Origin of the sequence: Fictibacillus enclensis, assembly GCF_001457035.1 — a bacterium.
Taxonomy (GTDB): Bacteria; Bacillota; Bacilli; order Bacillales; family Fictibacillaceae; genus Fictibacillus_C; species Fictibacillus_C enclensis.
On record NZ_KQ758618.1, the window covers coordinates 459,908 to 572,583 of the forward strand.

The window sequence follows — 112,676 nt, forward strand, 5'->3', positions numbered from 1 at the left end:
TATGCCGCGAATATGTACGGAAATCAAGACGATGCACTTGTACGAGGCAACCTTCGAGGCTACACGATTACGCAAACTAAAGGGCCGGCAGGCGTCGGAAATTTAGCAGATCTTTTAAATCCGGACACGGAGTACGGCGTGACGTGGGACACTTCGACGACTGACTATAACAATCCGATTGTTCTCGAGATAAATATGACGTCTGATCCGGTTTGGTATCTGCAGTATTTCGGCGCGAGTAGCCCGTATTTTCAACTCCCAGAAGGTTTATTGATGGAAGGCTACGACGGCAATACAGCGGAGTGGATATGGCTGCATGAATTCGGTGGCAATAAGTCAAGCGCGGTAAATATTTCGCCGCCTTACTCGGTAGTTGATAAGTGTACGAAATTACGGCTAACTTTTTACGGTTGGGTATTGTCGGCAAAGAACACGCAAAAGAAAGTTACTATTTCCCGTCTTTTCGCAACGTCCGGCAATAAGGGCGGCAATATGTACATGGAAAGATTCGCGAGTAAGCTGGAAATGGTTGACCCTGACGGCGTACCTAGAACGCTTGTAATGGGTGCTAACGGACAGCTAGGCGCAGGTGGGGCGGCATCTAACACGGTGTCCAGTTCATTACCGCCGACACAATCCGGTAAGCCGCAGATGATCGGAAACCAAGACGACGTTCTTGCGAATCTGCCTTCGTGGGCAACATATACCGTTAACTTAGCAAAAGCCGCAGGAGAACACATTAATATGTGGGATATTCGCGCAGAAAACTTCGCTTCTTACAATACGCCTACCGTTGCGTCTCCGTTAATTATCGAAATGGACTTCACAGCAAACCCTCTTTCGTTTGTAGAATCGCTAGGAGTCGCGATGCAATGGGGCGAGTCGGCGAAAAACGTAAAGTTCGAAGTCGTAAAAACGTCAGGCGGTGCGTATTCCGTCGCTAAAGACATCACCGGAAATACGGACGATGTAGTACAGATTGCGTATAGAGCGTCCGCGATTTACAAAATAAAAATTACACTAAGCGAAGTAAATAACACGACGACAAACCGAGTTAAGATCGGACGTATTTTTGCGACAAGTGGCAAGTCGGAAGCTACGGCATTTATACCGCGACATGGCGGTAATATGTACGGCCCATTAGGGATTGCAAAGGTTACAACGCTACCAACAGCGTCTGCAGCCTACCGCGGTCAAATGTTGCGAGTAGAGGGCGGTACTAGTGTAGCGGATAAGATTTACGTGTGTCTGAAATCCGCAACAGAAACGTATTCATGGGTTCAATTCTCAGCAGGAAGTTAAGGCGGGCTTTTGCCCGTCTTTTTATATTTTGAAAAGGAGGTGATACGAAAATGAACTATAAAGATAAAGTCGCGCGTTATAACAAATGCCTAGACATCATGATTGAAATTAACGAATTAAGACGCGAATACAGTCCGTCCATTCCGGAAGTAATTGAATTCCGGAAACTTGGCCAGGACTTCAAGCGGTCTGAGGATCCGAATTTAAAGCTTCTGGGCGCTCGTACTATCGATTATGTACGCGAGCTACACGAGATGGCAACGTTATTGCACTATTTCTCTCCAGACAGCCGGGCAGTTCGCAAACAAGAAGCGTTACTGAATAAAGCAAAAAGCGGGATGACCGTTGCCATTTTAAGAATACAAGGGGGTGAGTTAGGTGGCGTTTGATCTCAAAGCAGTCATAAGAATGACAGACAAAATTTCTAAACCTTTAAAGCAAATTCAAAGAAATACCGAAACACTATCTAAATCAACGACGGCTCTATCTAGCAACATCTCCAAGACGTCCAGCGTCGGTAAACGTGAGTATTCATCACTAATGAATTCTATGGGCGTACAAACCGACAAATTTGCGAACATGAGTGCCGAAAAAATGGCGTTCTATAAAGAGAAGTTTATCGCCAACGTTGAAGCCATGCAGAGGAAAGCTGGGCAGAGTTCGAAAATGCTCGATATGCTCGGGAACCACCCTATGTTCACTGTTTCGCGTGGTCTATTGCGTGTAACGCGTGGCCTAGACGAGATTGCTAAAAAGGGGGATCCTGCGTATGTAGCGTTAAAGCAATTAGGCAAGGGCGCTAATCTTAAACAGATACATGATCGCATTAAGCTGATTAACAGCGGTCTTACCCGTATGAATCAGATACTGCTGTTCGGAGGACTGGGCTTCATCGGTCTGAACTATGGACTCGTTAAAGCATCTAATGCGCTTGATGGACGTTTGATACCGGCCCTGGATGCGCTGAAAAAGGCGTGGGCACCGGTGATTAAACCGTTCGTGCAGGCGTGGACGACGGTTGTTGTCTACATCATGAAAGGCGTTACGGCGATGGGTAAATTTTTGGGGAAGCTTTCCGAAACGCATCAAACGATATCTAAGCTGGCGGGCGCCTTTATCTATCTAACGTTCTTATTTACGTTACTACTTTCGCCTCTGGCAATATGCGGTAAGTTGGTGCCGGGACTCGCAATAGCGTTCCGATCGTTATGGCTGGCCGTGAGTCCGTTTATTATCGGGCTTGGTACGGTAGTCGGTGTGGCTGCGCTTGTGGCACTTGCTGTTATCGGTATCGGTGTGGCGCTGGTTATTGCGTATAAGAAGGTCGCGTGGTTCCGAAATGGTGTAAACGCGGCTTGGAATTGGATTAAGACGCAGACTGTCGCAGCTTATACGGCGGTCGCTAACTTCATTAAAGCGAAATTGGACCAAATCAAACAGTTTTGGGCGTCAAATGGAGCGATGATTAAAGAAGCGATGGGTAACGTAGGTACCGTGGTAAAAGGCATAGCGATGGGTATTTTCGCTGTGATGTCGTTTGTATGGCCGGCTATCAAGTCGTTAATATCATCGGTCTGGAGCGGGATTAAATCGATTATCTCCGGTGCGGTTAACGTGATACTTGGCGTAGTTAAGCTATTCGCTTCTGTTTTAACCGGCAACTGGTCCGCGGCTTGGTCGGCAGTTAAACAGATTCTGAAGGGAGCTCTACAAATCGTTATTGGCGCAGTAAGAACAACGTTCGGCAGCGTAAAAGATGCAATTGCATCGGCGATGGCTTCTGCGAAAGACAAAGTTGCGGGGTTCTTTAGTCCGTTGCTTGGTTTTATTGACCAGGTGAAGTCGGCTTGGAGCGGTATGGTTTCTTCGATTCGCAGCTTTAAGATGCCGAGTATCGGAATGCCGAAGTTTCTGGGCGGTAACGGGCTAATTCAGTCTGGTAAATCACATGCGGGCGGTCTTTCAAACGTTCCGTATAACGGTTACCAGGCTACGTTGCACAAAGGAGAACGTATATTAACTCCAGAAGAAAATAAGGCGTTTAATAACGGTAAAACGGGCGGAAATACGTTCAAGTTTGGCGATATCCATATTAACGGCGGGCCGACTGACAAACATACGGTTAGACGCTTGATGGATGTAATGGTTAAAGAAATCGAAATGGCCGGCTTGGCAGGCTCGTAAAAACAAATAGCCGTCATTCTTTCGTAAGGGTGGCGGTTTTTTCATTGTTCTGTTATAAGAAGATGGACATAATATAGTTTTAAGTAGGGGTAAGAGGGAAGTATACTTGTAAACAATTATTGGCTATACTTGTAAAGTTTTTACTTTTTTAAAAGGTTTTTGGTGCCTTAATGGGGAATTTATGTTAATATTAAGCACAGGAAGGGGATGTCTTATGACAACACTATATAAGACCGCTACGCTCGATATTGACACTCATCAAAGGGCACGGTACGCTAAATCGTCCGAAGGAGTGAGTGTAGTTATGCAAGAAAGAAAAGATATTGAGGAAATTAAAGAAATTTTAGGTTTTAATAACACTGAACCGATTGCGCTATCTCCTGGAGATCGTGAAGATGCCGAGGAAAAAGGTGACGCGTTTGCAGAGTGGTACGAAGAGGAGTTGCGAGAATTCTATGAGCGCGGAGAATAGGCATAATCTTAAAAAGCTTAGTAAAGTCGCCTTAGATCGCCGTAACGCCGATCAGGGCGATTTTTTCTTTGGGAAAATTATGTTACAGGGAAATCTCTGTTCCCGTCCTGTTTTTGTGGTGGGAAAGCATGGAGATTCCAATGATACTAAAGATGTAATTATTTGCATAGGTACAACGCAACCTCAAAAATCCGATTACGATATTCCTGTACAACTACGTGAGAAGACATACATACGAACAAATAAAATATACACTATAGGCAGGCATCAATTAGAATTTAAAATTAAACATTCAGTTAATCCTGTAGATATTCATACCATATGTGAAAACGTAGAGAAAGCCATAAGATTTAGACAATAATACAGAGGACGCGATGAATATCGGTTCTCTTTTTTTTTTGAATATAAGACATTTATTCCTGGATTCCCACTAATTCCCTGTAGCGTATTGCTAACCGTCACCGCCCGCTATTTGCTACGTTATACAGCGGAGAGGTGTTTTTTATGACGTTCGTAAGTCCGATGTTACTCGGTAAAATTGACGCACCGTTTGATGACTCGCAGTACATAGCCGAACTGAAACTCGATGGTTTCCGCTTGGTCTATTCATCGTTGGGCGCCAAACCCCGCCTGTATACCCGCCATAACACCCATGTCACTTCGCGATATCCTGAATTAACCGCGCTAGACCTTCCGCCTGGTATCGTTTTAGACGGTGAGCTAGTCGTATGTGACGCCGACGGCAAACCCGATTTCGAAGCTTGTATGTCGCGGTTCAGCTCGCGTAAATCGAAGCAAGCGGTTACGTATTGCGTATTTGACGTGTTATATAGCGACAACCAGTCCGTTATGCATCTACCGTTAGTCGAGCGCAAGGCTTTATTAGACGCAATCATACCAGTAAACAGTCCAACGCTAACAAAGGTCGGCGTCATTGACGGCTTGCACGCCCGCCAGCTTTATGACGTATGCTGCGCGCAATCCTTAGAAGGCGTAGTACTTAAGCGAAAGGACTCCGCATATCTTACCGGCAAGCGATCCGATACATGGCTAAAGATCGTCAATTACACGTTTACTGACGTATGGGTGGCCGGCTTAACCGCAAACGGCGACTGGCTGCTCGAGTTTGATGACGGAACCCCCGCCGGTATTTGCGAATTTGCTCCGCCGTTAGCGCGTAAGACCGTTTACCGCAATTTCGAAGGCCGTGGCGAACCGATTAAAGTACGCGTCAAACACCGTAGTCTTACGAAGGGCGGGTACTTGCGCATACCCTCGTTTTTACATTTTTTATGATCAAATACAACTATAAGCTGTTGGATTCCGGTGTAATTAATGATAACCGAAATTCCACACTCTTTCGTAAGGGTGGCGGATTCTTACATTGAAAAAACCACCCCATAGATTGGAGTGGTTTTTTTATTATTACTGATTAAACCCTTTATCAAAGTACATATCCTCTTGTCCAATTAGGATTTCTTGCTTGCAATTTGGACATTTAGCCTCATTATTTTCAATCCTTGAACTTCTAAAGGAAACTTCGTCCAATTGAATAGGAGAAGTAAAAGACTTTTTGCATTTGGGACATTTAACCATCAACATTCGATCATACACCTCCTTTGGTAATTTACAATTTTCTACAACTAAAAAGGAAATTCCTTCTAATTGTCGAAAAGTTAGGTATGAAAGGAGAGATATTTCTTGAACAAGAAAAAGCTAAGATTTGCAATTTTAAAAGAGATTGATGCTGGAAACGCTCCTTTGAATGAACACGACTTTTCTGTGAGCGAAGAGGAATTCGATGAAGCAATTAATTTCCTTACCAGAGAAAAGTACCTGATTGGTATTACTTGGGGAGACAACAGACCTATCGTGAGCTTGATTGGCCCAATAGTTACTGAAAAGGGTGAAACATATCTCGAGGAAAACAGTTTGTTGGCAAAAGCATATAAAGGATTAAAAGAAGCTAGAGAATGGATTAAGTTATAATTTGGTAACATTTGTTAACCTTGGTCATCGAATTAGAAAAGTGAGTAACATATGGAGAATCGGCAGCACAAAGTCGGTTCTTTTTTATTTCCTGTTTACAAGAACATGTGTTCGGTAATAATATAGAATAAAGGAGTGATTTACTATGTTAAAGGATCGCGGTGGAATCAAATGGACTTCTTTAATGTTACCTGAACACGTAAAAGCCTTGCGCGAATTTGATTGGGACATAACGAAAATTGAGCGGCCGGTATTAGATGAACAACAACTCGAGGAAATAAATGAAACGATATGCGCAGCCATGGAGTTCAATAAAGCGGTTAAGATTGCGTATTATAAATCCGGTCGAATCGAAACTACAAACGGCCATATTCATTATCTTGACGTGCATAACAAGCAAGTACGCCTCGTCAACAAAGGCGGCACGATAAGCCGTATTAAATTCGAGGATATAACGGAATTAACCATTGATGAATAGGCGCAGTTTGGGTATTATAAGGTTATCGCAATACACCGTCTTGAACGGTTGTAGTTATCGACCCTTTGCGCAAATAACAATCGTCTGAAACGTACATAAACGTTGATATTATCGTAAATAATCTCACGCACAACATACCGGAGGATTCACCATCGACAACCCGAACGCCATCGCGTCCTGCGGATGCGGATCTTCCTTCCGTACAGCCGTCAATGCCGGAACTCCTGAAGAGTGCTAATAAGCTATACACGGTAAAACCCCTGACGAGTCAGGGGTTTTTTATGCGAACATTTTAATCCCGCTGTGAATACCTTTGTATCATTAAAGGAGGAAGCATAGCGGGAATGACAAAATATATTGTTGAAGTGAGAAGACAATTAAAAAACAGGCCGGGCCTTACCGTTGAAATCGAGTTCCCAACACAAGAAGAAGCCGAAGCCTATATTCAAACGGTGTATGATGATTATGTAAAAGGACAGGAAGATCAAGTGGATTATGAAACCCTCACATACAGTGAAGAACAGTTTCAAAAAGAAATCCTTGTCCGCAAAAGGAATGAAAAAGGAAAAACCATTTTCTGTCTATTGCTTACAACCTACATGAAAACTATGTGAATGATTAATTCCCCAAAAATAAAAGAAAAACAAGGCCCGCCAAGTCAGAAAGAATGGAGCCTCCCACATACAGCCACTTTTTCCGGCCAACATGGCGGCTACTTGCCATCATGAGTCCTGTCCCCAGTATAAAGAATACAATACCGATGATAATGAAGATGTTCATAAAGAAAAACTCCTTTTTCAATAAAAAAACCCGGTGCGCCAACACCGGGTTATCGTTATGGGTTTATGAGCAGCACTTGTCTGCTACAGCTAGTATAACACACACGCTTTGTGATACCAACTGTTAATTCAATCCAGTGCGCGCTCGACTTCCTGCAACAGCTGTTTCAGCTTGGGCAGTGCTTCTTTCACATCTTCCAGAAATGATTCATCAGAAATGTGAAGAGTCGCCGTCTTCCGCTGTAGCTCCTGAAGCAGCTCAGCCACCTCAATTTCATCTTCGGTCCATTGACGGTTCAAATTCGTCTCATTCCTCCTTTTCGCACATTAAAGAGCCGGCGTTAACCGGCTCGGAAATTAAAACAAGCTTGTGCTGTGCTGGGGCTGTGTTTTTGCTTTTGGATCAATATACGTTTTTGCATTGTTCACAGCAGTAGGGGCTTCCCCAAATCCGGCAGCAATCAGTTTAACTTTGCCATCATAGGTACAAATATCACCGGCGGCGTAAATGCCAGGAATACTTGTTTCCATTTTGGAATTGACAATAATGGAATTGCGTTCAATATTAAGGCCCCAGTTCTTGATTGGACCAAGAGAGGACACGAAGCCATAGTTGACAATAACCGCGTCCACTTCGACTTTTTCTTCCACATCTTCGTTTTCTAAAAGAACATGGGTGATCTTTTCATTATCGTGGATCAATTCTTTGATCTGATAGGGTGTTTTCACCTTCACAGATGAATTGAAGAGCTGTTCTACGCTGTGCTCGTGAGCACGGAATTTGGCACGCCTGTGGGTCAGTGTCACCTCTTCGGCAATCGGTTCAAGCATAAGAGACCAATCGAGTGCAGAATCACCGCCGCCGGCCACGAGAACTTTTTTGCCGGCAAAAGCTTGGAGGTCGTTAACAAAATAAAGGAGTGATTTTCCTTCAAACTGTTTCGCGTTCTCCAGTTCAATTCGTCTTGGCTGAAAAGCCCCAACGCCTGCTGTGATGATGACCGCTTTTGAATAATGCGTGTCTTTATCTGTGGTCAGTTCGAAGTGGTCTTCTTTTTTCTCCACGGTCTGAACCGATTCCTCAAGCACCACATCAGGGTTAAATTGTTCAGCCTGGACTTTAAGGTTATTCACAAGATCCTGAGCCAGCACTTTAGGAAAACCGGCCACATCATAGATGTATTTTTCAGGGTATAAAGCGGAAAGCTGTCCGCCAAGCTGAGGCATGCTTTCAATAATTTTAACCTTCATTTGCCGCATTCCACCATAGAACGCCGCAAACATACCGGTGGGACCGCCGCCGATTATCGTAATATCATACAGATTTTCTTCCGTCATTTTTCCACCCCCGGGGTAATTTACTCTCCCTTCATTATAGATAGAAAGTGTATGAAAAGAAAGGATAATACCATATTCGCCAATCCATCAAAACCCTTATGGGACTTGAAAGGGCTTTTATCTTGTTTTATTAAAAATTATGCGCTCCGTTTATTAAAATTTTCTTAAAAACGGTTGAAACTTGTCCGGAAAAGGAATAAGATTATAGAGGAAAAAATATGGTGAAATTGTGACAATTTTCGTCTTTATCTATCCTACTACGTGAAATACGTCACAAACTTTTTTGGCCTTTCATATTTCAATCCATGTTAGGTCAAACTAAAAAAAATCTGAAGTGGAAGTGATCATATGAGTAAGCCAAAAATTTTGATTATTGGTGGAGGATATGGCGGTATGATGTCCGCTGTACGACTGGAGAAAGAGCTTGGATTGAACAATGCTGAGATTACGCTTGTAAACAAGCACAACTATCACTACCAAACAACATGGTTGCACGAAAACGCAGCCGGTACGTTGCACCATGACCGTACACGTATCATGATCGATGACATCATTGATACAAATAAAATCAACTTTGTACAAGATACAGTAGTTGAAATCAAAAAAGACGAAAAGCGTGTCATTCTCCAAAATGGTGAATTAACATACGATTACCTTGTTATTGCTCTTGGATCTGACCCTGAAACATTCGGTATCCAAGGACTTAAGGAAAATGCAATGAGCATTCGAAGCATTAACTCTGTTCGTGAGATCCGCGAGCATATCGATTATAATTTTGCCCGTTACAACAATGAAGGACAAAAACAGGAACTCATCAATATTGTTGTCGGCGGTGCTGGCTTTACTGGTATCGAGTTTGTCGGTGAATTGGCAGACCGAGTTCCTGAACTCTGCAAGGAATATGATATTCCACGTGAAAAAGTACGCATCATCAACATTGAAGCAGCACCAAATGTACTGCCAGGATTTGATGAAGAACTTGTGGAATACGCAATTAATAATCTTGAACGCCGTGGTGTGGAATTCCTTGTGAACACTCCAATTAAAGAGTGTAACGAAGACGGAGTACTTCTTGCATCTGGTGAAGAAATCAAGGCTGCAACCGTTGTTTGGACGGGTGGAGTGCGCGGTAACCATCTTGTGGAAGAAGCTGGCTTTGAAACCATGCGCGGACGTGTAAAAGTGGACAAAGACCTTCGCATGCCTGGTTATGAATATATCTTCGTAGTTGGTGACTGTGCGTTAATTATTAATGAAGAGATCAACCGCCCTTATCCTCCAACTGCACAGATTGCAATCCAGCAGGCATATACCCTCGCGCGCAACCTGAAAACGTTGATCAATGGCGGAGGAAAGATGGAAGAATTCACTTTTGACAACAAAGGTACAGTAGCTTCTCTTGGTAAAGGTGAAGCGATTGGAGTAGTCGGAAACAAGAAGTTGTTCGGTTCCACTGCTTCAGCAATGAAAAAAGTCATTGATAACCGTTACCTCTTCTTGCTTGGGGGCGTACCAATGGTCGTTAAAAAAGGTAAGCTTAAATTATTTTAATTAGCATAACCAACATAGTAAAGCAGAGTTCCCTTCGGAGCTCTGTTTTTTTTATATAATAGAGCATAAAGGTATCGTGAAGGAGAGGTAGGGACATGAGTAATAAGAAAAACAGAGGCAGTGTTTGGCTCGCGGCAGCCGGACTCGTCATTCAGGATGGCAAATGGCTGATGGTCAAAAAGAATTACGGCGGGCTTAAAGGAAAGTGGTCCATTCCGGCAGGGTTTGTGAATGCCGGTGAGACAGTGGATGAAGCGGCAGTCCGAGAGGTAAAAGAAGAAACGGGAATGGCAAGCCGGCCAGTTGGAATCCTGGGAGTAAGAACAGGTGTGATCAATCATGAAATCAGTGACAACATGGTTATTTTTCTTCTTGAACCTGAAGGAGGATCCCTCATTCCGCAGGATAGAGAAATCCAGGAGGCGCAGTTTTTGAGTCCTGAGGAACTGCGGAATGATCCGGCAACTTCGGTTATGGTTCACCATTTTCTAAATGAAAAAGAATCAGCCCTGTTGGAGCACATTAACCCTGGTGATATTTTTGGGTACACTTCTTATAAAATATTTGATAACCGATGATATTGTAAGAAAATCGTACAAAGATTCAGATATTTATTGATGTTTGCGCTTACATAGGCGATATGAACGAAAATGCCACCTTTTCAAGTTTTCCGTTTCCTGTTATATTATCAGAAAATTCAAACAAGGGGAGTGCCGTCTAATGACAACATCCACTCGTACAAAAACACAAGAGAAGTGCCAATACTGTGAAGGAAAAGGCTATTTCCAACTATTATTAGGTGGCTCAGAGACTTGTGAAGAGTGCTGCGGCAGCGGTAAAAAGAGAAAGGCATAATAAAGAAGAAGGAGCATCAGCAATCAGATGATGCTCCTCTTTTATTATCCTTATATTGACTTTAACCGCCTGTTTCAGTAAACTAGCTTTGAATACGGGGGTGAAGAAATGTATTTACCGCAGTTGTTTATTTCCATGCTTTTATTTATTGTACTGTTCTTTGGAATCGGTTTCCTTTTAAACATGCTGTTGCGCTCGACATGGGTAATGGCTGTGATTTATCCCGTTGTCGTTGTCATGATTGTGGATCATGTTAAATTTTTTACATATTTCTCAAGTCCGGCAAAAAGCTTTTCTCAGCTTGGACAGGACTTTATTCATTTGCAAGCGGTCGATATCGCTATTCTGGCATGCGGGATGATTGGGGCCATGATGGCCGGAGTTGCCATCCGTATGCTGCGGGTAAGAGGATATCAAATGTTTTAGAATCTTCTGTTTACACAGGAAGGTTCTTTTTTTATGCCTACTTACCGCAGTATAAAATTTACTTCTCTTGGAAAATACTACGTGAAGAGAGGAGTGAGGGTTTGCGTTATCTCATAAAGAGTGCCAAAAGGCTAATGATGACTGTGCTATTGGTGTGGGCCATTCTTGCTACCTTGTCTTCCATATCAGGAGTAGAAGCAGCAGATGTCTCACACTGGGCAGCCGTAAGCCTGCAGGAACCGCAAAAGAATATTTTCGAGCGTGCAGGAACTAAAACGATTCTGGTTTTGTCCCAAGCCATGGAAAAGACTACCGGCATATGGGCGCATGAATTTAAGGTGAATGCGGAGTCATTGGCCCCGAAAGAGACAGCCTTGGATCAATTTGATGTTTCACCTTATCCATCGGTTAAAGTAACCGCCACCGGTTATACTGCCGGGGTGGAATCCACCGGTAAAAGCAAAGCACATCCTGCTTACGGAATTACCAAATCAGGACTCAGGGTCAAGCGGGACCTTTATTCTACAATCGCAGCGGATACGAACATCTTTCCGATTGGCACCATCCTGTTTATACCGGGCTACGGTTTTGGTGTGGTTGCTGATACCGGTTCAGCCATTAAGGGCAGAAAGATAGATTTGTATTTTGAAACGATTAAGGATGTTTATGAAAAGTGGGGCAAGAAAACCTTGAGCGTGTATGTCGTCCAAAAAGGGTCCGGCAAACTAACCGAAAAGGAACTGAAAACATGGAACGAACAGAAATCCATGCAGCATTATCGTAAACAATTATATTAAAAAAAGCTTCAAGCGCGATGGCTTGAAGCTTTTTGCTTTAATTAGCCGTTTGGGTGGGCTGTTTCCGCTTCCATAATACTTGATGCAGCTTTTGCAGTCCGTCGATCAGACGAGGGGATGGCCGGCAAAAAAGGTGCTCATCAAGAATATGCACCTTATTCGCCTTGACCGCCCGCAGCTCTGACCAGCCTGGACGTTTTTCCAGTACTTCCGGTTTCACTTTTTGTTTTCTTACACCTACCCAAGCGATGCAAATCTCGTCAGGATCACGTTTGATTACATCTTCCCAGGTGGTCTGGATGCTTGGCTGCTCCATATCCTCAAATACGTTAACCGCTCCAGCCAAGTGGGAGATCTGGGTCAGCCAATTTTGCTTTCCTGGTGTAAATACAGGTTTTGGCCACCATTCCCAGTAAAGCTTCTTCTTTTCTTTAACACACGCAGCGAACGTTTTGTATTCATTTATCAATTCTTTATATTGAGAAACAAGGTAATCCGCACGCTTTTCGACACCTGTTCTTCGGCCGAGGTCGTTTAGATCCTCTGCAATGTCTTCGAGCGTGTTTGGGTTGTACACGACATGTGGAATGTTGCGCCGTTCCAACTCAGCGATGTTTTTTTCCATTCCCGGAACACTTAGGGAAGCGATCACAAGATCCGGCTTTAATTCTTCCACCATATCCATATTGATCGACAGATCCGGGCCCACCTTCGGCAGCGTCCGGACCCGTTCCGGCCAGTCGGAAAAATCGTCAACAGCCACCAGCTGTTCCGTTAACCCCAAATAATCAACAAGCTCAGTATTGCTCGGACAGATAGACACTAATCTCATGAATCTTCACCCCTTAAATAACGAAGAAAAGCCAGTATACAATCAGTGTTTGGACAATCCCAAGCAAGGCGCCGTAAAATACTTCGTCTGGCTGATGTCCAAGAAGCTCCTTTAATTGCTTGTGCTTTTCTTTTACGTCGGTTTTTTTCATTGCTTGGCTGACTTCCACATGCTCGCGAAAATCAGTTACTAACTTATTCAATACGGCTGCTTGTTCTCCTGCATGCCACCGTATTCCTTTTGCATCATACATGACAATGATGGCAAACATGCAAGCTACGGCGAATATCGAGCTGCCCAAGCCTTCTCTAAGAGCAACTCCAGTTGCAAGCCCGGTAACTGCGGCAGAGTGTGAACTTGGCATCCCTCCTGTACTGATAAACAAATCCCATCTCACTTGTTTTGTCTCCAGGTACGTAATTGGTATTTTTAAAAATTGAGCCATTAATATTCCTAATAAGGAAGCAAGTAAAGGAAAATTAAAAAACAGGTCCATAGATCGTCTCCTCGCAGCCTTTTTTCTACAAAGTATAGAGATAAGTTTGTTCTAATGCTCTCATAATACCCTTTTTTTTCTGTCTGCAATCTTGTTGTTCAGTGGGGAAAAAATAAAGTGATGCAGAAGCAATTTGGTATGATAGGAATGAAAGCAGGTGGGGGAATGAACTATCCAATGGAGTACTATCAGTTTTTTATATCATTCAATGAAGGAGACTACTATACCTGCCATGATCTCCTTGAGGAAATGTGGATGACGGATAAAAGCAATTATTTTTTGAAGGGGCTGCTGCAAATGTCAGTGGCTGTGTATCATTACGAATATGGAAATGTAAAGGGAGCCCGAGTCATGATGGAGGCAGCCCGTCATTATTTAACAGACTATCGTCCGTTTCATTGGGGATTGGATTTGGAGCATGTTTATAATTTTATTGTAGAGTGCTTGAGGAGAATGCCAAAACAGATAAACATGGTTTCGTTTGAAGAGGTGGATTCCTTGCCGGTCCTGCCGGAGCTGATCCTGCTACTAAAAGAGAACGAAGAAGAATAAACTGAATTTAACACACCTCGCAAAGGAGGATTTGCATGTTTACGATAAAAGAAAACTGGAAGAAAGCAGATACAGAGGAAGCGCTGCTTGTCGGCCTTTGGGCCGATTATAAAAAATTGGAAGGCATTCCTGCAGAGCTGGATAAAGCGTTCAACGGCCACATTACACAGCTTTTGCGAGAAGGGGATATACTGACACATGCCAAGTCTGTAACCAAGGTCCATACATTCGGAATCGTCGGAGCCAAGCGGATCTACTTTATAGGGTTAGGGCGCCGGAATGAAGCAAAGTATGAAACGATGAGAGAGGCTTTTGGGAGAGCGGTGGGGCAGCTTACCCGGGAAAAACGGGAAAAGGCGGCCATTGTAATGGAAACCTTTGAAAATGAGAGGATTGCTCCTGAAAGGCTCGCACATGCTTTGGCTGAAGCCGTCACTGCGGCCAGCTACGCATTTGAAAATTACAAAGAACGAACCAACGAGCGGGACAAAAAGCTTACAGAGATCAGGGTCTACAGTTCCGACAGCCGGACGGGGAATGGGCTTTCGACCGGTTACGCCTTTGGAACAGGAGTCAATACGGCACGCAACCTCATCAATACACCAGGAAATCTGATGACCCCCACCGATTTGGCCCAGGCTGCCATGGGGATTGCAAGGAAATACAGGATGGACTATGAGATCCTCGAGCGGGAAGATATGGAGCGGCTTGGCATGGGGGCGCTTCTTGCTGTTTCACAAGGATCGGAGGAACCGCCTAAATTGATTACGGTCAAATACAAGGGAAGGGACTCATGGGATCATGTGCTGGCCCTGGTTGGAAAAGGCCTTACCTTTGATTCGGGCGGGTATTCGATCAAGCCAGCATCCAATATGCATGAAATGAAAAGTGATATGGGAGGCAGCGCCGCAGTCCTCGGCGCCATGGAGATTGTCGGACAGCTAAAACCGCAAACCAATATCCTTTTTGTCATCCCCTCAAGTGAAAACCTCATTAACGGGAAAGCGATGAAACCGGGAGACGTTTTTACCTCACTCAGCGGTAAAACGATTGAAGTAAGAAATACGGATGCTGAGGGAAGGCTCATCCTGGCTGATGCCATATCATATGCGAAAGAAATGGGGGCCAATTATCTGGTAGATGTGGCGACACTGACTGGAGGCGTAGTGGTCGCTTTAGGTGATACCACGACAGGAGCAGTGACAAATAACGAAGCTTTTTTTGAGCAGGTGAAGGCTTCAGCTGATCATGAGGGGGAATATCTTTGGCAGCTTCCCAGCCATCCTCATTTTAAAGAAATGCTGCGCTCAAGTGATGTGGCAGATTTGAATAATTCCACCGGACGCCTGGGCCACGCCATCACCGGAGGTCTTTTTGTGGGAGAATTCGCAGGTGAAACTCCGTGGGTTCACCTCGATATCGCTGGAACGGCTTATTCGTCCAAACCATCAGCGCTCGGGCCAAAAGGGGCAACGGGAGTAATGGTAAGAACATTGGCAGGTTTAGCGATGAGCTTTCAAGATAAGGAATAGGAGTTACCATTAAAAAGCATGGCACCTGTCATGCTTTTTTACATAAAATAAGGGCAAAGAAAAAGATTGCGGTAAGGAAAAGGCTATACTATAATATAATTATTATCATTTTATAATAATTTTAAAATAATAAAGAAAGGGGACTCATTTATGGCTGATTACGATTATCACCATCTCCCTCACGTAAAGGTGCAAAGCCGTTCAAAAAAGACACTGTGGGTCACTTTGCTGTTAACCCTGTTTTTCACCATTGTTGAAGTGATCGGCGGTTTGATCTCCAATTCTCTGGCGCTTTTATCCGATTCAGCCCACATGGTCTCCGACGTACTTGCATTAAGTTTAAGCATGCTCGCCATTTACCTTGCCACAAGGCAGCCAAACGCCAAATTCTCGTTTGGTTTTTTGCGTTTTGAAATTATTGCTTCATTCTTAAATGGTCTTGCGCTTGCCGTTATTGCTCTTGGGATTTTTATCGAAGGCATCAAGCGGTTTATCCATCCGGAAACCATTAACTTTCTGTTGATGCTCATCATTGCGTTCATTGGTTTGGTTGTCAATATTGTGCTTACTATTGTTTTGAGCCGCAGCATGAAGGAAGAAGAAAATCTAAACGTAAAAAGTGCGCTTTGGCATTTTATCGGGGATCTTCTCAGCTCCATAGGTGTTATCTTGGCTGCTTTTCTGATAAAACTGACCAATTTTTACTTTTTTGATCCGCTGATCAGCTTGATCGTCGGAGCCATCATTTTTACTGGCGGTTTTAAGATTTTAAAAGAGTCCTATTTAATCTTGATGGAATCTGTTCCGGAAGGGCTGGATTTGGACGAAATCCGAGCGGATATTGCTAAAGTGGAAGGGGTAGAGGATGTACATGAGCTGCACCTATGGACCGTCACAACCGATCACCATTCCCTGACTGCCCACGTCTTTATTAATGAGCATATTCAGCCGTTTTGTGTCATTCTGGCCGTTAACGAAATGCTGAAAGAAAAGTACAAACTGAAGCATACCACTGTCCAGATTGAACATGCCACGATCCACCATCATGGAGAATATGGAAAGCAGTTTTTAGAAGCACAAAAAACATAAAAAAGAGTCCTTCATTTTCGTGAAGGACCCTTTTTTTGTTATTTTTTATTTCCCGGGACCACGGTCTGTACAACAGTAGAGCTTTGGCTTTGGTCGGTTTCAGATGTGCTTGTAAAGGTGAGTCTGGTCAGTTTTGGGTTGTCTTTTCCGTCTGGAATTTTAACATAAACGGGAACCTGTACGCTTTTTCCCGGTGCTAATTCTATGACGTTGTTTTGCAACTGAACCTCCCAGCCTGCTTCTGTTTTGGCATGAAGGCGAATAAGGTCTTTTGCTCCTCCAGTGTTGGTTACAACATATTTGTATTCAGCAACCCGCCCGGGAGCAGCAAACTGATAAGGGCCTCTTTGGGCTTTCACACCCCGTTCGTACGATCCTGAGCCATCCATATTTCTGACAGCCACACGGTAGGTGAGGACACCCTGGCCGTCGGTTTTCTTTTTCAGGATGTAAAAATGCAGGCGGTTGTAGGAATCTTTATACTCACTGACGACCCCGTCACCTGTTCCTGCTTTAAAGAGGGAGTCGGCAAGCTGCTGGAAATCTCCTTTGGAAAGCATGGCTGACGATCCGTCGGGCCGTTTGAAGTCGGTTTGATTAATGTCCTCTTTATGGGAATCAACCACCCAGATATTTGGGGCTGCTTCTGTATTTTTTGTTTTGGCCAGCAATACACCCGAGTCTGGCACAAAGGAGTCATAGCCGACTCGGTCAACGACTTCGAGGGTGTAGTTGTTATACCATTTGGCTCCCCGCTGCATATCCGCACGCCAGTCATCGTCAAGCGAATTTGGTGGCGTTAAATCTTCCATTTTAATGTTGATGCCATACAAACCCTGCCTCCTGAATTCCTTTCCGCTTGGTACTTCGCGGGATAATATATTGGCGAAAACAGGACCTGTCTGTGCAAGTTCATCACGATCGATATTTAAGTACTGATCTTCGGATAAAAATCCCTGTTTGATTTTGTTCCTGAGCATATGGTGGGAGGGAGCCGAGGCACCAAGAGTTCCGGGAACCATCCAGCGGGTGTGAGGGCCTCCGGGGCCGTTGAAGCTTCCGCGGCTCATCAGCTCCCATGGACCGGAATATGAACGGGATACGGGCTTTCCATAAGGGTTGTTGTAATTGTCACCTAGGGCCATGATATGCCCGAATTCATGGGCGAACGTTCCCATCCCGTCATTTTCTCCCTGTATGGACGTTCCGCCACCAGCGCTGGACCAGATACCTTTTGCCGCATACCAGGACGTCCATGGCACATAGCGGGTGTTCGCAGAATTTGGCATATTAGGATTAGGAGGGCCGAATGCATCTGTCACACTTTCTGGATTTTGGAACATCATTTCGCCAAGCTCCTGCCACACTCCCGATTCGTCATAGCCGGCGTGAACCACAAATTTAAAATCGTACTTTTCACCAGAAGCCTCGATATCTGCCTGTGCTTTCTGGATGGCTTCAGAGCGAAGGTTTTTTCCTGAAAAACCTGGAGGCATATTTTGCATCTGGTTGAATTCATTCAGTCCATATTGAAATTCATTGAAATCCATGCGGTATGTACCAAAGGCGTCGAGGTCAACAGCCCATTTACCAAAGGAGTTTTCTCTCCAATATTCATTGATCGTTCTGTAGTTATTCAGCGCTTGAGGCTTGTTCAGAAAATCGAGCCAAAATTGTCCCATTTTATCACGCGGTATATTTCCTGTTTTGATGGGATTGCCAGCAATTTCAGAGCCTTCAGGATGGCTCAGCATAAATTCACGATCCGGAAAGTCAACGATGATCAACGCGCCTTTCAGTACCCTTTCCGGTTTGACATCTGAATTTCTCCAGTCTATTCCGGGTACAGGGCGATAATCATTCCAGGTCATGTCACGGGGAAGCTTCCAAGACTCCTTGTCCACGGGTTCAGGGAACGTTTTTAAACCAGGCTGATCCGCATAGGCAGGGGCAGAAATTGACATAAGCAGGAAAAAAGAGAGGGGCAAAACAAAGGACTTTTTTCTCACCATAGGCACAGCAACCTCTTTCTATAATTTATTTGATTATTCAAAAAATACCATATTTGGTTGCTGTATTCCTGAATTAATTATCAATTGTCGAAAGAATAGGGAATATTTACCTGTCTTATTGTATATGGGGACGTTGTTTATAGGCTTAATGGCATGGAAGAAGTAGAAAGAAAGAAGAACCTTATTAGACAAGAGGAATGATTCCCTTTACAATAAAAACGAGACGTTTTACTGTAAAGGGGCTAATTATGAACGAAAAAAAATCCATCGGAGCGCAAATTCTGTGGGGGATCATTCTCCTTATTCCGATTTTGATCATTGTGTTTTCCATTGTCGCAATTTTTAGGTATATCTTTTGATCTAGGGGAGCTACCTGGCCAGTAAACGTTTGATTTTGGCCAGTACATTTTCAATTCTCGCTATTAAATCTTCCAAACTGGACGTATATTCTTGAAACCGGCTTGTAACCAGTTTCTTCAGGGAAAATAGATGGCTTTGCTCAACGCTTTTCAAGGAGTGGGCGCGTGCTTTCAATAGAAAAAAGAAAAACCAGCCGTATTTGGCTGGTTTTTTTCGCAATGATTTTAAAAAACGAATGAGTAACAGCACTATACTTAATAGGATGATAAAAATCCATGAAATTAAGGGGAAGCCAGTGCTATAAAGTGCAACAGCTGCGGCCGCAAATACAATAAGCTAAAAGAGCTGTCCTCCAAAGAGGAGGCAGCAGTAAAGAGGCTTTAGGAGGAAAGAAAGGTTCTCCAAATGAATGCAACAAAAAGCGGGGCAGCGAGACATAAAATATATTTTTCAAATCCGCTTGTTAACCATTGGATTTATCGCAGCAATGGTGTTATAGCAAAGAAAAAGAGGTAAACCCTAATTACAAGGGATTTACCTCTTTTTTTGTTAAGCCGCGTTGTGATTGAAGCGGTTTTTGCGATTTTTCGAGACAGCTTTATAGATTCGTGGTGATATAAAGGCTGTAACTGCCGTCAGAAGGATATCCTTCGGAAGAAAAATCAGCATCCCCTTCCATGTTCCAAGGTACGTTACTCCTTCGATGGCTGCCCAATTGGTGAGTGCCACATAAAGGAGGGTTGTTCCAACCGCATAGTTTATAATCAAGCCGATAAATGAGGCAGCAAGGAAAACCGGAAAGCCGGGCTTCTTTGCTTTTTCAAGTACCATGCCTGCAGCATAAGCAGCGACAATATATGATAAAATAAAGCCGAATGATGGACTGAAAACGGTGGATATGCCGCCCGAAAACTTGGCAAACACAGGAGCACCCGCGAGTCCGACCAGCATGTAGACAATCATAGAAACGGCACCCAAACGGCTGCCGAGGAGAAGCCCTGCCAGGATACAAAAGAAGGTTTGCAGCGTAATCGGCACCGATCCGAAAGCCAGTGCTGGAATCCATGATGTAATGTTTGCACCCACGGCCATTAATGCCGCAAACATGGCTGCAAGTGTTAAATCGCTCGCTTTAAATTTCATAATGTTCACCCCAAAAGTAAATAATTAATCTATCCTGATGGTAATTGAAGGGTATATCTATTGTCAACTTAAATTTTATAAAAGGTTAACAAATGAAAATTGAGGGAGGAACGAGCATGTTTTTTGGAAAACCCAAAGTTAAAAAAGAGAATGACCGGGTACCGCCAAATCAAAATGTCACAACGAAATGGCCGGTGCTTCACGTTGGTAATGTTCCCTACTATCCGGACCTGACTGACTGGGATTTAAAAGTCTATGGAATGGTGGAGAAACCAACGACTTTTACATATGATGAACTTCTTACTTTGCCAAGAGCCACTGCACAGAACGATATCCATTGTGTGACCGGCTGGTCAAAGCTTGATAATGTTTGGGAAGGTGTAGCAGTAAAGGATATAGTTAAAGATGTAGGAATCCATCCATCTGCTAAATACGTTTTATTGCATGCGGAAGAGGGTTGGACGACGAATCTCCCACTCGAAGATTTCTTAAAGGAAAGCAGTCTCCTCGCCCATACACATAATGGCGAATCCCTTTCACCCGAACATGGCTATCCTTTGCGGGCAGTTGTTCCACATTTGTATTTTTGGAAAAGTGCCAAATGGCTCCGTGGAATTGAGTTTCTGCCACTGGAAACCCCGGGCTTCTGGGAGAAAAATGGATATCATATGTATGGAGATCCATGGAAAGAAGAACGCTTTAGCTGGGACTAGATGGTGAATATTTTGAAAAACATGGAAATCTACACAAGGAACCGATAAATAAAACAAAGGTGCCCGAGGGCTGAAACAAAGGAAAGAAGTCCCTTTAAATCAATATCTTCAAACCATTTGCGAACTGATGGACAAGCTCAAGGAACGATTCTATGCCTTTTGTGAAACAGCTGCCGATTATTCGGATCCAGTCATTGTTAAAATCAGCCAGGAGCTGGATGAGCTGATGATGTTGTAGCAGCATTATATGAAGCAAAGCTGGTCCTATTAAAGAAGAAGCAGCAAAGAATTATGGCTGCTTCTTTTTGCATTCCTCTGCTCTTGTTAAGGTCTTTATTGTTCCATCTGAATCATGATGGTGAATGAATAGCTTATTATCCTCCTTAATGATTTGTATGCTCTCAGGGGTGTTGCTTGAAATCATTAGAACCGATGAAGAAGAGGATGAAATTTGTTTTACCGGTAGAGTGTAAACAACTCCATATCGTTTAGGGAGAGTCATAAAGTACGTGCTGCCTTCTCTGTACAGTGTTATGAGGGCTTCACCATCTTCGGAATAATAGGTTCCCTGAAAATCAAAAGGCAACGAAGCGTATAATGGTTCATCCATTATCCAAGGAGTGGTGTCTTCTCTTTCGTTGCACAGGATCGCAGCCAGGTCCCGATTTATTCTCGTGACCGGTGTTATATTGAAATTACTTAACACGATGACGGTTACGTCTCCGTCCAGGCTTCTCAGCATCTCACTGCAAAAGCCATTGACATCCCCAAAGTGGCAGACTACTTCTCTTTCTGAAAGTTTGTCAAAACCCCAACCATATCCGTATTTCCCTTTATAGGGGGTACACATCTTTTTCAGGGAACGTTCGGTAAGCATCCTTCCGGAAAACAGAGCTTCAGTCCAAGTAAACAAGTCTTTTACGGTGGAGTACATACCATAAGCACCCAATGGAAAACTCATGTCGATATATTCACTATATATTATCACTTTATCGATGGAATACCCGGTGGCCAGATTTTTCACAATGGTCCTTCCATCTAAAACACCAGAGTCATGCAGACCGAGTGGCTTCAACCATTCTTTTTGGATAAATGAAGAATAAGATTGACCGCTCACCGTTTCTATTACAGCTGTGAGTATGATGTAGTTTGAATTGCTATAGCTATATTGACTGCCGGGTTCAAAGTGAAGCGGCTGATTGACAATCCGTTCAATCAACTGGGAAACGGTCGCAGGAAGCCTCATGTGTTTTTCCCAATAGTCCGGTTGAGCTGCAAAGTCGGGAATTCCGGAAGTATTGGAAAGAAGGTGGTGAAGGGTCACGTTTATTAGAGAGGAACAGCCGGGCAGATGCCATTGTACCGAATCTTCCATATTTAACAAACCCTGTTCTTCAAGTCTGAGAATAGCAGCAGCCGTAAAAGATTTCGTCAGCGAACCGATGGGAAAGCGCGTGCTGGGCGAGTTGGGAACCTCAAAGGTCCGGTTGGCGGTCCCGTACCCTTTAGAGAGCAGAACTTCTCCTTGATATGCCGCAAGAACACAGCCGCTAAAGTGGTCGAAGTTGTCGAGGTTTCTCATGTACTGGGTTAGGTACGATATTATTTCGGATTTATTCATATGTTCCTCCTATATAAAAAATCTTAATTCGATACTTCCTGGTTCGCCTCCTTTTTTCCGACCTAAAAATATCAAACAAAAACCTAAAATCTTCCCACTTGTTTTAAGAGCAATAAATCTTTTATAATACATTTTAAGAAAACGCTTTCAACATCTGGTGAAAAAATGAAAATTAGGTAAAAAGAAAGAAGGGTTTTTATCAGAAATATCAAACAATAGTAAAGAATAAACAGTCTTCTTTTTAGAATATACTAGGACAGAAGGAGGCGGGTTCAATGGATTTTGTGAATAATGAAGAAAACCGCACGAACGATCATCTTAATGCCCAGTCAGAGTACTGCATGGTATGCAACAATGAGCTTTCGAACTGGGAAGAAAAAGAAATATCCATTTGCGACCATTGTGTCAGTAAAGCCATTGGCGATTAGCATTCCAAACCGGAATGCTTTTTCTTTAGGAATCAGATAGACACTTTTTTCACACACTATAAACAAGATCAATGAGGAGGAAATGAAATCATGGCTAAACGAAAACAGTCCAAGGATGCTGCTGCAAAGAATAATCACACCCCGACTGAAAGTATGACCGACATCGAATTTTCTGATGACAAGTTTGTGGATGACCTGCCAACACGTGATACCCAAAGCCCGAAATCAAAAGGTGAGGCATAAAAAGGAGGCCCGGCACATGAGTCGGGACCTCCTTTTTTAATAAGTATTAAAGCGAAAATTGCAATTCGGGTACATATTGGTTCATATGTTTTTTGATTTCTTTGTATTTCTGTTGCTGTGAAGGAACTTGCTCTATCGGATGTACATGCCAGGAACGGTCAACCCAGGTCGGCAAATAGGATGGCTTCTCCAACGTAATCTTTTCCTTTTTCCCTGTTACTGTCTTTTTTACATGAATTTCCATCATGCCTCCTATGTTTTTATAGGGACCGGTTTGTCCCGAAAAGAAGTTGCCAAGAGAATAAGCGACAAAGGCGCGCCCTCCGTTCTTTTTCTTAATCCAGGCGACCGGCTGCAGGACATGAGGATGATGGCCGATGATAATATCCGCCCCGGCATTGGCGGCCATACGGGTTAGCTTCTTTTGTTCCTCATTGGGCATCCGTTCGTATTCATTACCAAAGTGCAGACTCAGCACGACAACATCAGATATCTTTTCCGCCTGTTGGATTCCTTCTTTTATTTTAGTCTCATCAATCAAATTGACAAGATAGGGTTTATCCTTGGGAACTGGAATTCCATTTGTGCCGAACGTGAAGCTCAAGAATGAAAACGTAATGTCATTACGCTTTAAGGTTCGAATGGTTTTTTGATCCTCTGTGGATTTAAACGCTCCGGTATAAGGCATGTTAATTTTGTTCCAGTGCTCAATCGCACTGAGGATGGCTTTTTCCCCGCGGTCGATAGTGTGGTTGTTTGCCAAGGTCACCAAATCCACGCCATTTTCCTTCAACGCATCTCCTACTTCCTGTGGCGAATTAAAGGAAGGATAGGAAGATAACCCTATTTTTTCCCCGCCAATCATTGTTTCCTGATTAGCCACGGTAATGTCAGGTTTTTCCAAATAAGGCTTAACCTCTTTTAGCATCGGATTAAAGTCATACGAGCCGTCCTTTGTTTTAGCTTTATTGTAGACCCGGTCGTGAATCAGGATATCACCGACTGCTCCGAGGGTGGCCTCATGAGTAATCGTTTTTGGTTTTTCTGGCCGTGAGGGCGCCTCCTGTTTGTTGGTGTTTGTTTTCTGGCCGCTAGTTTGTTCTTTTTCATTTACTGAAGGCGCTTCCGTTTTATTGGCATAGAACGGTAAAAAAATGGCCAACAAAATGATCACGACAATTCCTGCATAAACCGTTGTTTTTTTCATCATATAATGTCCCCCTACCTACAATAGTAGGGGATTTTGTTTGAATTTCAAGAAAAATTTAACGTATTGTTCTATAAAATGAACAAAATTCATTGTGGATATTACAAAAAATTGCGATAAATCGCGATAAATGGAGAAAAATAGAAATTATGTCTGTTAAAAAGAACGAAAATCCTTAAATTAACGTTTTCTTCTCCCTATAAAACATGCCATACTACAGTAAGAATGTTGTTCTTAGTAGAGAACAACGAAATAAACATTTTGTTTGTAAGGGGGAAGATGAACATCAAACGTTCTCCATACTGCAGTTGGTTTTTGCGGTTGACAATAAAACTGTCAATCATTTGTTATAGTATCGTTTTCGCTTTTATATATCTATATTCGCCTACGAACGCTTCCTTCAGTGATACGGAAGTAGTTACTGGAACAATCACAGCAAAAGTGATGGATTCTTCGGACTGTGTCACAGAGAAAGATCAGCAGAAATCTTCTTCACAAAGCGACAAAAAAGTCTCCTGTGACAAAGCCGGTGAACCAGCTGATAAGAAAGAGGACGGTAAAGACAAAAAACAGGAAGTGAAAAGCAAGGCAGAAAAACCAGCAGAAAATAAGGATCAGACTGACAAAAAGCAACCGGACAAACCGGCAGTCCAAACACAGAAGCAGCAGGAAACCACAACAGAAACAAAGCCACCTTCCGAAACCAATCCGGAAACAAACCCGGAAAAGACATCAGAAAAAACACCAGAAGATCAGCCGGATAAAAAAACAGACGAAACGACTGATGATGCCGTTTCCAGCCAATCTGTGCAGACTAAAGAGCAAAAGCAGGAAGAAGGGAAGCAAGACCAATCAACAGGGAATGAGGAGACGGAAGAACAGTAACAAACCCCTTTATTCCTTTACTAAGGAGTGGTGCAGCTTATGGCAGCCCTAAGAAAATGGATCAGTAATCTGATTACAGGTGTCCTTTTAATTACCTTGCTATTTATGTTGTTCGTTGTTATTTCATCGAGAGCTTCAGGTGGAGAACCCGCCTTCAACGGGTATCAGCTGAAAACTGTCTTATCCGGTTCCATGGAGCCTGGTATTCAAACCGGTTCAATCATTGCAGTAAAGCCTGGTGGAGACATGACCCGTTTTCAAAAAGGGGATGTGATCACCTTTAAGGCTTCTGAAAATAAATTGATTACCCACCGCATTTATAAGGTGGAGGGCAAGGGTGACAACGTCAGATATGTCACCAAGGGGGACAATAACAACGCGCCGGATCCAGAACCGGTTCTGTCAGCCAATGTTGTCGCCCAGTATAACGGCTTTACCTTCCCTTATATCGGGTATGGAATGGAATTTGCTCAGTCCAAAAAAGGAACCATGTTACTTATGATTATCCCAGGAATTCTACTGCTCATTTACTCTGCCATCACGATTTGGAAAGCCATTCGGGAAGTCGAAATTTCAAAAAAAGAAAGTACTCTCTAATGTGAAACACGGACCGATTGTTCACTGCACTGATTATCTTTGCAGGTTCAATATAAAAAAGTCATATTCCCATTTACATGGGAGAGGGAGGATTAGACATGAGTTTGAAAAAGAAATTAGGACTGGGTGTAGCATCAGCAGCATTGGGGCTGTCTTTAATCGGTGGAGGTACATATGCATATTTCAGTGATTCTGCAGAAGCTTCCAGCACATTTGCAGCAGGTACACTGGATATCAATATAGACCCATCAACCATTGTAGAGCTCTCGAATATGAAGCCGGGAGATTATATCCTTCGTTCATTCGACCTTAAGAATGATGGAACTCTTGATGTCAAAAAAATTCTTTTGAACACAAACTACACGGTAACGGATGCTAAAGGAGATAACGCGGGAGAAGATTTTGGACGACACATCCAAGTTGATTTCCTCTACAACTCTGACAAAGACAATGATGTGATCTACAGCACAACGTTGGCTGACCTTAAGAAGCAAAAGAATCCTGATGCGGTTGCCAAAGGATGGATGGGCGAGAAAAAAGGCCTAAAAGCAGGGGATAGCGATGAAATGCTTGTCATGTTCACATTTGTTGATAATGGCCAGGACCAAAACAAATTCCAGGGAGACTCTTTATCTCTGAAATGGACATTCAATGCACAACAAGGTGCTGGAGAAGCGAAGTAAGGATTGAGGCAAAGGTGGGAATTTATTCTCACCTTTCCTTTTTACAACCAGAGGAAAAAGCGGCTAGCAGCTTTTAGTTTCAGTAAAGGAAGTCAAAGCCTTGCAAAATTTCATCGGAAAACAAATCAAACGCATGCGGCAAAAAAAGGGATGGAGCATCACCAAATTAGCAGAACGCTCCGGCGTATCCAAAGGGTATGTCAGCAGTATTGAAAACCATAAAACAAATCCATCTGCGCAAATGATTATGAAGGTTGCCAGAGCCTTGGAGGTACCGGTGGAAAAATTAGTGAATAATAATGAATATACCCTTGATCACGGTTGGGTAGAGCTGATCGTGCAAGCGAAGGAAATTGGGATTGACCGTGAGGAAATCAGAGAGTTTTTGGCCTATGAAAGCTGGAAAATCAAAAATAAGGGAATGTCAGATGATTCGGTTTGAAAATGGAATCTACCGGAGTGTGCTACAGGGAAATACGGTAGAGATTGTTTACAAAGGGGCAAACGTTTGTGAAATCTACCTCAATAACGTTTATGAAGGAATAGCCCCCTTTGATTATGTCAGGCAGAAACTCTATCAACAAGAGAAAAAAAGACGGCTGGCAGCCGCTTATTATAAACACTATGAATATAAAGAATTTGTACCCATTATTGATGTATCTATTTAAACAAGCCGACATGTACAAATGTCGGCTTAACTTTGCTTATTTCTCCATTTATTGAACTCAAGGAACTCTTTAAACTGATCCTTGCTGACTCCTGAATCCATGGCTTCCTTTACAAGCTCCGCCCATTCATAATCAAGTTCATTCTCATTCACTTCTGATTTTTCATTCAAAAGCTTCTCTACTGGAATATCGAGTACTGCTGATAATTTTTCCAACAATTGCACAGATGGATTGGTTTGGATATTTCGTTCCAGAGAGCTGAGATAGGACTTGGCGATACCTGCTCGTTCCGCTAACGCTGATAAAGAAAGGCCTTTCTCTTTTCGATACTTTTTTACAAGTTCACCAATCACTATTATCCCTCTTTTTTACTACGAATTTGATTATATTATACAATTAAGGTCAGCATCATGTAAATAGAAGGAAAGCGGCATCACAAGGATCTCTCTTTTATGTAAGTTTTTGCAGGAGGAGTAATATAGGTCTTTCGTAGGTATAAACGAACTTCTTCAATACTTAATCCCATTTTTTTAGCTTGCAGAATTAAATGAATCCACTCTTGGTCCAAGTGTTCATTGCTTGTCATTATAAATTCCTCCTCTTTCTGCTTTCTCCATTAAAATCAGTACCAGCGTTCTCAATGGTAAACAAAACCCTCATTTTTCAGCAGTCAAACAAGTTGTGCTTATTATACATTTTTCTCCAAATAGTAGTTCGTTTTTCATAGTTTTTATTATAAATGGGAATCCTCCGAAATTATGTCGTAATTTGACTGTTACATAATTGTAATATTTGAAAAGAAAACGGTTTCATTGAGAGAAAGCGCTTAATTGTTTAAGATAGAAGGAGAAATGAAAAAAGGGGCACATAAACAATGAAACAAGCATATTGGACTGAAATGGACGGAAAAGATGGGCTCAAGCACTTTAAAGAAGAATTTTATGTCAAAAAAGGTGTCTTGTATATGGACGGCAACTCATTAGGCCTTTTGTCGAAAAATGCCGAGAAGACGCTTGCAGAGGTTTTAACTGACTGGAAAGAATATGGTATTGATGGCTGGATGGCAGGTACACATCCCTGGTTTACGCTTAGCGAAAAACTTGGAGGAAAAATGGCTCCGCTTATTGGTGCCCATAAAGACGAGGTAATCGTCACTGGTTCAACGACCGGAAACCTTCATCAGCTTGTATCTACCTTTTTTCAACCTGCTGGCACCAAAACCAAAATTTTGGCCGATGAACTGACGTTTCCATCGGACATTTATGCGCTAAAAAGCCAGCTCCATCTAAAATCTTTAACCCCCGCTGATCATCTGTTATCCGTAAAAAGCCAGGATGGCAGAATGATAGAGGAAGAGGATATCATTTCCTCGATGACAGAGGAGGTAGCCCTCATTGTGCTTCCTTCTGTTCTCTACCGTAGCGGACAACTGCTTGATATCCAGCGGCTGACAGCAGAAGCACACAAAAGGGGAATCCTGATCGGCTTTGATTTATGTCATTCCATTGGAGCCGTTCCTCATGAATTGTCCAATTGGGAGGTGGACTTCGCTTTTTGGTGCAATTACAAATATTTGAACGGAGGTCCCGGCAGTGTTGCCGGACTCTATGTAAACCGCAAACATTTTAAAACAGCACCCGGTCTTGCTGGCTGGTTTGGTTCAAACAAAGAAAAGCAGTTTGATATGTCTCTTGAATTTGTTCCGTCAGATACGGCGGGCGCTTTCCAAATGGGGACTCCTCATGTATTAAGTACTGCACCGCTCATCGGGTCGCTCGAACTTTTTGCAGAAGCAGGAATGGGTCGGTTAAGGGAGAAATCGCTTCAGCTTACCCGCTATATGATGGAATTGATTGAAACGGAGCTATCTTCCTTTGGTTTTCACATTGGCAATCCAAGAGAAGATGAACGCCGCGGAGGACATGTATGCCTTGAGCACTCTGAGGCAGCAAGAATCTGCAAAGCATTAAAAGAAAATCAAGTTGTACCTGATTTCCGGGCGCCGAACGTCATCCGGCTGGCTCCCGTTCCACTTTATACTTCATTCCAAGATGTGCATGATACAATAGTACGGTTGAAGAAAATCATGAGTGAAAAGCAGTATGAGAAATTCCCTAATGTTAGAGAGGTGATTGCATAATGGGAAAACTGATCGATGTTTCCATGCCGCTAAGTTCAACCGTTCCCATCTGGCCTGGTGATACGCTATTTGCCTATGAATTGACATGGACGAAAGAAGAATCAGGTTCTGTAAATGTTGGACAAATTACGATGAGCACCCATACAGGCACCCATATTGATGCTCCCTTTCACTTTGACAGCCAAGGAGAACGGGTGTTGGAATTAGATCTTGATTTGTACGCCGGAACAGCGCTGGTTGTTGATGTCAGGGAGAGAGACTGTGTAAGGCCGGAAGATTTGGAAAGCGAACAGCTTGACGGTATTCAGAGGGTCCTGCTTAAAACCGGTTCATGGAAGGATCGAAGCGTGTTTCCGGCAGGCATCACCTGTCTTCATGAATCCCTTGCACCTTATTTATTTGATAAGGGAGTCCGTCTGATTGGTGTAGATGTGCCTTCCGTGGATCCCCTTGACAGCAAAGAGCTTCCCGCTCACCATGCTCTTCATGGTAAAGGAATTCATATCCTTGAAGGACTTGTGCTTGACGATATCGAGCCGGGAGAATACCATCTCATGGCATTGCCTCTTCCCTTAAAAGAAGGCGATGGCAGCCCGGTTCGTGCGGTATTAAGCCGATAGATCATCCTGGACACTGGTGCACGATGCGCCGGTGTCTTTTTCTTCTTAAAAGGAGCTTGCGCCTGATGGGCTCAGCGCACGCTGCGAAGCCCTGTAAAAGCGAGGAACCTGGAACGGAAAACAACACTTTCAAGACCAGCAAGCAACCCGCCACCTTTGTTTCCTGAACATGGATTGTTTATAATAAGAGAGAAGCTTAATGTCATACGGGGGAACATTATGTACAAGTATGGATTTCAAAATTACTTCGAAGCGAATTTTACTGCATTATATCCTGAAGTCGTGAAAAGCGGACACTGGATCAATGTGTATTTGACTTTCGAATTTTCAAAAGACACGATGCTGCCGGCTGATCTGACCGACCCGAGCGCATTGGTTGTGTTTGATCTGGAAGGCGAGGTACAGGATTTTATTGTCCATGATGAAGGGGTAGACAGTGAGTATAAATTCACGGATACCGAAAAGAAGAAATTGCTGGATTTTATTACCCAGCAGAACTTGATTTGAAGGAGTGAAAGCATGAAGATTAAAGGCATTGAACCAACGCCAAGTCCAAACTCCATGAAAATAAATATGGATGAAAGCCTGCCGGGAAACAAAAGGTACAACTATACAAAGGATAACCTGGAGGGCGCACCTGATTACATTAAAGAAATCTTTCAGGTAGAAGGGGTTAAAAGTGTATATCATGTGGCAGACTTTATCGCACTCGACCGCCATCCGCGTGCCGATTGGGAGGATGTACTTGCTGGCGTACGTGAAGTATTTGGAGATTCAGAACCAACACTGGAACAGGATAGCACTGAAGAGAACAAGGACGATGAGTATCTCGAAATTACCGTGTTGATTCAAATGTTCAGAGGACTGCCGATGCAGGTGAAATTAAAAACAGACAAGGAAGAGCGCCGTGCGGGTTTGCCTGACCGGTTCATGAAGGCGGCTCTCGAAGCACAAAAAGCATCGGATAACCTCGTTATGGAGCGAAAGTGGGAAGAACAAGGTGTCCGTTATGGAACCTTTGAGCAAATCGGTCAGGAAGTCGTCGATGAAATCTCTGCTGCTTATGATGAAGAACGGGTACACAAGCTTGTGGAGCAGGCGTTTGTCAGCGAGGAAGGGAAAAAAGCGCCAGAGGAAACCGTAACTTCCACTGAAGTAGCTGAAAAAATGAGAGATGAAGACTGGCAAACACGGTATGCAGCCTTAGAACGCATGAATCCAACAGTAGACGATATTATGGTGCTGAAACAGGCGCTGAAGGATCCAAAGCCTTCCATACGCCGGCTGGCCGTCGTATATCTTGGCATGATTGAAGACGAAGCGGTTCTTCCGCTGTTATATGCAGGATTAAAAGATAAGAATGTAGCAGTAAGACGAACAGCTGGGGACTGTCTGTCAGACCTGGGAAATCCAAAAGCGATTCCTGCCATGTGTGAAGCATTGGAGGATAAAAATAAACTGGTTCGATGGCGGGCGGCACGATTCCTGTTTGAAGCAGGAGATGAAACCGCCGTTCCGTCTCTAAAAGCGGCAGAAGACGATCCTGAATTTGAAGTTCGGCTGCAGGCGAAAATTGCGCTCGAGCGAATTCAAAGCGGAGAAGAGGCGGCCGGTTCTGTCTGGCAGCAGATGATGAGAAGCAGAGAAAATCAATAAATGTCAAAGAAGCGATCTTAGACCGGAGTCTGGATCGCTTTTTTTTTGCCTGGCAGTGAAAGGAAGTTTTTTATGTCCTGTGCCAGTTCTTTCGGTTTTTCTTCCATAATCAAGTGCCCCGTATCTTTGTATACGATCAGTCTGGAATTCTTCAAATCACCGTTTAGCCGTTTCCCTGTAGTTAACGGAATGACTTGGTCATCGTCACCATGGATCAGCAATATAGGATGCAAAATAGAATTGAGTTCAAACGGCTTCAAATCTCCTTCACGATGCCTGAGAAGACGGATTAAACTGTCAAAAAATCCTTCTTCCAAAAATTGCGCCCTGTAATCTCTGATCAGCTCATCGGTGACCAGGTTCATATTGTGAAGCACGCCGCTTAAATTGTTCTTGATGTCCTTTTTCAATACCCATTGCTTCAACCCCCAGGAAAAGAAAGGAAGATAGGAGCAGCAAATAATGGGAGTACCTGCCCGTTTAATATAACCACAGCAGCCAATAAGAATGAGCTTATCTATTAGTTTGCCGTCCTGGCGTGAGGCATGCAATGCGACCTGGCCGCCCATCGAGTGGCCAACCAGTACCACATTGGACCAGCCCATTTCCTCAATGAACGATAATACAAGCTTTCCATAGTTGGCCAGTGAATACGTAAAGCGCTTTGATTTTTCGCTTTTCCCAAATCCCGGGAGGTCGATGGCCACCACATGGTAGTCATCCGTCAAATAGGGGATCAGCTGGCGAAAGCTGATGGTGGAAGACAAAAATCCGTGAATAAGGATCAGAACTTGTGCCTCAGGGTTCGGTTGGTGAAAATCTTCATAATGAATCGTAACATCGCCGATCTTTTTCCGAAATGCCGGAGTAAGCAGCGGCGTATTTTTTGTTTCCATTGCATTCCTCCATCATCTTTTCGTCTTAGTTACTTTGCCCCATCCTGTTTTCTTTACCAAAAGAAAAAATTTCCTCGAACAGGCACAAAATCCGCACTTGCCTCTCTTCCTCTTTACCCCGGTCTGACATATTTTATTATGTGAGGACGTAACAGATGAAGGAGGTTTGTAATATGGCATATCCTTATGGTGGCGGTTTTCCGTACTATGGCTATGGTTATGGCTATGGCGTAGCCGGTGGTGGCGGATATGGCTATGGTTACGGCTGGGTTTGGGCCGTATTGATTATCATATTTATACTTCTCCTTATCTTTGGAGGTTTATGGTGGTTCTTTAGATAAGGATGTGAAGGGCTTGAAGTTTCGAGCTTCAGGCTCTTTCTATGAATAAAGCTGGCGAAAAAGGGGATAATGTATCAAAAAAATGGAGCGATCGGCGAATGCATAGCAAACATACCGTATTATATATATGTGAAGAATACTTAAGCGGCAATTGTTATTATTACAAAACCGAGCTGATTACCCATGATTCCTGGAGAAACCCGGAGTCTATTTCCTGGTCCCGCCCGCGTCCCATTTCAAAAGCGACTTTCATGAAACAGAAAAAGGCCGGATTCCGGACAGAACACCGAAAAATAAAAAAATCTCCAGCTGTGGTCATCGCTTTACATAAGGAAAGGGATGACCTGGCATCCATTGAATCAAGTTAGCCTTAAGTCTCTTGCAAAGAGGCTTTTTTTGGTGGAATAAAAAAACAGACGAGCCTGATTTTTTGAAAAAAAAAGCAGGCATGTGGTGGCATGCCTGCAAAGAAAAAGGGGATATCGAATGCTGCCTTATCAGTATGGACAGAGTCTCAAAAGATAAACCATAAAATGTGAAAAAAGAGGGAATACAAAAAAATGAGGATATGCGGTTTAACCGTAAAGTGATGAAAGGAGATGCATGATGACGGAATACAGAACAGCAAAAGATACGCTTGGAGAAGTTCAGGTGCCAAAAGAGGCCTATTATGGGGCCCAAACCCAGCGGGCAGTGGAAAACTTCCCAATCAGCGGGCAACGGCTTCCTTTTGCTTTTGTAAAAGCACAAGCGATCATTAAAGCGAGCGCAGCCGCCGCAAACCGGGACTGCGGAGAACTGGATGAGAAGAAAGCCAACGCTATTATTCAGGCAGCGGAGGAAGTAATGGAAGGAAAGCTTGCCGATCAATTTGTGGTTGATGCTTATCAGGCGGGAGCGGGTACTTCACAGAACATGAATGCGAATGAAGTCATAGCAAGCCGTGCATCCGAGCTTCTTGGCGGTGAGAAAGGGGATTGGAGCAACGTCCATCCCAATGACCACGTAAACATGGCACAATCCACGAATGATACGATTCATGTGGCCATCAACATCAGTACCGCACAGGAACTTTATGCTAAGCTGTATCCTGCTCTTGAAGAAACCATTGTGGCTCTCCGAAAAAAACAAGAGGAATTTCATGACATCATCCGATCCGGCCGGACCCATCTGCAGGATGCGGTTCCAATGAGGCTTGGCCAGTCGTTTGGAGGATACGCAGAAAGTCTTCAAAAAGTGCATGATGCGCTTAAACAAAGCGAGCCCTTCTTGTTTGAAATAGGCCTGGGAGGAAACGCAGTCGGCACAGGAATCAATGCGCATCCCGATTATAGTGAAAAGGCAATTAACGAAGTGGCAACGCGCACCGGTCTTTCGTTTACACAGCCAACCGACCGCTTCCGTTTTATGCAAAATAATGGCGCGGCGATCCAGGTCAGCGGGCATTTAAAGGAATTGGCCATTCATCTTATCAAAATCTCTTCGGACTTGCGATTGCTGAGTTCGGGGCCGAGAACCGGCATTGCAGAAATCCTGCTGCCAGCGGTACAGCCAGGTTCTTCGATCATGCCAGGAAAGGTGAATCCGGTCATTCTTGAAAATTTATACATGATTTGTGCGCAGGTTATTGGCAATGATACGTGTGTGACAACCGCGGGAATTGGCAGCCAGTTGGAGATCAATGTCATGATGCCGGTGATTGGTCTCAACCTCCTTCATTCCATTACGATTCTTTCTTCAGGGATGAGGACCTTCACTGAACGCTGCCTTAGCGGCCTGGAGGCCAATGAAGAGCGGATTAAAGAATTGATGGAGCAGAGCCTGGCTATTGCGACTGCACTGAATCCAAAAACAGGCTATGAAAAAGCCGCAGAAGTGGCGAAAGAAAGCTTCAGTTCAGGTAAGACGGTCAAGGAGATTGCCGTTGAAAAAGGATATATTACAAAAGAAGAGGCAGAAACATTGCTGAATCCAGAACGGTTGGTTTAACGAGAAAAAGTTTCCAATAACGCCAAATATGGGTATGGGGATGAGGTGAAACTCAAACTTATGGCCCTATTTGCTTGAAATTGGGCATGGGTTATCCTGTTACATTCATTTTCTTTTATCACCGGGTGTGTTATACTTAATAGGTTAAAAAATAGTTAGGAGTGTTTTCATGAATTTTGAAGTAGGTAGCATCGTTGAAGGTAAAGTAACTGGAATTAAACCGTTTGGTGCTTTCGTCGCTTTAAACGACGAAGTTCAGGGATTGGTTCATATCTCTGAGGTTTCTCATAGCTTTGTTAAAGATATTAACGACGTATTAAAAGTGGGGGATATTGTACAGGTAAAAATTCTTTCTGTTGACGAAGATTCAAAAAAGATTTCTCTTTCCATCCGTCAAACTCAGGAAGCACCAGCCCAAGCTCCTAAAAAAGAACGTCGTCCGGCACCTAAGAAGCAAGCGGCTCAAGATTCTTCCAAAGGCTTCAACACACTTGAAGCAAAGCTTAAAGAATGGTTGAAAGAGTCTACAGACCGTCAAGCTCAACTTAACAAGCGTCTTAAGAAATAATTGAAAAAAGCTCTTCCACCTGGGAAGAGCTTTTTTTTTATTGTTGTGGTTTTGTTACACGCGATTGGTTTCAACGCGGTCTTCACGTTCAACTTCATGAGATGGTTTGAAAAGAAGAGTCAGGCAATATAAACCGGATAGTCCAACCAATCCATAAACGATTCGGGAAAGTGCTGCATCCTGACCGCCGAAAATGGCTGCTACGAGATCGAATTGGAAGAACCCGATAAGACCCCAGTTGATTGCACCGATAATGACTAAAGCTAATGCAGTACGTTGTAATCCATTCATGGTATTGCCTCCTTAAGAATGAAATTAATTGCAGTAATAGGATGACTTCTCTTTGTTACATTTATACATTTCCACATGAACGAGAAGAATAAACCCATTTTTTGTTAATATTCAACTTTTGTTTAGTGTATTGTTCAATATTTGTTCATGTTAAATTGGGTTCAAGCCAATTTCTTTACTTTTAAAATCGGCATGATGGATAATACTAACGAAGTATTGGATCACTGGGAGGTAAAATAATGAATTCATTTGCGTACTATAACCCAACTCGATTAGTGTTCGGGAAAGGACAACTCAGCCAGCTCTCCTCTGAAATGGAGCCATATGGTAAAAAGGTATTGCTTGTTTACGGCGGTGGCAGCATTAAGCGCAGCGGCCTGTACGACCAGGTAACAAGTGAACTGAGAAAAATGGGGGCTGAGGTTCATGAACTTTCCGGAGTAGAGCCTAATCCACGATTAACTACCGTTAAAAAAGGTGTAGAAATCTGCAAGGAAAATAATATTAATTTCATTTTGGCCGTTGGTGGCGGAAGTGTTATTGACTGTACCAAGGCAATTGCTGCAGGTGCTAAATACGATGGCGACGTTTGGGATTTCGTCACGAAGAAAAGTACACCGAAAGAAGCGGTCCCATTTGGAACTGTGCTGACACTTGCTGCAACAGGTTCTGAAATGAACTCTGGATCGGTTATTACCAATTGGGAAACCAATGAAAAATATGGATGGGGAAGCCCGCTTGTGTTCCCTAAGTTTTCAATTCTTGATCCAGTGAACACATTTACTGTGCCAAAAGACCATACCATCTATGGCATGGTTGATATGATGTCGCATGTGCTTGAAACGTATCTCAACCATACAGAAAATGCGCTTCTTCAGGACCGTTTTGCTGAATCCATTTTGAGAACGGTAATTGAAACAGCACCAAAAATGGTGAAGGATCTTGAGAACTATGATCTTCGCGAAACCATCCTTTATAATGGAACAATGGCATTGAACGGAACGATCGCAATGGGCGTTCAGGGTGACTGGGCTACTCATAACCTTGAGCATGCCGTTTCTGCTGTTTACGATATTCCTCATGCCGGAGGATTAGCTATTTTGTTCCCGAACCTGCTTAGACATGTTCTTGATGAAAACCCTGCTCGCTTAAAGCAGCTGGCTGTTCGAGTGTTCAATGTGGACGCTGAAGGTAAATCAGACCGTGAAGTAGCTCTTGAAGGAATTGATAAGCTGTCTGCTTTCTGGACTTCCATCGGTGCTCCGAACCGTCTTGCGGATTATGATATTGATGACTCCAAGCTTGACCTTATTGCTGATAAAGCAATGGCTAATGGCGAGTTTGGCAATTTTAAAAAATTAAATAAAGAAGATGTGCTTGAAATTTTACGCATGTCCCTGTAAAGGATAGGGAAAGTAAAAGATGACCCACTTTACTTTTTAACGCAAATCAGGAAAGCCGTTTTCTAACGGTTTTCTTGAATTGTACTTTTTCGTTCTGTAAAGTAAAGAAGACTAATACAAAAAACGGAGGCGTGTACATTGGCCAGCAAACTACGTTTTGATTACAGCAAAGCTTTACCTTTTTTAGGAGACCATGAAGTAACGAATTTGTCAGCATTGGTGAAAGCCGCACATGAACAAATCCATAATAAAACAGGCGCGGGCAGTGACTTCTTAGGATGGGTGGATCTTCCAACCGAGTACGACAAAGAAGAATTTGCCCGCATTCAAAAAAGCGCAGAAAAAATTAAAAATGATTCCGATGTATTGATCGTCATTGGAATTGGCGGTTCTTATCTGGGAGCACGGGCAGCGATTGAAATGTTGAACCATTCTTTCTCTAACATGCTTTCCAAAGAAGAACGCAAAGCGCCACAGGTGATCTTTGCCGGACAAAATATTTCTTCTACGTATATGAAGGATTTGCTTCAATTGATTGAAGGCAAAGATGTTTCTGTAAACGTGATTTCAAAATCAGGAACAACAACCGAACCGGCTATTGCATTCCGTATTTTCCGCAAGCTGCTTGAAGAGAAGTATGGAAAAGAAGAAGCACGCACGCGCATTTATGCGACAACAGACCGTGCGAAAGGCGCTTTGAAAACATTGGCGGATGAAGAAGGCTATGAAAGCTTTGTTATCCCTGATGATGTGGGGGGACGTTACTCCGTCCTGACGGCTGTAGGACTTCTTCCAATCGCGGTTAGCGGTGTGAATATTGAAGAAATGATGAGCGGGGCAGCAGATGCGAGCAAGGCATATTCTTCTCCAGAACTTGCTGAAAACGAAGCATACCAGTATGCAGCAGCCCGAAACGCATTGTATAACAAAGGAAAAACCATTGAATTAATGGTGAACTACGAACCAAGTCTTCACTATGTTTCCGAATGGTGGAAGCAATTGTACGGTGAAAGTGAAGGTAAGGACAATAAAGGTATTTATCCAGCGTCCGTTGATTTTTCAACTGATCTTCACTCCATGGGTCAATACGTTCAAGAAGGACGACGCGACCTTTTTGAAACCGTGCTGAATGTGGAGAATGCACGCGAGGAAATTACCATTGAAGAGGACGAGCAAAATCTCGACAAGCTGAATTTCCTGGCTGGACAAACCATGGACTTTGTCAATAAAAAGGCATTTCAAGGAACACTTCTTGCTCATACCGATGGCGGCGTTCCTAACCTGGTAGTTAACATTCCGGAATTAACGCCATACCATTTTGGTTATCTGGTGTATTTCTTTGAAAAAGCATGTGCGGTCAGCGGATACCTTCTTGGAGTAAATCCATTCGACCAGCCTGGAGTGGAAGCGTATAAGAAGAATATGTTTGCACTACTTGGCAAGCCAGGTTTTGAAAAGGAAAAAGAAGAACTGGAAAAACTTTTATAATTCTTTGAGATGACCTCGATGGGGGGTCATCTTTTTTCATTTCCTTTCAGGGCTTATTTTTTTTCTTTTGGGGATGATAAACATAAACGAAAACCGAAAGAAACGGAGCGAAGCCATGATTCCTTTGGAAAGCAAGCTTGAAAATGAGGTATTTGCATTCAATGAGCTTGAGGATAAGCTGAAAGGGCTGGGATTTACCATCGCAGGAAACTGGGATTATAATCATGGATATTTTGATTATAAACTGGACGATGAGGTAGGGTATACGTTTGTAAGAATTCCTTTTACTGCCTATGAAAAGGAGGTTGACCAGCAAGGTTCTTTAGTGACGCTTGGAGAGCCTTTTCTGTTGACGCATAAATACCAGATCGGACTCGACGATCATGCCAACGCGGGAGCTGTGGGAGGAAGTTTTAATCAGTTCGCCGAGCCCCAGGACCCTGACGCCTCCATTGACGATAAATGGATTAGTATTGGCAAAACACTAGTGGAAAAAGCAGAAAGCCAGTTATTGGAGGAGTAGGGGGAAATCCTTACTCCTTTTGCAATGAACGGTGGCAGATTTGAGCCATTGTTTCTCCTGCCAAAGAAGTGGTTTTGATCAATTCATCTGCTCCCGCCCTTAAACTGTTATTCATCTGTTCGGATGTCAAAATTTCAGCCGCGACTGGGATCGAAGGATGAATGCCCTTTATCGTAATGATGGATAAAATGGTGTGCATGTCCGCATCCGATTCCTTTAAGTTTTGGTCCGCTGTCAGCAGCACGGTTTTGGCTTCGGCCAGGTTTGCTTTTTGCCAGGTGTCATCTGCTGAAGGATCTCCTTTTATGAAAAGCACACCCTCATCAGTCAAGGGATTCTGTTTAAGAGATGCATCCACAAGGATGATCTTTTGTCCGGTCTCTTCCTTTTGCAGGGTAAGAATGGTTTTTTTGGCACGTTCGTTCCATCCTACAATAATGAGGTGCCCGCTTCCTTTAAACATCAGTTTCCCCTCTCTGTACTTATTTTGAACCTGGATGACTGCTGAGGCTGCATTAACAGTGAAAAAGGCAATAAAGGAGCCTCCAATAAAAACCAAAATAATGGCTACAAATCGACCGTAAGAGGTTTTTGGAACAAAGTCGCCAAATCCAACAGTCGCAGCGGTCATTACTGACCAATAAACGCCTTCAAATATAGTGTGGAAACTGCCTGGCTCCAACAAATGAATAAGAATGCCAAACAAGATCATCAGTGAGCCTATGATGCTGAAAAGCCGAATAAGCATCGGCAGACGAAGATATGAAAAAATAAACTCCTCAAATTTCATAATGCACATCCTTGGGCAATTTATTTACCATTATGCCCGGTTATGTACGGAGTAAAACCAGCAAAAAGAAGCTGTTCGGACAAGAGCAGCTTCTTTTCTCGTTAACTGTAAAATTATAATGCACTAATGCTTTTAACATGTTTAGTCAGGATGCGGTGAATTACATTGTCTGCAAGGACTACAACATAGCCATTGGCACATTCAGTCAGGACACCCTCGATGGCATCCGGGCCTCCACGGTTGATTTTAACCTTTTTCAATGCCAGTCGGTCAAAAAGATTGTTGAACCCATATTCCCGATAATACGGTACATCCATTGCGGCAGCGGTTGGACCATGGCCGGTTGTTTTGCCTGTCATGCGTCCAGTGGTGCATCCCCCAGTACCGCCAGTCGCACGTCCAGTGCCGCGCCCGGTACCTTTGCCAGTGCCACGCCCGGTATCTTCGCAAGTGCCGCGTCCGGTACCTTTGCCAGTGCCACGCCCGGTACCTTTGCCGGTGCCACGCCCGGTACCTTTGCCAGTGCCACGCCCGGTACCTTTGCCAGTGCCACGCCCAGTACCTCTGCCGGTCCCACGACCAGAACCGCGTCCGGTTCGGCTTCCACTTTCACTTTCGTCCGCATTTGCATCGTTTTCTTCCTGTTCCTGAACAACGCTTACACTTTTCACATGATCGGTCTTGTAGTAAACGACACCTTCCTTCTCGGTGGCTAGCGCAATATAATCATATGTGCTTAGCAAAAGGACTCCCTGTCTGGATTCGGGGCCACCGCGATTAATCTTTACATTTTGGCCAATCATGTTGTCCATAATGGCGGAAAAACAGCTCGGTGTAAGATAGTCATAAAATTCCCCTGTTCCATTTTTCTCGCCGTTGTTGTCGCTTTGAAGGTCTTCTCCGACACTTTTTAAGTGACGTGCCGCATAATAGACGGCTCCCTCATCCGTTCCGACAACTATATAATTATGGCCTGAATGAAGCAGTTGGCCAGCTTTGGCTTCGGGACCTCCTTTATTGACATTAATCCTTCTGCCAATCATTGAGTTGATATGAAAATCAGACATTCATGTTCTCCTTTCAGAACCGTTGATTCGATTTTGTTGTTGCATAGTAAAAATATATGTAGACAACCATCGTTTGGCGCTGGTACAAGCGCCTTTTTCCATGAAAAACAACGCTTGCCTAATCGACATGAAAACAGATAGAGCCTGTGTGCTCTATCTGCAAAAAAGTACTCGATTAACTGATTAGCTTGATCTGCGGGAGTGGCGTGTTCTTCTGGTTCTTTTGGTTCTTCTGGTTCTTCTTCTTCTTGAGCTCGAACTTGAACTGCTGGAGCTGCTTGAACTGCTGGAACTGCTGGAACTTCTAGTTCTTCTTCCAGTACGTCCAGAGCGACTGGAAAGACCAGAACGACCAGAACGACCAGAACGTTTGCCAGAACGTTTGCCAGAACGTTTTCCAGATCTTTTGCCAGAACGTTTTCCAGATCTTCTGCTGGAACGTTTGCTAGATCTTTTGCTGGAACGTCTGCTTCTTCTTGAGCTCGAGCTCGAGCTGCAACTAGAACTTGAGCTCGAGCTGGAACTAGAACTTGAGCTTTCTTCACATGGATCATTATGCCATACGCTCATGAGTAGACCTCCAATACTTTAATATGGGAAAAGAACGGAGTATCATTTCTTTTCAAATATAATGTACGTAAGTTTTTACGTTCTGCTTGGATAAACGTCCAGAAAGGAGGCCCTTTTTAGCATTGATTTGTGACACTTACCTTCTTCTTAACATAGAGATAAGTATCAACCTAAGGAGAGATTGAAGAATCATGTCTAAAGGTATGTTGCCGGAGTATCGTCTCTCTGTCCCCATTAAAGGGGCCAAGTCAATAGAAAAGGGAAGATGGGCCAGCCAGCCGGTTAAAGGTACATTAAAAACCGAAAATCAATCTTATGAAACCACTGTAAAATATAGAGGAGCACACATCCGTAAGTTTCCCAAAAAATCATATGATTTTGTTTTTCCATCTTCCAGGATGTTTACAGGAGCTAAAAGGATTCATATGAATGCCGAGTACAATGATCCTTCCTTAATGAGGAATAAGCTGTCCCTTGACTTTTTTCGCGATATTGGCGTATTGTCCCCGGAAGCAAACCATGTCACATTGTACATCAATGGCTTTTATCAAGGTGTTTATCTTCAATTGGAGTCGGTCGATCAGCTTTTTTTGAAAAAAAGAGGGCTTCCTGATGGCAGTATCTATTATGCCATTTCAGAAAATGCCAATTTCTCAAAGTACAATCCTACAACCGGCAAAGCGAAACGGTCAGTCACATCAGGGTATGAAATTAAGTATGATCCCGAACATTCCTTTCATCACTTAAGAAAGCTGCTGAATTGCGTGCTGACTTCTACGGATAAAGAATTTCCATCAAAAATTGAACCTCTGCTGAATCTGGAAAGTTATTTTCGATGGCTGGGCGGTGCCGTCTGTACACAAAATTTTGATGGGTTTATTCACAACTATTCTCTTTACAAAAATGGGGAGACTGGACAGTTTGAAATCATGCCATGGGATTACGATGCCACATGGGGAAGGGATATTCACGGAGATGTGATGGAGAACAAGTATGTCCCGATCGAAGGGTACAATACGTTGACAGCACGTTTGCTGCTTCATGGAAATTATCGAAGACAATACAGACACGTGATGGAACAATTGCTTGAAGAAGCATTCACCATAGAATCCATGGAATGGAAAATTGAAAAGCTATATGCTTCCATACGGCCGCATATCATTAAAGATCCGTATAAGCACTACTCTCTGTCCAAATTCGATAAGGAGCCAGAATACATTCTTGCATTCATCAAGAAAAGAAATAAATATTTAAAGAAACGGCTTCATCGCCTTCAATAAAAAATCCTGCTGAACATGTTGTTCAGACAGGATTTTCTTATGCTGCATCATCTGCACTTGCTGCAAGTGTATTGACTTCCTCTGAGGGCTGTTCGTTTTCCTGTTCCATGTCTGGAAGGGAGTCTTCCTGAACAGGAGCGGAGTCAACCACGGCTGGTTGCTGTTTATTGTGAATAAACCCGGCACAGTCCGAATCCTTTGATGCCTCTGAAAGAGTGGTGTCTTGTTGCTTTTCACTGACCGGAACTATCCTTTCTTCTTGAGGTTCTTTTGTCTGAACAGCTATATCTTTTGAATCACGAGAGGGCTCGACAGCTTCACTTTTTGCTGGTTGTTTTACGTTGCATTCCCCTGCCGTTTTAGGTTTATCCGTATTCTTACTTTCCTCACGGTCTTCAGGGCTTGCCTGTTTCGCTTCTTCTTTTGGAACCGAAACAGGAGCAGGAGAAGTTTTTTCTTCTTTATCATTTTCTTTAGGAGGTATAACAGCGTCAGATCCTTTTGATGCTTCATTGGCAGAGGCCGCTGCTGGTTTATCCGTTTTCTTTTCGGGTGCTTGTGTTGTTGACGGAGCACTTTGCTTTACTGGCTCAGAAGCAGGTTCCTTCACCACATCAGAAACCGGAAAAGAAACCGGCTGATTTTTCGTGCTTTTGTTGCCAGATTCTGATTGTCCGGACTGCATTGGAGCAGGGAATTCGGCAGATGCTGGATTACTCATACTGCCTTCTGCTGCTCTCTTTACTGGAGCGGTTTGATCAACTGCAGTTTCCGTTGGTTCACTGCTTTTCACGTCTTCGTGATCCTTCAGAATCAGGACGGGATCCGGATTAACCGTAGATGAGGTTACTGTTAGGCCAATGTCATCCAAAGAAGGTTCGTTATGAACAAAAACAGAGACATGTTGATATTCTCCAGGAGGCGTTGAGGAAAGCAGGTCGCTGATCGGGCCAACCTTATCTGACAATTCCTGAATGCTTTTTTTCTTGATATCGCTCTGCGTAATGGGTATTCCTGCTTCTTTTGCCGCCATGAAAATAGCAAATTTCGCAGGTGGAAGGCCGCTTTTTTTGGCCCGTTTTCTTTCTTTGTTGGAAATGATCAATGAAGTCATGTCTATTTTGTTTTCCAACGCTTGTTGTTCCATTAAGGAATTAATTTTCTGCTCAATTTTCTGCTGTGTTTCTTTACTCACGTCCTTTGTCAGAGTCGTGGTAACAATAACTTCCTGATCGGGTTTGATAAACCCTTTGGCACGGCAGATCTTGAAAATGTCCTCGGTCACTTTCTCAAGAGGCTGCCCAGGGTAATCTTCAAGAAGAGCAACCAGTTTTTTACCGTCCGAATTATAGGCAGTTATGTGCTGAACCCGCATGTCATCATCGATGGACAATTCAATGCTTGGGTTCATCTCTATGCCAACGTAGGCGTAAACGCCTTGACCAGTGTTGGGTGCGAGCTGGAAAAATAATAAGAGGATGGCAAAGGTAAACACGGTTGCAGATTTCCAGCTAAATACTGGAAGGCTGAACATCGGTTTTCGTTTCGGTTCATTAGGCAGGAGAATATCACTTCCTACCGCATAAGGCTGTCCATTGTTTTTTAACTTTCGAAACACACCGCCCTCAGATAGAACGATGATGTGGTGCCGTTTTACTTCTACCACAATTCCTTTTGTCATCATAAGGGCCTCCTATTCCGGCAAATAGCCTTTAAGATATTCATAGTCTTCAATAATAATGAGAGCAACAGCGATAATATAAGGTGTGTATCGTCTAATGCTCTTGCTTGGAAACTTTTCTGAAAGCTGGGATGCAGGCAGACCTTTTTTTGTTAGAAAAAGAGATTTAAGTTCTGTATTGTTTGCTATGTATGAGGCTATGGTGTAGGCATCGAGTCTGCTTTTCTTCGATTGGGGAGTTAACTTTGGCATCTCGTAAATGTTAATGCCAAATTGCAAAAGTCTGCTTTTGTAATGTTCGATTTCCTTATCGGGTGAAATGGATTTAGTTTGCAGATGAGCTGCAGCAGAAGAACGGGAAGCAAGGTCAGGTGATGAATGGGTCTTAATATTCATTTTTCTCCGTTTAAGCCAGCTGATCATAACCGCCCTCCATTTCTCCTATACTATATTTAGAAAATAATAACTCTCAGATTATAGTATGGAAAGCTAAAAAAAAACAGGTACAATAGTCATACTTTGATGATTTATGGGGAGGAAAAAAGTTTGGTAATGATTACAGTTTACTAGATTTTCCGACCGGAAGCTTCCAAAAGATAGGAAAGGACCAGGATGAGAACGGGACCTTCGTTCCATGGCTTTTTCAGTATATCGTTGCTACTCTTTAATAAAGGATTGAATTTTCTGAAAACGGAGGGAAGTAATGATGAAAAAATGGAAACAGCCGGGCGCGGTCATCGTCGGTCTGAGTATGATTTTGTCAGCAGGGACACCGGTTTTCGCTCAAGGCAAGCAAGAGCAAAGCAGTCCGATCAGCTACTTCAAACCGGGTGACTGGAATTATCCTGGCTCCTCATCCCCAGTTATTCACAAAGGCACACCAAGAAGTGCTGGGCTTTATCCGGATGCGTTAAACAGTATTGACACGACCATGAATAAAGCGATGGAAACGAAGATGTTTCCCGGCGGGGTGGTTTTGATCGCAAGAAAAGGATCCATCGCCAAGTGGGATGCTTATGGTTATGCTTCTCGTTATACGGACGATCAGTATACGGAGTTGGAGCATCCGGTTCCCATGAGGAAAGATACAATATTTGATTTAGCGTCTATCAGCAAAATTTTTACAACAACCGCTGCTATGAAGCTGTACGAGCAAGGGAAATTCCAACTTGATGACCCTGTATACAAATATATTCCAGAATTTAAGGAAAACGGAAAAGAAAAAGTGACCATCCGGCAGCTTCTCACACATACATCGGGTTTTGAGCCGTTTATCCCGGTCTACAAGATGGGAACAAACCGGGAAGATCGGCTGCATATTATTTTAACCTATCCGCTCAAAAATTCGCCCGGCACTACCTATACATACAGTGACTTGAACATGATTACTCTCGGGGTGCTGGTCGAGCGGCTTTCTGGTAAACGTCTGGATGAATATGTGAAAGAAGTGATAACCGGCCCGTTGAAGATGAGGGATACAATGTATAACCCTCCGGCCTATTTGAAACCAAGAATTGCCGCAACCGAATATGAACCTTATATTAACAGGGGCATGGTATGGGGAGAAGTACATGATGAAAACGCATGGTCACTTGATGGAGTGGCTGGACATGCCGGCGTTTTTTCTTCGGCTCATGATCTTGCTGTCTTCGCCCACATGTTCCTGCAAAATGGAAAGTATGGCCACACAAGGATTTTAAAACCTTCAACCGTCAAATTACTGGAGGAGAATCAGCTTCCTCAATTCCCTTCCGACTCTCACGGGCTTGGCTGGGAATTGGACCAGGGCTGGTACATGGACGCACTGTCTGACGCGACCACACTTGGCCATACCGGATTTACCGGAACTACGATGGTCATCAGCCCCAAAAACCAGACGGTTGTTTTAACATTGACCAACCGTGTACATCCGACACGAACAATGCCATCAATTAATCCGGTTCGCCGCGATGTGGCACGTGCTGCGGCAGATGCTATTCCTGTTTCTCTGGCTAATCATGAAAAAGCCTGGTTTGCGGGATATGGTGATAAGGTTTCCCGGCCGTTGGTTTATGAATTAAATAAACCGGCCTCAACAGTAAGCTTTGAAACCTGGTTTGAGATCGAAAAAGGAAGCGACAATGGAACCGTTGAAGTATCTGCAGATGGTGTCAACTGGCAGAAAACAGCTTCTTCCTTTACAGGAAAAAGCAACGGCTGGAAGAAGCAAACCACCGCCTTGCCGGCTGGCACAAAGTTTATCCGTTTTCTATATACGACCGATGCCAGTGTTAACGGACGAGGCTGGTATGTAAAAGACGTGAAAGCAAAGGATGCATCGGGAAAAGAAATCGCAAAAAAGGTCACCGACAGCCAGTGGACCAAACGAAATCATTAAAAAATGTACGGCCGCCGCTTCTGTGGCGGTTTTTTTTATTTAAATTGTCCGTTCAAAACTGACACCTTTGACGTTTGCGTCATAGTAAAGGTATACTTTTAATAAGGGAGTGAGTCGGGTGAACTGGATTAAAATTGATGAAGCAGCAAAAATTACGGGAATTACCAAACGTGCTATCCGTTATTATGAAGAGATTAGTCTGATTCAGCCTCCGGAGAGAAGTGACGGGCAAGTGCGTTTGTATACCGATGAAGACATCAAACAATTAAAGAGAGTGGTTGATGCGAAGGAAGTACTCGGTTTTTCTTTGCAGGAATTGCAGCACTTCCTAAGCATTAAAGAACGGGTGCTCGAACATAAGGATCAATATGAGTCGACGAAAGATACAACCATTCAGCAGTCGGAATTGGAAGAGATTGCTGTAGGGCTAAAAGAGCAGGAGAAGATGCTTCAGCATAAGATGGAGAAGATGAAATCCTTTCAGGGAGAGTTGAAGGATTTGATCCAAAAGGTCGACAGCTTGCTGAACCTTTAATGAAAAGAGGCAAAAAAACCACGCGTATCTGTCATGATCAGCGGGTTTTTGCCTCTTTTTTTTATGATAAAAGTTCATGATTATGGTGATACTGGGAGTAACCCAGCTAAAAGAGAGGAATACGCATGGAAGTTTTTCCGGTCATACATACGAACTTTTGGGATGGAGTGCTTGCCGTGCCGCTGGTTCTCCTGCTGACACAAATCATCAAATGGATAACACCTGTTCCCAAGGCATTAATTCCCTCGGTTGCGCTTTTGCTCGGCCTTCTTCTTTCCATTTTGTACAGCCATCGACATCATTTGATCGCTGGTGTGTTTATGGGCTTTTTTTATGGATATGCAGCAATTGGAAGCTTCTCGGCATCAAAGAATTCATGGCATGCTTTTAAAGAGAAAGTTAGAAAAAAGGAACATTTTCGATAACTGCAGAGCCGGTTGTTGGGAAAAAGACAGAGGATGCGTTAGGATTCACATAGTAAGACAACAGGGGGGAAACGATGAAAATTGCGGCAATTATCGGAAGTTCGAGAGCGGACGGAAACACACAGCAGTTAACCGAGCTGGCACTTAAAGGGGTAGACTATACACCGATTATTTTAAAAGAAAAACAGATCATACCCATCGATGACTTAAGACATGCAGCAGGCGGCTTTGAACCGGTCGCTGATGATTATGAGAATGTGATCGATACTGTACTCGAGCATGATATCCTGCTTTTTTCCACACCGGTATACTGTTACGGGATGTCCGGCCTTATGAAGAATTTTGTGGATCGGTGGTCCCAGAGTTTGCGTGATGACCGTTTTGCCTTTAAAAAAGAAATGAGCCAAAAGACGGCCTATGTGATTACATGCGGCGGTGATCAGCCGAGAATAAAAGCACTGCCTTTAATTCAGCAATTTCAATACATATGTGATTTTATGGGTGTTTCATTTGCTGAATACATCATTGGAACAGCCAATGCACCACATGATATTTTAAAAGATGAAAGAGCACTTGCTGAAGCAAAACGCTGGAATAAACTGTTTTTAAAATAAATTGAGACCAATTTAAGCAAAGGTGAGGAATTATCCTTACATTTGCTTATTTTTTGTAAAGATATGCATATTTCATTGCAGAACTGCTTAATATTACTTATACTTACTTAAGTAAGGGGGCGAATGAGGCATGTATCAGGATGAACGTATGGAAGCTATTCTACATTACTTAAAAGAGCACGAAAGGGTCGATATGGAAACCATCTGCAACATGAATAATGTCTCACGGGATACTGCCAGACGCGACCTGGTGAAACTGGAGGAAGAGGGGAAAATCGTACGTCTGCGCGGCGGGGCAAAATCACCTACTCTTTTTCATGATGTGTCCAACTATGATGAGCGGCTGCAGAAAGCTTCGGAGGAAAAGAAGCGCATCGGTAAATATGCGGCAGGCTTGATTCTGGATGGCGACCATCTGTTGTTGGATGCCTCTACCACCGTTCAATTTTTAGCAGAAAATATTCATACAAAAGACAACGTGGTTGTCACAAATTCGATAGATATAGCAGGGATTTTATCCAAAAAAGAAGATATTTTCATTCATTTGCTTGGAGGGCTGCTTAATAACAGTCACCGCTCGATCTATGGATCGAGAACCATACAGCATCTCGCAGATTTTAAAGTCAACAAGCTGTTTTTGGGAGCCTGCGGCATTTCTTCAGATGGCTTGACCATTCCTTTTGAAGAAGAAGGGTTTTTGCTGAAAGAAATGATCAGCCGCTCAGACCAGGTCATACTGCTTGCTGATTCATCAAAGTTCAATCGAACCTATTTTCAAAAAGTATGCGGGTGGAACAAGATCGACATCCTAGTAACAGATCAGGAAATGGAACCAAAGCTGAAAAAGCAGCTGGAACAGTTTGAAATCGAAATCATCGTACTATAAAAAGGAGGAAGTTATGAAATTAATTGCAATCGATTTGGATGGTACATTGTTGAACAAAAAAGGTTCAATCAGTCATGAAAATGCGCAGGCTATAAAAGAAGCTCAGATGATGGGGCATGTTGTTTCCATTTGTACAGGACGTGCGGTGGAAGACGTGTTGAATCTGCTTCAGGAAGCGGGAGTAGAATGTCCGGTCATCGGTGCGAATGGAGCCGTTCTTTATGCTGACGGAAAAGTGGTGGACCACCATCCGCTTCAAAAGGAACATGCTGCTTCCATTTTAACGAAGTTGGAGGAACTTCAGGTATTTTACCATCTTCATACCAATAAAGGGATCCATACACCTGACTTTGGTCAGGAAGGGATTCAGGTGGAAATCGATATGGCGAAATCCGCCAATCCGGAATTAAATGCAGAGGAATTGTGGGATGCGGCTCAAGGTTATTTAAAGCAATTCGGTCAGATTTCCATTGATTCATTTCGGTCCATCTGGACAGAAGACCTCACCGTCAATAAAATCCTGCCTTTCTCCTACTCCGAGAAGAAGCTGGAAGAAATCTACCGTTTTGCCAAACAGTTTGAGGATCTGTCTGTAACGAGTTCCGCTCAGCACAACCTTGAAATTAACGATGAAAAAGCAAACAAAGGCAATGGGATACTGGGTATGGCTGACCATTTTGGAATTCCGCAAGAGAACACAGTTGCCATTGGAGACAATATGAACGACTGGCCCATGATGAAGACTGCGGGTACGGCTATTGCCATGGGAAATGCGCTTCCTGAAATCAAGGAGATCTGTCATTTTACCACCCTTGAGAACGATGCACACGGTGTAGCTCACGCCATTCGGGAGTTTGTCCTTAAACAAGCATTGGTGTAAAAATAAAAAGGCCTGCTGGCGTAACCTTTTTGGGCGTAACGGCAGACCTTTTTTGTTTATGAAGCTTCTGTTTTCGGGAACGTAAACCCTTCACCGAAGACATCCCTGACATCATGGACGACCACAAACGCTTTTTCATCCATTTTTTGAACGATCTTTTTTAGTTGAAACAATTCCTGTTTATTGATGACTACGTATAAAATTTCTTTTGATTCCTTCGTATAGCTGCCATGGGCAGAAAAAACAGTCACGCCCCGGTCCATATCATTGTTCACCTTTTGGGCAATTTGCTCCGCATGCTGAGAGATGATAGTGACCGCTTTTCGTGTATCGAAGCCCTCAATAATATAATCAAGAACTTTGGTTGAAATATAAATGGAAATCACTGTGTACATCGTATTTTGCGCTCCGATGACAAAGTAAGAGCTCATGACCACCAACAGGTCGATGCCAAGCATAGCCCCGCTGATACTCCACCCAAAATATTGGTTGGCCATCCGTGCCAGGATGGTGGATCCTCCGGTGGTTCCTCCAGAACGAAGCACCAATCCAAGCCCGATTCCGATAAAGATTCCGGCAAAAACGGTGCCTAGAATTGTATCCTTAACGGGTGAGCCCCACCCTTCGGTCAGATGAAGAAATACAGAAGTAAATACAATGCTAAAAACCGTATAGAGAGTTACCCGCTTATTGAGCAGACGATAGCCAATGATTAATAAAATCCCATTCATAATGAAGTTCGTATAACTGGGCGACCAGGAGAAAAGATAGTATAAAATCATGGAGACACCGGTGACCCCGCCTTCTCCAAGTTCATTTGGTATGGCAAAGCAGTTCACGCCGAGAGCGAAAAAAAAGGATCCAATAATAATGAGTGTGAACTCTTTTACAGTGCTGTTCATCGTAATACCCCCCTAAATAAAAAAATCAAGCAAAGAAACCAACCGCACAGGGTTGGCTGCATGTCTATGATAATGAAAATAAATGGCTTAAGAATCCAGAAATCAATATATCATGCCTTGAAGCGAGTTTCAAAGGAATTATGTAAAAAACCTGCATGGCCTCTTTTGGCATGCAGGCTAAATCCGGGTTTAGCAGCAAGGAGGTGCACCACAGGAGATGTTCTGGTGATGAACCTGACAAGTCTCGTATTGGGAAACAGGATATTCATGAACATGCTGGTATAATACGTGGTTCACATGCTGAATTTGTACAGGATGCACGTGGATAACCTCTTCCGTGTGATAATGCTGCTGAACACAACACTGGGTGGGATGAACAATGACATGCGGGCAGTGGCAGCCATAGCCATAATACATAATGCATTCTCTCCTTTTTCTCATCATTATTGACTGTTGCTTCACTTCTTAATTTATGATGAGTGCTAACAATCTGTAAGGGTACCTGTCTATAAAATAGGATTTAGGCTGGGAAAAAAGGAGATAATGAGAACAGGTGATAACATGAAGCTAAATAAAAAAAGCAAGAAGCTGTACAGTGATGCCATTGATCGCATGCAAGAGGGGCTTGAAGCCATGATTGATCTCTATAACGAAGCGGAGGATGACATCCCGCTGATCAACTTTGAAAAAGAGGTTCAGGAGGAAATCGAAAAAGCGAAAAGTAAATATGGAAGTGCCTTTATAGATGACAAAATCAATGCCATCGTAAAAGAGGTGCTGTCCTTTTTGCCGCCAGATCAGCAAGAGTAATGCAGAGAAACCAAAGATTGTAAACAAAATTCGTAATTTTTTCATAAAATTTCCTATTTTTTTACCTTTTTTTGCAAAAAATCCGTTATACTTAGAGCGTATAAACGTTTTGTAAAGATAAGGTGATGGTAGTGAAAGGTTACATAGGGGAAGCAAGAAAAAATGCAGGAAAAAGAGAAGCTGCGGTTTTGTTGGTTTTGGCCGTGATTGGTCTGGTTTTTATTTTTGGTTCATGGCATGCCAATAAGATTAAAGCAACCACTTCGGAGGAGAAGCATTATACCGAGAAAATTCATAAGGAGAAATACGTTCCGAAATTGAAGGGAGCTTCAAAAGAAACCCTTGAGCTGGGAAAAAAGGAGAAACAAAACAGCAAAGAAAAGAAAGTAACTTCCAAAGTTTCTATTAAAAAAGCTCAGGAAGAACAAAAAAAGACCAAGGAAAAAGCCGTAGGTGCAGCAGCAGTACATAAAAAACCGGCCGGGCAAAACCAAGCGAAAACGGTGTATTTAACCTTTGATGATGGTCCTTCAAGGGTTTCAGACGGAATAATGGATGTGCTCAAGAAGTATCAAGTGAAAGCAACCTTCTTTATGCTTGAACCCAATATGCTGAAGTTTCAGGATCAAGTGAAACGGATGGACCGGGAAGGACATAGTCAGGGGCTGCATGGAGTCTCTCATGATGCCAAAAAGATTTATCGCTCGAAGGAAACCGTCGTTCAGGAAATGGATCAGGCGAACCGGGCACTGCAAAAGATTACTGGCAAAAGAACCGCGCTGATCCGAACGCCATACGGAAGTGCTCCATACATGAAGCCGGATTACCAAAAGGCGGTCAAAGACAAAGGCTATGAGCTCTGGGACTGGACGATTGACAGCATGGACTGGTCCTATAGAAGCCCGCAATATGTGACAAATTCAATCCATCAAATAAAAAAAATGGAGCACCAGACCGAGCCGATTGTCATTTTAATGCATGAACGGAAAGAAACGCTCGAAAGTCTGCCCCAGCTGCTGGGTTATTTAAAGAAAAATGGATATACGATGAAAAGAATTGAAAGAACCATGAAGCCTGTCACCTTCCGGGTTTCCAAGGCAGCTTCCTAAAGGTTTACTCGTTAAAAAGCTCTTCCACCATGGAAGAGCTTTTTTGGCTAAATATCATAATTCATACTTTCCTGAGAATTTTTTTGTTCTTTTTGATCCCAGGCGATCAGGACGACATCCAATTCCTTTTCCATGGCATCCAATTTTGCTTTTTGTTCACTTGTTAAGTGAGCCAGGTCAAATGCTCTCATTTATGTATCCACCTCCAATTAGCTATACCAAAAGAATGCCCGCGTTTGATGGAAACTATCCTTTCAAAAAAAATCCCACTGCCTTTAGCGGGCAGTGGAATTTTTGTGTTGATTCAATTAATAATCAGAGTCCCAGTAATGGCCGTCATACATGTCGCTTTGTACACCCATTACATCGCCTCGCGGGCCAGGAGACCTCCAGTTGCAATCATTGTCATCCATCTCACCCATTGTATTGCCACGGCAGGCAAGACAATCCTGGATACATTGCCTTCGGCGACTGCCGAATTGTGAACGGCAAACGTTTTCACAGAAGCGTCGGCAGCTTGGCCGCCGGTTTGGACTTTCATTCATTGCTCCCATCACCGGGTATTCATTGGTGGGTCGTGAGCCGCCGCAGTTGCAATTTTGAGTGACTTGCGTTGGCCGTTGATTCATCGCTCCCATCACCGGATTTTCATTGGAGGGTCGAGAACCGCCGCAATTACATTGAACAATCTGAACCTGACGACGATTGCGGTTTCGACGTCGATTCTGTGTCCCTTCCACCTGGCTGCTGGAAGTTCTGGAACTGCTTGATGATGATTCAATTTCAAACTCGAAACGGGCAGTGCTTGATGAAGAGCGGCGCCGGTTTCTGCTTGAGGAATCACTTCTTCTTCTTCTTCTTGACATATTATTTCACCCCTTTGAAATACTCTATTCACCTTCTTGTCTGATAGTTAGGGACAAGTATCCTGCTGGGAGAAAAAAAGGCTCAGGAAAGCTCTTTGATAGTGAATAGAATGATACCAGCCAACATATCATAGTAAAAAATTCAGACGTGGCAAGGGAAGGGGAATTCTGATGATTTGTTTGGGCGAGGTACTGGATCAAGCAATCTATCGTGAGCGGATTGCCATTATAGAGGACAAGCAGGAAATTATGAGAACCTTTGGCCTTGAAAAGGAAGATTGGCTTCAGCTTTGGAACATTGATAACCGGATATTAACGCTATGTTATCATTCATTGGATCCGGCTTTTGACCGGTTCATTGTTGTATATGATTATTCTTATTTTTGTGAAGATCAGGAAATGAAAGAAGCCATTATCTGGCACGAAATCGGCCATGCGGAATTTCCAGTAACAGAGGGGAATATTGATTTGTATTCTGAGAAAAAGTGTGATGAGCTCGCGTTTCATAAAGGGTACAAAGCAGGACTGGAGGCTTTTTTGAACTTAACATACAAGATGGCTGAAACATTAAACAACCAGCTTTTGATTAACATGACGGACGAGCGGTTAAAGGCTTTACGATTATTAATGAGTTAATAGAAAAACGGATGGATCCGATGCGGGTCCATCCGCTTTTTTGTTTAAGGAATAAGTAAAATCTTTCCGGTACTTTTTCTACTTTCCAAAAAACGATGAGCTTCTGCTCCCTGTTCAAGTGGATAGTAGGTCATTTCGGGTACTTTTACCGCACCGGACAGAATCAGGTCAAAAAGCTCCTGGGACCGTGATACACGCTCCCAATGGGAGGTAATAACATTCCAAAGATCGCCTCCGGTTAATGTTTTCGATGTATCCATCAGCATGCGGGGATCTACCGGAGAAGGGTCACCGCCAGCCATTCCATAAAAAACAACAGTACCACCGGTTCTCACCGCTTCAAAGCTATCCATCAATGTGCTCCCGACAGAATCATAAATCACATCGACACCTTGGAGGCCTGATGAAGCTTGTTTTACTTTATTGACCCAATCTTCATTATAAAGGAAAACATGATCAGCACCTGCAGCGAGTGCGGCTTCCTTTTTTGACTCTGATGAGGCAAGCCCGATGACTTCTGCTCCGAGCGCTTTGGAAATCTGGATCAGAAGCTGGCCCACACCGCCTGCTGCCGCATGAAGGGCAAGAAGGGTTCCTTGCCCAACTGCATAACTGTCCCTTGTTAAAAACTGTGCAGTCAAGCCTTGCAAAAGGATGGAAGCAGCAGTTTCAAAGGATATTTTCTCTGGCAAGGGGATAAGATGATCCTCGGGCACGGCAACGTATTCAGCATTGGCATATGGAACATCCGCAAATGCGACACGGTCGCCTTCTTTCACATTCTGTACGGAAGAACCCACGCTTTTTACCACTCCAGCTCCTTCATAGCCTGCAATATAGGGAGGATTCCCCAGTAAGTGATAGTTTCCTTTTCTTCGGTAAATGTCGGCAAAATTAAGTCCAATAGCCTTCATTTCAACCAAAATTTCATTCGCATTCAGTTCCGGAGTTGGAACATCCTGATACTGAAGGACTTCAGGTCCTCCAAATGTATGGAAGGTCAGTGCTTTCATTTTTATGCTCCTTACTTCAAATGTCGTATCCTCATTCATTGTATACAAAATGAATCGATTTCACTAGAAAGGTGATTAAATCAGAAAAAGGTTTAATGGTTTAATCGTTGTGGAAACGGTTTATATCTTGGATGGGAGGCATTTTATAATGCTAAAAAATATTGTAATGGCAACGGGTATGGTCTTTCTGCTTGCAGGATGTTCTTCTGGAGGCGACAGCGGAGGTGGAAAGGGCGGAGGCACGGTAGATTCCGCTGCGGCAGAAAAGTCTTTTAAGCAAAATTGTGCAAGCTGCCACGGAAACAACTTGGAAGGCGGAACAGGACCTGCTTTAAAAGAGATTGGAAAAGAGCACAGTAAAGATGAAATTTTAAAGCAAATTAAAAATGGCGGAGGCGGCATGCCTGCCGGTTTGATTAATGGTGATGAAGCAGAGAATGTGGCTGTATGGCTGGCCAGTAAAAAATAAGTGGAAAAGAGGCACCTGTTTTATGAATAGGGCCTCTTTTTTGATGAGCGCTAAGTAAGTGAAGCCCCTTTGTTGAGGTGAGTCTTCTTTTGTTTGTCCTGGACGAGGACAGCAGAAAAGATAATGAGCAGGATTCCTGCACATTGCCAAAGTGTAAGCTTTTCGTGAAAAAGAAAAAAACCGGCCAGAGTCGCTACCACCGGCTCAACCGTTGCGACAATCGCTGCCTTGCTGGGCTCTACCTGGCGTAATCCAACCGTATATAAAATATAAGCAAGCACAGTGGGGACTATACCCAATCCAATGATATAAAGCCAGACTTTCATGTCTTCAAAAAGGTGAGCAGAATGAGATAATCCGCTGATCGGAAAGAGAGCGCACCCGGCAAAAACAAACGTATACGTCGTGATGGTTAACGTTTTGTATTTGGCGGAGGCTGCCTTACCGAAAATGCTGTATAACGAGTAGCCCAATCCTGATCCCAGCCCCGTGAGCAATCCGGTCCACGTTATACCACCGTTAGAGGCTGGCAAATAGCCCACGACAAACACACACCCGAGAAATGTGACCAAAAGGGCGGCCACTTTCTTTTTTGTAATAAGATCACGGAAGAAAATCCTCGATAAAATCAGGACAAAGGCGGGCGCTGTATACAGCAGAACGGCCGCAACCGACAGAGATACTTCATTCATGGTTTTGAAATAACACCAATTGAAAAAGGCGATGCTGAGCAGCCCGGTACCGATAAAATAATAGCTGTCCCTGATGTGTATTTTAAGAAGTGACCGGTTTAGAAAGAAAGTAAGGATCAAAAAGGAAACTGCAGCGCTCAAAGCGCGTAAAACAACAATTTGGATCGGAGTGAATCCCATAGAAGATAGTTCTTTGATAAAGATGCCGATCGTTCCCCACAAGGCTGCTCCCCCGGCAATCCAAAGATAAGGCCATTTCAAGCAAATACACCTCCATAGCGTTCAGATTCCAGACTCTCCTAGCGTATCTTACAATCAACAAGTTCTCAAACGCGGGGCCTTGTCTTCCAAATTTTGCTCGTTTCTCTCCTGTATAACGGGATGAGGGGCAAGGAAACATAAGGAAAAAAGGAGGGACCGAATGTTGAGAACTATTTTTGCACTACTATTCACGTTTTCCCTTGTACTCTCCGGTTGCGGAAATGTAAAAGGACAGCAGGAAGGAACAGCAGATGCCGGGAAAAATGGCAGCGAGCATCCGAGACTGCAGCAGGTAAAGTATAATGGCAGCAAACAGAAGGAAGTAACACCGTCTCAGACCAAACATAAGAAAACCAAAATTACGTCGATTGGGTTTTTAGAGCCGGTTGATCCCCAGGCGGCTGTAAAAGAAGTAAAGGATGTAGGCCGGCATTTATCGTATGTTGCTTTTTTCAGCTATCGTGTAAAACCGGATGGTACGTTGATCGGCATTAAAGATGATCAGGGGCTCGCAGCAGCCAGAAAACAGGGTGCAGTCCCGATGCTCGTTCTTACAAACTTTACGGAGGGGAACTTTTCTCCTGAGGTGGCACATACCATTTTTACGGATAAAACCGTATCCAATCGTCTGATCAATAATGTGATCAAGACCATGAAAGCAAAAGGCTACAAAGCATTAAATATTGATTTTGAACATATTCGTGCAAAAGACCGGGATCTTTATAATGGATTCCTTGAAACGATTTTACCAAAAGTGAAAAAAGAAGGATTCATTACATCTACTGCTCTTGCCCCCAAAACGAGCGATGAGCAATCGGGCCCGTGGCATGGCGCCCATGATTACAAACGACATGGAGAGCTTGCTGATTTTGTTATTCTCATGACGTATGAGTGGGGATGGTCCGGCGGTCCTCCGATGGCTGTTTCACCTGTTCCTCAAGTGCGCAACGTCATCGACTATGCGGTATCTGTGATTCCGCGCAAAAAAATTGTAATGGGTGCGCCGTTGTACGGGTATGACTGGATTCTGCCCTATAAAAAAGGAAATCCTTTTGCCAAGCGCATTGCGCCACAGGAAGCAACCGAACTGGCGATTAAAGAAGGCGCTGAAATTAAATATGACAATAAATCACACTCTCCGTACTTCAACTACAGTGATGATCATGGCAAGAAACACGTTGTCTGGTTTGAGAATGAAGAAAGTGCACAAGCGAAATTCAATCAAGTCAAGTACTATAATCTTCGCGGCATCGCGTATTGGGTACTCGGCGAGCCGTTCCCGCAAAACTGGAGCATGCTTGAAGACCAGTTCAATGTAAGAAAAGCGAAATAACAAAAAGGAGACTTTTATGGCATGTGGCCATGAAGGTCTCTTTTTTATCCTGACATGCACAAAACGAGAAAAGTGTTAGAATATTTGTGAAGAATAAAAAAATGAGGAGGAAACAGCTTGCTGAACAACAGTCTGATCCACCCCGAAGAAGCACGTAAAATGATCCGGAAAAATCAATGGAACGGTCCTACCGCGGGTATGTGCAACGGCTATACACAGGCGAACCTGGTCATCCTTCCCAAGGATCTTGCGTTCGAGTTTTTATTGTTCTGCCAGCGCAACCCCAAGTCTTGTCCGGTTTTGGATGTAACTGAGCCAGGCTGCTCAGTTCCTGCACTTGCTGCTCCTTCAGCAGATCTGCGAAGTGATCTGCCAAGCTACCGGATATACCGCAATGGCATCCTTACCGATGAAGTACAGGATATTCATTCATACTGGACGGATGATATGACGGGTTTTCTCATTGGCTGCAGCTTTTCATTTGAACAAGCTCTTATGCAAAATAAAATTCCTGTAAGGCATATCGAAGAGAACCGCAATGTACCTATGTACAAAACATCAATAAGCTGTACAAAAGCCGGACGTTTTGAAGGTCCGATGGTTGTGAGCATGCGTCCCATTCCCGAAAAAGATGTGGTACGTGCCGTACAGGTGACCTCCAGATTTCCATCGGTGCACGGAGCGCCTGTACACATTGGTGATCCCCGTTCAATTGGGATCGAGTCTATTGATACACCGGATTTTGGCGATGCAGTAACCATCAAAGAGGGAGAAGTACCTGTTTTTTGGGCTTGTGGCGTAACTCCTCAGGCAGTCGTAATGAACGTTAAGCCCAAACTCGTGATTACCCATTCACCCGGACATATGTTTATCACGGATTGGACGGATGAAGAGTTCGGGGTACTTTAGGGAAACGAACGAAAAAAGGGGTTGAAAGCGCCTTCCCAGAAGAGTATAGTATAAGCATTACGTTCCGAAACGTTTTGGAGGATTGAATGTGGCGACAATCAAAGATATTGCAAAACATGCCGGAGTCTCTGTTACCACAGTTTCAAGGGCATTAAACGGATACTCTGATGTGAATGAGAAAACAAGAGAAAAAATTAAAGCTGTGGCCCGGGAACTTCAGTACAGCCCGAATTTGCTGGCCCGAAGCCTGGTCATGAAAAAAACAAAAACGATTGGTTTGCTTGTTTCAGGGATGCGGATCGAAGGCAGCAAGGATAATTTTACGTATGAAGTGCTTTGCGGAATCAATGACTGTGCGGGAGAGAAGGGATATGATCTTATTCTCTTCAGCACCAATTCAGAGCAGCAGCAGCAAAAAACGTACAATCAGCTTTGTCAGGAGCGGAAAGTTGACGGTGTAATCCTGCAGGGGATTAAAACGGATGACCCTTATTTAAAAGAAGTTGTGGAAAGCGACATTCCCTGTGTTCTTGTCGATATTCCCATCGAAAGCGACAGTGTGGGTTATGTTACGACCAACAACAAACAAGGGGCAAAGATGGCGGTGGATCATCTCATCGAGCTTGGGCATCGGCAGATCGGCATGATCAATGGGCACGAGCAAGCCTTTGTCAGCAAACAGCGCCTTCAGGGATATCAGGAAGCACTGGATCAAGCGAAGATCGACTATCAGGAGCAATACGTGGTTAATGGTTCATTTTTGGAATCTGAGGCGGAAGTGCAAGCTGAAAAGCTGCTCCATGCACATCCGGAGATTACGGCTGTTTTTTGTGCAAGTGACCTCATGGCGCTCGGTGCGATGAAGGCAGCACGCCGTATGGGCAAAAGAATTCCTGACGATCTCTCCGTGGCCGGCTTTGATAACATCATGCTAGCATCCTATTCATCACCCACCCTGACAACCATTGCTCAGGACCGATACCAGATCGGCTTTGAATCAGCCATTTTGCTGATTGATATGCTAGAGGGAAAAGAAGGAACGCACAAAAAAGTGCTGAAAACCTCATTAGTCAAACGTGAATCAACCAAATTAAAACCGACAAGGTCGTTTTCAACGAAAACGACTTGATCGTTTTGATAAAACGATTGTTGGTTTTAATTTAAGAAAAACCGAAAACGTTTCGGATCTTGGAATATATATTTTTTTATCATCTTCCAAAACGTTTCGGAATTATGGGGAGGAAGAAAATTGGATTATCGAGTAATTAAGGAAAATGATTTGTTTTTATTAACGGATGATAAAGGAAACATTCCTTTGAACAATGATTACGGACTGGGACTATATACAAAGGATACACGGTTTTTAAGCAAGTTTGATTTAAAAATTAATAATGAAGACCCGATCCTGCTTTCTTCGTCCGCCGACGAAAATTACAGCGCCAACATATTGATGACCAATCCTCATATGGAAAAGGACGGAGAATTGATTCTCTGGAGGGAGTCAGTAGAGATTCAAAGAAAGCGCTTAATCTATGATGGCGTGTTGTATGAAACTGTTCAGGTGAAAAGCTTTTATCCTAAGCCAGTTGAGTTTGATATCAGCATGCAGCTGGATGTGGACTTTACGGATATGTTTATTGTCCGCGGTTTTCAATCCGGAGAAACCGGCAAACGAACGGGCATCGATCATACAGACAAGAGCTTGACTTACCATTACGAAGGAGCCGACGGAGTCAAACGGTCCACACGAGTAGGCTGGGACCGTGAAGCAATAAACACTTCAGATGCCGAGGTTGCTTTTCACTTTTCATTGGATCATGAGGAAATCCAATCAGTCACCTTTACGATTGCTCCAGAAGTGGATGGAGTATCCGGTGAAATTATGGCACCAGAACAAGCTCTTGAGAACCTTAAGGCCTCTTATGAAAACTGGGAAAAGAATACAGCCCGTGTTCAAACCGATTCCTCCCGCTTACAGCGCCTCGTTGACCGAGGAATCCTTGACCTCAGGGTATTAATGACAGATATCGGGTACGGACAGTTTCCAGTGGCAGGCCTTCCCTGGTTCGGGGTTCCGTTTGGCCGAGACAGCCTGATTGCCGCGCTGCAGATGCTTCCGTTTAATGCCGAGATTGCAAAAGGCACGCTACGGACTCTCGCTTCTCAACAAGGAACAAAAGTGGATCCTTGGCGCGATGAACAGCCGGGTAAAATCATGCATGAAATCCGTTATGGAGAGCTGGCAGGGACCGAGCAAATACCGTTCACTCCTTATTACGGAACGATTGATGCCACTCCGTTATTTTTAATGCTTTTAACCGAATACACCAAATGGACCGGTGATTTGAGTCTGGCAGAAGAGCTTCAGCAAACGATCGAAAATGCTCTCATGTGGATCGACGAGTATGGTGACCGGGACGGCGACGGATTTGTGGAATATCATCAGGAATCCAGCAAGGGCATCGCCAACCAGGGCTGGAAGGACTCCGCAGATTCAGTTGTGCACAGAAACGGCGATCATGCCGAGACCCCGATTGCGCTATCGGAAGTTCAAGGCTATGTGTATCAGGCCAAAACAGGGATTGCTGCGATCTATGAAAAACAGGGCAAGGCAGAGGAAGCGGTGAGACTGCTAAAGGAAGCAGAAGAGCTGAAATCCAAGTTTCACGAGCAATTTTGGATGGAGGATCAATCCTTCTATGCCATTGCGCTTGATAAAGAAAAAAAGAAAGTGGGGACGTTAACCTCCAATCCTGGTCATGTGTTGTATTCCGGCATGCTGGAGGAAGAACAGGCGGATCAGACGGTGTCCAAGCTCGTATCACCGGCATTCTTTTCCGGCTATGGCATACGCACGATGGCAGAAGGAGAGGCCGGTTATAACCCAATGAGCTACCATGATGGCAGCATTTGGCCGCATGATAACAGCATGATATTGCTGGGCATGAGCAAGCTGAACCATCAGAAGCAGGCCAACCAGGTGATTAACGGCTTGATGGACGCAGCTCAGCATTTTGAATATGACCGGCTGCCGGAACTGTTTTGCGGTTATGGCGCCTCTGGCGGACCTGCGGTAAAGTATCCGGTCGCTTGTTCACCTCAGGCATGGGCTGCCGGTACACCGCTTGTCTTTATACAAACGGTTCTCGGATTGTTTCCAGATGCTTTGAACGAAGTGATTTCCGTATCTCCTGAGCTTCCGGAAGGAGTGAATGAACTGACCGTACAATCGATCAAGATTGGAAACGGCTACTTGTCTGTCAGCGTTCGCAAGGAAAATGGAAAGAGTTTCTTAACCGTAAATGAAAATACAACGGGCTATACGATCCATACCGATAAGTAAAATACGCATAGGAAGGGAGAGGTTTCTATGAAGTTGAAAAAATATGTTTCAGCAGCGGGGCTAACTGCCCTGCTGGCTACTTCTCTGCTTGCAGGATGCAGCCAGCCGGATGAATCAGAAAGCAGCAGCAAAACGGTCATTACACTGAGCGGCTGGGGAGGAAATCCGGTCGAGAAAAAACTTTTGGAGGAAGTGCTGGACGACTTTGAAAAATCCCACCCGAACATCGATGTAAAGTTTAATCAGATCAGTGATCAGTACATGGACGTTTTGAAAACCAGGCTGATTGGGGGAACAGCAGCCGATGTTTTTTACCTTGATGCGTTTGAAGCACCCGGCCTGATCGAAACAGGTGCAATTGAACCGCTGGACAAGTATGTAACCAAAGATTTTGATGTGAATGATTTTGAAAAGCCGATGTTAGATGCGTTTAAAGACAACGGTAAAATTTACGGCTTTCCAAAGGACTATTCCACGCTTGCCCTTTTCTACAACAAAAAAATGTTTCGGGAAGCGGGGATAGACGGTCCGCCAAAAACATGGGAAGAGCTGGAGAAAGATGCGAAAAAACTCACCAAAGGCAACAAAGTCTATGGATTCGGTGTAATGCCGCAGATCGAGCGTTTGTATTACATGGCTGAGTCCCAGGGCGGCCAGGTCATCACAAATGACCGTGCGACTTTTGCAGAAGACCGTGTGGCGCGTGCACTGCAGCCGATATTGGATATGCATCTAAAAGATAAAACCGCAGCTCAAGCTTCAGAGGTTGGATCAGGTTCCGGGGGAGAAATGTTTGGCCAGGGAAGGGCTGCCATGGTGATGGAAGGAAACTGGAACATTCCGTTCATGGAAGATACGTTTCCTAAAATAGATTATGGAACCGCCGAGCTGCCAACGGTTAACGGCAAGAAGGGAACCATGTCCTTTACCGTCGGTTATGCCATGAATGCAGAATCCAAGCATAAGAAAGCGTCATGGGAACTAATCAAGTACCTGACCGGAAAAGAAGGCATGAAAACATGGACAAGCAAAGGCTTTGCCTTGCCTACGCGTAAGTCAGTAGCTGCAGAACTCGGCTTTGACAAGGATCCACTGCGTAGACCCCTTGTTAAAGGAGCCAAATATGCGACTGTTTGGCAGGACGGTCCGATGCTGCCGATCGTGATGAATAACTTCAACAACCAATTTTTAAGTGCCTATCTTGGAGAACGGCCGCTGAAGGATGCTTTGAAAGACGCGCAAAAACAGGCCAACAAAGAGATTAAGGTAGCAGAATAACAAAAAAGAGAGGTGAAGAAACATGGTAAAAAGCAGTTCTTCCAAAAAATTGAGAAGGGAAGCGGGGCAGGGGTACCTGTTCATGGCACCGGTCCTCATCATTCTTGGAATCTTTGTAATCGCTCCGATCCTTTGTGCAATCTACCTTTCTTTCCATAAAGTAGAGTTGCTTGGCGGTACGCATCTGGAATTTAGGGGACTGGATAACTTTATGAAGATCACGTTTGATGACCGGGCGCATATCGCTCTAAAAAATACCTTCATTTACGTGGTGATTGTTGTGCCGCTTCAGACGCTGCTTGCGCTTGTATTGGCAGCGTCCCTGAATGCCGGCATGAAGGGTCAGAAGTTTTTCCGCATTGTTTACTTTTTACCGACATTGACTTCATCAGCAGTACTTACTTTGATTTTCATGTGGATGTACAATCAGAACGGTCTGATCAACCACATTTTAGACATGCTGCACCTGCCAACGTACAACTGGATCGGTGATCCGAGTGTAGCTTTATTGGCGATCATGATTATGAATATTTGGGCGACGGCACCGTTTTTTATGGTGATCTATCTGGCGGCCCTTCAGGATATACCAGACAGCCACTATGAAGCTGCTGAACTCGATGGCGCAACCGGACTTCAGAAATTCTGGCACATTACGGTTCCCAATTTGAGGCCGGTGACTTCCTTTGTGGTGATCATGGGTCTCATTGGAACCTTCCAGCTGTTTGATCAGTCCTATATCTTCTCAGGAGGATCGGGTGGACCGAACAACTCGACGTTGACGGTTGTTCTTCTGATCTATCAATATGCCTTTAAATCACTAGGCACCATGGGCTATGCGACAGCACTCGCGTTCATGCTTGCCATCATTATTTTGATCGCAACACTTCTGCAACGGAAATTTTCCAAGGAAGAATCACTATATTGAGGAGGGTACCATGAAAAAACGACCGATTGGAAAAACCATTCTGTATGTAATCTTGATTGTCTACGCGGTGATCACCCTTGTTCCGTTTTTATGGGCTCTTTCATCCTCTTTTAAATCTTTGGGAGAAATCGTAAGCGGAAGCATTAACTTTATACCAAAAAACTTTACCATCGATAACTATAAGGAGATCTTTACGCGGGAGCCTCTTTTTGGTCGCTGGTTGTTTAACAGCTTGTTTATCGCTGTGGTCGGCACCTTTTTGAATTTGATTTTCAATTCGATGGCCGGTTATGCCCTTGCCCGCCTCAGCTTTCCGGGCAAAAAAAGTATCTTTATTATCATTTTGGCGGTGCTGATGATTCCGTTTCAGGTAACGCTCATCCCGAACTTCTTGATTTTAAAAGCATTCGGATGGCTGAATACGTATCAAGGCATGATCATCCCCGGAGCGGTCAATGCCACCTTCATATTCATGATGCGCCAGTTCTTTATTAACTTTCCAAAAGAAGTAGAGGAAGCGGCAGCTATAGATGGACTGGGCAAATTCGGCACCTTTTTCCGGATTGTTCTTCCGCTTGCCAAGCCGGCATTAGCTGCACAAACCATCTTTGTCTTTATGGCCTTCTGGAATGATTTCATGCGGCCGCTGATCATCCTGTCTGATGAAAGCATGTTCACTCTTCCGTTAGGGCTAAATTCATTCAAAGGACAGTTTATCAGCTACTGGAATTACATTATGGCAGCTTCTATGGTCTTTACTCTGCCGATTTTGATACTGTATGCCTTCTTTAACCGCTATTTTGTGAAAGGCATTAAGTTTACAGGAGAGAAGTAGTCCGGCATTAGAAGGACAAAAATCTTCTTGCCAAAAACTAATCCACCGCCAACAATACGATTTCCATTATTACAGCAGGTCCTCTTGCCAAGCAGATATCCGATCGATATGGCATCGATAAGCGAAAATCAGCAAGTCTTCTTGATATCTTTTCGTGCGCTATTCAAGGCTTGATTCCCTACGGTGCCCAACTGCTGACGGCGGCCAAAATCAGCTCCATCTCACCGGTGAGCCGTGCTGACGTATTCGTTCTATCCGATTTTAATCGCCGTTTGCGGCGTGATTGCCATTTTGATCGGATATCCGAAGCTAAAAGAACGAAAAGAACATACGGAAAAGAAACACGCTTAAAGTCAAAACTGCCTTTCCATTGTTACATGCAAATGGAGGGCAGTTTTTTTAGGTAATTATTTTGAATAAGTTTACAATTAGAATATGTTCATTGAAAAAATTGCCATCATAACAGGCAATTTTTTTTTAGGTTTGCTACGGGAGAGGTATGATAGTAAAAAAGAGTGTAGAGAAAGAAGGCATTATATGAAATTAAGCATCCTTGACCAGTCACCGGCATCAAGCGGGGGAACGGCCAAACAGGCATTGGAAAATTCACTGGCTCTGGCACAGGCCGGTGATCAGTTCGGCTATGAGCGATACTGGATTGCTGAACATCATGATTTTCCGGGGTTGTCGTGTCCTGCTCCTGAAGTGATGCTGGGGTATATCGGAGGTCAGACAGAATCCATCCGAATCGGATCTGGTGCTGTTTTGCTGCCTCATTACAAACCGTATAAAGTAGCTGAAACGTATAATCTGCTGGCCACGTTGTTTCCGGGCAGGATTGATGTTGGGATCGGACGTGCTCCGGGTGGCTCTGCCGAAGCGACCATGGCTTTATCGGATAACTATTTGGAACAGGTTCGCCGGATGCCTGAATCTGTTGAAGAGCTGCTTCATTTCTTCAAAAATGATTTTCCGAAAGACCATATGTTTTCAAAGATATCTCCTTCTCCAGTTCCGAAAATGGCGCCATTGCCCTGGATGCTGGGAACGAGTAAAAAGAGTGCTCTACTCGCGGCGAAGCATGGATTGCCTTATGTTTTCGGGCAGTTTATGAGCGATCAAGAAGGTTCGGAAATACTTCAACAGTACCGTTCGACATATAAAGCCGGTTCCTGGATGGCTGATCCGTACACGATCGTAACTGTATCTGTCTTTTGTGCAGAAACAGCGGAAAGAGCAGAAGAACTGGCTCTTCCAAATCATATATGGAAGCTGCAACTGCAAAAGGGAGAGGGAAGCAAAGGCGTTCCTTCACTGCAAGAAGCGAAAGACTATCCGTTGACCGAAGAGGAAAAGGAACTCCTTGCGCGGATGAAAAATAGAACCATTACGGGCAGTCCGGGAGAAGTGAAGCGACGTCTCGAGGAGCTGCAATCTCTTTATGGGGCAGATGAATTAATGATTGTAACTATTGCGCATGATAACCGTGACCGCATCCATTCCTACGAGCTTCTTTCAAATGTTTGCTTGGATCCATCATGAGCAAAAAATTTAGAAGCTTTACATTTACTTGTTACAATCAAAAAGAAGGTAAAAATAATCTAATTTTTCGTTGATATACAGAAAGGGGACTATTCAATTGTCCAATAAGCAACTTCATGAAATTCCTTACTCTGTACTGGATCTTTCTCCAGTCATTGTGGGGGAAACTCCTGCAGATTCATTAAAGAAAACATTGGACTTGGCCCAGCATGCGGAGAAGTGGGGATATAACCGCTATTGGCTGGCAGAACATCATAGCATGCCCGGCATCGCCAGTTCAGCAACTTCTGTTGTAATTGGGCATGTGGCAGGCGGAACCGAACGAATCCGTGTGGGTTCAGGCGGGATCATGCTGCCAAACCATGCACCTCTTGTCATTGCCGAGCAGTTCGGCACACTGGAATCCCTGTATCCGGGCAGAATCGATCTCGGTCTGGGAAGAGCGCCGGGAACCGATCAGGTCACGGCTCATGCCTTACGCCGCGAGAACATGAGCAACGGGGAAGATTTCCCTGAACAGGTCGATGAGCTCCGTGCGTACTTAAAAGCAGACGGTGGCGGAAACAGAGTTCGTGCCATTCCTGGAGAAGGGCTCGATATTCCAATTTGGCTTCTTGGCTCTAGCGGATTTAGTGCAAGGCTTTCTGCACAGCTTGGTTTGCCGTTCTCGTTTGCCAGCCACTTTTCACCGGATAACACGTTGCCTGCGCTGGATGTGTACCGACGTAATTTTAAACCGTCAGAGGTCCTTGATAAGCCATATGCGATGGTCGGCGTAAACGTTATTGCGGCGGATACTGAGGAAAAAGCTGCTTATCTTGCAACGTCCATGCAGCAGCAGTTCTTGAACCTCGTGCGCGGAATTCCTTCTAAGTTGAAGCCGCCGGTTCAAAGCATGGAAGGTATCTGGTCTCCTTACGAAAAAGCTTCCATTGACCAGCAGCTTCGCACAACGATGATCGGTACACCGGAAACGGTTAAAGCAAAACTGCAGGAATTCCTGGATGAGACAAAGGCAGATGAAATGATCATTAACGCGCAAATATTTGATCATCAAGACCGGCTTCGTTCTTATGAAATTGTATCTGAAGTATTTAGCAAGTAACCGTTTATGCCCCCTCTCCACCATGGAGAGGGGATTTTTGTTTTATCAAATACAATTTGTTTAATGAGGGAGTGAAAGAATCTGCACATGAGGAAAAGGCGAACGTTAAGGTTAAATTGTGGATTTAAAAAATGATAGATTAAAAATTTAATAGTCGGGGTATATTAAGTTCATAATACCTTTAAAGGAGATGAACGAGATGTTAAATTATAACAAAGTTGAAATCATTGAATTCGTTAAAGGTGAAAAGTTCGACTTGAATGATTACTTATCTCAATTGTTTACTGCTAATCCTCAGCGCTAGGAAATCTTGTTCATTACATAAATTTTAGATATTTGAACAAATGATATTTCTATTTAAAAGCATTGCTCATACAGTGCTTTTTTATATTAGCTTTCTTAATGAGGTTGTAGAATGTCTACACAAAGTGGCAGATTAAAGGTAAAAAAAGCGGCCAGCTAGGTAACAACTGGCCAAAGAGAGTTATTCGGGGGAGGTGCGGCTACCATCCGCGCCTTCTTTTAAAGAATAACACAGGAACAAGTGTTCGTAAATATCTTTTTTAAAAAGGCATAAGTTTATTTTTACGATTAATCTATCCTTGAATGGACAGAGCTGTTTCGTTGTTTAGCGGCAGGAATAAATAAGAGAAACCCCAATCATGATGGATCAGGCTTAGCTTCCTCGGTAAACGAAATCGTAATCGGTTTCGTTTTTTTTATTTTTGTCAACGTAATTAGCAGCAAGCCGTGCTTGTATTCTGCTTTTATATCATCCGGTAAGTATGCGAATGGAATGGAAATGACCTTTTTAAAGGGGCCGGACAGCCGTTCGTTCATTTTGAGCGCTTCTTTTTCAACAGGATATAGATAAGGGATATTTCCCTGCAGGATCAACTGGTTGGCTTCTAGCTCGATTTGAAGATCTTCCTGGGAGTGTAAACCGGGAAGCTCAACGATAATATGGCCTTCGGTTTCTGTTTCATAAAAATCGCTGCATGCGGTCCGTTTGGGGACAACCCGGTTTAGATCCTGCCAAAAATCATGACCCAGTACGCCATCCACTTTTTCTTGAATGGAAGCCCAGTCGAAATTCACTTTTTTCCCCATCAACCTTTCCTCCATCCTCTCAAAATTGACCGATTCTATATAGTTTATGAGCGAAAGGAGAAAACATTATGGTTTTCAATTGTTGACTTCAGTTATCTAGTTGAATTATTTAATTATAATTATTATAAAAAAGTATTGATTTTATAGTAATAGCTGTTATCATTATATTTATAATAATTCTAAATAACTTACGAGGTGATTCGAATGACGAACAAGAATCGTTTAACAACAAGCTGGGGCGCTCCAGTTGGAGATAACCAAAATTCAATGACTGCAGGTTCAAGAGGACCAACGCTCATCCAGGATGTGTACCTATTGGATAAACTCGCACATTTTAACCGGGAACGGGTGCCTGAGCGAGTTGTTCATGCGAAAGGAGCAGGAGCTCACGGGTATTTTGAAGTCACCAATGATGTTTCCAACTACACAAAGGCCGATTTTTTATCTGAAGTCGGAAAACGTACACCGCTTTTTGTCCGTTTTTCAACGGTTGCAGGAGAAAACGGCTCTGCAGATACCGTTCGGGACCCTCGTGGGTTTGCCGTGAAATTTTACACCGAAGAAGGAAACTATGACCTTGTGGGCAACAACACACCGGTGTTCTTTATCAGAGATGCCATCAAGTTTCCTGATTTTATCCATACACAGAAAAGAGATCCGAAAACTCATCTCAAAAATCCAACCGCTGTTTGGGACTTCTGGTCACTTTCTCCAGAATCTCTTCATCAGGTAACCATTCTGATGTCAGACCGCGGGATTCCGGCCACACTCCGTCATATGCACGGGTTTGGAAGCCACACTTTCAAGTGGGTGAACAAAGAAGGAGAAGGGGTCTGGGTTAAATATCACTTTAAAACAGTACAAGGCGTAGCCAATCTTGCTCCTGATGCGGCCGCTAAAATGGCTGGGGAAAATCCGGATTATCATACAGAGGATCTGTTCAATGCCATTGAAGAGGGTGACTTCCCGGCATGGAAGCTATATGTTCAGATCATGCCGCTTGAAGATGCAAACACCTATCGTTTTGACCCGTTTGATGTAACGAAAGTGTGGTCCCAAAAGGATTATCCGCTAATTGAGGTGGGCAAAATGATATTGGACAGAAACCCTGAAAACTATTTTGCTGAAGTGGAGCAGGCGACATTCTCACCAGGTACCCTTGTACCGGGAATTGACGTTTCTCCTGACAAGATGCTTCAGGGACGCCTGTTTGCCTACTCTGACGCACACCGCTATCGTGTAGGCGCCAATCATCAGGCACTGCCGATCAACCGTCCGCGCAATGAAGTGAAGAATTATCAGAGAGACGGGCAGATGCGATTTGACAACAATGGCGGTGGGTCCGTGTATTATGAGCCAAACAGTTTTGGAGGACCGCAAGAGTCTCCAGAGAATAAGCAGGCTGCTTACCCAGTTTATGGAGTGGCCGACAGTGTGGCTTATGATCACAACGATCACTACACTCAAGCAGGAGACCTGTATCGTCTCATGACCGAAGAAGAACGTACACGGCTTGTCAATAATATTGTAGGAGCCATGAAGCCTGTGGAAAAAGAAGAAATCAAGCTTCGCCAGATTCAGCATTTCTTTAAAGCGGATCCGGAATATGGAAGAAAGGTGGCTGAAGGTCTAGGCTTACCGCTTCCTCAAGAAACTCGTTAATTCTCATTTACAAGTAATTTTCTCAATTGATAGGCAAGAGTGTGTATTGCAACTAATACGTACTGAGTGCGTATTGCAACTATTACGTACTGAGTGTGTATTTTAAAAAAATGTTTAAAAGGGATGTTGATCGTGGATGCGGAACAAGCAGCAAAAACCAAGCTGAAAGAAATCGGAATGCGGATCACCCCTCAGCGTGTACTGATCCTGAAAAACATTATAGCGATGAACGGCCATTTAACCGCTGAGGAGATTCACAGGGAACTTCCGTCATTCATTACTCTGGCTACCGTCTATAATAATTTGAAATATTTTGCAGAGCTTAATCTCATCAACGAGCTTTCGTTTGGAAGTTCATGCAGTAAATATGAATTGGCCGATACCAGTCATTACCATGTGATCTGTGAATCGTGCCAGCAAATTGCAGATTTTAATTATCCTTTACTGAATGAAGTGGAGTATGCTGCTGCCCAGGTGGCACATTTTAAGGTTCACCGCCACACGCTCGAGTTTTATGGCCTTTGCCAGGAATGCAAAAAGAAAAAATAACGAATAAAGTGAGGTTTTAGCATGAATGTACTTGTTCCTGTTGAATGTCCACGATGCCACAGTGAAATTAAACAATTAAAACACAGTGTCCGCTGCAAATGCGGAATGAGAATGAAAAGAAAATAAACGAAACGAAAACCCAATCGGATGCCGATTGGGTTTTTTGTTTAGCTGCATATTGTAATTTCATCGTGATCCACACAACGCATGTTGTCACAGATGAGTCTTGTTTGAAAACGGTAGGAGACCGTTGATGAGGATGATAGAAGATCTTGCGGCAGTTGGTACGTTAGTGGAATTTCGATACTGCCATCGGAGGCGAGCTCTTTGGACATGTAGATGGTGGTTACAGACTCAATCATGTGTTCGGTTTTATCTTCAGTGTTATGAAGGATAAGGTCACACTCGAGCCTTTTTATAATCTGCTTCATCCATTTGCCTTTCAAGCGGAAATAGCCATTTACATTTTGACCGGGCTTCAGCTCGTTTGAGTCCAAAACTAAATCTATACTTGCCTGCCCTAGCTTGAAGAAGCTCATACATTTTTTTAACACGGTGATCAGACCTCCAGTTGATAATAGCCAATTGAAGAAAGTGATTGTTCAAGTAAAAAACCTTTACCTGTATTGTCCTGGTAAAGGTTTTAACATCTACAAAGACCTTTACCAGGTGGCAAAGGTGTCGCTACAACTAGATGTTGCCAGTTAAGCCGGTGATCAAGGAATCACGGGATGTCGACGTAACTGTCAGCTACTCCCCTTTGGAGTTAATTTATATCAATTTTATAGTCGTTTGGTTCATCACTTCATCGATTCGATACCCATTGTATACGCATGGATTAGTGATGTCAACACACTTTTTCATAAGCAATTGTTAACTTTTTATGACCATGTGAAATCCGGTATTCTAACCAGAGGCATCCTCTGAATACATTGTGATAATGGGCGATTTCCGTTGACGGAAAGAAGGGATGGGCTCGGGACCATCTGGGGGTGGGCATGATGATTGGTTTTTATGAATTGGTTCATAAGATGGAAGAGTTGCAGGCAGGTTGTGTGGCAGCGACGTTAATTAAAGTCGAAGGTTCGTCCTATTTGAAAGAAGGGGCGATGATGCTTTTCTGGGAGGAGAAACAGGCAGGAATGATCAGTGCCGGCTGCGCAGAGGCTGATCTCATGGAAAGAGCCCGCAGAGTTGCGGAAGATAGTATCCCCCAATATGTTACATACAACCTGAAGGAGGAAGATGATCTTTCCTGGGGACAGGGAGCCGGCTGCAATGGGGTGCTGCATGTCTGGTTGGAGGTGGTGGATGATAAATTAAGACGTCAGCTCCTTTATACGAAGTCCATGCTGGAAAAGGGAAAATCGATTTTGCACCGGAAAGAAATTTCTCTCATGCCTTACCCCACAACAGTCAATGAATTTATAAAAGTGGAGGATACGGACCACGCTTCTTTGTTTTCAAGCGGTGTTCAGTTTATGGACCATGAAGGAATGGTCTATACCCATCTCTATGAACCTAAACCGCGCCTGATCGTATTTGGGGCGGGATTTGATGGAAGAACAGTAGCTGAGCTGGCATATAAAACAGGGTGGATGGTCATGGTGTGTGACTGGCGGCCGGCTCTCTTGTCCAAAGAGGACTATTCATTTCCGGTAGAGACATTTTGTTGTGAATCGGGGGGGTTAAGTAAGGTATGTATGGTAAATGAACGAGACTTTATCGTCGTGATGTCTCATAACTTTCAAAAAGATAAAGAATTTTTGTCATGTCTGCCGGAGGACCAGCTTCGTTATGTTGGTGTGCTGGGGCCGAGGGAGCGTACAGAACGGCTTTTGGAAACAAAAGAACTGCCGGATTTTATTCATTCGCCGGTGGGACTTTCTATCGGTTCGAGAGGTCCTCAAGAAATTGCCATAAGCATACTTGCGGAAATGATCAACGTTTTCCGTACAAGGAACCAGGCGGCAGATATAAGCAAAAGGTAAGGGGGAGGGTAGCATTGGGGTTGATCGGAAAAAGTGTGTTTCGGAAAGAAGCCTGGGAAAAAGTAACCGGTACGGCCAGATATACAGCAGATTATCCGGCAACTGACTCGCTCCATGCCAAAATTGTTGTAAGCCCCTATGCTCATGCTGTAATCAAGAGCATCCATATAGCAAAAGCCAAAGAGGTGTTTGGTGTGCGTGCGGTTATAACAGGCGAGCACTTTCCGTTAACCGGTGAAGAAATAAGGGACCGTCCGGTACTGGCGAAAAATAAAGTGAGACACCACGGCGAAGCGGTCGCTCTTGTGGTGGCCGATACTCCGCAACAGGCCAAACGGGCAGCAGAACTGATAGAAGTGGAATACGAACAATTGCCGGTCGTACATTCGCCGACAGAGGCCTTAAAGCCAAACGCGCCACTCGTTCATGAACAGCTCGGCAGTTATAAAAAGGAGGATCGGGTGTATCCTGAGCCAGGAACCAACGTTGCCAACCGGACCAAGATACGCAAAGGCAGCATGGAAAGAGGATGGAATCTGTCAGAGGTAGTGGTGGAAGAGCGCTTTTCATTTTCTCCATCCGATCATGCGGCCATGGAAACAAGGTGTTCAACCGCTGAAATCCATCCCGATGGCAATGTATACATCATGACCTCGTCACAAGCGCCATTCATGGTGAAACGGTTAATCCATGATTATTTTGGCGTGGACATTGGAAAGATCGTTGTAGAAACACCCTTGGTAGGAGGTGCATACGGAGGTAAGGCGTCCATTCAGCTCGAACTTCTTGCCTTTATCGCGTCCATTGCGGTGGGAGGCCGAAAAGTCCGGATTTTAAATATCAGGGAACAAGATATGCTGACTTCGCCATGCCACATCGGCCTGGATGCCACCGTGAAGCTCGGAAGTACCAGGGACGGAAAAATTCAGGCGGCAGAGCTTCTTTTTTTGTTTGATGGAGGAGCGTATTCTGACAAAGGTGCTGATTTAAACCGGGCTGCAGCAGTCGACTGTACGGGTCCCTATGATATTGATCATGTATGGTGTGATTCACTCTGTGTTTATACGAATCATCCGTATGCAGCACCCTTTCGAGGGTTCAGCCATTCAGAGCTCCTGTTCACCGTGGAACGGACCATGGATGTGCTCGCCGACAAGCTCGGAATGGATCGATTACAGCTTAGATACATTAATGCGATCCGGCCGGGAGATACCACTCCGACACAAGTGAAGCTGAATAAAAGCAATGTAGGAAATTTACCGGAATGCATTGTTCGGTTAAAGAAAATGATTGACTGGGATATGGGCATGATTCAGGACCTCGGCAACGATAAACTAAGGGTTAAAGGGGTCAGCTGTATATGGAAAACCTCCACGATTGAATCAGATGCAGGCTCCGGAGTGACCTTGAGCTTCAATCCTGACGGAAGCATCAACCTCATTTCTGGCGTCATCGAAATTGGCACAGGAACAAAAACGATCCTGGCACAAATTTTGGCCGAACGGCTAAAAATGGATATACGGATGGTTCATGTCCAAATGAAAGTAAACACACAAAGTACCCCCGAACATTGGAAAACGGTGGCCAGCCGGGGCACCTTTATGGCGGGTCGTGCTGTACTGGCGGCAGCTGAAGATTTGATTGAGCAGTTAAAAAGCATCGCTTCGTGTGTGTTGCGGGTCCAAGCCGCTGATTTGGAGGTAGGGTACGGAAAAGTATTTTTGCGTGATGAACCGGAAACTCACCTTGATATTAAAGATGTGGCCTATGGCTATGTTTATCCGAACGGAAATGGAATTGGCGGTCAGATCATCGGAAGAGGTCATTACAATCTCAGAAGGCTCACGTACCTTGATAAAGAGACGGGAGCAGGAAAGCCGGGGCCGGAATGGTCGGTCGGTGCCCAGGCGGTCGAAATTGAATATGACAAAAAACATCTCACCTACAGAATCGTCCGTGCATTTTCAGCGGTTGATATTGGGACGGTTTTAAATGAAAAAGCAGCACGGGGCCAGGTGATGGGGGCGATGAGTATGGGGCTTGCCTTTGGTGGAAGGGAAACCTTTGTTTTTGATGAATGGGGCAGAGTTTTGAATCCGCAATTAAGAACCTACCGGCCGCTCCGGTATGGGGAACATCCAGAGTATCACGTGGAATTTGTTGTAACTCCACAACTTGATGCGGCCTACGGCGCCAGAGGAGCCGGAGAACATGGTCTGATGGGGATGCCTGCTGCTCTTGGAAACGCCCTTTCCCTGGCCGCGGGTGTAAAATTGAACGAATTGCCTCTTATTCCGGAACAGATCTGGAAAATGAAACAAAAAGAAGGACATTCCCATGCTTCCTTATGATTTTGATTATTACCTGCCCAAAACGGTGGAGGAAGGGGTCCGGCTCTTTCAGCAGCTCGAACGTGAAGGAAAGATTCCGGTCTATTATTCTGGAGGAACCGAAATTATTACCCTGGGCCGCCTGAATCTGGTGGAAACAAACGCGGTTATTGACATAAAAGCCATTGGGGAATGCAAGGAGTTTACCATAAAAGATCAGCAGTTGATCGTCGGATCAGCTCTCTCTTTAACGGCAGTTGAGGAAAAAAACGTGTTCCCATTATTAAGCAAAGCAGCGAGCGGGGTGGCCGATCATACGGCCAGAAATAAAATTACGGTGGGAGGAAATATTTGCGGACAAATTTTTTACCGCGAAGCGGTGCTCCCTTTTTTGTTGACTGACAGCCATGTTGTAATTGCAGGGAAAAACGGACTCAGACAGACACCTATTCATCAGCTTTTCAAGCGCAATCTTAAGCTTCAAAAAGGAGAATTCCTCGTTCAACTGCACACGGACCGGCGTTTTTTAAGGATGCCGTATGTGTGCGTTAAACGAAGACAGCAATGGGATACAGGTTATCCGTTGATCACGGTAGCTGTTTTAAAAAAGGAAGATGAAACCAGGATAGCGATAAGCGGTCTTTGCCCATTTCCTTTTCGGGCGTTCGAAATGGAAAAATCAATTCAACAAGTTGGTCCGTTAGGTGACAGGATTCAAGAGGCGCTTCGGCATGTGCCGCAGCCGGTGCTCGATGATGTAGAAGGTTCATCCGGTTATCGGGTGTTTGTTCTGGAACAGATGCTTCAAGACTTGTTAAGGGAACTGGAGGGGAACCATCCATGATTTCAGCCCGTTTAACCGTGAATGATGAAGAAAGAGAAATTGCGTTTTGGCCATCAGACACACTTCTTTTTGTGCTCCGGGAAAGGCTTGGTTTGACCGGGGCAAAGCCGGGCTGCCTGAACGGTGATTGCGGAGCCTGTACGGTCAATGTGAACGGCACGGCCATGAAATCGTGCCTGATGCTTGCGGTTGAAGGGATGAACCAAACGATACGCACGATTGAAGGATTAAAGGATTCGCCCATTCAGCATGCTTTTATTGAACATTTTGCTTTTCAGTGCGGATATTGCACGCCGGGCTTTATCATGAATATCAACAGTTTGCTGAAAAAGCATCCGAATGCGGACGATTCCACCATTAAAGAATTTTTAAGCTCTAACATTTGCAGGTGTACCGGATATCAGGAAATTGAAAAGGCGGTAAAATCTCTGCTTAAAATAAACCGGGAAGATAAGGCCGGCTTACCGAATGACGAGTAAGCTGGCTTTTTTCCTGCTTGGAAGCTAAACATCTGGTTTAACTTCAGCCATGAAGGGTACGTCTATGAGTAGGTACATAATCCCAATCATCAAATTTGACCGAAGAAAAAGGAGGAGAACACTATCAATAACAACGATTCCAGCAAAAATGGAGCAGAGAACAAGAAAAATAAGCAGCTTGATGCATTCCGCGTAAACAACAAAGGCAAGAAACTCACAACCAACCAGGGACTCAAGGTTTCCGAGGACGAGCATTCGTTAAAAGCGGGTGTACGCGGTCCTACCTTAATGGAAGACTTTCATTTTCGTGAAAAAATGACCCACTTTGACCATGAGCGGATTCCGGAGCGGATTGTCCATGCGAGAGGCTATGCTGCACACGGAGAATTCGAAGTCTACGAATCCATGAAAGAATATACGAAGGCAGGATTTTTGCAGGATCCATCCGTAAAAACACCGGTTTTCGTCCGATTTTCAACGGTGGCAGGATCCCGTGGTTCAGGAGATACGGTACGAGACGTGCGTGGTTTCGCCACAAAGTTTTATACCGAAGAAGGAAACTATGACCTTGTCGGAAACAACATTCCGGTCTTTTTTATTCAAGACGCGCTAAAGTTTCCGGATCTTGTTCATTCCTTCAAGCCGGAGCAGCACAATGAAATTCCTCAGGCGTCCACAGCCCATGATACATTTTGGGATTTTATCGCCAACAATACTGAATCGGCTCATATGATGATGTGGGCGATGTCCGACCGTGCGATTCCGCGCAGCTACCGGATGATGGAAGGCTTCGGTGTCCATACGTTCCGCTTTGTAAATGATAAAGGCGAGGGACGCTTTATTAAATTCCACTGGAAGCCGAAGCTTGGTGTCCATTCACTTGTATGGGATGAAGCCCAGCGACTTGCCGGCAAGAACCCTGACTTCCACCGCCAGGACCTGTATGAGGCGATTGAGAACGGCGATTACCCGGAATGGGAGCTTGGCGTGCAAATGATTGAAGAGAAGGATGAATTCAACTTCAATTTTGATGTGCTTGATCCAACGAAAGTTTGGCCGGAGGAACAGGTTCCTGTGAAGATCATCGGCAAGATGACACTCAACAAAAATCCGGATAATTATTTTGCAGAAACGGAACAGGTCGCATTCCATCCGGGCCACGTAGTGCCAGGGATTGATTTTACGAACGATCCGCTTCTTCAGGGACGATTGTTCTCGTACACAGACACACAGCTTTCGCGATTGGGCGGCCCGAACTTCCATGAAATCCCGATTAATCGTCCGGTGTGCCCGTTCCATAACAATCAGCGGGACGGCATGCACCGCATGACCATTAACCAGGGACCAGTCGCTTATCACAAAAACTCATTGGATAATAATGATCCCGCGCCGGCAACAGAAGGAGAAGGCGGCTATGTTCACTATCAGGAGAAAGTAGAAGGGCGCAAGGTCCGACAGCGCAGTGAAAGCTTTAAAGACCACTACAGCCAGGCGAAGCTTTTCTGGAACAGTATGTCTGATGTGGAAAAACAGCATATCATTAAAGCCTTCCGCTTTGAGCTTGGAAAAGTCAAAAGCAAAAATGTGCAGCAACAGGTGGTTGAGGTGATCTGCCATGTGGATACAACACTTGCGGAGCAGGTTGCCGCAGGGATCGGTGTGACAGCTCCGGAAGGGATTGAGCCATCCGATGAAACCATGTCTTCTCCGGCATTGAGCCAGGAAAATACGGTAAAAGCACCAGCTACCCGAAAAGTAGCGATTTTGGCAGAAGACGGATTTAATGGAGAAGAAGTAAAAGGGCTTCAGAATGCGTTGAAAAATGCAGGAATTGCTTCTGAAATTATAAGTGAAACATTGACTCCTATCTCGAGTAGTCAAGGAGAGGAGCTTCAGGTAAATCAGACGTTACTGACCAGTGATTCCGTTCTGTACGATGCCGTATATGTGGCAGGCGGAGGTGATAGTGTCAGCACCTTAAAAGGAATTAAAGAGGCAACAACGTTTGTGAATGAGGCGTACAGCCACTATAAAGCCGTAGGAGCCTCTTTAGATGGGACGGAACTTCTTGCAGCAGCAGGAGTAGAAACCAGCTCAAGTGCAGATGGCGTCGTGATTTTGCAAGGCGGAAACAGCGATGAATTCATTCAAGCTATTGCACAACACCGCCACTGGGCGCGCCAGGTATAAAAGAATCTTTTGGAAGGAGCAGCGGGTAAAGCTGCTTCTTTTTTGTAGAGGAAACAGGAATGAGTAACGAGAAATAGATATGGAGCAAATGACGAACGAAAGGACAGGAGTCTATGTATACAACCATCATCGAACCGCGTGTGTCAGAAACAGACGGCGTCGGCCATATTAACAATACAACCATTCCCATCTGGTTTGAAGCAGGGCGCAATCAGCTGTTTAAATTGTTTATGCCGGACAGTTCTTTTAAAAACTGGAGAATGATTATTTTAAATATGAATGTTGATTTTGTGGACCAAATCTATTTCGGACAGGAAGTGAAGGTTTACACCTGGGTTCAGCGAATCGGAAACACAAGCCTTGAGCTCTATGAAGAAATTCATCAGGAAAACAGGCTTTGTGCCAGGGGAACGGCCGTCTATGTTAATCATAATCTGGAGACCAAAACCTCGGAATGTATTCCGGAGGACATCCGGGTGGAGCTTCAGAAACATTTGAAATAGGCGTAGGAAGAGAGGTCGGGACGACGAAGTCCAGGCTTCTTTTTTTTATGAAAATGACGTGATATGCAACTATTTCTTGGCCGAACCGCAAGTAAATTCGGCTTTACCGCTACTAATCTCTGTCGAACCGCAAGTACCTCTTCTCACCACCCCGCTTAACCCTCCCCTCGTGAGCAGTATGAGAGCCAAATCGGCGTATTCCCTTTACAATAGGGGAGAATAAGGTACGAGGAGGTACAAAATGAAGGTAGAAATATGGTCAGATTATGTTTGTCCATTTTGTTATATAGGAAAAAGGCGCTTTGAAAATGCCCTGAGTGGGTTTGAAGGACGCGAGCAAGTGGAGGTTGTGTACAAAAGCTTCGAGCTGGATCCTTCGTTTCAAAAAACGGATAAGGATATTCATGCTGTGCTAGCCCAGAAATACGGTACATCGTATGAGCAGGGAAAAAGCATGAACGACCAGATGACAGAACGGGCAAAGGACGTTGGTTTGGCGTATGACTTTGACCGGGCGATTCCGGCCAATACGTTTGATGCCCACAGGGTCTCTCATTTTGCCAAACAGAATGGATTGTTAAAAGAAGTAACAGAGCGGATCTTGAAAGGGTATTTTACCGAAGGCCTTGATCTTAATGATCACGCTACCCTTGCAAAACTTGCCGGAGAAGCGGGACTTGATGAGCAGGCGACTCTTGCTGTTTTAAAAGAAGGAAAATTCGCAGAGGATGTCCGTGCCGATGAGGAAGAAGGCTCCCGTCTTGGTATTACCGGCGTTCCGTTTTTCGTATTTAACCAAAAATACGGAGTATCAGGCGCGCAGCCGGAGGATGTGTTTACTGAGGTTCTTGAAAAGGTGAAGAAGGAGGAACAGGAGGAGTCTCCGATTCAACTGCTGAACCAAACCGAGAATCAAAAAAACAAGGAAAATGACTGCAGTGACGGTTCCTGCAACATCTAATTGTTCCCTAGATAAGGAGTGAAATGTATGGCGAGCAGCGTTATTTTGAATGACACAAAAATCATGGTCCGTGACTTTCAACAAACAGCAGTGAACGGACGAAGGCAAATTTCTTTTCAATTTCAGGTTGAACACAAAGACTATCACGATATTACCACGCTGTTATACAAAAACGATTTCGATGTAAAGGTTCCTGAGGAAGAGATATCGTTCAGGGCATCCATCACCAATTATTCTACTTCCGTTACAAACCTGTACGAAGAAAGTGCAGTAGGAGATTTTTATCTGGAGCTTACGGAAAAGGAATAAAATCACGAAGAGAGCGGGATTTCCGTTCTCTTTTTTCGTGCTACAATATCAGAGGAACAACAAGGTAAAAAGAAAAGGTGTGAGCTATGGAACGGTTTAAAACATCAGCACTTCTTGATGTCATCAGTGAATTGTTTTCAAACGAAGCATCAATTGCGGTTACGGATACCGAGCAGTATATTTATTATCAGCCCAGCAGACGGATCAATTTAAAAATTAAACCGGGTGATGAGATCAAAGAGGGGACCATTACACATAAAGCACTGGTGTCCCGGCAAAAGGTCTCCCAATTTATCAATCGCGATATTTTTGGAACGCCTTATTATGGGATGGCGGTTCCCTTATTTGATCAGGAAGAATTGCAAGGATGTGTGACCGCAATTTTTCCGGCGCTGACAAGCGGGAAAACGGTGGTTACGGTAAAAAGCGAGGATAGCTGGATTCCAATCCCGTTCTCGGATATCTTTTATTTGGAGGCGAAGGACCGCAAGACCTACGTCATAGGGGAAAAGCACACGGGAAGCCATAAGGATACACTGAATGAGTTTGATTTTCTTTTGCCCAAGGATAATTTTGTCCGCTGTCATCGCTCGTTCATCGTAAATGTCCATCACATTTTGGAGATCTATCCGGACAGCCATTCAACCTTTTTATTAAAAATGAAAAATGGTGAACAAGTGCCTGTCAGCCAGTCTTATGCAAGCTATTTCAGAACATTGCTTGGCTTCTGACCAGATCCTTCTGTTTGGTGAATTGAATGTTCTGTCTTATCTCAATTTTTTGTGATTTATTCCCTTTCTCTCTCGATCATGATTCTGTTTGCTACACTTATGAAAAGAGAGAGACAAGGAGTGTGGAGAAAATGGAAAGCGTTTGCAAACGAATTCGAGATCAGCGCTTACATGATCGGATAGTGTCTGCTGAGGAAGCCGCATCCTGGATCGAAGATGGAATGACACTTGGCTTAAGCGGATTTACGCGGGCAGGAGATGTGAAGGCCGTGCCGTTTGCTCTTGCCAAACGGGCGGAGGAAAATCCCCTGAAAGTCAATGTGTTCACAGGTGCCTCCCTTGGGTCAGATGTTGATAAACTGTTTGCCGAGAAAAACATGATTAACAAACGGCTGCCGTTTCAGGCAGACGCGACTATGAGAAAAGGCATCAATGCCGGGGATTTTCATTTTGTTGATCAGCATTTGTCCCATACATCGGAATGGATCCGCTCAAATGTACTGGACACAATCGACTTTGCGATTTTGGAAGCAATTGCAGTTACCGAGGAAGGTATGGTGATTCCAACCACATCGATCGGCAACTCTATGGTGTTTTCACAGCATGCCAAAAACATCATCATTGAAATTAACACCGCACAGACAGAGTTGCTCGAAGGCATTCATGATTTGTACGAACCAGGGCCGCAGGGTGAACGGCAGCCCATCCCGCTTTCTGCGCCTTCCGACCGGATCGGTGTAAAGGGAATCCAGGTGGATGTGGACAAGATTAGAGGGATAGTTTTTACCCATCAAGAGGATTCGCCGTCCACCATCATTGAACCCGATGAGGAAACCGTTGTCATGGCCCAGCACTTAATCACATTTTTAAGAGAAGAAATCAAGGCAGGCCGTCTGACAGAAAAGCTCGCTCCGCTTCAGTCAGGAATCGGTTCGGTGGCTAACGCGGTTTTTCACGGATTGCTGGATTCCGAGTTTACGGATTTGGAAGTTTATTCAGAGGTTCTTCAGGATGCGGTATTTGATTTGTTGGATGCCGGTAAAGTGAAATTTGCGTCTTGCTGCTCGATTACTTTGTCTTCAGAAAAAATGAAAAGCGTATTTTCCAATTTTGAAACGTACCGAGACCGTTTGCTCCTGAGACCTCAGGAAATTTCCAATCATCCGGAACTTATTCGCCGGATGGGGCTCATCTCTATTAATACTGCGCTTGAATTGGATATTTATGGTAATGTTAACTCGACCCATGTGATGGGAACGAAGATGATGAATGGCATTGGCGGATCAGGAGACTTTGCCCGCAATGCGCGCCTTGGCATTTTCGTGACCAAATCCATTGCAAAGGACGGAAAAATCTCGAGCATCGTTCCATTCGTATCCCATGTGGATCATACAGAGCATGATGTGGATGTGATTGTCACAGAACAGGGATACGCAGATTTAAGAGGGCTGGCGCCTAGAGAGCGTGTGCAGAAGATTATCGAAAATTGCGCGCATCCGCTGTACCGTGAACAGCTGAATGAATATTACCAAGAGGCGTTGAAAAAAGGCGGACAAACGCCGCATGTGCTTGAAAAGGCTTTTTCGTGGCATACCAATTTTGAAAAGAACGGAACAATGCTCGAAAAGGCAGCACAGCCTGTGTAAATCATATGAAAGCTGACTTTTCTTTTGCGAAGTCAGCTTTTTTTGTTAAAGGGTTGCGTTTTCGGATGCTATTTTAATAAATGACATAAGAAATGACGTGTGAATTGGCACAGGTCATTTTATTAACGTTTTTAGCTTGATATTTCATTTTTGGCATAGATAGTAACTTTATATTTTATAATGGACAATAAATAGTGCTCCTTTAAAATGTTGTGTAAAAATTGCTGTCCATTTCAAGTTCACTTGGGGTGCCGGCAATATGCTCTTCTTATACAATTAACGGGGCAGTTTCGTACAATAAGGATGGCAATGTGTGGATTTATTGGAGAGGTGTGTGGTTATTGATTTTGGTCAGTTCTTGTCTAGCTGGATTACAAGTAAGGTATAACGGTACACATAGCTTAGATAATAGGATAAGTAAATTAGTTGGAGAGAATCAAGCTGTTACGATCTGTCCCGAAATGCTTGGTGGGTTTTCAATCCCAAGGGAACCTGCTGAAATAGTAGGCGGAGACGGAGAAGATGTACTGGATGGGAAGGCTAGAGTAGTTGAGAAATCTGGTAACGATGTAACCGAACTTTACATAAAAGGAGCTTACGCTACTTTAGAAAAAGCTAAAAAAATGGACGCAACACTAGTTGTTCTCAAGGAGAATAGCCCATCCTGTGGCAGTTTAATGATTTATAACGGTGAATTTAAGGGTAACAAAATTGTTGGAAACGGAGTTACTTCAGCCTTACTTAAAAGAAATGGTTTACAAGTAATTTCAGAAGAACAATTTATTGAAAATTTCTTTTAGTTATCACTAAAGGGTACTTTAGTCGAACAAGAACTGGAATTTATAACAAAGAAAACTCGCTCGCTTTGAGAAGACACAAAGGATGCTGTCCCTTATAGAGACAGCATCCATTGCATGTTATGAGTTACCAGGAGCTGGAACTTGAGCTGGATCGGCGCCGCCGGTTATTTCTGACTCTGCAACGAATGGTAATCACTTTACCACCGCTCGTACGGCGTGTTCTTGCTTTGCATCTCACTACTTTTCTTCTTCTGGACATGCTTCATCCCCCATATCTGTATCAAAAAATAAGAAAAGGAAATCTCTTTTCTCTCCTATATTCTATGGGGGATTGCTAGAAATGGCTTGGACACATTACAGGAATGGGAAATTTTAAATAAATGGACCTTCGTAGGGTTGGGCAGGCATTCGTATAAAATCATAGGTAGCCATGCTATCCACATTGGTAAAGAAGGCATGAAGACTTTCAATGAGCATGAGGTTCGGGACACTTTCCTTTTCCTTAATTAAAATTATCACCTTTTGATAAGCATAGGCGTAGCCCAGTTCAAACGCTGTCCCGCTGTCGGTGCTCTTTCCTTCGTAATCGTGAATCGCCACGACGACATCTGCCCGACGCAGTGCGTAGAGATCGAGGTTAAAGACGACTTTTCTCCACTCCTTTGAACCCCACGGATACTGCTGGTTCTGATGGAACCGGGCGGAGTAAAATTCAGCAACCTGGGGATTGCGGGACAAGGCATTCTCGAGTCTTTGTATGCGGGCGACCTGTTCCTGATCAAAAAAGGGACCGGCGATAAAAACTCTGATCTTTCTTGTGTCTCCGTTCATAGGACACCTTCTTTCTTGACGAAGCGTTAATCCCTTTATAGGTTATGAAAAAACAAAAAAAGAAGACCGAAGAGGCCTTCTTTTTTCTGTTTCTTTTTCGTCATGCTTACCAGTGGTGGGCTTTGGCGTTGCTTCTCAAGATGATGTTCTGCTGAGACATCTCAGTATGGCCATTCACTTGAGATTTTTGACGCTTCGGCCGTGTCCAATTGTGGTGAAACTTACTAGAGTGAGGATCTAAATGATCTTTGTAACTCATGGCTTTTCACCTCATCCGCTAAGAGTAACAATCCAGAAACAAGGGTGATATTCAGGGAATATCCTGATTATTATGCGTCATTATCGGAAAATTTATGTCGGATTGGCCGACATTTTTATCATTTGCACGATCCAAAGCATCTGCACGGGTTTCCGGAACAAACTTTAACAAAATCAAGCCGATGATAAATAAAAGAATCAGGGAAAATACACCGCTGCTCGAATTGCCGCTCATCTGGGCGGTAACTCCAACCAGGAGCGGGCCAAGAATGGAAGCGAATTTTCCAAAAATGTTATAGAATCCGAAAAATTCGTTGGCTTTCTGCTTTGGCACAAGCTTGGCAAAGTAGGAACGGGACAGCGCCTGAATACCGCCTTGTGAGGTGGCGACAAGCATGGCAAGGATCCAGAAATCCAGTGTAGTTTTTAAAAAATAGGCATAAATGCAAACAATGATATAGATAAATATGCCAACATAGAGCATTTTTTTGCCGGTGAATTTTTCAGCCAGTCTTCCATACAATAACGCAAACGGAGCGGCTACCACCTGTGTCACGAATAAAATGATCAGCAGGGAAGTAGAGCTGATGCCAAGGTCGGAGCCATAAGCGGTAGACATGGAAATAATTGTACCGACTCCATCGATATAAAAGAAATAGGCGAGCAGGAACAAAAAGAGGGCACGGTAGCTGCGGATGTGTTTCAAGGTCTGGCCGAGCCGTTTGAAGCTGTTGCGAACGATGCGGGGTTCCCGCTCGACATAATATTTTTGGTGAACATGTTTGAAGAACGGGATCGAAAACAACCCCCACCACACAGCCGTGATTAAGAAGGCCAGCTTGCTTGCGGTGACAGTGGAAAGGGGAAGCGTTTTGGTTTGTGCGAGAATGATGATTGCAATGCTGATCAAAAATGGAATGGTACTGCCGATATAGCCGAGGCCAAATCCCCGGGCAGATACATTGTTCATCCGCTCTTCGTTGGTAATATCGATCAAAAAGGCGTCATAAAAAACGAGGGAGCCGCTAAAGCCAAGAGCAGTCAGCGTATATAAGATCAGTAAAAGAAGCCATTGCTCACTGGGAATAAACACGAGAGAAGCGGTTGAAGCGATACCAACTGCAAAAAAGAAGGCGAAAAACTTTTTCTTCATGCCCCGATAATCAGCAATCGTGCCCAGTATCGGCCCAAGCATCGCCAGAATAAAGGTGGTAATGGCAATAGTGTATCCCAAATACGCAGTAGAATCTGCGGCGCTAACACCGGCCTTCATGGCAGCGCTTTTGTAAAAAAGCGGAAATACAGCGGTAGTAATAATAATCGAGTAGGCGGAGTTTGCCCAATCATAATACATCCAACTGCTTTCTTCCTTTGAGAAATATTTCATTCTCATATCCCCTTTATTTTCGTCTTCTTTTCTTAGCTTGTTATTCTCGTTCTTCTGTCAATAATCCTTCAACCACCGAGCCGTCTGTTTCTCCCAAGTACAATCCGAGCAATCTGGCCATTGTTGGACCCTCGTCGATCAGGCGCATCGCAGGAATCTCCTGATGGGGTCTGATTCCTTTTCCGGCTGCTGCAAAAAATGTGGCGTAATTTTCTTTTTTGGGAGAATAGCCATGACAGGCATACGTATATCGTTTGGCACGAACATCCTCCTTCGTGACGTGGTGAAGAAAGTCTCCCTCCAGATTTTCTTTAAAATAATATCCATCACATGCCTCCAGCATAAAATCGCAGCGAGGATCGGCTCCCAATGCTCCGGCTTCCTCTCCTGTCAGCACTTGTTCGATGCCGTTTTCTTCCTCCTTTGTTAATTGAAGAAGGAGAGCATTGACCCTTTTTGTGAGGTCTTTATCGCTTTTGTTTCTTATGTATATATATGCCGAGCCATCACAGCTATGGCAGTAGACCTGCCAATTTGTCACCTTTCCTATTGGAGTAACAGAAATCCAGCCCTGTTCCTTAAACAGGACGTTTAGTTGAATACCGGTTGTTTCATCGAGTGCACTATGGTCACCGAGTGCGACAATGGTTGTGTTTTCAGCAGAACCACTCTCTTTTACCGCTGCATGAATCCTGCCGAGCCGGTCATCATGGCGCTTTAGTGCATTCATTGCCTCCTCTGAAGAGAACCCATGGTAATGCCGCTGGGTATCCAGGTCGGAAAAATGAACAAGCAAGAGGTCGGGATTTTTTGTTTTGATCGTATGAACGGCTGATTCCAGTACAAAGTTATCGAGCTCGGGCTGGTTGAGCCCATTGCGGATATGGCCAAAACGCCGGTTCATGCCAAGCTGGTAAAAGACACTGCCATTCATGAGCGAGACAGGTATTTGGTGGTGCCACGGCCGGTTCGCAAAGATCTCAGGCATATGATAATCAATATCGGCTTTTGCTGTGACCGGCCAGAGCAGCGCACCGGTCTTCATTCCCGCCTGTTTGGCTTCATCAAAAAGGGTCGTGCCCTGAATATGCCTCCGGTGCCAATGCCAGTCAGGTGAAACTCTTCCTGGCTGGAGATAGGTATTGTTCACAACACCATGGCGCTTCGGATAATTGCCGGTCACGATGGTGGCATGGCATGGATAGGTGACGGTAGGATAAATGGATTCAACATTGGTGCAATATGATCCCCACTTGAGAAGCTCTTGAAAGTGGGGAAGCTCCTTGATCACAGGAAAATCAAGTGAAGAAAGACAATCAAAAGAGATGACAATTAAATGGTCTGTCAGGCGGTTCATGAGGGCCTCCCTGCAATAATCTCAATAATAACTGTTTCTTCATGATATCAGGCTGCTCCTTTAAAAAGAAGGAAAGAAAAGGGGCTGTCCAAGAAGTCAGGACAGCCCCTTTGGATCTTTCCGACTACTTTGATACGTCTTCGAGTGTAAGTTCTGCAGAGGCCTTTTGGCCATCCCGATAATAGGTGACGGTAATGTGATCGCCGGCTTGGTGTTTGAAGATATATTCCCGCAGACTTGCTGCAGTGTCAATCTCCTTCCCGTCCAATTCAGTAATGACGTCGTAATTTTGCAGGCCGGCTTTTTCTGCTGGACCGCCGGCTTTGACATTCAGAACCACTGCGCCATTTTGGACGGTATCAGGAAGGTTCAAATCGTGCTGGCGGGAGGCTGTTGGGATCTGATTCAAGGACTGAGGGACGATTCCCATCTGTGGACGCTTAATCTTGCCCTGTTTTTCCAGTGTCTCGATGGCCAAATAGCCGAGCGGGTTCCCGATCGCGATGGCCTGCTCACCGGCTTTCACAGCATCTGAATTCCCAAGGTTGGCCACACTCTTTACTTTACTGCCGTCAATTTCGAGAAGGCAAGATCCAGCCATTGGTCCGACCCAAGCAGTTTGGCAGAAAGGGTAGTTCCATCGTTTAGTTTCACCTCAAGCTTGTTTCACCTTCCACAACATGATGGTTGGTGACCACATACGCTGTATTACCGCTTTTCTTGTAAATGACTCCGGACTCGGATCCAGCTTCCTGTTCATTTGAACCTGAGCCAGATAAAGAGGAGGAGGCTTGATAATTATTGACACCTACCACTGACGGAAGTGCTTTCACCATGACGAAACATCCTTTGTACTGGACGAGGTTGAAACAGGGAGTGTTTTGACTGTGTTGTTCTTGGAATTCTCTTGGGCCGTTGTTACATTCTTTGTGTTGGCTGATTCGGTTTGCCCAATGGATGGTGCGATATCACCCGTATACATAAACAGGACGCATGCTCCGCCGACCACAGCTCCTGTCAGTCCAGATAGAAAAGGCATCCAGACTTCTTTTCTTTTACCAGTTGAACGGCGTTCTTGTTCCATGTTCTCCACCATCCTTTTATTATTCACCTGTCAAACAGGCTGTATAAGCTTAGTATGGAGGAACTTCCTTAACTTTTTCTTAATACACGTATATTCATAGTTTCGTATGTGTCAATGGTAGTAAAAAAGATCGATAAAATCTTTTTAAATCGCACGATTCAATAAGATTTTTAAAGGATAATTAGTACTTTATTACGATGTATGTTTGAATATTCATACGATACTATGAATATTGTAATAGTTTTCCAAAAATGAAAAAGAGGAGATGGGTTGATGGGATTAAAACAGAAAGCGGCGACGGGACTAATAGGGCTCAGCATTCTGGCTGCACCGTATGCTGCGCTGGCTGAATCACCGGCCAAAGCACAGGTCGGGTGGCATAATGTCAATGTTTATGAAACGCAAGATGAGAAAGATGGCAGCCTGTTTAACAGTGAAAACTATGATTTTGTGAAATACAGCAAAATTGGACAGAAGTTGATGGACATTCAAAAACAAAGTCCTCGCGTAAAAGTAGAGAAACAGGGGAAGTCCGCCGATGGCAAAGATATGTATGTCGTGACGGTTGCAGAGCCGTCCGCTAATGGGAAAATGGGATATTACAAGAAACTGAGAAAGCAAATGTTTAAGAATCCCGAAAAGGCACAGAAATTTATTGAGAAGCATCCTGATGTAAAGGTGCCTGTCATGATCAACGGTTCCATTCATGGAACAGAGTTTTCGGGATCGGATGCCGTGCTTCAGCTAATCGAGCGATTTGCGAAAGAGAATGATGCAGAAACTAAAAAAATCCTCAGCACGCAAATCTTAATTTTTAATGTCGTGGCGAATCCGGATGGGCGTGTGAATGCGACGCGTTTTAATGGCAATGGCATCGAGTTAAACCGTGATTTCATTACCCAGTCCCAGCCGGAAACACAGCAGATGGTGTCACTCATCACCGAATGGAACCCGATGGTGTTCCTGGATCTGCATGGTTATGTAAAGGCCTATGGAGGACCGGACCATCCAGGACTGATTGAACCATGTACGCCGCCGCATAACCCGAACTATGAGTATGATCTGTTCTCCAAGTGGTCCATGAATCAGGCGGAAGCGATGGAGGATGAAATTGTCAGCAACCGAAGCGACTATCAAAATACCAATACCTCGACTTCAAAGGTGGATTACCAGAACATGACGGGTGCTTACATACCACAGCGTGATGATACAGCAGGATGGGATGATTATCCTCCAATTTTCACTCCAATGTATGCCATGTATCACGGTTCTTACGGCTATACCCTGGAAACGCCGACCAATGACTGGGATGGTGTAAAGTGGCATTATGATGCGGTGATGGGGGCATTGAATTATGCCGCACAAAACAAAACAGGCATGGTGGAGGACCAGATTGAAGTGTTCAAGCGCGGTATTAACTTTGACCATCCTTTCCATAAGAAAGGCTTTTTCCCGAAAGCCTACATTTTGCCGTCAGATCCAAAAGATTCTACTGCCACAGAAAAAGCGGTCAACCATTTGATTAAAAATGACATTGATGTAAGCAAAGCCGTCCAGCCATTCACCTTTGACGGAAAAACGTATCCGGCCGGAACGTACGTGGTGAACATGAGCCAGGCAAAAGCGGGACTGGCCAATACCATGCTCTGGGATGGAGAAGATATTACCAATGATACACCGGCCATGTACGATATTTCAGCATGGAGCCTGCCTGAGCTTTGGGGCTTTGATGCGATTCAAGTGCCGGCGGACAGCAGCACAACCTTCTCTCTTGCTCCGGTAAAAGAAGCCGACGATCAGGGACATCTAGTAGGGGATGGCCCATACCAGATTCCGAATACGTCTGTGAAATCCGTAGAGCTTGCCAATAAATTGGTTCAAAAGGGATATGTGGTCAAGCGTGATGCAAATGGTGATTTCTATCTTAATAGCAAGATCACCCTTGATGCTGTGAGACTCGTCCGTTATTCGGGGCTGACCATCTTGAGTGCCAAGATTCCAGCAGGTGCGAAAAACGTGCAATCCGTGAAGGTAACCATTTTAAAAGATGGTGGAATGAGCAAGGCACAATCGCATTCAGGAACAAAGCTGGCGCTTGAACGACTGGGCTTCAACGTAAAAGAATTAACACCAACCGAGCTTGCCAATAAGGGGCTGGGCACTACCGATGTCTTTTTCTACAGCGGAACGTCCAATCTGATATCCTATAAAAATAGTAAAGCCAATGCCGAGTTTGGCTTGGAAAACGAAGCACAGTTCGAGTCCTTCAAAAAGAAAATTACTGACTTTGTAAATGGCGGCGGAAAATATATCGCAGTCGGAGCCGGGGCAGCCAGTGCAGCAAAAACACTTGGACTCACAAACGTAACCATCAACAAAGGCAATGGTGATTCAAATGGAATTGTCCGTGTCGACTACAAGAACAATCCATTAACTCAAGGCTATAAATCCAGTGATTACGGCTTCGTATATGGTCCAGTATGGTACTCCGACACCGATGGCTATGATACAGTGGCAACCTTTAAAAACAATGCTGATTTCTTTGTGGCCGGTCATTGGAAAAATCGCCAGGCCGCTCAAGGACAGCCGGTTATCATCAAAGACAAGTCCAAAGATGTGACTCTGATGGGAATTGAAGCAGGTTTCCGAGATCATAACGATTATCTGTTCCGCCTGCTTTCCAACGCTGTTTACAGCAAGTAATGAATGAGCAAGTCCGTATCAATATGCACTAGGACTTGCGGCCAAGCTCGGAACATCTGTGATCGATTTCCCTGGCAATCATGTGGGAAGCAGCATGCATCCAAAAGAGTTCTCGGACAGATTGCATAAAGTATTGAGTCGGTTTTAAACAAAAAAAGAGAGGGAGCTGCCTGGCTGCAGTCCCTCTCTTTTTTTTACTTCCGGTGCATCTTAAATTCCAAGAACAGCTCATTATAGTAGGCTAAATTCTTTTTACCGAGGTTTTCATATACCTCAAGTTTTTCTGTCAGTTTAGGCGACGGATAAAAGCGCTCATCGTTGACCGTTTCTTTCGGCATGTAAGCGAGGGCTTTTTTATTTGGTGTGGAATAGTTCACGTATTCCGCATTTTGTGCGGCTACTTTTGGATCGAGCATAAAGTTCATAAATTTAAGTGCAGCTTCTTTGTTTTTTGCTGTTTTTGGAATGACCATGTTGTCAAACCAGAGGTTGGATCCTTCTTTCGGTACGACATATTCGAGATCCTCGTTCTCGCTCATAATCTCGGAGGCAACACCCGACCATACGATACCGATGGAAGCTTCCTCGTTCTGAAGCAGCAGGCGGATTTCATCGCCGACGATGGCCTTAATGTTCGGTGTTAAGGTATCCAGCTTTCGTTTCGCTTCCTGCAGGTGGGCATGGTTTGTGTCATTCAGGGAATAACCAAGGCTGTTCAGCCCCATTCCCATGATTTCACGGGCGCCGTCAACCAGCAGAATCTTATTCCTCAAATCAGGATCCCACAAGTCATTCCAGCTGGTGATTTTTTTGCCATTCAGCATTTTCGGATTGTAGACGATCCCGACTGTTCCCCAGAAATAAGGAACAGAATATTTGTTGCCTTCATCAAACGGAAGATCCATAAAACGTGGGTCAATATTTTTTAAATTCGGAAGCTTGGAGTGATCCAGTGGAATCAAGAGATGCTCCTTCCGCATCTTATCGATCATATATTCAGATGGAACAGCAATATCGTACGTTGTTCCGCCTTGCTGAATCTTGGTCAGCATCGCTTCATTGGAGTCAAAGGTTTCATAGATGACTTTAATGCCGGTCTCCTTTTCAAAGCGTTTAATCAAATCCGTGTCAATATAATCTCCCCAGTTATAAATGGTGAGTGTGTTTTTGCCAGAATAGCCCTGTGATGAATTAAGTTCAGACAGTGCATAAAAGAGAACGGCAGAAACAAGAATGATACCAAGAAAAAAGCGGAGAAGCTTGCTCATTTTTTACCCCCCCATCTTCCCGGCCGGTTGCGATGCGAAATAAAGTAATATACAACAACGAGCACAAGTGTAAATAAAAACAGAAGGGCGGACAGAGCATTGATATTAAGCGATATTCCCCGGCGTGCCAGCGAATAGATCTCCACAGAAAGGGTGGTAAAGCCATTTCCGGTCACGAAAAAAGTAACGGCAAAATCATCAAGTGAATAGGTCAGTGCCATGAAAAACCCTGCAAAGATTCCTGGTGTAATAAAGGGCAGTATAACCTTTGTCAGCACATTCCATTGGCTTGCACCAAGATCTCTGGCCGCATCAATCAAGGTCGGACTCATTTCGGACAGCTTCGGCAGCACCATAAGCACCACAATCGGTATACTGAACGCGATATGTGAAAGGAGTACTGAATACATCCCCAGTTTAATACCTGCCATTGTAAACAGAATCAGAAAGGACGCGCCAATGATAACATCCGGACTGACAATCAGCACATTGTTCAGCGAGAGAAGCGTATTCTTCGTCTGACGCTTGCGGATGCTGTGGATGCCCAGAGCCCCCAGTGTACCGATGATTGTCGCAAACAGCGAAGAAACGAGTGCAATGACCAGGGTATTCAGTACAATGATCAGCAGCCTGGAATCCTGGAACAGTTCCTTGTACCAGTCCAATGTAAAACTTTTAAAGTTATACATAGTGCCGCCGCTGTTAAATGAATAAAACACAAGGAAGAAAATAGGTGCATAAAGGATGAAAAAGATGAGCACCAGATATATGCGTGATAAAGGTGTAATTCTTTGTTCCAATTTATACACCACGCTTTCGGTTCCCGGTCAGGCTGATGATCAGGAACATGATAAGAATTAAGAACACAGCGATGGTGGAGCCCATGCCCCAGTCCTGTGTTACGAGAAACTGCTGTTCAATGGCTGTACCAAGCGTGATGACACGGTTTCCCGCGATCAATCGCGTGAGCATGAACAGAGACAAGGCGGGTATAAAAACGACCTGGCAGCCTGCCTTCACACCGTCAATCGTCAGCGGAAATATGACTCGGCGGAAGGTGATCCATTTGGATGCTCCCAAATCATTGGCCGCATCCAGCAGCGTCGGATTCAGCTCATTCAACGCATTGAAAATCGGCAGGATCATAAATGGAATAAAAATATAGACCGATACAAAAACAAAGCTGAAATCGGTAAACAAAATTTGCTTTGAACCAATGCCGATAGCTTCCAAAAAACTGTTCGCAATACCTTTTGTGCCAAAAATACCGAGAAACGCATAAGCCTTCAGAAGAAGGTTAATCCATGACGGCACAATAATCAGCAGAAGCCACAGCTGCTTATGTTTGGTTTTTGTCAGCAAGTAGGCCGTCGGATACGCAATGATTAATGAAATAACCGTAATCAAAAACGCATACCAGAAGGAACTCAGGGTCATTTTTAAATAGACCGCAGTGAAGAACGTCTTGTAGTTGACCAGCGAAAAATGTCCTTCGATATCAAAAAACGAATAGTAAATAACGAGCAGCAGCGGAGCCACTACAAACAGAACAATCCAAAGAGCGTACGGAAACAGATACAAATTGCGGGTTACTTTATTGTTCATGGGCATCTCCTGCAGAGTAAGCTTCCAAACGGCGGTCAAAATCCGCTTCGGTTTCCCCTAACCGCATAACGTGAATCGCCTCCGGATCAAAGTACAATCCAATCTCATCACCGACTGCCGCTTTCCTTGTGGAATGGACGAGCCATTCGTTGCCGTCTTTGTCATAGCAGCTGATTTCGTAGTGAACGCCACGGAACAGCTGGGAATCTACCTTTACTTGAAGATTTCCGCGTTCAAGCGTAGTGATTTCCAAATCTTCCGGACGGATCACGATGTCCACGGATTCATTCGGATTGAGGCCTCTGTCCACGCACTCAAATTGGCCGCCGACGAATTCCACAAGGTAATCTTTGATCATTTTTCCTTCGACAATGTTGGATTCCCCGATAAAGTCAGCAACAAAGCGGTTAATGGGTTCGTCATAAATATCGATCGGCGTGCCGCTTTGCTGGATGATTCCTTTGTTCAAGACGAAAATCTCATCAGACATGGCAAGGGCTTCTTCCTGGTCATGAGTAACGAAAATAAAGGTGATGCCCAGCCGGCGCTGCAGTTCACGCAGCTCATACTGCATCTCTGTCCGCAGTTTTAAGTCAAGAGCAGATAGAGGCTCGTCCAGCAAAATCACTTCAGGCTCATTGACGATGGCCCGCGCAATCGCCACACGCTGCCGCTGTCCGCCGGACATTTCACGGATCTCACGGGTTTCATAACCGTCCAGGTTGACGAAACTCAATGCTTCCCTGACCTTTTTTTGAATACCGGCATTCTTCATTTTTTTAATGCGCAGTCCAAAAGCTACATTTTCAAATACATTCAAATGAGGAAAAAGAGCATAATCCTGAAAGACTGTGTTCACCTGACGTTTATTGGCAGGCACATCATTGATTTTTTTGCCATTAAAAAAAATTTCTCCCTTTGTGGCTTCCGTAAATCCGGCGATCAGGCGAAGAATGGTCGTTTTTCCGCAGCCTGATGGGCCCAGCAGGGTGTAAAACTTTCCCCGTTCAATTTCAAAACTTACATGATCCAGCACAGCCGGATCATTATCATACTGTTTGGTAACCTGTTTAAATTGAATAATAGCGTTTGTCATCGCAACCCCTCATCTATCCCAATTTCAACAACTGTTTGTCTATACCGTCATTAAATAAACTGAACCTTTTTGTTCTGAACAATTATACCTGAAAACCCGATCATTTTTAACAAAAAAACCTGGAGTTATCGAGGCAGGATAAGTGAGATCATTTAAGGGAGCATTTCGATGCTCCCTATTTTTCATTTTATCGGGGTAGTCCTATAATAGAAGTTGAAAGCGCTATCTTATAACGAGATACAATGTCTCCTATTTGAATAGGTACAAGATTATGAGAATCATGAACTGAAAGAAGGTGATACAGCCGAGGGTGACTCCCGATACAATATATAGCTATGGCTTTGTCTACTAAACCAGCATGAAGAAGGGGAACATGACCTCAGGCGTATAAAGAAGAGTTATTACTGGTATAAAAATGTGGTCCAAACAAGCAGAGAAGAGATTTAACGATTTAGAGGAGGCTTTTTTAATGGTATACAGTGCAGTTAACAATCGCTATGAGACGATGAAATATAACCGAAGCGGTCGTTCAGGCCTTCAGCTCCCAGCCATTTCACTGGGCCTGTGGCATAACTTTGGCGGAGTCGATCCGTATGAAAACGGCCGTGCCATGCTGAGACGGGCATTTGATTTGGGCATCACCCACTTCGATCTGGCGAACAATTACGGCCCTCCGGCCGGTTCAGCGGAGGAGATGTTTGGAAACATCTTGAAAACGGACTTTGCGCCCTACCGCGATGAGATGATTATTTCGACAAAAGCCGGTTACTATATGTGGCCGGGGCCTTATGGCGAGTGGGGCTCCAAGAAGTATCTAACCGCCAGTCTTGATCAGAGCTTAAAACGAATGGGGCTGGACTATGTGGACATCTTCTATTCCCACCGTCCTGATCCAAACACCCCTCTGGAAGAAACGATGGCAGCGCTTGATGCGGTTGTCCGCCAGGGAAAAGCGCTGTATGTGGGTATTTCCAGCTACAGCCCTGAACAAACGGAAGAAGCCATCAGAATTCTGAACGACCTGGGAACTCCTCTTTTAATCCATCAGCCAAGCTATTCCATGCTCAACCGCTGGATTGAGGACGGCCTGCAGGATGTACTGGAGGAAAATGGTGTCGGTTCCATCGCCTTCTGTCCACTGGCTCAAGGATTGCTGACACCAAAGTATTTGGACGGTGTTCCAGAAGATTCAAGGGCGGCTAAATCTACTGGAGCCCTTGATGAAAACAGTGTAACGCCAGAGGTTATTGAAAAAGTAAAGCGGTTGAACGATATTGCCGCCAACCGTGGCCAAAGCCTTCCGCAGTTGGCGCTGGCCTGGGTGCTTCGCGGCGGGAAAGTGACTTCTGCGCTAATTGGCGCCAGCAAGGTGAGCCAAATCGAAGACAATGTGAAAGCTCTTGATAATCTTGATTTTAGTGATGAAGAACTGCAGCGAATTGATGATATCCTCATGGTGAATAGCTCGGTTCGTTCTTAACAACAAAAAAGAACTGATACGATGCGCGTATCAGTTCTTTTTTTGTGCTTGATGAGTAGTTAGTTAACATAACCTGGTTTTAGATTATGGCGGGTAAACCGGCTATTTCTGCGGGTATTTCACAATACCATTACTCTTTTGATTGCAGCGGCTTATCAAAGACAAAAACGGTCATGGCGATATCAGCTTCAATATCGATATCTGAAAAGATACGAACGATATGGGCGCCCATAAGTTCTTCAAACCTCTGGCGCACGCCTTTGTCGTTGTAGATTTTTTTAACAAATTCAGTCCGCGCTTCATGCACCATTTTTTCGCCATCTATAGAATTCATCATGAACTTTTCGATATTTGTGAGATTCCCCCTCATTTCACTGACCGCCCATGAACCGATAAAGCGGGTGCTGATTTCTTTAGGGCCGTTGCCGACAAATTCTTTTCGAATTTCCCGTACAAGCATACTGAATTGATGTTCCATATTTCTGCTCATTGTTTCATCTCCTTTAACCGCCAAAAGGTTTTCCCTTGCGCATCATCAGCAGGTAACTGAAAGTGAGCACAAGGATGACAAGCGACAGCCAAAAGTTTTCCTGCGGGTTCTGGTTGTTCACGATAATAAACCTTACGCTAGCAGTAATGCCAATATATAAAAGGTAGCCCAGAGGAAAATGGTGGCTCTCACTAAAATATTTCACGATCATTGATATAAAGGCAAAGTAGAGGAAGAAAACCAATACTTTTCCCAGTATAACATGCACATTGGTCTGATGATGCAGGGCATCGCTGATAATATAGAAAAGCTCGCGAAACAGAAAAAACAGCAAAGTGAGAGCCAGCAGGACTAGAGAAAGATTTAACAGATATTGAAACCCTTTACTCAGGGTTTTCCATTCCATCAACTGTTTCATTCTACTTGTTCAAACCTTCTCCAACCCCTTTTAAGAGGTTGAGGCCAAAGCCTATGGCCCGGTTGATGTCAGGATCCTTCAGTGCCTTCATCAAATCAAATACGCCTACCTTTTCGTTGGCTTCCAGTCCTTTTTCCGCTTTCTCCAGTCCGTTGCCCAAGGCACCCATTAGTTTTTTGGTCATATCTGGATTGGTATCGGACAAAGCACCAGCTGCGGCCATCATGTTGTTGATGGCGTTGGTAATTTGGGGGCGGAGAAGCTGCTCTACAGCAATGCCCGCTACTTTTTCTTTTGCTTCAACAAGGCCGTTTACCGAGCCAAGAATCCCGCTTTCGTGCAGTTCATTGAACAGCTTGATCATTTCTCTGATTCCGTCTCCGCTTTTTGCCAAATCTGTCAGAATTGCTTCCAGACTTTGTTCTTGCAGTTCCTTTTCTGTACGGGCCGGATGTACAATTTTCGTAATCGGCTGTGCCATTATCTCTGACCTCCCACCGGTATGTTGACATCGGCAATCGGTTCATAGTCAGCGCGTGCCCATTTGCGTTCCACCTGAACACCCGCTTGCGGATTGCGCTCCGCATAACGCGGATTATACATAGGAAGTGGAGCTCGTCCTTTAACGTTGATCACTTCCATGCGCACCTTCGTCTGTTTGTAGGCCGGAGTCTGGGTCCGGACATCACCGACACTGCCGGTCAGAATGTTAATAGCATTTTCATGGCTGACGGAATGCATCGGAACATACAATTCGTTACCTTGTACCCGGTCGGTTACGATGGAACGCAGTTTAATGAATCCGTAAGGGGATATCAAACGAACAGTGGATCCATCCTGCACGCCGCGTTCGCGCGCGAGCTCCGGTGAAACCTCTACAAATACTTCAGGCAGCTTGTATTGAATACCCTTGGATTTATTGGTCATGTTTCCTTCATGAAAATGTTCAAGCAGGCGGCCGTTGTTCAAGGTTAAATCAAATTCCTTTTCATAATCAACCGGCTGGACGTAGTCAACAAGAGAGAATCGGGCCCTGTTGTCCGGGAAGTTGAATCGCTCAGTATAGAGAAGAGGCTCATCGCTGCCATCCTTTTGAACCGGCCAGATCAAGCTGTTCCATCCTTCGAGGCGGGCGTACGAAACTCCCGCAAAAATAGGAGCCAGACTTGCGATTTCCTCCATGATTTCACTTGGATGAGAATAGTTCCAGTCAGCACCCATTACTTTGGCGACCTGCTGGATGATCCACCAGTCCGGCTTGGATTCTTCCAACGGTTCAAGTGCCTGGTACAATCTCTGAATCCGGCGTTCGGTGTTCGTAAAGGTTCCATCTTTTTCAAGAGATGGTGAAGCTGGAAGAACGACATCCGCAAACTGGGCTGTTTTTGTAAAAAATACGTCCTGTACGACAAAAAAGTCGAGCTTGCCAAGCATTTCATGAACATGGTTGGAGTTTGAATCCACCCATGCCATGTCTTCACCCATGAGGTACATGGCTTTCAACCGGCCTTTTTCCACTTCCTGAAGCATTTCAATGTTGGTGAGACCGGCTTCAGGTGAAATGGAAACGCCATATGCTTCTTCAAATACAGCACGTGCCGCAGCATCTGTCAGTCTTTGGTTGCCTGGAAGCCATTGCGGGAGTGTACCCATGTCACAGGATCCCTGAACATTATTGTGTCCGCGCAATGGATAGGCACCTGCACCGGGGCGTCCGAAGTTTCCGGTTGCCAAAAGAAGATTGGCAATCGCTGCTGATGTATGAGAGCCCGCAATGTTTTGGGTAACCCCCATTCCCCAGAGTACGCATGTGCCGTCTGCTTCATGAATCATTTGGGCCGCTTCCATGAGCTGCTCTTTGGACAGGCCAGTCACTTCCTCCGCAAAATCAAGGGTATACTTTTCAAGCATAGCCAAATATTCGTCATACTGGTTGACGCGGTTCCGAATAAACGCTTCATCATGCCATCCCTGGTCGATGATGTATTTGGTCACTGCCGCCAGCCATACGAGATCGGAGCCCTGTTTAGGGTGGAGATATAAATCGGACCGGTCAGCCATTTCATGCTTGCGAAGATCTGAAACGATCAGCTTTTGGCCGCGCATTTTTTTCGCCCGTTTTACGCGGGTGGCCAAAACAGGATGTCCCTCCGTCGGATTGGCACCGATAATGATGACCAGTCCGGCGCTTTGAATGTCTTTGATGGTACCGGAATCTCCGCCATAACCGACCGTTGATAGCAATCCGTCGGTCGCAGGAGACTGGCAGTAGCGGGAGCAGTTGTCCACATTGTTCGTTTCAAAGATTTGCCGTGCAAGCTTTTGCATCAAGTAGGCTTCTTCATTGGTTGTTTTTGAAGAACTTACAAAACCAAAGGCATTGCCGCCATACTGTTGTTTAATGCTGCCCATTTTTTCACCGATTACAGAGAGTGCTTCTTCCCATGTCGCTGTGACAAATTCATCGCCTTTACGGATGAGCGGGTGAGTCAGGCGCTGGTCGCTGTTCACGAAATCCCAGCCGAATTTTCCTTTGATACAAGTGGAGATGCTGTTAACCGGAGCATCTTCAGTTGGTTCGATTTTTAAAATCTTTCTTCCTTTTGTCCAAACTTCAAACGAACAGCCGACACCGCAGAAGGTGCAGACCGTTTTGGTTTTTTTCGTTCGTGTATCCCTCATTGCGGCTTCCACTTCTGAAATGGCAAAGATACTGCCATAGCCCGGTTCAACTTCTTTAATTAAGTCGACCATCGGGTTGAGCAGGTCCTGCTTGATTCCTGTCATGAAGCCCGCTTCCCCAAGCATGGATTTTTCCATCAAGGCGTTGCAAGGACAGACAGTGGCACACTGGCCACAAGAAACACAGGAAGATTCATTGATCGATTTGTCATTATCCCAGATAACACGTGGCATGTTGCGTTCCCAATCAATCGTCAGTGTTTCATTGACTTGAAGGTCCTGGCAGACTTCTACGCATTTTCCGCAAAGAATGCACTGATTTGGGTCATAGCGGTAAAACGGGTGGGACATATCCACTTCATAGCCTTTTTCACGGAAAGGCCGTTCCTGATGCTCAACCTCAAGTAATTCAGCGGTATTATGCACTTTGCAGTTGCCGTTGTTGTTGTCGCAAACGGTACAGTAGAGAAGGTGATTCTCGAGGATGCGGTCCATCGCCTCATTCTGCGCCTCTTTTGCTGTTGGTGAAGAGGTGAGAATGTTCATTCCTTCCTCTATTTCAGTGGAACAAGCTCTCATTACTTTTCCATCAATCTCACACATGCATGTATCACATGTCTGGATCGGTCCGAGCGTTTCCGTATAACAAATATGAGGATGCTCGACTCCCTGCTGCAAAAGGTGCTCGAGTACCTTTGTTCCTTTTTTGACTTGCTGTGTTACACCGTTGATCTGTACGGTTAACGTATTTTCCACTCTATTTTCCTCCTTAAAACCTAAAAAACCCACCATAAAACAATCTGTGCCTGTTGACACAAATTCCTTTACAGTGGGTTAATAGCTAAGCATTATGAATACCAGCGATCCATCCCGCTATGTGATTGCACGCCATGAACTCCTGGCAGCTGATCGTTACCGAAGAACAATGAACGTTTCCTTTTTTGATTATACCACTTTCCTTTGATGGGGTAAATTTACTTTTTGGAAATGGCTAAAGGCGTCGATTTTAGGGAACACAGAGTATGAATAAGGCTTAACATAACCTATTCGGGAGGTACTTTATGAAATATACCGTCATCACAGGAGCAAGCTCAGGAATCGTATCCAGAACAAGATAAGCATAAGAAAAAAGGGAACTGACGGTTTAACGTCAGTTCCCTTTTTCTCATGAAGCGCTGGGTTTGTTTCGTTTGGTTATCAGGTAAGCAACGATCAGGATGATAAACCAGACAGGAGTGACAAACAAGGCGATCCGGGTGTCTTTTGCAAACCCGAGCACGACTAGAACGAAAGCAAAGAACAAAAGGACTATCCAATTAATAAAGGGAGCGAGCGGCATTTTGAACTTGCTTTTTGCTGCTTCTTCGGGTTTCTGCTTTCTGAAGCGCAGATGTGCGATCAGAATAATGCCCCATACCCAGATAAAACAGATGGTCGCAATACTAGTAACCAGGGTAAAAACATCTTCCGGCAATAAGTAGTTAAGCAGAACGCCAAATGACAGGAAAAAGGTAGATACAATCAGTGCCGCCGCAGGCACTTTTTTGTCGCTCAGGGAGGCCAGACGTTTCGGTGCTTTTTCTTCATTAGCCAGTGTATACAACATTCGTCCTGTACTGAATAAACCGCTGTTGCAGGATGACATAGCAGAAGTAATGACCACAAAGTTAATGACACCAGCTGCAGCAGGTATTCCAATCAGCGAGTAGACCGAAACAAACGGACTGCTCGACGGGTTGATTTTGTCCCACGGATAGATCGACATGATGACGATCAGGGATCCGATATAAAAGAGAAGGATCCGGACCGGAATATTGTTGATCGCGCTCGGCAACGTCGTATCCGGATTCTCAGCTTCACCGGCTGTGACCCCAACGAGTTCAACTCCGACAAAAGCAAAAAGGGCCATCTGAAAGGCCAGAACAAATCCGGAAGCGCCATTTGGGAAAAATCCGCCGTGGCTGACAAGATTGGAAAAGGAAGCCTGTGTTCCATGGCTTTCATATCCCATGACAATGAGTACAATACCGATCACAATCAGTGCAATAATGGTAATGATTTTTATGATAGCAAACCAAAACTCGATTTCTCCAAACGTTTTGACAGCCGACATATTGATCAGCAGTAAGATAAGCACCACAGCTAGTGCGGTCAGCCATTGGGGAATAGAAGGAAACCAATACTTTACGTACACACCTACCGCTGTAATTTCTGCCATGCCGGTCACAATCCAGCAGAACCAATACGTCCAGCCCGTAATAAAACCGGCCCAGGGGCCGATAAAGGATTCGGCAAAGTGCGTAAAGGAACCCGAGGTCGGATTATACAGGAGCATTTCACCCAATGCGCGCATCATGAAGAAAAGCATGATTCCAATCAAGGCATAGTTAATCATGATGGACGGGCCTGTCAAATGAATGGACTTGCCTGCACCCAAAAACAGACCAGTGCCAATGGCCCCCCCTATGGCTATTAATTGAATGTGCCGGTTTTTTAAACCGCGGTGCAGCTCTTCTTCTTTTTTCATTGATACACCAACCTTTTCAACATGATCTCTGGTGAATTTTTTTCTGCAGTTATTGTCTTTATTTCCCTTTACTCTTCCCTTGCAAAACCAATTGCATAACGGTTAATCATGAAAAAAGAGGGTATAGACACAACGTAATGCCAAACTTTGTTCGAAGACTTTAATGGAAGTCTTGCAAGATAACGACATCACAGGAGGGTTTTGGATGAAAAAAATATGGTCGAGTATTTCGCTGGCAAGTGTGCTTTTGTTTGGAGGGATTGCCGGCTGCAATGCTCAGGATGCAGCAGGAGACGAGACAAACAAGCAACCGGCTAAAGAAAAAGAAAACAAAAAACCAGAACAGGGAAAAACAGCAAAAGAAAAAAAGGAGGAAGAGAAAAAACAGGCAGAAGCACCAAAACCAAAGCCAGCTCCCAAACCCAAGGACATAACGGTTAAAGGGGTATACATGTCAGGTGCTGCAGCAGGCATGAACAGCAAATTTAATGAGCTGACCAAGCTGGTGGATGACACGGAACTCAATTCACTTGTAGTAGATGTAAAAGGTGACAGCGGTGAAGTTACATACGATTCAAACGTTCCCCAAGTTAATTCATATGGTTCTGATAAACATCCCCCAATTAAAAATATGAAGCAAAGGCTAAAGGTGATGAAAGACAAAGATATTTACACGATCGCCAGGGTGGTTACATTTAAAGATCCATACATGGCCAAAAAGAAGCCGGCATTCGCCATGAAAAAGAAAAGCGGCGGATTGTATTACAATGACGGCATACCGTGGGTGGACCCGTATAAAGAACAGTACTGGAAGTATGTTACTTCTATTGCAAAGGAAGCCGCGAAACTTGGATTTGATGAGATTCAGTTTGATTATGTCCGCTTCCCTGATAACGGAGCACAGGTGGACAGGGAAGTGAAATTCGATAACCCGAAAAAGAAGTCAAAAGCACAGAACATCCACGACTTTTTAACGTATGCCAAAAAAGAACTGAAGCCTTATGGAGTCAATGTGTCTGCCGATGTGTTTGGGGTTTCAACGAGCGCGAAAGGAGATACAGGAATTGGACAGCAGTGGGAGTCTTTGACACAGGCCGTCGATGTCATGAGCCCGATGACATATCCATCTCATTACGGACCAGGGGATTATGGTATCAAAGTCCCTGATGCAGAGCCCTACAAATTAATCAAGAGTGCCCTTCAGCCGGCGATCCAAAGGGACAAAGCACTGGAAAAACAGAAGAAACAGGCAGCAAAAATCAGGCCATGGTATCAAGATTTTACGGCCACCTGGGTGGACGGCCATATTACATATGGCTCTCAGCAAGTGAAAGATCAAATCCGCGCCGGTAAAGAATTGGGCATTGACGGCTATTTACTATGGAACGCAAGTAATGAATATACGAAAGAAGCGCTTCAGCCAAAAAACTAGAAACTTACCGTGCAACAGAACAGCCTTTAGAAGGCTGTTCTGTTTGTTTTTCTGGGTACTTATAAACCAATATACATAATTATTCAAATTTAAAAAAATTTTTCATTTTTATGGGTAAAAAATACTAGAAAGAGTATTGTAACTGTGATAGATTACTTATGGTGAATATGCAAAAAGTCCTATTTATTATGTTGCAGAGGAGGAAGACCTTTTGGAAAGCTTAAAAGAAAAGCGGAGAAGAGAGCGGCAAAGAAAGTTGAAAACAAGACTCCTTATTATTCTTTCATTTCTCATTCTCTCAGGAGGCGGAAAATTCGCCTATGCTGAGAGTAATAGCATAAAAGATTACCTTTCCAATCAGTCTCAACGAATTCTCGGTCAACTTATGGCCCGGCTGCATCCCGATATGAAACAAGTGAGTGAAGAATCTTCCAAAGAAGTGCAACAAGCGGTACAAACTGAATCGACAGCGATGAACCAAGAGGTGTCTGCCTATGCAAATTCGGAGCTTGTGCGCTACAAACAAGAAGTAAAGAAGTATGAGGAACAAAAAAAGAAATCTATTAAAAGAGAACGAGTACGAAGTGAAGCAAAAGCGAAGCAGGCACTTCGACAATCTATCAACCAAAAAATAGAAGAAGCGAAAAAACAAATCGATCAAGCTGCAGAAGCGGAGGCCGCCGGACAATTACAGAACAACGGCCAATAAATACAGGAACAGAGTACAGATGTACTTTTTCTATACATCGACGTGGCGATAGCCGGAAGGAGAGAATCTAGAAATGTCAGTCAAAAAGAAAGCAGCAGCAGTTACCGGACTCATGGTTACTGGGGCCTTGTTTGCAGGAGCGGCCTCTGACAGCTTTGTGGATCACGTAAAGGTGGGTGTAGCTCCGCTGATTGGGAAAGTGGCGGCATGGGCAGGATATCAAGTGGCGGATAACGCTGAAAAGAAGGAAGACGAAGTAAACGCTCATGTAAAAAGCGAGTATCAGCGAGGAAAGACGGAAGTAGGCAATGCGTACAATAGTACGGTGGCGGATGGCAATGTACAAATTAACAGCTATGCCGAGGAATACAAAATGGCCATTACGGCTGCGACCAACGAAAATACCGCTCTGGCAAAATCGAGTATCCAGGAAAAGGTAACCAAAGAGGTGTCGGCCGCCAAGTCGGAGATTGATGCAGATGCAAAAGCAACCGTCGACCAGCTCATCCGCGAAACCAATTCATCCATTCCGGCTCCACCGACTTCGCCCGAACGTTAATTATAAAACAGGAGACAGGCAGCAGCCTCTCCTGTTTTTTTATGTTTGAATCGCTGGCTCCAAATGCAATAGGAACAATAGGAAAAAACAAGGGAAAATCATTACTGATATAGAATACCTTGTTAAACGCTAAGAATTTGGTACTTAAGGAGCTGCACTTCACATGAATATTGTTGACCTTGTTCAGTCACAAGTGATCGCGTCTGTAAAAGAGGAGGAAGATATTGAGAAGGCGATAAACAGCACATCCAATATCGTTTTCCTGTTAACCGGTAATCTTTTGAACATGACAGAGCACCTGGACCGGTTGAAAAGTGCTCAAAAAAGTGTTTTCATACATATTGATTTTATTGAGGGCCTGTCCAATACGAAAAGCGCCATTAAGTATATCGCTAAAAAGTGGAAGCCCTCGGGCATCATTACCACAAAAAGTTCCTTGATTAAATTTGCGAAGGAAGAGAAATTAATGGTTATTCAGCGTATGTTTCTCATCGACCACACGGCCTTAAAAAAGGGAATCAGCATCTGTGAAACGTTTGCACCGGATGCGATTGAAGTCTTGCCCGGGCTGATGCCTAATATTATTGATCATCTGACTCATCGGATCAACCTGCCTATTATTGCAGGAGGCCTCATCAGTTCAAAGGAAGATATCACTAAGGGGCTGGAAGCGGGGGCACTTGCGATGTCTACCGGAGATCCTGCGCTTTGGAATTTTGATATATAAAAAAGGGGAAACGAGTTCCCCTTTTTAGCTGATTTGTAATTGATGGATTTCTTTCATGCTTGGAAGAACATATGAAGGCTTATGAATAGATGTTTTGACCATTTCTTCCGTGGTAATGCCTGACATCACCAGCACGGTCTGAATCCCATGATCAATGCCCATTCGTATATCGGTTTCCAAACGGTCTCCGACAATATAGCAATCTGCCGGTGTTAACTTTAAAATGTCTCTGATGACAATGTCCGCTGCAAGTTTGGAGGGTTTCCCCATAATATAGTCAACAGGTTTGCCGGTCGTTCCTTCAAAAGCGCCAATGATGGATCCACAATCAGGAAGCTGTCCGTCCATCATCGGACACGTCCGGTCTGGATTTGTGGCGATAATCATCGCATTGTTGGCAGCCCATGCCTGGTAGGCATCGTTCAGCTTGCGGTAATTAAATTCCCGATCCCATCCCAAAACCACATAATTGGCTTCGCGCGGAACGGTGGTCAACCGGATTCCTTCATTTTGCAGTTCCTCGAATAAAGCGGCTTCTCCAATCACATACACAGCTTCTTCCGGTGTCATTTTTTGTTTTAAAAACATCGCTGTAATGTAATTCGAATTAATCACATCTTCAATAGATGCATCAATTCCCAATCCCCGAAGTTTTTTTACATAGTCATTCCGTGTGGCTATGGATTTATTGGTGAAGAAGACTACTTTGTGACCACACTGCCGTAAATATTCGATGGACTCCTTCACGCCATCCAGGATTTTTTCCTCCACATACACAGTTCCATCCAAATCCAATATAAAACCTTTTGCCATGGCGATACCTCCGATACGTATGAGCTAAACGATGCAAAACCCCCAGCTAAAGAAGCCTCCAAAAGAGTAAAGGCAAAAATAGCTGGGGGTTCTCTTCATCTCTTCCCTGCGATAGTGTATTACGTCAAAACAGACTTGGTGTTTGACTGATGATTAATGATTTGCTGAAGCGAGTATTTGTAAGGATTGATTTCATAAATTACCGGCCCGTTAAATCGATGGTTGAACAAATATTCTCCTGCGTTTTTTGTAAATTGGTTCCCGTCTCCCGGGAGTAAATGAAGGTCTGCCTTTCCATCATTCTCCGATAAGTGGAGGGCTCCAAGAGATGCGCCGAGCCGGTCGATGGCATCTTCCAATTCATTTCCCATGAGATTGAGATGGCCTGTATCCAGGCAAGCCTTGACCTGTGTATTTTTTATGAGATCGAGCCATTCATCAAGATTGGAAGCAACCTGATGACAATAGTTCAAATGGTCGGGGATCAAATTCTCCAGCAGAAGATCAATCCCGTACGGTTTTGCCACCTGATCCAGCCGCAGGATCCGTTCCGTTACCCTTTCTAAGCACGCATGCTTTTCTTCAGAAAACCAGGCATAACCGCCATGAAAGGTAGCATGCGTCCCTCCGTAATCAGCCAGCCGTTTAATCCAATCCGTTAAAATTGAAAAAGTACGTTCATAGACCACAGAATCGGGAGTAGCCAAATTCAGATCATGAAAGGGCAGGTGCAGTCCCACGTTGAAACCGGATCGATGGGCAAATTCCAGATAGTCAGCTGCTTTACGCTGTTCTGCCAGGACTTCAATGCCTCTGAACCCGGCTTCTTTTAGACGTTCAAAGTCACCCAGATGGGCATCCAATCCAAGTGACCAGCTGTTAAGCCATTTCTCCATGATTCTCTCCTTTCAATGTTGTTCCAGGACTTACGTTTAATTCGTTGTTCAGTTCCTCGAGGTTCTTGCCTTTAGTTTCCGGGGCCAACAGTACAGAAACAATCAAGCCGGCCATGCTGATTACCGCGAAGAACCATAGTGCTTTGGAATTTCCCCATGCGGCGACCAGATTCGGAAATACAAGGATTCCGAGAATGGAACCGATACGGCTGACTCCGGTGGCCAGACCTGAAGCACTTGCCCGAATACTGGTTGGGAACAGTTCCGTCGGATAGACAAAGTTCAGGATTCCTCCACCCATATTGGCAAACAGAACAGCCAAACTAAAAAGAATAACCAAAAAGGCCATGGTAGGATGAGGATTTAATGCAAGAATGATTAACGCAATGGATAATCCGGTAAATGACGTAATGATCAGCGGACGTCTGCCGATTCTTTCAACCAGATTCAATCCTACAATAGCTCCAAGCAAGCCCAGAACACTCACCGTCAGGGAACCTGTATATACCATCATTTGTGAACCATTGGTAAACGGTTTTAAGATGGTTGGTGTATACATGGAGATTCCATAGTACGCGACCGCGTAACAGAACCAGAAACCGCAAACGAAGAACGTCCGTCTGAAAAGAGATTTTGTAAAAAGAGCTCCTGCCTTTTGTTTTGGTGCTGCATCCGGCTTGATGATGACTTTTTGTCCTGTGATCTTCAGCATGATTTCTTCCGCTTCTTTTTCACGTCCTCTTGAGGCAAGCCATCTCGGTGACTCCGGGAGTGTAACCCTGAAAAAGAAAACAATAAGAGCAAATACAGCACCGACCAACAGCATGTATCTCCACGCACTTGCACCGAGCGGAAGCATCAGCATTCCGATAAGGTAGGCGGTTACCGCCCCAACGAACCACATGGCACCTAGTGAAGTGCTATGTTTGCCGCGACTCTTTGTGGAACTGAATTCAGACACCAGGGTGGCAGAGATCGGATAGTCAGCTCCGATACCAATCCCAAGTAAGAAGCGGAACAGAATGAGCTGCCACGGAGCTTGTGCGAAAGCGGTTAAGGCAGCAAAGACGACAAACGCGACCAAATCAACCACATACATTGCTTTTCTTCCGTATTTGTCTGTTAAATTTCCGAGCCATAAAGCACCGATTAAGGAGCCGATGACAGCAGACGAAGTAATTAACCCCTGAAGACCCGGAGTGATTTCCCACTGGCTTAAAATGAGCGGCATGGCTACGGCAATGACCGTTAAGTCAAAACCATCCAGAAACGTACCTGCAGCCGACAGCAACGTGACCTTTCTTTGAAAGCGCTTTAGTTTTGGAGAATCCAAATGCTCAAAGCTCATTACTTTTCCCCCTTTTTCTGTGTAACGTTATGGAAAAGAACAAATAAAAAGCCATAGCCAAAAAAACATGTACCATGTTTTAAATGGCTATGGCTTCTCTTCATCTCCGGCCATAAAGCTACATTAAATTTTAGGATTGCTAAATCATTTATACAATATTCAAATAAGTCTGTCAACTTAATTTTTTGTGGTGTTTAAAACAATGGATTGAAAAATTTTCTGTTGTAAAACGATTAACATCTAGGTATGATTGTGAATAATTAGATAACAACTTTAATATCCGTACGGGTAGAGATATGGGAGAACCCTGTGAACAGATGTGTACTGCAAAGGAGCGGCACACCATTTGGTCATGGGGTTTTTCGTGTTGTCGGAGGTTATCTGGTTGCAAAAAATTTAGAGGAGGAACAGGAATGAAAGGCAGGAAGTGGCTGATTTGTATGATGGCATGTGCTATAGGCTTGGGTACGGATTTAAGGTTGAACTCCATTCAACCGGCAGCGGCTGAAAGTGCAATCCCCCGTTTGCTGATCACAGAAGTCGTTCCGGACACGGACAATTATGCGGGATATGATGCGTTTGAGTACATTGAAATCTATAATAACAGCAATCAGGAGATCAATCTTCAAGGCTATCATATTGCTTCTAGCAACTGGAATACGACGATTGAGAATCCGATTAAAATCGCTCCGTGGGATACCGTGTTGTTTTGGCCAAGAAGACAGGAAGTGAAGCCCCTGACGCTGGAGGGCTTTAACCACCTTTATTTCTCCTCATATTCAAGTAAATACATACAACAAGATCATCTACAACCAATAGAAAATGTTGGCGGACTGGTAAACAGTAACAACCAGACAGTCTCCGTTTACGATCCGGGTGGAAAAGAGATCGTAAAAGCAAAGTACCCCGGAAGCCAGGTAAGTGCAAACAAGTCCATTACGCTCGGCTATCCGACAGATGGCAGCAACACGATGAAAACCTTGGCAGGCAGCCAAACGCCGACACCAGGATGGGTGGTATCAGGACAAGCTCCGGCAAGACCGAAACTGGATGACGCGGCACCAGCTGTTCCGGCAGGTATTCAGGCACAGGCAGGAAACGGTGAAATCGATCTAACATGGAGTCCCAATAGAGAAACAGATCTCTATCGTTATAATATCTACAAAAATGGCAATCTCGAATATTCGGTTCATCCGTCCAAAACTGCATTCCGATTGTCTGCCCTGATTGGCCATCTCAATTATGATCTCCAGATCACGGCTGAAGATACTTCGGGAAATGAATCACAGAAATCTCCCGTTTTGCGCGTTCAGCCTGATCATCAGCTGATCACGCAAACCGAAAGATCATCCAATGACAGAAATCCCGCTTATCAAACACTATGGGATATTTCCAAGGACGGCCCTGTCATCCCCGGACTGGCAGAGGACCTCGTTCCCCAGGGAATTGGTTATTATAAGAAAAAGAACTGGTTGTTTACCATCAATTATTTGGACGATGGCCGACCAGGAACACTTTGTGTCGTTGATGCTACTACTGAAAAACTAGTAAAGTCACTGGTGCTCTACAATCAGGATGGGACACCTTACACCGGACACGCAGGGGGTGTTACCGTAAGTATGGACCATGTATGGATATCCTCCGAAGAATCTCTATTTACATTGGATGTTGACGATATTGCCGCCGCTCAAAATAATGATGAGCTAACGTTCACAAATGAAATCCCGGTACCCGTAGAAGCGGCTTATGATGTCTATGATGATGACAAAAAGATTCTGTGGGTCGGTGAGTTTTATGAGCCAAACGCCTATCCTACCGATCCCTCTCATCATCTCGTAAACCGGGCCGGTGAAATGCAATTTGCTTGGATGGTAGGTTACAAGCTAAGACCGGATACGGATATGCTGACTCACGAGCAGTGGGACCCTGCAGGCTATGAGCCCGCAAAACCAGACTATGTTTTTTCCACGATCGGTAAGGTACAGGGAGCGATCGTCCAAAAGAAGGGAATTTCTCTGGTCACGTCTTACGGGCGGGCGAATGACAGTGTTTTGTATCGATATAATGACCCGATGAAAGAAGAACCGCATGAATATGTAACCGTTGGGGGAAAAGAAGTGCCTGTTTGGTTCCTTGACGGGGAAAATGCAAAGCCGGTCAAAAGTATTACGGCTATCCCTATGAAAGAGGGAGCCGTACTCGTAAATAGTGATCTGTATGTGTCTTTTGAATCGGGCGCGAACAAATATCGGTATACAGGTTCTTATCCAAGAGACCGGATGCTTAAGATTGATATGAAAACCTTAATGAAGGATGACAGAAATACAGAAAAAGAAGAGCGCCAATAAGAGAAAAGACCAGCTGTCTTAAACGGCTGGTTTTTTTGTTCTGTCCAAACAAAAACAAAAAAACAGAAATAAAGTAGGTGCAGATTCTAACGGCGGGTTACTCACCGGAAATCATGGACCAGGGCAAAACCGTGGGTTATCAAGTGTTTGGCCGGATTTCTTTTTTCATCGGAACGTTATTTATTGCGACGCTTGCCTTTTTTCTCTCTGAAAAAATGATCATGGTCAATAAGTAAACCCCTGAAGCTCAGCTTCAGGGGTTTGGATTTTCTA

The 112,676-nt window shown here is 44.3% G+C and carries 125 protein-coding genes and 2 pseudogenes (1 of these 127 cut by a window edge); 80 read left to right on the forward strand and 47 right to left on the reverse strand.

All coding sequences use genetic code 11. From position 1 onward, the window contains the following. The 10 genes and pseudogenes from AS030_RS12740 to AS030_RS12780 all read left to right on the forward strand — a co-directional run. Positions 1-1,302 carry the 3' portion of a glycosyl hydrolase family 28-related protein gene (locus AS030_RS12740; RefSeq protein WP_061972261.1) on the forward strand. Its footprint begins 1,104 nt before the window's first position, so only the last 1,302 of its 2,406 coding nucleotides appear in the window; its start codon lies beyond the left edge, outside the window; the stop codon is at positions 1,300-1,302. A 50-nt stretch (positions 1,303-1,352) separates the two neighbouring features. Then, the gene (locus AS030_RS12745) at positions 1,353-1,691 is read left to right on the forward strand and encodes a hypothetical protein (RefSeq protein ID WP_061972262.1); all 339 of its coding nucleotides are present in this window, start codon (positions 1,353-1,355) and stop codon (positions 1,689-1,691) included. Then, positions 1,681-3,486, forward strand: coding sequence for a phage tail protein (locus AS030_RS12750; RefSeq protein ID WP_061972263.1), 1,806 nt, complete (start codon positions 1,681-1,683; stop codon positions 3,484-3,486). The genes AS030_RS12745 and AS030_RS12750 overlap by 11 nt, the downstream gene beginning before the upstream one ends. A gap of 304 nt (positions 3,487-3,790) precedes the next feature. Beyond that, complete coding sequence (locus tag AS030_RS12755; protein WP_156412574.1) at positions 3,791-3,958, forward strand: hypothetical protein; 168 nt, start codon at positions 3,791-3,793, stop codon at positions 3,956-3,958. Next, complete coding sequence (locus tag AS030_RS12760) at positions 3,942-4,319, forward strand: type II toxin-antitoxin system PemK/MazF family toxin (protein ID WP_061972265.1); 378 nt, start codon at positions 3,942-3,944, stop codon at positions 4,317-4,319. The genes AS030_RS12755 and AS030_RS12760 overlap by 17 nt, the downstream gene beginning before the upstream one ends. 143 nt (positions 4,320-4,462) lie before the next feature. After that, a complete protein-coding gene (locus AS030_RS12765; RefSeq protein ID WP_061972266.1) occupies positions 4,463-5,254 on the forward strand; it encodes an ATP-dependent DNA ligase in 792 nt (263 codons plus the stop codon). 405 nt (positions 5,255-5,659) lie between these two features. Then, entirely contained in the window at positions 5,660-5,947 is a 288-nt protein-coding gene (locus tag AS030_RS12770) for a YjcQ family protein (protein WP_061972267.1), read from the forward strand. A gap of 145 nt (positions 5,948-6,092) precedes the next feature. Then, positions 6,093-6,425 (forward strand): YolD-like family protein, encoded by a 333-nt coding sequence (locus tag AS030_RS12775; protein ID WP_061972268.1) that lies wholly within the window; start codon positions 6,093-6,095, stop codon positions 6,423-6,425. Between the two features lie 139 nt (positions 6,426-6,564). Next, positions 6,565-6,663 (forward strand): annotated as a pseudogene (locus AS030_RS23065) (iron-sulfur cluster assembly accessory protein); the annotation flags it as partial. 106 nt (positions 6,664-6,769) lie between these two features. Next, entirely contained in the window at positions 6,770-7,039 is a 270-nt protein-coding gene (locus AS030_RS12780; protein ID WP_061972269.1) for a hypothetical protein, read from the forward strand. Positions 7,040-7,043: 4 nt separating this feature from the next. Here AS030_RS12780 and AS030_RS23640 read toward each other — a convergent pair whose 3' ends face one another. The 3 genes from AS030_RS23640 to AS030_RS12785 all read right to left on the reverse strand — a co-directional run bounded on the left by AS030_RS23640 (position 7,044) and on the right by AS030_RS12785 (position 8,542). Then, positions 7,044-7,205 (reverse strand): hypothetical protein, encoded by a 162-nt coding sequence (locus AS030_RS23640; protein ID WP_156412575.1) that lies wholly within the window; start codon positions 7,203-7,205, stop codon positions 7,044-7,046. A 128-nt stretch (positions 7,206-7,333) separates the two neighbouring features. Further along, positions 7,334-7,504 carry a hypothetical protein gene (locus AS030_RS23645; RefSeq protein ID WP_156412576.1) on the reverse strand — a complete coding sequence of 57 codons (171 nt, stop codon included), beginning with the start codon at positions 7,502-7,504 and terminating at the stop codon, positions 7,334-7,336. A gap of 57 nt (positions 7,505-7,561) precedes the next feature. Next, on the reverse strand, positions 7,562-8,542 hold the full coding sequence (locus tag AS030_RS12785; protein WP_061972270.1) for an NAD(P)/FAD-dependent oxidoreductase: 981 nt from the start codon (positions 8,540-8,542) through the stop codon (positions 7,562-7,564). A gap of 348 nt (positions 8,543-8,890) precedes the next feature. Here AS030_RS12785 and AS030_RS12790 point away from each other — a divergent pair, with 348 nt between their 5' ends. The 5 genes from AS030_RS12790 (at position 8,891) to AS030_RS12805 (ending at position 12,171) form a co-directional block, all read left to right on the forward strand. After that, positions 8,891-10,093 carry an NAD(P)/FAD-dependent oxidoreductase gene (locus tag AS030_RS12790; protein WP_061972271.1) on the forward strand — a complete coding sequence of 401 codons (1,203 nt, stop codon included), beginning with the start codon at positions 8,891-8,893 and terminating at the stop codon, positions 10,091-10,093. Between the two features lie 95 nt (positions 10,094-10,188). After that, positions 10,189-10,671: an NUDIX hydrolase gene (locus AS030_RS12795; RefSeq protein WP_061972272.1), complete on the forward strand. Its 483-nt coding sequence runs from the start codon at positions 10,189-10,191 to the stop codon at positions 10,669-10,671. Between the two features lie 142 nt (positions 10,672-10,813). Continuing rightward, a complete protein-coding gene (locus AS030_RS23945) occupies positions 10,814-10,948 on the forward strand; it encodes a YuiA family protein (protein ID WP_162264551.1) in 135 nt (44 codons plus the stop codon). 108 nt (positions 10,949-11,056) lie between these two features. Next, complete coding sequence (locus tag AS030_RS12800) at positions 11,057-11,374, forward strand: YuiB family protein (RefSeq protein ID WP_061972273.1); 318 nt, start codon at positions 11,057-11,059, stop codon at positions 11,372-11,374. 134 nt (positions 11,375-11,508) lie between these two features. Continuing rightward, positions 11,509-12,171, forward strand: a complete 663-nt coding sequence (locus AS030_RS12805; protein ID WP_061972966.1) for a 3D domain-containing protein — start codon at positions 11,509-11,511, stop codon at positions 12,169-12,171. Positions 12,172-12,208: 37 nt separating this feature from the next. On the opposite strand, the gene AS030_RS12810 is transcribed toward AS030_RS12805, so the two are convergent. Both AS030_RS12810 and AS030_RS12815 read right to left on the reverse strand, forming a co-directional pair. Beyond that, positions 12,209-13,003 (reverse strand): cobalamin-binding protein, encoded by a 795-nt coding sequence (locus tag AS030_RS12810; RefSeq protein WP_061972274.1) that lies wholly within the window; start codon positions 13,001-13,003, stop codon positions 12,209-12,211. 13 nt (positions 13,004-13,016) lie between these two features. Beyond that, positions 13,017-13,499, reverse strand: a complete 483-nt coding sequence (locus tag AS030_RS12815) for a divergent PAP2 family protein (RefSeq protein ID WP_061972275.1) — start codon at positions 13,497-13,499, stop codon at positions 13,017-13,019. A gap of 165 nt (positions 13,500-13,664) precedes the next feature. On the opposite strand from AS030_RS12815, the gene AS030_RS12820 reads away from it, so the two are divergent. The 3 genes from AS030_RS12820 (at position 13,665) to AS030_RS12830 (ending at position 16,672) form a co-directional block, all read left to right on the forward strand. Next, a complete protein-coding gene (locus tag AS030_RS12820) occupies positions 13,665-14,051 on the forward strand; it encodes a DUF309 domain-containing protein (RefSeq protein WP_061972969.1) in 387 nt (128 codons plus the stop codon). A gap of 35 nt (positions 14,052-14,086) precedes the next feature. Further along, the gene (locus tag AS030_RS12825; RefSeq protein WP_061972276.1) at positions 14,087-15,583 is read left to right on the forward strand and encodes a leucyl aminopeptidase; all 1,497 of its coding nucleotides are present in this window, start codon (positions 14,087-14,089) and stop codon (positions 15,581-15,583) included. Between the two features lie 150 nt (positions 15,584-15,733). Then, positions 15,734-16,672 carry a cation diffusion facilitator family transporter gene (locus AS030_RS12830; RefSeq protein WP_061972277.1) on the forward strand — a complete coding sequence of 313 codons (939 nt, stop codon included), beginning with the start codon at positions 15,734-15,736 and terminating at the stop codon, positions 16,670-16,672. Between the two features lie 38 nt (positions 16,673-16,710). Here the strand turns inward: AS030_RS12830 and AS030_RS12835 are convergent, their stop codons facing one another. Further along, positions 16,711-18,684 carry a M6 family metalloprotease domain-containing protein gene (locus AS030_RS12835; protein ID WP_240482337.1) on the reverse strand — a complete coding sequence of 658 codons (1,974 nt, stop codon included), beginning with the start codon at positions 18,682-18,684 and terminating at the stop codon, positions 16,711-16,713. Between the two features lie 909 nt (positions 18,685-19,593). After that, on the reverse strand, positions 19,594-20,187 hold the full coding sequence (locus AS030_RS12845) for a biotin transporter BioY (RefSeq protein WP_061972279.1): 594 nt from the start codon (positions 20,185-20,187) through the stop codon (positions 19,594-19,596). Between the two features lie 116 nt (positions 20,188-20,303). Between AS030_RS12845 and AS030_RS12850 the strand changes: the two genes are divergently transcribed. Beyond that, a complete protein-coding gene (locus AS030_RS12850) occupies positions 20,304-20,900 on the forward strand; it encodes a sulfite oxidase-like oxidoreductase (RefSeq protein ID WP_061972280.1) in 597 nt (198 codons plus the stop codon). 127 nt (positions 20,901-21,027) lie between these two features. Next, positions 21,028-21,138, forward strand: a complete 111-nt coding sequence (locus tag AS030_RS23070; RefSeq protein WP_074440551.1) for an aspartyl-phosphate phosphatase Spo0E family protein — start codon at positions 21,028-21,030, stop codon at positions 21,136-21,138. Positions 21,139-21,189: 51 nt separating this feature from the next. Here the strand turns inward: AS030_RS23070 and AS030_RS12855 are convergent, their stop codons facing one another. Then, a complete protein-coding gene (locus tag AS030_RS12855) occupies positions 21,190-22,521 on the reverse strand; it encodes a serine hydrolase domain-containing protein (RefSeq protein ID WP_061972281.1) in 1,332 nt (443 codons plus the stop codon). 275 nt (positions 22,522-22,796) lie between these two features. On the opposite strand from AS030_RS12855, the gene AS030_RS23650 reads away from it, so the two are divergent. After that, the gene (locus AS030_RS23650) at positions 22,797-22,949 is read left to right on the forward strand and encodes a hypothetical protein (protein ID WP_156412577.1); all 153 of its coding nucleotides are present in this window, start codon (positions 22,797-22,799) and stop codon (positions 22,947-22,949) included. A 90-nt stretch (positions 22,950-23,039) separates the two neighbouring features. Further along, entirely contained in the window at positions 23,040-23,192 is a 153-nt protein-coding gene (locus AS030_RS23655) for a hypothetical protein (RefSeq protein WP_156412578.1), read from the forward strand. Positions 23,193-23,238: 46 nt separating this feature from the next. Here the strand turns inward: AS030_RS23655 and AS030_RS12860 are convergent, their stop codons facing one another. Continuing rightward, positions 23,239-24,402, reverse strand: a complete 1,164-nt coding sequence (locus AS030_RS12860; RefSeq protein ID WP_061972282.1) for a CapA family protein — start codon at positions 24,400-24,402, stop codon at positions 23,239-23,241. A 276-nt stretch (positions 24,403-24,678) separates the two neighbouring features. Between AS030_RS12860 and AS030_RS12865 the strand changes: the two genes are divergently transcribed. The 5 genes from AS030_RS12865 to AS030_RS12885 all read left to right on the forward strand — a co-directional run bounded on the left by AS030_RS12865 (position 24,679) and on the right by AS030_RS12885 (position 27,232). Beyond that, complete coding sequence (locus tag AS030_RS12865; protein ID WP_061972283.1) at positions 24,679-25,284, forward strand: SipW-dependent-type signal peptide-containing protein; 606 nt, start codon at positions 24,679-24,681, stop codon at positions 25,282-25,284. 39 nt (positions 25,285-25,323) lie between these two features. Beyond that, the gene (gene sipW / locus AS030_RS12870; RefSeq protein WP_061972284.1) at positions 25,324-25,881 is read left to right on the forward strand and encodes a signal peptidase I SipW; all 558 of its coding nucleotides are present in this window, start codon (positions 25,324-25,326) and stop codon (positions 25,879-25,881) included. A gap of 98 nt (positions 25,882-25,979) precedes the next feature. After that, positions 25,980-26,564: a CalY family protein gene (locus AS030_RS12875; protein WP_061972285.1), complete on the forward strand. Its 585-nt coding sequence runs from the start codon at positions 25,980-25,982 to the stop codon at positions 26,562-26,564. 100 nt (positions 26,565-26,664) lie between these two features. Continuing rightward, positions 26,665-27,006 carry a helix-turn-helix domain-containing protein gene (locus AS030_RS12880; protein WP_061972286.1) on the forward strand — a complete coding sequence of 114 codons (342 nt, stop codon included), beginning with the start codon at positions 26,665-26,667 and terminating at the stop codon, positions 27,004-27,006. Beyond that, entirely contained in the window at positions 26,993-27,232 is a 240-nt protein-coding gene (locus tag AS030_RS12885; RefSeq protein ID WP_061972287.1) for a hypothetical protein, read from the forward strand. The genes AS030_RS12880 and AS030_RS12885 overlap by 14 nt, the downstream gene beginning before the upstream one ends. A gap of 26 nt (positions 27,233-27,258) precedes the next feature. Here the strand turns inward: AS030_RS12885 and AS030_RS12890 are convergent, their stop codons facing one another. Both AS030_RS12890 and AS030_RS23075 read right to left on the reverse strand, forming a co-directional pair. Further along, positions 27,259-27,585 (reverse strand): helix-turn-helix domain-containing protein, encoded by a 327-nt coding sequence (locus AS030_RS12890; protein ID WP_061972288.1) that lies wholly within the window; start codon positions 27,583-27,585, stop codon positions 27,259-27,261. 80 nt (positions 27,586-27,665) lie between these two features. Further along, positions 27,666-27,818 (reverse strand): anti-repressor SinI family protein, encoded by a 153-nt coding sequence (locus tag AS030_RS23075; protein WP_082635814.1) that lies wholly within the window; start codon positions 27,816-27,818, stop codon positions 27,666-27,668. Positions 27,819-28,106: 288 nt separating this feature from the next. Between AS030_RS23075 and kynU the strand changes: the two genes are divergently transcribed. The 4 genes from kynU (at position 28,107) to AS030_RS12910 (ending at position 31,648) form a co-directional block, all read left to right on the forward strand. Continuing rightward, complete coding sequence (gene kynU / locus AS030_RS12895; protein ID WP_061972289.1) at positions 28,107-29,372, forward strand: kynureninase; 1,266 nt, start codon at positions 28,107-28,109, stop codon at positions 29,370-29,372. Then, positions 29,372-29,992 carry an arylformamidase gene (gene kynB, locus AS030_RS12900; protein ID WP_061972290.1) on the forward strand — a complete coding sequence of 207 codons (621 nt, stop codon included), beginning with the start codon at positions 29,372-29,374 and terminating at the stop codon, positions 29,990-29,992. Before kynU ends, kynB begins: the two co-directional genes overlap by 1 nt. 219 nt (positions 29,993-30,211) lie before the next feature. After that, positions 30,212-30,499, forward strand: a complete 288-nt coding sequence (locus tag AS030_RS12905) for a hypothetical protein (RefSeq protein ID WP_061972291.1) — start codon at positions 30,212-30,214, stop codon at positions 30,497-30,499. 12 nt (positions 30,500-30,511) lie between these two features. Continuing rightward, the gene (locus AS030_RS12910) at positions 30,512-31,648 is read left to right on the forward strand and encodes a conserved virulence factor C family protein (RefSeq protein WP_061972292.1); all 1,137 of its coding nucleotides are present in this window, start codon (positions 30,512-30,514) and stop codon (positions 31,646-31,648) included. Between the two features lie 17 nt (positions 31,649-31,665). Here AS030_RS12910 and AS030_RS12915 read toward each other — a convergent pair whose 3' ends face one another. After that, positions 31,666-32,544 carry an alpha/beta fold hydrolase gene (locus tag AS030_RS12915; protein ID WP_061972293.1) on the reverse strand — a complete coding sequence of 293 codons (879 nt, stop codon included), beginning with the start codon at positions 32,542-32,544 and terminating at the stop codon, positions 31,666-31,668. A gap of 173 nt (positions 32,545-32,717) precedes the next feature. On the opposite strand from AS030_RS12915, the gene AS030_RS23080 reads away from it, so the two are divergent. The 4 genes from AS030_RS23080 (at position 32,718) to yugI (ending at position 35,442) form a co-directional block, all read left to right on the forward strand. Beyond that, positions 32,718-32,885, forward strand: a complete 168-nt coding sequence (locus tag AS030_RS23080) for a sporulation protein YjcZ (RefSeq protein ID WP_074440552.1) — start codon at positions 32,718-32,720, stop codon at positions 32,883-32,885. 98 nt (positions 32,886-32,983) lie between these two features. Then, positions 32,984-33,253, forward strand: a complete 270-nt coding sequence (locus AS030_RS12920) for a hypothetical protein (RefSeq protein WP_061972974.1) — start codon at positions 32,984-32,986, stop codon at positions 33,251-33,253. A gap of 238 nt (positions 33,254-33,491) precedes the next feature. Then, the gene (locus tag AS030_RS12925; protein ID WP_061972294.1) at positions 33,492-34,874 is read left to right on the forward strand and encodes a class II fumarate hydratase; all 1,383 of its coding nucleotides are present in this window, start codon (positions 33,492-33,494) and stop codon (positions 34,872-34,874) included. 169 nt (positions 34,875-35,043) lie between these two features. Continuing rightward, positions 35,044-35,442: a S1 domain-containing post-transcriptional regulator GSP13 gene (gene yugI, locus AS030_RS12930; RefSeq protein WP_061972295.1), complete on the forward strand. Its 399-nt coding sequence runs from the start codon at positions 35,044-35,046 to the stop codon at positions 35,440-35,442. 54 nt (positions 35,443-35,496) lie between these two features. On the opposite strand, the gene AS030_RS12935 is transcribed toward yugI, so the two are convergent. Further along, positions 35,497-35,733: a DUF378 domain-containing protein gene (locus AS030_RS12935; protein ID WP_061972296.1), complete on the reverse strand. Its 237-nt coding sequence runs from the start codon at positions 35,731-35,733 to the stop codon at positions 35,497-35,499. A 239-nt stretch (positions 35,734-35,972) separates the two neighbouring features. Here AS030_RS12935 and AS030_RS12940 point away from each other — a divergent pair, with 239 nt between their 5' ends. The 3 genes from AS030_RS12940 to AS030_RS12950 all read left to right on the forward strand — a co-directional run bounded on the left by AS030_RS12940 (position 35,973) and on the right by AS030_RS12950 (position 39,147). Then, positions 35,973-37,136 (forward strand): iron-containing alcohol dehydrogenase, encoded by a 1,164-nt coding sequence (locus tag AS030_RS12940; protein ID WP_061972297.1) that lies wholly within the window; start codon positions 35,973-35,975, stop codon positions 37,134-37,136. Positions 37,137-37,274: 138 nt separating this feature from the next. Beyond that, the gene (locus AS030_RS12945; RefSeq protein WP_061972298.1) at positions 37,275-38,624 is read left to right on the forward strand and encodes a glucose-6-phosphate isomerase; all 1,350 of its coding nucleotides are present in this window, start codon (positions 37,275-37,277) and stop codon (positions 38,622-38,624) included. Between the two features lie 115 nt (positions 38,625-38,739). After that, the gene (locus tag AS030_RS12950) at positions 38,740-39,147 is read left to right on the forward strand and encodes a YugN-like family protein (protein WP_061972299.1); all 408 of its coding nucleotides are present in this window, start codon (positions 38,740-38,742) and stop codon (positions 39,145-39,147) included. 10 nt (positions 39,148-39,157) lie between these two features. Here AS030_RS12950 and AS030_RS12955 read toward each other — a convergent pair whose 3' ends face one another. The 3 genes from AS030_RS12955 to AS030_RS12965 form a co-directional block, all read right to left on the reverse strand. Next, positions 39,158-39,937 carry an ion channel gene (locus AS030_RS12955; protein WP_061972300.1) on the reverse strand — a complete coding sequence of 260 codons (780 nt, stop codon included), beginning with the start codon at positions 39,935-39,937 and terminating at the stop codon, positions 39,158-39,160. 113 nt (positions 39,938-40,050) lie between these two features. Further along, the gene (locus tag AS030_RS12960) at positions 40,051-41,004 is read right to left on the reverse strand and encodes a hypothetical protein (protein ID WP_061972301.1); all 954 of its coding nucleotides are present in this window, start codon (positions 41,002-41,004) and stop codon (positions 40,051-40,053) included. Continuing rightward, positions 40,977-41,558, reverse strand: a complete 582-nt coding sequence (locus AS030_RS12965; protein WP_061972302.1) for a hypothetical protein — start codon at positions 41,556-41,558, stop codon at positions 40,977-40,979. Before AS030_RS12965 ends, AS030_RS12960 begins: the two co-directional genes overlap by 28 nt. 207 nt (positions 41,559-41,765) lie before the next feature. On the opposite strand from AS030_RS12965, the gene AS030_RS12970 reads away from it, so the two are divergent. Beyond that, a complete protein-coding gene (locus AS030_RS12970; RefSeq protein ID WP_061972303.1) occupies positions 41,766-42,854 on the forward strand; it encodes a CotH kinase family protein in 1,089 nt (362 codons plus the stop codon). 37 nt (positions 42,855-42,891) lie between these two features. Here the strand turns inward: AS030_RS12970 and AS030_RS12975 are convergent, their stop codons facing one another. Together AS030_RS12975 and AS030_RS12980 are read right to left on the reverse strand one after the other, a co-directional pair. Next, the gene (locus tag AS030_RS12975) at positions 42,892-44,538 is read right to left on the reverse strand and encodes an anti-sigma-I factor RsgI family protein (protein ID WP_141687083.1); all 1,647 of its coding nucleotides are present in this window, start codon (positions 44,536-44,538) and stop codon (positions 42,892-42,894) included. A 9-nt stretch (positions 44,539-44,547) separates the two neighbouring features. Next, positions 44,548-44,958 (reverse strand): hypothetical protein, encoded by a 411-nt coding sequence (locus AS030_RS12980; RefSeq protein ID WP_061972305.1) that lies wholly within the window; start codon positions 44,956-44,958, stop codon positions 44,548-44,550. A gap of 280 nt (positions 44,959-45,238) precedes the next feature. Here AS030_RS12980 and AS030_RS12985 point away from each other — a divergent pair, with 280 nt between their 5' ends. The 6 genes from AS030_RS12985 (at position 45,239) to AS030_RS13010 (ending at position 50,252) form a co-directional block, all read left to right on the forward strand. Next, positions 45,239-46,912, forward strand: coding sequence for a serine hydrolase domain-containing protein (locus AS030_RS12985; RefSeq protein ID WP_061972306.1), 1,674 nt, complete (start codon positions 45,239-45,241; stop codon positions 46,910-46,912). Positions 46,913-47,030: 118 nt separating this feature from the next. Beyond that, complete coding sequence (locus tag AS030_RS12990; RefSeq protein ID WP_141687084.1) at positions 47,031-47,447, forward strand: MerR family transcriptional regulator; 417 nt, start codon at positions 47,031-47,033, stop codon at positions 47,445-47,447. A 125-nt stretch (positions 47,448-47,572) separates the two neighbouring features. Further along, complete coding sequence (locus AS030_RS12995; protein WP_061972307.1) at positions 47,573-47,872, forward strand: hypothetical protein; 300 nt, start codon at positions 47,573-47,575, stop codon at positions 47,870-47,872. Between the two features lie 74 nt (positions 47,873-47,946). Further along, positions 47,947-48,486, forward strand: coding sequence for a flavodoxin family protein (locus tag AS030_RS13000; protein ID WP_061972308.1), 540 nt, complete (start codon positions 47,947-47,949; stop codon positions 48,484-48,486). Between the two features lie 130 nt (positions 48,487-48,616). Beyond that, positions 48,617-49,372, forward strand: a complete 756-nt coding sequence (locus AS030_RS13005; RefSeq protein WP_061972309.1) for a DeoR/GlpR family DNA-binding transcription regulator — start codon at positions 48,617-48,619, stop codon at positions 49,370-49,372. Positions 49,373-49,385: 13 nt separating this feature from the next. Further along, on the forward strand, positions 49,386-50,252 hold the full coding sequence (locus tag AS030_RS13010; protein WP_061972310.1) for a Cof-type HAD-IIB family hydrolase: 867 nt from the start codon (positions 49,386-49,388) through the stop codon (positions 50,250-50,252). Positions 50,253-50,308: 56 nt separating this feature from the next. Here the strand turns inward: AS030_RS13010 and AS030_RS13015 are convergent, their stop codons facing one another. Together AS030_RS13015 and AS030_RS23085 are read right to left on the reverse strand one after the other, a co-directional pair. Next, positions 50,309-51,154, reverse strand: a complete 846-nt coding sequence (locus AS030_RS13015; RefSeq protein ID WP_061972311.1) for a YitT family protein — start codon at positions 51,152-51,154, stop codon at positions 50,309-50,311. A gap of 189 nt (positions 51,155-51,343) precedes the next feature. Next, entirely contained in the window at positions 51,344-51,571 is a 228-nt protein-coding gene (locus tag AS030_RS23085) for a CotD family spore coat protein (RefSeq protein ID WP_074440555.1), read from the reverse strand. Between the two features lie 144 nt (positions 51,572-51,715). Between AS030_RS23085 and AS030_RS13020 the strand changes: the two genes are divergently transcribed. Together AS030_RS13020 and AS030_RS13025 are read left to right on the forward strand one after the other, a co-directional pair. After that, positions 51,716-51,964: an atypical membrane-integrating protein (Mistic protein) gene (locus AS030_RS13020; protein ID WP_061972979.1), complete on the forward strand. Its 249-nt coding sequence runs from the start codon at positions 51,716-51,718 to the stop codon at positions 51,962-51,964. Positions 51,965-52,095: 131 nt separating this feature from the next. After that, a complete protein-coding gene (locus tag AS030_RS13025) occupies positions 52,096-53,073 on the forward strand; it encodes a polysaccharide deacetylase family protein (RefSeq protein WP_061972312.1) in 978 nt (325 codons plus the stop codon). Between the two features lie 47 nt (positions 53,074-53,120). Here AS030_RS13025 and AS030_RS23660 read toward each other — a convergent pair whose 3' ends face one another. From AS030_RS23660 to AS030_RS13035, 3 genes are all read right to left on the reverse strand, one after another. Continuing rightward, entirely contained in the window at positions 53,121-53,264 is a 144-nt protein-coding gene (locus tag AS030_RS23660) for a hypothetical protein (RefSeq protein ID WP_156412579.1), read from the reverse strand. A 170-nt stretch (positions 53,265-53,434) separates the two neighbouring features. Further along, the gene (locus AS030_RS13030) at positions 53,435-53,614 is read right to left on the reverse strand and encodes a hypothetical protein (RefSeq protein ID WP_061972313.1); all 180 of its coding nucleotides are present in this window, start codon (positions 53,612-53,614) and stop codon (positions 53,435-53,437) included. A gap of 96 nt (positions 53,615-53,710) precedes the next feature. Beyond that, the gene (locus AS030_RS13035) at positions 53,711-53,917 is read right to left on the reverse strand and encodes a hypothetical protein (RefSeq protein ID WP_061972314.1); all 207 of its coding nucleotides are present in this window, start codon (positions 53,915-53,917) and stop codon (positions 53,711-53,713) included. Positions 53,918-54,110: 193 nt separating this feature from the next. On the opposite strand from AS030_RS13035, the gene AS030_RS13040 reads away from it, so the two are divergent. Beyond that, positions 54,111-54,575 carry a hypothetical protein gene (locus AS030_RS13040; RefSeq protein ID WP_061972315.1) on the forward strand — a complete coding sequence of 155 codons (465 nt, stop codon included), beginning with the start codon at positions 54,111-54,113 and terminating at the stop codon, positions 54,573-54,575. Positions 54,576-54,619: 44 nt separating this feature from the next. On the opposite strand, the gene AS030_RS13045 is transcribed toward AS030_RS13040, so the two are convergent. Further along, the gene (locus tag AS030_RS13045; RefSeq protein ID WP_061972316.1) at positions 54,620-55,588 is read right to left on the reverse strand and encodes a quinone oxidoreductase family protein; all 969 of its coding nucleotides are present in this window, start codon (positions 55,586-55,588) and stop codon (positions 54,620-54,622) included. A 148-nt stretch (positions 55,589-55,736) separates the two neighbouring features. Here AS030_RS13045 and AS030_RS13050 point away from each other — a divergent pair, with 148 nt between their 5' ends. Further along, positions 55,737-56,057, forward strand: a complete 321-nt coding sequence (locus tag AS030_RS13050) for a c-type cytochrome (RefSeq protein ID WP_061972317.1) — start codon at positions 55,737-55,739, stop codon at positions 56,055-56,057. A gap of 50 nt (positions 56,058-56,107) precedes the next feature. Here AS030_RS13050 and AS030_RS13055 read toward each other — a convergent pair whose 3' ends face one another. Then, entirely contained in the window at positions 56,108-57,010 is a 903-nt protein-coding gene (locus tag AS030_RS13055) for a DMT family transporter (protein ID WP_061972318.1), read from the reverse strand. Between the two features lie 160 nt (positions 57,011-57,170). Between AS030_RS13055 and AS030_RS13060 the strand changes: the two genes are divergently transcribed. The 10 genes and pseudogenes from AS030_RS13060 to AS030_RS13100 all read left to right on the forward strand — a co-directional run bounded on the left by AS030_RS13060 (position 57,171) and on the right by AS030_RS13100 (position 68,280). After that, a complete protein-coding gene (locus AS030_RS13060) occupies positions 57,171-58,343 on the forward strand; it encodes a glycosyl hydrolase family 18 protein (protein ID WP_061972319.1) in 1,173 nt (390 codons plus the stop codon). Positions 58,344-58,463: 120 nt separating this feature from the next. Then, positions 58,464-59,252 carry a putative hydro-lyase gene (locus tag AS030_RS13065; RefSeq protein WP_176716398.1) on the forward strand — a complete coding sequence of 263 codons (789 nt, stop codon included), beginning with the start codon at positions 58,464-58,466 and terminating at the stop codon, positions 59,250-59,252. A gap of 88 nt (positions 59,253-59,340) precedes the next feature. Next, entirely contained in the window at positions 59,341-60,381 is a 1,041-nt protein-coding gene (locus AS030_RS13070) for a LacI family DNA-binding transcriptional regulator (RefSeq protein ID WP_061972321.1), read from the forward strand. 120 nt (positions 60,382-60,501) lie between these two features. Continuing rightward, complete coding sequence (locus tag AS030_RS13075) at positions 60,502-62,595, forward strand: amylo-alpha-1,6-glucosidase (RefSeq protein WP_061972322.1); 2,094 nt, start codon at positions 60,502-60,504, stop codon at positions 62,593-62,595. A gap of 27 nt (positions 62,596-62,622) precedes the next feature. Further along, positions 62,623-63,873, forward strand: coding sequence for an ABC transporter substrate-binding protein (locus AS030_RS13080; RefSeq protein ID WP_061972323.1), 1,251 nt, complete (start codon positions 62,623-62,625; stop codon positions 63,871-63,873). Between the two features lie 22 nt (positions 63,874-63,895). Continuing rightward, positions 63,896-64,798: a carbohydrate ABC transporter permease gene (locus tag AS030_RS13085; RefSeq protein ID WP_061972324.1), complete on the forward strand. Its 903-nt coding sequence runs from the start codon at positions 63,896-63,898 to the stop codon at positions 64,796-64,798. Positions 64,799-64,808: 10 nt separating this feature from the next. Next, positions 64,809-65,633 (forward strand): carbohydrate ABC transporter permease, encoded by an 825-nt coding sequence (locus AS030_RS13090; protein WP_061972325.1) that lies wholly within the window; start codon positions 64,809-64,811, stop codon positions 65,631-65,633. Positions 65,634-65,677: 44 nt separating this feature from the next. After that, a pseudogene (locus AS030_RS23090) lies at positions 65,678-65,984 on the forward strand (Na+/H+ antiporter NhaC family protein); the annotation flags it as partial. Positions 65,985-66,170: 186 nt separating this feature from the next. Continuing rightward, the gene (locus tag AS030_RS13095; RefSeq protein ID WP_061972326.1) at positions 66,171-67,175 is read left to right on the forward strand and encodes an LLM class flavin-dependent oxidoreductase; all 1,005 of its coding nucleotides are present in this window, start codon (positions 66,171-66,173) and stop codon (positions 67,173-67,175) included. A 97-nt stretch (positions 67,176-67,272) separates the two neighbouring features. Next, complete coding sequence (locus AS030_RS13100; protein ID WP_061972327.1) at positions 67,273-68,280, forward strand: LLM class flavin-dependent oxidoreductase; 1,008 nt, start codon at positions 67,273-67,275, stop codon at positions 68,278-68,280. Between the two features lie 660 nt (positions 68,281-68,940). Here the strand turns inward: AS030_RS13100 and AS030_RS13105 are convergent. Next, positions 68,941-69,390, reverse strand: a complete 450-nt coding sequence (locus AS030_RS13105; protein ID WP_061972328.1) for an Hsp20/alpha crystallin family protein — start codon at positions 69,388-69,390, stop codon at positions 68,941-68,943. A 204-nt stretch (positions 69,391-69,594) separates the two neighbouring features. On the opposite strand from AS030_RS13105, the gene katA reads away from it, so the two are divergent. Together katA and AS030_RS13115 are read left to right on the forward strand one after the other, a co-directional pair. Beyond that, positions 69,595-71,052: a catalase KatA gene (gene katA / locus AS030_RS13110; RefSeq protein WP_061972329.1), complete on the forward strand. Its 1,458-nt coding sequence runs from the start codon at positions 69,595-69,597 to the stop codon at positions 71,050-71,052. 123 nt (positions 71,053-71,175) lie between these two features. After that, positions 71,176-71,601, forward strand: coding sequence for a Fur family transcriptional regulator (locus AS030_RS13115; RefSeq protein ID WP_141687086.1), 426 nt, complete (start codon positions 71,176-71,178; stop codon positions 71,599-71,601). A gap of 167 nt (positions 71,602-71,768) precedes the next feature. Here the strand turns inward: AS030_RS13115 and AS030_RS13120 are convergent, their stop codons facing one another. Next, positions 71,769-72,155, reverse strand: coding sequence for a sporulation protein (locus AS030_RS13120; RefSeq protein ID WP_061972331.1), 387 nt, complete (start codon positions 72,153-72,155; stop codon positions 71,769-71,771). Positions 72,156-72,599: 444 nt separating this feature from the next. Between AS030_RS13120 and AS030_RS13125 the strand changes: the two genes are divergently transcribed. The 11 genes from AS030_RS13125 (at position 72,600) to AS030_RS13175 (ending at position 84,385) form a co-directional block, all read left to right on the forward strand. Beyond that, complete coding sequence (locus AS030_RS13125) at positions 72,600-73,592, forward strand: XdhC family protein (RefSeq protein ID WP_082635816.1); 993 nt, start codon at positions 72,600-72,602, stop codon at positions 73,590-73,592. A gap of 14 nt (positions 73,593-73,606) precedes the next feature. Continuing rightward, positions 73,607-75,943: a xanthine dehydrogenase family protein molybdopterin-binding subunit gene (locus AS030_RS13130; RefSeq protein ID WP_061972333.1), complete on the forward strand. Its 2,337-nt coding sequence runs from the start codon at positions 73,607-73,609 to the stop codon at positions 75,941-75,943. Then, positions 75,930-76,766, forward strand: a complete 837-nt coding sequence (locus AS030_RS13135) for an FAD binding domain-containing protein (RefSeq protein ID WP_061972334.1) — start codon at positions 75,930-75,932, stop codon at positions 76,764-76,766. The genes AS030_RS13130 and AS030_RS13135 overlap by 14 nt, the downstream gene beginning before the upstream one ends. Next, positions 76,763-77,245 (forward strand): (2Fe-2S)-binding protein, encoded by a 483-nt coding sequence (locus tag AS030_RS13140; RefSeq protein ID WP_061972335.1) that lies wholly within the window; start codon positions 76,763-76,765, stop codon positions 77,243-77,245. The genes AS030_RS13135 and AS030_RS13140 overlap by 4 nt, the downstream gene beginning before the upstream one ends. A 123-nt stretch (positions 77,246-77,368) precedes the next feature. Continuing rightward, positions 77,369-79,435, forward strand: coding sequence for a catalase (locus tag AS030_RS13145; protein WP_061972336.1), 2,067 nt, complete (start codon positions 77,369-77,371; stop codon positions 79,433-79,435). A 113-nt stretch (positions 79,436-79,548) separates the two neighbouring features. Continuing rightward, the gene (locus tag AS030_RS13150; protein WP_061972337.1) at positions 79,549-79,938 is read left to right on the forward strand and encodes an acyl-CoA thioesterase; all 390 of its coding nucleotides are present in this window, start codon (positions 79,549-79,551) and stop codon (positions 79,936-79,938) included. Positions 79,939-80,179: 241 nt separating this feature from the next. Beyond that, positions 80,180-80,899, forward strand: a complete 720-nt coding sequence (locus AS030_RS13155; RefSeq protein ID WP_061972338.1) for a DsbA family oxidoreductase — start codon at positions 80,180-80,182, stop codon at positions 80,897-80,899. 27 nt (positions 80,900-80,926) lie between these two features. Continuing rightward, positions 80,927-81,208 (forward strand): DUF3219 family protein, encoded by a 282-nt coding sequence (locus AS030_RS13160; protein ID WP_061972339.1) that lies wholly within the window; start codon positions 80,927-80,929, stop codon positions 81,206-81,208. A gap of 86 nt (positions 81,209-81,294) precedes the next feature. Then, positions 81,295-81,939 (forward strand): LytTR family DNA-binding domain-containing protein, encoded by a 645-nt coding sequence (locus tag AS030_RS13165; RefSeq protein WP_061972340.1) that lies wholly within the window; start codon positions 81,295-81,297, stop codon positions 81,937-81,939. 131 nt (positions 81,940-82,070) lie between these two features. Next, positions 82,071-83,585, forward strand: coding sequence for an acetyl-CoA hydrolase/transferase family protein (locus AS030_RS13170; RefSeq protein ID WP_061972341.1), 1,515 nt, complete (start codon positions 82,071-82,073; stop codon positions 83,583-83,585). A 341-nt stretch (positions 83,586-83,926) separates the two neighbouring features. Next, positions 83,927-84,385, forward strand: coding sequence for a 2-thiouracil desulfurase family protein (locus AS030_RS13175; protein WP_061972981.1), 459 nt, complete (start codon positions 83,927-83,929; stop codon positions 84,383-84,385). Between the two features lie 124 nt (positions 84,386-84,509). Here AS030_RS13175 and AS030_RS24585 read toward each other — a convergent pair whose 3' ends face one another. The 8 genes from AS030_RS24585 to AS030_RS13205 all read right to left on the reverse strand — a co-directional run bounded on the left by AS030_RS24585 (position 84,510) and on the right by AS030_RS13205 (position 89,302). Then, a complete protein-coding gene (locus AS030_RS24585) occupies positions 84,510-84,644 on the reverse strand; it encodes a hypothetical protein (RefSeq protein ID WP_276203858.1) in 135 nt (44 codons plus the stop codon). A 113-nt stretch (positions 84,645-84,757) separates the two neighbouring features. Continuing rightward, positions 84,758-85,216 (reverse strand): nucleoside 2-deoxyribosyltransferase, encoded by a 459-nt coding sequence (locus tag AS030_RS13180; RefSeq protein ID WP_061972342.1) that lies wholly within the window; start codon positions 85,214-85,216, stop codon positions 84,758-84,760. A 106-nt stretch (positions 85,217-85,322) separates the two neighbouring features. Then, positions 85,323-85,475 carry a YpzG family protein gene (locus tag AS030_RS23095; RefSeq protein ID WP_074440556.1) on the reverse strand — a complete coding sequence of 51 codons (153 nt, stop codon included), beginning with the start codon at positions 85,473-85,475 and terminating at the stop codon, positions 85,323-85,325. Between the two features lie 51 nt (positions 85,476-85,526). Beyond that, positions 85,527-86,861 (reverse strand): MFS transporter, encoded by a 1,335-nt coding sequence (locus tag AS030_RS13185; protein ID WP_061972343.1) that lies wholly within the window; start codon positions 86,859-86,861, stop codon positions 85,527-85,529. A 40-nt stretch (positions 86,862-86,901) separates the two neighbouring features. After that, the gene (locus AS030_RS13190) at positions 86,902-88,218 is read right to left on the reverse strand and encodes an alkaline phosphatase family protein (RefSeq protein ID WP_061972344.1); all 1,317 of its coding nucleotides are present in this window, start codon (positions 88,216-88,218) and stop codon (positions 86,902-86,904) included. A 124-nt stretch (positions 88,219-88,342) separates the two neighbouring features. Next, entirely contained in the window at positions 88,343-88,819 is a 477-nt protein-coding gene (locus AS030_RS13195) for a S1C family serine protease (protein WP_061972345.1), read from the reverse strand. 49 nt (positions 88,820-88,868) lie between these two features. Further along, the gene (locus AS030_RS13200) at positions 88,869-89,054 is read right to left on the reverse strand and encodes a S1C family serine protease (RefSeq protein WP_061972346.1); all 186 of its coding nucleotides are present in this window, start codon (positions 89,052-89,054) and stop codon (positions 88,869-88,871) included. Further along, the gene (locus AS030_RS13205) at positions 89,048-89,302 is read right to left on the reverse strand and encodes a hypothetical protein (RefSeq protein ID WP_141687087.1); all 255 of its coding nucleotides are present in this window, start codon (positions 89,300-89,302) and stop codon (positions 89,048-89,050) included. The genes AS030_RS13200 and AS030_RS13205 overlap by 7 nt, the downstream gene beginning before the upstream one ends. A 273-nt stretch (positions 89,303-89,575) precedes the next feature. Here AS030_RS13205 and AS030_RS13210 point away from each other — a divergent pair, with 273 nt between their 5' ends. Then, entirely contained in the window at positions 89,576-92,005 is a 2,430-nt protein-coding gene (locus tag AS030_RS13210; RefSeq protein WP_061972348.1) for a M14 family zinc carboxypeptidase, read from the forward strand. Between the two features lie 194 nt (positions 92,006-92,199). Here the strand turns inward: AS030_RS13210 and AS030_RS13215 are convergent, their stop codons facing one another. Genes AS030_RS13215 through AS030_RS13230 form a run of 4 tightly spaced genes read right to left on the reverse strand, consistent with a single transcriptional unit; the run spans position 92,200 to position 95,974 of the window. After that, positions 92,200-93,273, reverse strand: coding sequence for an ABC transporter substrate-binding protein (locus AS030_RS13215; RefSeq protein WP_061972349.1), 1,074 nt, complete (start codon positions 93,271-93,273; stop codon positions 92,200-92,202). After that, positions 93,270-94,073, reverse strand: a complete 804-nt coding sequence (locus AS030_RS13220; protein ID WP_061972984.1) for an ABC transporter permease — start codon at positions 94,071-94,073, stop codon at positions 93,270-93,272. The genes AS030_RS13215 and AS030_RS13220 overlap by 4 nt, the downstream gene beginning before the upstream one ends. Before the next feature lies 1 nt (position 94,074). Further along, positions 94,075-94,878, reverse strand: coding sequence for an ABC transporter permease (locus AS030_RS13225; protein WP_061972350.1), 804 nt, complete (start codon positions 94,876-94,878; stop codon positions 94,075-94,077). Beyond that, entirely contained in the window at positions 94,868-95,974 is a 1,107-nt protein-coding gene (locus AS030_RS13230; protein WP_061972351.1) for an ABC transporter ATP-binding protein, read from the reverse strand. The genes AS030_RS13225 and AS030_RS13230 overlap by 11 nt, the downstream gene beginning before the upstream one ends. Before the next feature lie 469 nt (positions 95,975-96,443). Here AS030_RS13230 and mgrA point away from each other — a divergent pair, with 469 nt between their 5' ends. Continuing rightward, a complete protein-coding gene (gene mgrA, locus AS030_RS13235; protein ID WP_061972352.1) occupies positions 96,444-97,454 on the forward strand; it encodes an L-glyceraldehyde 3-phosphate reductase in 1,011 nt (336 codons plus the stop codon). A gap of 130 nt (positions 97,455-97,584) precedes the next feature. On the opposite strand, the gene AS030_RS13240 is transcribed toward mgrA, so the two are convergent. From AS030_RS13240 to AS030_RS13260, 5 genes are all read right to left on the reverse strand, one after another. Further along, on the reverse strand, positions 97,585-97,944 hold the full coding sequence (locus tag AS030_RS13240) for a Na-translocating system protein MpsC family protein (RefSeq protein ID WP_061972353.1): 360 nt from the start codon (positions 97,942-97,944) through the stop codon (positions 97,585-97,587). A 13-nt stretch (positions 97,945-97,957) separates the two neighbouring features. After that, complete coding sequence (locus AS030_RS13245; RefSeq protein ID WP_061972354.1) at positions 97,958-98,362, reverse strand: phosphate-starvation-inducible protein PsiE; 405 nt, start codon at positions 98,360-98,362, stop codon at positions 97,958-97,960. Between the two features lies 1 nt (position 98,363). Then, on the reverse strand, positions 98,364-98,843 hold the full coding sequence (locus tag AS030_RS13250) for a helical membrane plugin domain-containing protein (RefSeq protein ID WP_061972355.1): 480 nt from the start codon (positions 98,841-98,843) through the stop codon (positions 98,364-98,366). Further along, a complete protein-coding gene (gene fdhF, locus AS030_RS13255; protein WP_061972356.1) occupies positions 98,843-101,836 on the reverse strand; it encodes a formate dehydrogenase subunit alpha in 2,994 nt (997 codons plus the stop codon). The genes AS030_RS13250 and fdhF overlap by 1 nt, the downstream gene beginning before the upstream one ends. 373 nt (positions 101,837-102,209) lie before the next feature. Further along, on the reverse strand, positions 102,210-103,571 hold the full coding sequence (locus AS030_RS13260; RefSeq protein WP_061972357.1) for an amino acid permease: 1,362 nt from the start codon (positions 103,569-103,571) through the stop codon (positions 102,210-102,212). A 205-nt stretch (positions 103,572-103,776) separates the two neighbouring features. Between AS030_RS13260 and AS030_RS13265 the strand changes: the two genes are divergently transcribed. The 4 genes from AS030_RS13265 to AS030_RS13280 all read left to right on the forward strand — a co-directional run bounded on the left by AS030_RS13265 (position 103,777) and on the right by AS030_RS13280 (position 106,998). Further along, positions 103,777-105,003, forward strand: coding sequence for a putative glycoside hydrolase (locus AS030_RS13265; RefSeq protein ID WP_061972358.1), 1,227 nt, complete (start codon positions 103,777-103,779; stop codon positions 105,001-105,003). A gap of 211 nt (positions 105,004-105,214) precedes the next feature. Continuing rightward, positions 105,215-105,712 carry a hypothetical protein gene (locus AS030_RS13270; RefSeq protein WP_061972359.1) on the forward strand — a complete coding sequence of 166 codons (498 nt, stop codon included), beginning with the start codon at positions 105,215-105,217 and terminating at the stop codon, positions 105,710-105,712. 73 nt (positions 105,713-105,785) lie between these two features. Beyond that, positions 105,786-106,271 (forward strand): hypothetical protein, encoded by a 486-nt coding sequence (locus AS030_RS13275; protein WP_061972360.1) that lies wholly within the window; start codon positions 105,786-105,788, stop codon positions 106,269-106,271. Positions 106,272-106,434: 163 nt separating this feature from the next. Further along, positions 106,435-106,998 (forward strand): glycerol-3-phosphate responsive antiterminator, encoded by a 564-nt coding sequence (locus tag AS030_RS13280; RefSeq protein WP_061972361.1) that lies wholly within the window; start codon positions 106,435-106,437, stop codon positions 106,996-106,998. Between the two features lie 24 nt (positions 106,999-107,022). Here AS030_RS13280 and AS030_RS13285 read toward each other — a convergent pair whose 3' ends face one another. The 3 genes from AS030_RS13285 to AS030_RS13295 all read right to left on the reverse strand — a co-directional run bounded on the left by AS030_RS13285 (position 107,023) and on the right by AS030_RS13295 (position 110,055). Continuing rightward, on the reverse strand, positions 107,023-107,811 hold the full coding sequence (locus AS030_RS13285) for an HAD-IIA family hydrolase (RefSeq protein WP_061972362.1): 789 nt from the start codon (positions 107,809-107,811) through the stop codon (positions 107,023-107,025). 119 nt (positions 107,812-107,930) lie between these two features. Then, positions 107,931-108,707: a sugar phosphate isomerase/epimerase family protein gene (locus AS030_RS13290; protein WP_061972363.1), complete on the reverse strand. Its 777-nt coding sequence runs from the start codon at positions 108,705-108,707 to the stop codon at positions 107,931-107,933. Continuing rightward, positions 108,691-110,055: an MFS transporter gene (locus AS030_RS13295; protein ID WP_061972364.1), complete on the reverse strand. Its 1,365-nt coding sequence runs from the start codon at positions 110,053-110,055 to the stop codon at positions 108,691-108,693. The genes AS030_RS13290 and AS030_RS13295 overlap by 17 nt, the downstream gene beginning before the upstream one ends. Before the next feature lie 413 nt (positions 110,056-110,468). Here AS030_RS13295 and AS030_RS13300 point away from each other — a divergent pair, with 413 nt between their 5' ends. Both AS030_RS13300 and AS030_RS23665 read left to right on the forward strand, forming a co-directional pair. After that, positions 110,469-112,403, forward strand: coding sequence for a lamin tail domain-containing protein (locus AS030_RS13300; RefSeq protein WP_061972365.1), 1,935 nt, complete (start codon positions 110,469-110,471; stop codon positions 112,401-112,403). 77 nt (positions 112,404-112,480) lie between these two features. Then, positions 112,481-112,639, forward strand: coding sequence for a hypothetical protein (locus AS030_RS23665; RefSeq protein WP_156412580.1), 159 nt, complete (start codon positions 112,481-112,483; stop codon positions 112,637-112,639). Positions 112,640-112,676 lie beyond the last annotated feature (37 nt).

Excerpts from the sequence above, each read along its gene's own strand:
- AS030_RS13000 (WP_061972308.1), top strand. The coding sequence starts at position 47,947 with ATGAAAATTGCGGCAATTATCGGAAGTTCGAGAGCGGACGGAAACACA.
- AS030_RS12885 (WP_061972287.1), top strand. The coding sequence starts at position 26,993 with ATGATTCGGTTTGAAAATGGAATCTACCGGAGTGTGCTACAGGGAAAT.
- AS030_RS13030 (WP_061972313.1), bottom strand. The coding sequence starts at position 53,614 with ATGAAAGTCCAAACCGGCGGCCAAGCTGCCGACGCTTCTGTGAAAACG.
- AS030_RS13180 (WP_061972342.1), bottom strand. The coding sequence starts at position 85,216 with ATGAACGGAGACACAAGAAAGATCAGAGTTTTTATCGCCGGTCCCTTT.
- AS030_RS13080 (WP_061972323.1), top strand. The coding sequence starts at position 62,623 with ATGAAGTTGAAAAAATATGTTTCAGCAGCGGGGCTAACTGCCCTGCTG.
- AS030_RS12830 (WP_061972277.1), top strand. The coding sequence starts at position 15,734 with ATGGCTGATTACGATTATCACCATCTCCCTCACGTAAAGGTGCAAAGC.
- AS030_RS12875 (WP_061972285.1), top strand. The coding sequence starts at position 25,980 with ATGAGTTTGAAAAAGAAATTAGGACTGGGTGTAGCATCAGCAGCATTG.
- AS030_RS12815 (WP_061972275.1), bottom strand. The coding sequence starts at position 13,499 with ATGGACCTGTTTTTTAATTTTCCTTTACTTGCTTCCTTATTAGGAATA.
- AS030_RS24585 (WP_276203858.1), bottom strand. The coding sequence starts at position 84,644 with ATGTCCAGAAGAAGAAAAGTAGTGAGATGCAAAGCAAGAACACGCCGT.
- AS030_RS13225 (WP_061972350.1), bottom strand. The coding sequence starts at position 94,878 with ATGAACAATAAAGTAACCCGCAATTTGTATCTGTTTCCGTACGCTCTT.
- AS030_RS12915 (WP_061972293.1), bottom strand. The coding sequence starts at position 32,544 with ATGGAAACAAAAAATACGCCGCTGCTTACTCCGGCATTTCGGAAAAAG.
- AS030_RS13260 (WP_061972357.1), bottom strand. The coding sequence starts at position 103,571 with ATGAAAAAAGAAGAAGAGCTGCACCGCGGTTTAAAAAACCGGCACATT.
- AS030_RS13210 (WP_061972348.1), top strand. The coding sequence starts at position 89,576 with ATGGGATTAAAACAGAAAGCGGCGACGGGACTAATAGGGCTCAGCATT.
- kynU (WP_061972289.1), top strand. The coding sequence starts at position 28,107 with ATGAAACAAGCATATTGGACTGAAATGGACGGAAAAGATGGGCTCAAG.
- AS030_RS13200 (WP_061972346.1), bottom strand. The coding sequence starts at position 89,054 with ATGGTGAAAGCACTTCCGTCAGTGGTAGGTGTCAATAATTATCAAGCC.
- AS030_RS12955 (WP_061972300.1), bottom strand. The coding sequence starts at position 39,937 with ATGAAATTTGAGGAGTTTATTTTTTCATATCTTCGTCTGCCGATGCTT.
- AS030_RS23660 (WP_156412579.1), bottom strand. The coding sequence starts at position 53,264 with ATGAGAGCATTTGACCTGGCTCACTTAACAAGTGAACAAAAAGCAAAA.
- AS030_RS13280 (WP_061972361.1), top strand. The coding sequence starts at position 106,435 with ATGAATATTGTTGACCTTGTTCAGTCACAAGTGATCGCGTCTGTAAAA.
- mgrA (WP_061972352.1), top strand. The coding sequence starts at position 96,444 with ATGGTATACAGTGCAGTTAACAATCGCTATGAGACGATGAAATATAAC.
- AS030_RS23070 (WP_074440551.1), top strand. The coding sequence starts at position 21,028 with ATGGACAAGCTCAAGGAACGATTCTATGCCTTTTGTGAAACAGCTGCC.
- AS030_RS13185 (WP_061972343.1), bottom strand. The coding sequence starts at position 86,861 with ATGAAATATTTCTCAAAGGAAGAAAGCAGTTGGATGTATTATGATTGG.
- AS030_RS13265 (WP_061972358.1), top strand. The coding sequence starts at position 103,777 with ATGAAAAAAATATGGTCGAGTATTTCGCTGGCAAGTGTGCTTTTGTTT.
- AS030_RS13190 (WP_061972344.1), bottom strand. The coding sequence starts at position 88,218 with ATGAACCGCCTGACAGACCATTTAATTGTCATCTCTTTTGATTGTCTT.
- AS030_RS12940 (WP_061972297.1), top strand. The coding sequence starts at position 35,973 with ATGAATTCATTTGCGTACTATAACCCAACTCGATTAGTGTTCGGGAAA.
- AS030_RS13250 (WP_061972355.1), bottom strand. The coding sequence starts at position 98,843 with ATGGCACAGCCGATTACGAAAATTGTACATCCGGCCCGTACAGAAAAG.
- AS030_RS23640 (WP_156412575.1), bottom strand. The coding sequence starts at position 7,205 with ATGAACATCTTCATTATCATCGGTATTGTATTCTTTATACTGGGGACA.
- AS030_RS12865 (WP_061972283.1), top strand. The coding sequence starts at position 24,679 with ATGAACATCAAACGTTCTCCATACTGCAGTTGGTTTTTGCGGTTGACA.
- AS030_RS12755 (WP_156412574.1), top strand. The coding sequence starts at position 3,791 with ATGCAAGAAAGAAAAGATATTGAGGAAATTAAAGAAATTTTAGGTTTT.
- AS030_RS12795 (WP_061972272.1), top strand. The coding sequence starts at position 10,189 with ATGAGTAATAAGAAAAACAGAGGCAGTGTTTGGCTCGCGGCAGCCGGA.
- AS030_RS13020 (WP_061972979.1), top strand. The coding sequence starts at position 51,716 with ATGAAGCTAAATAAAAAAAGCAAGAAGCTGTACAGTGATGCCATTGAT.
- AS030_RS13295 (WP_061972364.1), bottom strand. The coding sequence starts at position 110,055 with ATGAGCTTTGAGCATTTGGATTCTCCAAAACTAAAGCGCTTTCAAAGA.
- AS030_RS13125 (WP_082635816.1), top strand. The coding sequence starts at position 72,600 with ATGATGATTGGTTTTTATGAATTGGTTCATAAGATGGAAGAGTTGCAG.
- AS030_RS13290 (WP_061972363.1), bottom strand. The coding sequence starts at position 108,707 with ATGGAGAAATGGCTTAACAGCTGGTCACTTGGATTGGATGCCCATCTG.
- AS030_RS13040 (WP_061972315.1), top strand. The coding sequence starts at position 54,111 with ATGATTTGTTTGGGCGAGGTACTGGATCAAGCAATCTATCGTGAGCGG.
- AS030_RS13300 (WP_061972365.1), top strand. The coding sequence starts at position 110,469 with ATGAAAGGCAGGAAGTGGCTGATTTGTATGATGGCATGTGCTATAGGC.
- AS030_RS13165 (WP_061972340.1), top strand. The coding sequence starts at position 81,295 with ATGGAACGGTTTAAAACATCAGCACTTCTTGATGTCATCAGTGAATTG.
- AS030_RS12785 (WP_061972270.1), bottom strand. The coding sequence starts at position 8,542 with ATGACGGAAGAAAATCTGTATGATATTACGATAATCGGCGGCGGTCCC.
- AS030_RS12910 (WP_061972292.1), top strand. The coding sequence starts at position 30,512 with ATGAAGATTAAAGGCATTGAACCAACGCCAAGTCCAAACTCCATGAAA.
- AS030_RS13140 (WP_061972335.1), top strand. The coding sequence starts at position 76,763 with ATGATTTCAGCCCGTTTAACCGTGAATGATGAAGAAAGAGAAATTGCG.
- AS030_RS23655 (WP_156412578.1), top strand. The coding sequence starts at position 23,040 with ATGGCTAAACGAAAACAGTCCAAGGATGCTGCTGCAAAGAATAATCAC.
- AS030_RS13090 (WP_061972325.1), top strand. The coding sequence starts at position 64,809 with ATGAAAAAACGACCGATTGGAAAAACCATTCTGTATGTAATCTTGATT.
- AS030_RS13285 (WP_061972362.1), bottom strand. The coding sequence starts at position 107,811 with ATGGCAAAAGGTTTTATATTGGATTTGGATGGAACTGTGTATGTGGAG.
- AS030_RS12980 (WP_061972305.1), bottom strand. The coding sequence starts at position 44,958 with ATGATCAGCTGGCTTAAACGGAGAAAAATGAATATTAAGACCCATTCA.
- AS030_RS12965 (WP_061972302.1), bottom strand. The coding sequence starts at position 41,558 with ATGATCCATGTGAAGAAAGCTCAAGTTCTAGTTCCAGCTCGAGCTCAA.
- AS030_RS13005 (WP_061972309.1), top strand. The coding sequence starts at position 48,617 with ATGTATCAGGATGAACGTATGGAAGCTATTCTACATTACTTAAAAGAG.
- AS030_RS13045 (WP_061972316.1), bottom strand. The coding sequence starts at position 55,588 with ATGAAAGCACTGACCTTCCATACATTTGGAGGACCTGAAGTCCTTCAG.
- AS030_RS12810 (WP_061972274.1), bottom strand. The coding sequence starts at position 13,003 with ATGAGATTAGTGTCTATCTGTCCGAGCAATACTGAGCTTGTTGATTAT.
- AS030_RS23095 (WP_074440556.1), bottom strand. The coding sequence starts at position 85,475 with ATGAGTTACAAAGATCATTTAGATCCTCACTCTAGTAAGTTTCACCAC.
- AS030_RS13245 (WP_061972354.1), bottom strand. The coding sequence starts at position 98,362 with ATGAAACAGTTGATGGAATGGAAAACCCTGAGTAAAGGGTTTCAATAT.
- AS030_RS23650 (WP_156412577.1), top strand. The coding sequence starts at position 22,797 with ATGGATTTTGTGAATAATGAAGAAAACCGCACGAACGATCATCTTAAT.
- AS030_RS12775 (WP_061972268.1), top strand. The coding sequence starts at position 6,093 with ATGTTAAAGGATCGCGGTGGAATCAAATGGACTTCTTTAATGTTACCT.
- AS030_RS12820 (WP_061972969.1), top strand. The coding sequence starts at position 13,665 with ATGAACTATCCAATGGAGTACTATCAGTTTTTTATATCATTCAATGAA.
- AS030_RS13155 (WP_061972338.1), top strand. The coding sequence starts at position 80,180 with ATGAAGGTAGAAATATGGTCAGATTATGTTTGTCCATTTTGTTATATA.
- AS030_RS12780 (WP_061972269.1), top strand. The coding sequence starts at position 6,770 with ATGACAAAATATATTGTTGAAGTGAGAAGACAATTAAAAAACAGGCCG.
- AS030_RS12790 (WP_061972271.1), top strand. The coding sequence starts at position 8,891 with ATGAGTAAGCCAAAAATTTTGATTATTGGTGGAGGATATGGCGGTATG.
- AS030_RS12925 (WP_061972294.1), top strand. The coding sequence starts at position 33,492 with ATGACGGAATACAGAACAGCAAAAGATACGCTTGGAGAAGTTCAGGTG.
- AS030_RS13095 (WP_061972326.1), top strand. The coding sequence starts at position 66,171 with ATGAAATTAAGCATCCTTGACCAGTCACCGGCATCAAGCGGGGGAACG.
- AS030_RS12825 (WP_061972276.1), top strand. The coding sequence starts at position 14,087 with ATGTTTACGATAAAAGAAAACTGGAAGAAAGCAGATACAGAGGAAGCG.
- AS030_RS12850 (WP_061972280.1), top strand. The coding sequence starts at position 20,304 with ATGTTTTTTGGAAAACCCAAAGTTAAAAAAGAGAATGACCGGGTACCG.
- AS030_RS13160 (WP_061972339.1), top strand. The coding sequence starts at position 80,927 with ATGGCGAGCAGCGTTATTTTGAATGACACAAAAATCATGGTCCGTGAC.
- AS030_RS13205 (WP_141687087.1), bottom strand. The coding sequence starts at position 89,302 with ATGGAACAAGAACGCCGTTCAACTGGTAAAAGAAAAGAAGTCTGGATG.
- AS030_RS12800 (WP_061972273.1), top strand. The coding sequence starts at position 11,057 with ATGTATTTACCGCAGTTGTTTATTTCCATGCTTTTATTTATTGTACTG.
- AS030_RS12745 (WP_061972262.1), top strand. The coding sequence starts at position 1,353 with ATGAACTATAAAGATAAAGTCGCGCGTTATAACAAATGCCTAGACATC.
- AS030_RS12995 (WP_061972307.1), top strand. The coding sequence starts at position 47,573 with ATGGAAGTTTTTCCGGTCATACATACGAACTTTTGGGATGGAGTGCTT.
- kynB (WP_061972290.1), top strand. The coding sequence starts at position 29,372 with ATGGGAAAACTGATCGATGTTTCCATGCCGCTAAGTTCAACCGTTCCC.
- AS030_RS12950 (WP_061972299.1), top strand. The coding sequence starts at position 38,740 with ATGATTCCTTTGGAAAGCAAGCTTGAAAATGAGGTATTTGCATTCAAT.
- AS030_RS13230 (WP_061972351.1), bottom strand. The coding sequence starts at position 95,974 with ATGACAAACGCTATTATTCAATTTAAACAGGTTACCAAACAGTATGAT.
- AS030_RS12985 (WP_061972306.1), top strand. The coding sequence starts at position 45,239 with ATGATGAAAAAATGGAAACAGCCGGGCGCGGTCATCGTCGGTCTGAGT.
- AS030_RS13015 (WP_061972311.1), bottom strand. The coding sequence starts at position 51,154 with ATGAACAGCACTGTAAAAGAGTTCACACTCATTATTATTGGATCCTTT.
- katA (WP_061972329.1), top strand. The coding sequence starts at position 69,595 with ATGACGAACAAGAATCGTTTAACAACAAGCTGGGGCGCTCCAGTTGGA.
- AS030_RS23075 (WP_082635814.1), bottom strand. The coding sequence starts at position 27,818 with ATGACAAGCAATGAACACTTGGACCAAGAGTGGATTCATTTAATTCTG.
- AS030_RS13170 (WP_061972341.1), top strand. The coding sequence starts at position 82,071 with ATGGAAAGCGTTTGCAAACGAATTCGAGATCAGCGCTTACATGATCGG.
- sipW (WP_061972284.1), top strand. The coding sequence starts at position 25,324 with ATGGCAGCCCTAAGAAAATGGATCAGTAATCTGATTACAGGTGTCCTT.
- AS030_RS13150 (WP_061972337.1), top strand. The coding sequence starts at position 79,549 with ATGTATACAACCATCATCGAACCGCGTGTGTCAGAAACAGACGGCGTC.
- AS030_RS12935 (WP_061972296.1), bottom strand. The coding sequence starts at position 35,733 with ATGAATGGATTACAACGTACTGCATTAGCTTTAGTCATTATCGGTGCA.
- AS030_RS12855 (WP_061972281.1), bottom strand. The coding sequence starts at position 22,521 with ATGAATAAATCCGAAATAATATCGTACCTAACCCAGTACATGAGAAAC.
- AS030_RS13050 (WP_061972317.1), top strand. The coding sequence starts at position 55,737 with ATGCTAAAAAATATTGTAATGGCAACGGGTATGGTCTTTCTGCTTGCA.
- AS030_RS12975 (WP_141687083.1), bottom strand. The coding sequence starts at position 44,538 with ATGATGACAAAAGGAATTGTGGTAGAAGTAAAACGGCACCACATCATC.
- AS030_RS12905 (WP_061972291.1), top strand. The coding sequence starts at position 30,212 with ATGTACAAGTATGGATTTCAAAATTACTTCGAAGCGAATTTTACTGCA.
- AS030_RS13105 (WP_061972328.1), bottom strand. The coding sequence starts at position 69,390 with ATGGGGAAAAAAGTGAATTTCGACTGGGCTTCCATTCAAGAAAAAGTG.
- AS030_RS12845 (WP_061972279.1), bottom strand. The coding sequence starts at position 20,187 with ATGAAATTTAAAGCGAGCGATTTAACACTTGCAGCCATGTTTGCGGCA.
- AS030_RS23085 (WP_074440555.1), bottom strand. The coding sequence starts at position 51,571 with ATGTATTATGGCTATGGCTGCCACTGCCCGCATGTCATTGTTCATCCC.
- AS030_RS13010 (WP_061972310.1), top strand. The coding sequence starts at position 49,386 with ATGAAATTAATTGCAATCGATTTGGATGGTACATTGTTGAACAAAAAA.
- AS030_RS23080 (WP_074440552.1), top strand. The coding sequence starts at position 32,718 with ATGGCATATCCTTATGGTGGCGGTTTTCCGTACTATGGCTATGGTTAT.
- AS030_RS13195 (WP_061972345.1), bottom strand. The coding sequence starts at position 88,819 with ATGGCTGGATCTTGCCTTCTCGAAATTGACGGCAGTAAAGTAAAGAGT.
- AS030_RS13085 (WP_061972324.1), top strand. The coding sequence starts at position 63,896 with ATGGTAAAAAGCAGTTCTTCCAAAAAATTGAGAAGGGAAGCGGGGCAG.
- AS030_RS13060 (WP_061972319.1), top strand. The coding sequence starts at position 57,171 with ATGTTGAGAACTATTTTTGCACTACTATTCACGTTTTCCCTTGTACTC.
- AS030_RS12970 (WP_061972303.1), top strand. The coding sequence starts at position 41,766 with ATGTCTAAAGGTATGTTGCCGGAGTATCGTCTCTCTGTCCCCATTAAA.
- AS030_RS13115 (WP_141687086.1), top strand. The coding sequence starts at position 71,176 with ATGTTGATCGTGGATGCGGAACAAGCAGCAAAAACCAAGCTGAAAGAA.
- AS030_RS12920 (WP_061972974.1), top strand. The coding sequence starts at position 32,984 with ATGCATAGCAAACATACCGTATTATATATATGTGAAGAATACTTAAGC.
- AS030_RS12960 (WP_061972301.1), bottom strand. The coding sequence starts at position 41,004 with ATGTCTGATTTTCATATCAACTCAATGATTGGCAGAAGGATTAATGTC.
- AS030_RS13215 (WP_061972349.1), bottom strand. The coding sequence starts at position 93,273 with ATGAGCAAGCTTCTCCGCTTTTTTCTTGGTATCATTCTTGTTTCTGCC.
- fdhF (WP_061972356.1), bottom strand. The coding sequence starts at position 101,836 with ATGGTGGGTTTTTTAGGTTTTAAGGAGGAAAATAGAGTGGAAAATACG.
- yugI (WP_061972295.1), top strand. The coding sequence starts at position 35,044 with ATGAATTTTGAAGTAGGTAGCATCGTTGAAGGTAAAGTAACTGGAATT.
- AS030_RS12860 (WP_061972282.1), bottom strand. The coding sequence starts at position 24,402 with ATGATGAAAAAAACAACGGTTTATGCAGGAATTGTCGTGATCATTTTG.
- AS030_RS13135 (WP_061972334.1), top strand. The coding sequence starts at position 75,930 with ATGCTTCCTTATGATTTTGATTATTACCTGCCCAAAACGGTGGAGGAA.
- AS030_RS13240 (WP_061972353.1), bottom strand. The coding sequence starts at position 97,944 with ATGAGCAGAAATATGGAACATCAATTCAGTATGCTTGTACGGGAAATT.
- AS030_RS23945 (WP_162264551.1), top strand. The coding sequence starts at position 10,814 with ATGACAACATCCACTCGTACAAAAACACAAGAGAAGTGCCAATACTGT.
- AS030_RS12765 (WP_061972266.1), top strand. The coding sequence starts at position 4,463 with ATGACGTTCGTAAGTCCGATGTTACTCGGTAAAATTGACGCACCGTTT.
- AS030_RS13275 (WP_061972360.1), top strand. The coding sequence starts at position 105,786 with ATGTCAGTCAAAAAGAAAGCAGCAGCAGTTACCGGACTCATGGTTACT.
- AS030_RS12835 (WP_240482337.1), bottom strand. The coding sequence starts at position 18,684 with ATGGTGAGAAAAAAGTCCTTTGTTTTGCCCCTCTCTTTTTTCCTGCTT.
- AS030_RS12760 (WP_061972265.1), top strand. The coding sequence starts at position 3,942 with ATGAGCGCGGAGAATAGGCATAATCTTAAAAAGCTTAGTAAAGTCGCC.
- AS030_RS12805 (WP_061972966.1), top strand. The coding sequence starts at position 11,509 with ATGATGACTGTGCTATTGGTGTGGGCCATTCTTGCTACCTTGTCTTCC.